108 protein-coding genes, 3 tRNA genes and 1 other RNA gene (2 of these 112 running past the window's edge) are annotated in these 110,412 nt (G+C 63.7%); 61 read left to right on the top strand and 51 right to left on the bottom strand.

The window, feature by feature from the left end; all coding sequences use genetic code 11:
• Positions 1–276, bottom strand: partial view of a LysR family transcriptional regulator gene (locus C1A35_RS00280; protein ID WP_104662397.1) — the 5' portion only. It extends 624 nt beyond the left edge of the window; 276 of the gene's 900 nt are visible here — the first part of the coding sequence; its start codon is at positions 274–276; the stop codon falls past the left edge of the window.
• 134 nt (positions 277–410) lie between these two features.
• On the opposite strand from C1A35_RS00280, the gene C1A35_RS00285 reads away from it, so the two are divergent.
• The 3 genes from C1A35_RS00285 (at position 411) to C1A35_RS00295 (ending at position 2,883) form a co-directional block, all read left to right on the top strand.
• Positions 411–1,160 (top strand): SDR family oxidoreductase, encoded by a 750-nt coding sequence (locus tag C1A35_RS00285; RefSeq protein ID WP_104662398.1) that lies wholly within the window; start codon positions 411–413, stop codon positions 1,158–1,160.
• Between the two features lie 207 nt (positions 1,161–1,367).
• Complete coding sequence (locus tag C1A35_RS00290; RefSeq protein ID WP_104662399.1) at positions 1,368–2,003, top strand: DUF1326 domain-containing protein; 636 nt, start codon at positions 1,368–1,370, stop codon at positions 2,001–2,003.
• A gap of 4 nt (positions 2,004–2,007) precedes the next feature.
• Positions 2,008–2,883, top strand: coding sequence for a DUF2182 domain-containing protein (locus C1A35_RS00295; protein ID WP_104662400.1), 876 nt, complete (start codon positions 2,008–2,010; stop codon positions 2,881–2,883).
• Positions 2,884–2,943: 60 nt separating this feature from the next.
• Here the strand turns inward: C1A35_RS00295 and dnaJ are convergent, their stop codons facing one another.
• The 3 genes from dnaJ to C1A35_RS00310 all read right to left on the bottom strand — a co-directional run bounded on the left by dnaJ (position 2,944) and on the right by C1A35_RS00310 (position 8,780).
• Positions 2,944–4,074, bottom strand: coding sequence for a molecular chaperone DnaJ (dnaJ, locus tag C1A35_RS00300; protein ID WP_104662401.1), 1,131 nt, complete (start codon positions 4,072–4,074; stop codon positions 2,944–2,946).
• 251 nt (positions 4,075–4,325) lie between these two features.
• Positions 4,326–6,248, bottom strand: a complete 1,923-nt coding sequence (gene dnaK / locus C1A35_RS00305; protein ID WP_104662402.1) for a molecular chaperone DnaK — start codon at positions 6,246–6,248, stop codon at positions 4,326–4,328.
• Positions 6,249–6,509: 261 nt separating this feature from the next.
• A complete protein-coding gene (locus C1A35_RS00310) occupies positions 6,510–8,780 on the bottom strand; it encodes a transglycosylase domain-containing protein (protein WP_104662403.1) in 2,271 nt (756 codons plus the stop codon).
• Positions 8,781–9,451: 671 nt separating this feature from the next.
• Between C1A35_RS00310 and C1A35_RS00320 the strand changes: the two genes are divergently transcribed.
• Positions 9,452–9,940, top strand: coding sequence for a hypothetical protein (locus tag C1A35_RS00320; RefSeq protein WP_104662405.1), 489 nt, complete (start codon positions 9,452–9,454; stop codon positions 9,938–9,940).
• A 60-nt stretch (positions 9,941–10,000) separates the two neighbouring features.
• Here C1A35_RS00320 and C1A35_RS00325 read toward each other — a convergent pair whose 3' ends face one another.
• The 3 genes from C1A35_RS00325 to C1A35_RS00335 all read right to left on the bottom strand — a co-directional run bounded on the left by C1A35_RS00325 (position 10,001) and on the right by C1A35_RS00335 (position 13,513).
• Positions 10,001–10,960 (bottom strand): lysylphosphatidylglycerol synthase transmembrane domain-containing protein, encoded by a 960-nt coding sequence (locus C1A35_RS00325; protein WP_104662406.1) that lies wholly within the window; start codon positions 10,958–10,960, stop codon positions 10,001–10,003.
• 479 nt (positions 10,961–11,439) lie between these two features.
• Positions 11,440–12,834: a M20/M25/M40 family metallo-hydrolase gene (locus C1A35_RS00330; protein ID WP_104662407.1), complete on the bottom strand. Its 1,395-nt coding sequence runs from the start codon at positions 12,832–12,834 to the stop codon at positions 11,440–11,442.
• A gap of 235 nt (positions 12,835–13,069) precedes the next feature.
• Complete coding sequence (locus tag C1A35_RS00335) at positions 13,070–13,513, bottom strand: MarR family winged helix-turn-helix transcriptional regulator (protein WP_104662408.1); 444 nt, start codon at positions 13,511–13,513, stop codon at positions 13,070–13,072.
• Between the two features lie 514 nt (positions 13,514–14,027).
• Here C1A35_RS00335 and polA point away from each other — a divergent pair.
• Both polA and purU read left to right on the top strand, forming a co-directional pair.
• Entirely contained in the window at positions 14,028–17,036 is a 3,009-nt protein-coding gene (gene polA, locus C1A35_RS00345; protein ID WP_104662410.1) for a DNA polymerase I, read from the top strand.
• Between the two features lie 268 nt (positions 17,037–17,304).
• Complete coding sequence (purU, locus tag C1A35_RS00350; RefSeq protein WP_104662887.1) at positions 17,305–18,159, top strand: formyltetrahydrofolate deformylase; 855 nt, start codon at positions 17,305–17,307, stop codon at positions 18,157–18,159.
• A 62-nt stretch (positions 18,160–18,221) separates the two neighbouring features.
• Here purU and C1A35_RS00355 read toward each other — a convergent pair whose 3' ends face one another.
• From C1A35_RS00355 to C1A35_RS00395, 9 genes are all read right to left on the bottom strand, one after another.
• A complete protein-coding gene (locus C1A35_RS00355) occupies positions 18,222–18,866 on the bottom strand; it encodes a TetR family transcriptional regulator (protein ID WP_104662411.1) in 645 nt (214 codons plus the stop codon).
• A 51-nt stretch (positions 18,867–18,917) separates the two neighbouring features.
• The gene (locus tag C1A35_RS00360) at positions 18,918–22,058 is read right to left on the bottom strand and encodes an efflux RND transporter permease subunit (RefSeq protein ID WP_104662412.1); all 3,141 of its coding nucleotides are present in this window, start codon (positions 22,056–22,058) and stop codon (positions 18,918–18,920) included.
• A gap of 9 nt (positions 22,059–22,067) precedes the next feature.
• Entirely contained in the window at positions 22,068–23,291 is a 1,224-nt protein-coding gene (locus tag C1A35_RS00365) for an efflux RND transporter periplasmic adaptor subunit (RefSeq protein WP_104662413.1), read from the bottom strand.
• Between the two features lie 256 nt (positions 23,292–23,547).
• Entirely contained in the window at positions 23,548–24,549 is a 1,002-nt protein-coding gene (locus tag C1A35_RS00370) for an ABC transporter ATP-binding protein (RefSeq protein WP_104662414.1), read from the bottom strand.
• Positions 24,550–24,562: 13 nt separating this feature from the next.
• Entirely contained in the window at positions 24,563–25,627 is a 1,065-nt protein-coding gene (locus C1A35_RS00375) for a Gfo/Idh/MocA family protein (RefSeq protein ID WP_104662415.1), read from the bottom strand.
• The gene (locus tag C1A35_RS00380; protein ID WP_057247778.1) at positions 25,624–26,463 is read right to left on the bottom strand and encodes a carbohydrate ABC transporter permease; all 840 of its coding nucleotides are present in this window, start codon (positions 26,461–26,463) and stop codon (positions 25,624–25,626) included. The genes C1A35_RS00375 and C1A35_RS00380 overlap by 4 nt, the downstream gene beginning before the upstream one ends.
• A gap of 11 nt (positions 26,464–26,474) precedes the next feature.
• On the bottom strand, positions 26,475–27,425 hold the full coding sequence (locus tag C1A35_RS00385) for a carbohydrate ABC transporter permease (RefSeq protein WP_104662416.1): 951 nt from the start codon (positions 27,423–27,425) through the stop codon (positions 26,475–26,477).
• A gap of 342 nt (positions 27,426–27,767) precedes the next feature.
• Positions 27,768–29,027, bottom strand: a complete 1,260-nt coding sequence (locus tag C1A35_RS00390) for an ABC transporter substrate-binding protein (RefSeq protein ID WP_104662417.1) — start codon at positions 29,025–29,027, stop codon at positions 27,768–27,770.
• 56 nt (positions 29,028–29,083) lie between these two features.
• Positions 29,084–29,980 carry an N-acetylmuramic acid 6-phosphate etherase gene (locus tag C1A35_RS00395; RefSeq protein WP_104662418.1) on the bottom strand — a complete coding sequence of 299 codons (897 nt, stop codon included), beginning with the start codon at positions 29,978–29,980 and terminating at the stop codon, positions 29,084–29,086.
• Positions 29,981–30,178: 198 nt separating this feature from the next.
• Here C1A35_RS00395 and C1A35_RS00400 point away from each other — a divergent pair, with 198 nt between their 5' ends.
• The 4 genes from C1A35_RS00400 to nagA are packed head-to-tail and all read left to right on the top strand — an operon-like array spanning position 30,179 to position 34,037.
• Complete coding sequence (locus C1A35_RS00400; protein WP_104662419.1) at positions 30,179–31,063, top strand: N-acetylglucosamine kinase; 885 nt, start codon at positions 30,179–30,181, stop codon at positions 31,061–31,063.
• Positions 31,060–31,824: a GntR family transcriptional regulator gene (locus tag C1A35_RS00405; RefSeq protein ID WP_057247782.1), complete on the top strand. Its 765-nt coding sequence runs from the start codon at positions 31,060–31,062 to the stop codon at positions 31,822–31,824. The genes C1A35_RS00400 and C1A35_RS00405 overlap by 4 nt, the downstream gene beginning before the upstream one ends.
• 33 nt (positions 31,825–31,857) lie before the next feature.
• Positions 31,858–32,880, top strand: a complete 1,023-nt coding sequence (locus C1A35_RS00410; protein WP_104662888.1) for an SIS domain-containing protein — start codon at positions 31,858–31,860, stop codon at positions 32,878–32,880.
• A complete protein-coding gene (gene nagA / locus C1A35_RS00415) occupies positions 32,877–34,037 on the top strand; it encodes an N-acetylglucosamine-6-phosphate deacetylase (RefSeq protein ID WP_104662420.1) in 1,161 nt (386 codons plus the stop codon). Before C1A35_RS00410 ends, nagA begins: the two co-directional genes overlap by 4 nt.
• Positions 34,038–34,121: 84 nt before the next feature.
• Here nagA and C1A35_RS00420 read toward each other — a convergent pair whose 3' ends face one another.
• From C1A35_RS00420 to C1A35_RS00430, 3 genes are read right to left on the bottom strand one after another with little or no spacing between them, the layout of a single operon-like run.
• On the bottom strand, positions 34,122–34,856 hold the full coding sequence (locus C1A35_RS00420) for a copper homeostasis protein CutC (RefSeq protein WP_104662421.1): 735 nt from the start codon (positions 34,854–34,856) through the stop codon (positions 34,122–34,124).
• On the bottom strand, positions 34,853–35,764 hold the full coding sequence (locus C1A35_RS00425; RefSeq protein ID WP_104662422.1) for an ROK family protein: 912 nt from the start codon (positions 35,762–35,764) through the stop codon (positions 34,853–34,855). The genes C1A35_RS00420 and C1A35_RS00425 overlap by 4 nt, the downstream gene beginning before the upstream one ends.
• Complete coding sequence (locus C1A35_RS00430; protein ID WP_104662423.1) at positions 35,761–37,122, bottom strand: amidase; 1,362 nt, start codon at positions 37,120–37,122, stop codon at positions 35,761–35,763. Before C1A35_RS00430 ends, C1A35_RS00425 begins: the two co-directional genes overlap by 4 nt.
• Before the next feature lie 194 nt (positions 37,123–37,316).
• On the opposite strand from C1A35_RS00430, the gene C1A35_RS00435 reads away from it, so the two are divergent.
• Positions 37,317–38,048, top strand: a complete 732-nt coding sequence (locus C1A35_RS00435; RefSeq protein ID WP_104662889.1) for a sulfate transporter family protein — start codon at positions 37,317–37,319, stop codon at positions 38,046–38,048.
• A gap of 78 nt (positions 38,049–38,126) precedes the next feature.
• Positions 38,127–38,336 (top strand): SlyX family protein, encoded by a 210-nt coding sequence (locus C1A35_RS00440; protein WP_034804834.1) that lies wholly within the window; start codon positions 38,127–38,129, stop codon positions 38,334–38,336.
• An 81-nt stretch (positions 38,337–38,417) separates the two neighbouring features.
• On the opposite strand, the gene C1A35_RS00445 is transcribed toward C1A35_RS00440, so the two are convergent.
• The 3 genes from C1A35_RS00445 to C1A35_RS00455 all read right to left on the bottom strand — a co-directional run bounded on the left by C1A35_RS00445 (position 38,418) and on the right by C1A35_RS00455 (position 40,724).
• Entirely contained in the window at positions 38,418–39,410 is a 993-nt protein-coding gene (locus C1A35_RS00445) for a BMP family lipoprotein (protein WP_034804831.1), read from the bottom strand.
• Positions 39,411–39,713: 303 nt separating this feature from the next.
• A complete protein-coding gene (gene msrA / locus C1A35_RS00450) occupies positions 39,714–40,367 on the bottom strand; it encodes a peptide-methionine (S)-S-oxide reductase MsrA (RefSeq protein WP_104662890.1) in 654 nt (217 codons plus the stop codon).
• Between the two features lie 39 nt (positions 40,368–40,406).
• Positions 40,407–40,724 (bottom strand): hypothetical protein, encoded by a 318-nt coding sequence (locus C1A35_RS00455; RefSeq protein WP_104662891.1) that lies wholly within the window; start codon positions 40,722–40,724, stop codon positions 40,407–40,409.
• Positions 40,725–41,106: 382 nt separating this feature from the next.
• On the opposite strand from C1A35_RS00455, the gene C1A35_RS00460 reads away from it, so the two are divergent.
• From C1A35_RS00460 to C1A35_RS00475, 4 genes are all read left to right on the top strand, one after another.
• Positions 41,107–41,196 (top strand) — tRNA-Ser (locus C1A35_RS00460).
• Positions 41,197–41,380: 184 nt separating this feature from the next.
• A complete protein-coding gene (locus C1A35_RS00465) occupies positions 41,381–41,695 on the top strand; it encodes an ArsR/SmtB family transcription factor (RefSeq protein WP_034804822.1) in 315 nt (104 codons plus the stop codon).
• Positions 41,692–42,048, top strand: a complete 357-nt coding sequence (locus tag C1A35_RS00470; RefSeq protein ID WP_104662424.1) for an SRPBCC family protein — start codon at positions 41,692–41,694, stop codon at positions 42,046–42,048. Before C1A35_RS00465 ends, C1A35_RS00470 begins: the two co-directional genes overlap by 4 nt.
• A gap of 44 nt (positions 42,049–42,092) precedes the next feature.
• Positions 42,093–42,725: an ATP-dependent Clp protease proteolytic subunit gene (locus C1A35_RS00475; protein WP_104662425.1), complete on the top strand. Its 633-nt coding sequence runs from the start codon at positions 42,093–42,095 to the stop codon at positions 42,723–42,725.
• 199 nt (positions 42,726–42,924) lie between these two features.
• Here the strand turns inward: C1A35_RS00475 and C1A35_RS00480 are convergent, their stop codons facing one another.
• Positions 42,925–43,575 (bottom strand): hypothetical protein, encoded by a 651-nt coding sequence (locus tag C1A35_RS00480; protein WP_104662426.1) that lies wholly within the window; start codon positions 43,573–43,575, stop codon positions 42,925–42,927.
• 250 nt (positions 43,576–43,825) lie between these two features.
• On the opposite strand from C1A35_RS00480, the gene C1A35_RS00485 reads away from it, so the two are divergent.
• The 3 genes from C1A35_RS00485 to C1A35_RS00495 all read left to right on the top strand — a co-directional run bounded on the left by C1A35_RS00485 (position 43,826) and on the right by C1A35_RS00495 (position 45,926).
• The gene (locus C1A35_RS00485) at positions 43,826–44,131 is read left to right on the top strand and encodes a putative quinol monooxygenase (protein WP_104662427.1); all 306 of its coding nucleotides are present in this window, start codon (positions 43,826–43,828) and stop codon (positions 44,129–44,131) included.
• Positions 44,132–44,234: 103 nt separating this feature from the next.
• Positions 44,235–45,107: a sigma-70 family RNA polymerase sigma factor gene (locus C1A35_RS00490; protein WP_104662428.1), complete on the top strand. Its 873-nt coding sequence runs from the start codon at positions 44,235–44,237 to the stop codon at positions 45,105–45,107.
• A 180-nt stretch (positions 45,108–45,287) separates the two neighbouring features.
• Positions 45,288–45,926: a class I SAM-dependent methyltransferase gene (locus tag C1A35_RS00495; RefSeq protein WP_104662429.1), complete on the top strand. Its 639-nt coding sequence runs from the start codon at positions 45,288–45,290 to the stop codon at positions 45,924–45,926.
• A gap of 42 nt (positions 45,927–45,968) precedes the next feature.
• On the opposite strand, the gene C1A35_RS00500 is transcribed toward C1A35_RS00495, so the two are convergent.
• Positions 45,969–46,784, bottom strand: coding sequence for an aminotransferase class IV family protein (locus tag C1A35_RS00500; protein WP_104662430.1), 816 nt, complete (start codon positions 46,782–46,784; stop codon positions 45,969–45,971).
• Positions 46,785–46,901: 117 nt separating this feature from the next.
• Between C1A35_RS00500 and C1A35_RS00505 the strand changes: the two genes are divergently transcribed.
• On the top strand, positions 46,902–47,255 hold the full coding sequence (locus C1A35_RS00505; RefSeq protein ID WP_104662431.1) for a MerR family transcriptional regulator: 354 nt from the start codon (positions 46,902–46,904) through the stop codon (positions 47,253–47,255).
• Between the two features lie 50 nt (positions 47,256–47,305).
• Here C1A35_RS00505 and C1A35_RS00510 read toward each other — a convergent pair whose 3' ends face one another.
• Positions 47,306–47,704 carry a DoxX family protein gene (locus C1A35_RS00510; protein WP_104662432.1) on the bottom strand — a complete coding sequence of 133 codons (399 nt, stop codon included), beginning with the start codon at positions 47,702–47,704 and terminating at the stop codon, positions 47,306–47,308.
• Positions 47,705–47,931: 227 nt separating this feature from the next.
• Between C1A35_RS00510 and C1A35_RS00515 the strand changes: the two genes are divergently transcribed.
• From C1A35_RS00515 to C1A35_RS00525, 3 genes are read left to right on the top strand one after another with little or no spacing between them, the layout of a single operon-like run.
• A complete protein-coding gene (locus C1A35_RS00515) occupies positions 47,932–48,264 on the top strand; it encodes an ArsR/SmtB family transcription factor (RefSeq protein ID WP_104662433.1) in 333 nt (110 codons plus the stop codon).
• 1 nt (position 48,265) lies between these two features.
• Positions 48,266–48,742, top strand: coding sequence for an SRPBCC family protein (locus C1A35_RS00520; protein WP_104662434.1), 477 nt, complete (start codon positions 48,266–48,268; stop codon positions 48,740–48,742).
• 12 nt (positions 48,743–48,754) lie between these two features.
• Positions 48,755–49,378 carry a dihydrofolate reductase family protein gene (locus C1A35_RS00525; RefSeq protein WP_104662435.1) on the top strand — a complete coding sequence of 208 codons (624 nt, stop codon included), beginning with the start codon at positions 48,755–48,757 and terminating at the stop codon, positions 49,376–49,378.
• Between the two features lie 213 nt (positions 49,379–49,591).
• Here C1A35_RS00525 and C1A35_RS00530 read toward each other — a convergent pair whose 3' ends face one another.
• Complete coding sequence (locus C1A35_RS00530) at positions 49,592–50,467, bottom strand: LysR family transcriptional regulator (RefSeq protein ID WP_104662436.1); 876 nt, start codon at positions 50,465–50,467, stop codon at positions 49,592–49,594.
• Positions 50,468–50,585: 118 nt separating this feature from the next.
• On the opposite strand from C1A35_RS00530, the gene C1A35_RS00535 reads away from it, so the two are divergent.
• Genes C1A35_RS00535 through C1A35_RS00545 form a run of 3 tightly spaced genes read left to right on the top strand, consistent with a single transcriptional unit; the run spans position 50,586 to position 52,292 of the window.
• Positions 50,586–51,368, top strand: coding sequence for a glutamine amidotransferase (locus C1A35_RS00535; protein ID WP_104662437.1), 783 nt, complete (start codon positions 50,586–50,588; stop codon positions 51,366–51,368).
• Positions 51,356–51,574, top strand: coding sequence for a tautomerase family protein (locus C1A35_RS00540; protein ID WP_104662438.1), 219 nt, complete (start codon positions 51,356–51,358; stop codon positions 51,572–51,574). Before C1A35_RS00535 ends, C1A35_RS00540 begins: the two co-directional genes overlap by 13 nt.
• A gap of 25 nt (positions 51,575–51,599) precedes the next feature.
• Positions 51,600–52,292 carry an aspartate/glutamate racemase family protein gene (locus C1A35_RS00545; protein ID WP_104662892.1) on the top strand — a complete coding sequence of 231 codons (693 nt, stop codon included), beginning with the start codon at positions 51,600–51,602 and terminating at the stop codon, positions 52,290–52,292.
• Positions 52,293–52,430: 138 nt separating this feature from the next.
• On the opposite strand, the gene C1A35_RS00550 is transcribed toward C1A35_RS00545, so the two are convergent.
• The 4 genes from C1A35_RS00550 to C1A35_RS00565 form a co-directional block, all read right to left on the bottom strand.
• Positions 52,431–53,360 carry a hypothetical protein gene (locus tag C1A35_RS00550; RefSeq protein WP_104662439.1) on the bottom strand — a complete coding sequence of 310 codons (930 nt, stop codon included), beginning with the start codon at positions 53,358–53,360 and terminating at the stop codon, positions 52,431–52,433.
• Between the two features lie 40 nt (positions 53,361–53,400).
• Positions 53,401–54,207 carry a MerR family transcriptional regulator gene (locus C1A35_RS00555; RefSeq protein WP_104662440.1) on the bottom strand — a complete coding sequence of 269 codons (807 nt, stop codon included), beginning with the start codon at positions 54,205–54,207 and terminating at the stop codon, positions 53,401–53,403.
• Positions 54,208–54,311: 104 nt separating this feature from the next.
• Positions 54,312–55,508 (bottom strand): CmlA/FloR family chloramphenicol efflux MFS transporter, encoded by a 1,197-nt coding sequence (gene cml, locus C1A35_RS00560; protein ID WP_104662441.1) that lies wholly within the window; start codon positions 55,506–55,508, stop codon positions 54,312–54,314.
• 253 nt (positions 55,509–55,761) lie between these two features.
• A complete protein-coding gene (locus tag C1A35_RS00565; RefSeq protein WP_104662442.1) occupies positions 55,762–56,043 on the bottom strand; it encodes a BON domain-containing protein in 282 nt (93 codons plus the stop codon).
• 119 nt (positions 56,044–56,162) lie between these two features.
• Between C1A35_RS00565 and C1A35_RS00570 the strand changes: the two genes are divergently transcribed.
• A complete protein-coding gene (locus tag C1A35_RS00570; protein ID WP_104662443.1) occupies positions 56,163–57,107 on the top strand; it encodes an AEC family transporter in 945 nt (314 codons plus the stop codon).
• 142 nt (positions 57,108–57,249) lie between these two features.
• On the opposite strand, the gene C1A35_RS00575 is transcribed toward C1A35_RS00570, so the two are convergent.
• On the bottom strand, positions 57,250–57,921 hold the full coding sequence (locus C1A35_RS00575; RefSeq protein ID WP_104662444.1) for a c-type cytochrome: 672 nt from the start codon (positions 57,919–57,921) through the stop codon (positions 57,250–57,252).
• Between the two features lie 156 nt (positions 57,922–58,077).
• Here C1A35_RS00575 and C1A35_RS00580 point away from each other — a divergent pair, with 156 nt between their 5' ends.
• From C1A35_RS00580 to C1A35_RS00590, 3 genes are all read left to right on the top strand, one after another.
• Entirely contained in the window at positions 58,078–58,833 is a 756-nt protein-coding gene (locus tag C1A35_RS00580) for a 3-deoxy-manno-octulosonate cytidylyltransferase (RefSeq protein ID WP_104662445.1), read from the top strand.
• A gap of 26 nt (positions 58,834–58,859) precedes the next feature.
• Positions 58,860–59,714, top strand: coding sequence for a prephenate dehydratase (locus C1A35_RS00585; RefSeq protein WP_104662446.1), 855 nt, complete (start codon positions 58,860–58,862; stop codon positions 59,712–59,714).
• A 449-nt stretch (positions 59,715–60,163) separates the two neighbouring features.
• A complete protein-coding gene (locus tag C1A35_RS00590) occupies positions 60,164–60,301 on the top strand; it encodes a DUF1127 domain-containing protein (RefSeq protein WP_064817013.1) in 138 nt (45 codons plus the stop codon).
• A 67-nt stretch (positions 60,302–60,368) separates the two neighbouring features.
• Here the strand turns inward: C1A35_RS00590 and C1A35_RS00595 are convergent, their stop codons facing one another.
• The 4 genes from C1A35_RS00595 to C1A35_RS00610 form a co-directional block, all read right to left on the bottom strand.
• A complete protein-coding gene (locus tag C1A35_RS00595) occupies positions 60,369–60,737 on the bottom strand; it encodes a VOC family protein (RefSeq protein ID WP_104662447.1) in 369 nt (122 codons plus the stop codon).
• Positions 60,738–60,817: 80 nt separating this feature from the next.
• Positions 60,818–61,525 carry a helix-turn-helix transcriptional regulator gene (locus C1A35_RS00600; protein ID WP_104662448.1) on the bottom strand — a complete coding sequence of 236 codons (708 nt, stop codon included), beginning with the start codon at positions 61,523–61,525 and terminating at the stop codon, positions 60,818–60,820.
• A 28-nt stretch (positions 61,526–61,553) separates the two neighbouring features.
• Positions 61,554–62,534: an NAD(+) diphosphatase gene (gene nudC, locus C1A35_RS00605; RefSeq protein ID WP_104662449.1), complete on the bottom strand. Its 981-nt coding sequence runs from the start codon at positions 62,532–62,534 to the stop codon at positions 61,554–61,556.
• Between the two features lie 2 nt (positions 62,535–62,536).
• Positions 62,537–62,941 carry an HIT family protein gene (locus C1A35_RS00610; protein WP_104662450.1) on the bottom strand — a complete coding sequence of 135 codons (405 nt, stop codon included), beginning with the start codon at positions 62,939–62,941 and terminating at the stop codon, positions 62,537–62,539.
• A gap of 111 nt (positions 62,942–63,052) precedes the next feature.
• Here C1A35_RS00610 and ffs point away from each other — a divergent pair.
• The 5 genes from ffs to C1A35_RS00635 all read left to right on the top strand — a co-directional run bounded on the left by ffs (position 63,053) and on the right by C1A35_RS00635 (position 67,498).
• Positions 63,053–63,150: signal recognition particle sRNA small type (gene ffs / locus C1A35_RS00615), an RNA gene on the top strand.
• 45 nt (positions 63,151–63,195) lie between these two features.
• The gene (locus C1A35_RS00620; protein WP_104662451.1) at positions 63,196–65,064 is read left to right on the top strand and encodes a DNA polymerase III subunit gamma/tau; all 1,869 of its coding nucleotides are present in this window, start codon (positions 63,196–63,198) and stop codon (positions 65,062–65,064) included.
• 39 nt (positions 65,065–65,103) lie between these two features.
• Entirely contained in the window at positions 65,104–65,427 is a 324-nt protein-coding gene (locus tag C1A35_RS00625; RefSeq protein ID WP_029742357.1) for a YbaB/EbfC family nucleoid-associated protein, read from the top strand.
• Positions 65,428–65,589: 162 nt separating this feature from the next.
• Complete coding sequence (recR, locus tag C1A35_RS00630) at positions 65,590–66,195, top strand: recombination mediator RecR (protein WP_104662452.1); 606 nt, start codon at positions 65,590–65,592, stop codon at positions 66,193–66,195.
• Positions 66,196–66,205: 10 nt separating this feature from the next.
• Positions 66,206–67,498 carry a lytic murein transglycosylase gene (locus tag C1A35_RS00635; RefSeq protein ID WP_104662893.1) on the top strand — a complete coding sequence of 431 codons (1,293 nt, stop codon included), beginning with the start codon at positions 66,206–66,208 and terminating at the stop codon, positions 67,496–67,498.
• Positions 67,499–67,606: 108 nt separating this feature from the next.
• Here C1A35_RS00635 and C1A35_RS00640 read toward each other — a convergent pair whose 3' ends face one another.
• Entirely contained in the window at positions 67,607–69,241 is a 1,635-nt protein-coding gene (locus tag C1A35_RS00640; RefSeq protein ID WP_104662453.1) for an MFS transporter, read from the bottom strand.
• Between the two features lie 272 nt (positions 69,242–69,513).
• Here C1A35_RS00640 and rimP point away from each other — a divergent pair, with 272 nt between their 5' ends.
• The 13 genes from rimP (at position 69,514) to C1A35_RS00705 (ending at position 83,866) form a co-directional block, all read left to right on the top strand.
• Complete coding sequence (gene rimP, locus C1A35_RS00645; RefSeq protein WP_104662454.1) at positions 69,514–70,134, top strand: ribosome maturation factor RimP; 621 nt, start codon at positions 69,514–69,516, stop codon at positions 70,132–70,134.
• Positions 70,135–70,179: 45 nt separating this feature from the next.
• A complete protein-coding gene (gene nusA, locus C1A35_RS00650) occupies positions 70,180–71,799 on the top strand; it encodes a transcription termination factor NusA (protein WP_104662455.1) in 1,620 nt (539 codons plus the stop codon).
• Between the two features lie 5 nt (positions 71,800–71,804).
• A complete protein-coding gene (locus C1A35_RS00655) occupies positions 71,805–72,512 on the top strand; it encodes an RNA-binding protein (protein WP_104662456.1) in 708 nt (235 codons plus the stop codon).
• Positions 72,513–72,617: 105 nt separating this feature from the next.
• Positions 72,618–75,290 carry a translation initiation factor IF-2 gene (gene infB / locus C1A35_RS00660; protein ID WP_104662457.1) on the top strand — a complete coding sequence of 891 codons (2,673 nt, stop codon included), beginning with the start codon at positions 72,618–72,620 and terminating at the stop codon, positions 75,288–75,290.
• Positions 75,290–75,742, top strand: a complete 453-nt coding sequence (locus C1A35_RS00665; protein ID WP_104662458.1) for a hypothetical protein — start codon at positions 75,290–75,292, stop codon at positions 75,740–75,742. Before infB ends, C1A35_RS00665 begins: the two co-directional genes overlap by 1 nt.
• Positions 75,743–75,823: 81 nt before the next feature.
• Positions 75,824–76,231 carry a 30S ribosome-binding factor RbfA gene (rbfA, locus tag C1A35_RS00670; protein WP_104662459.1) on the top strand — a complete coding sequence of 136 codons (408 nt, stop codon included), beginning with the start codon at positions 75,824–75,826 and terminating at the stop codon, positions 76,229–76,231.
• An 8-nt stretch (positions 76,232–76,239) separates the two neighbouring features.
• A complete protein-coding gene (gene truB / locus C1A35_RS00675) occupies positions 76,240–77,175 on the top strand; it encodes a tRNA pseudouridine(55) synthase TruB (RefSeq protein ID WP_104662460.1) in 936 nt (311 codons plus the stop codon).
• A 183-nt stretch (positions 77,176–77,358) separates the two neighbouring features.
• Complete coding sequence (locus C1A35_RS00680; RefSeq protein ID WP_199772825.1) at positions 77,359–79,068, top strand: sensor histidine kinase; 1,710 nt, start codon at positions 77,359–77,361, stop codon at positions 79,066–79,068.
• Positions 79,058–79,441 (top strand): SH3 domain-containing protein, encoded by a 384-nt coding sequence (locus C1A35_RS00685; protein ID WP_158664935.1) that lies wholly within the window; start codon positions 79,058–79,060, stop codon positions 79,439–79,441. The genes C1A35_RS00680 and C1A35_RS00685 overlap by 11 nt, the downstream gene beginning before the upstream one ends.
• 168 nt (positions 79,442–79,609) lie before the next feature.
• A complete protein-coding gene (gene rpsO / locus C1A35_RS00690; protein ID WP_029742369.1) occupies positions 79,610–79,879 on the top strand; it encodes a 30S ribosomal protein S15 in 270 nt (89 codons plus the stop codon).
• A gap of 355 nt (positions 79,880–80,234) precedes the next feature.
• Positions 80,235–82,388 (top strand): polyribonucleotide nucleotidyltransferase, encoded by a 2,154-nt coding sequence (gene pnp, locus C1A35_RS00695; protein ID WP_104662462.1) that lies wholly within the window; start codon positions 80,235–80,237, stop codon positions 82,386–82,388.
• 81 nt (positions 82,389–82,469) lie between these two features.
• Entirely contained in the window at positions 82,470–83,486 is a 1,017-nt protein-coding gene (locus tag C1A35_RS00700) for a class I SAM-dependent methyltransferase (RefSeq protein ID WP_104662463.1), read from the top strand.
• Positions 83,487–83,644: 158 nt separating this feature from the next.
• On the top strand, positions 83,645–83,866 hold the full coding sequence (locus tag C1A35_RS00705; RefSeq protein WP_104662464.1) for a hypothetical protein: 222 nt from the start codon (positions 83,645–83,647) through the stop codon (positions 83,864–83,866).
• 45 nt (positions 83,867–83,911) lie between these two features.
• On the opposite strand, the gene C1A35_RS00710 is transcribed toward C1A35_RS00705, so the two are convergent.
• Positions 83,912–85,111, bottom strand: a complete 1,200-nt coding sequence (locus tag C1A35_RS00710) for an MFS transporter (RefSeq protein ID WP_104662465.1) — start codon at positions 85,109–85,111, stop codon at positions 83,912–83,914.
• Positions 85,112–85,124: 13 nt separating this feature from the next.
• Positions 85,125–85,376 carry a DUF1127 domain-containing protein gene (locus C1A35_RS00715; RefSeq protein ID WP_440271486.1) on the bottom strand — a complete coding sequence of 84 codons (252 nt, stop codon included), beginning with the start codon at positions 85,374–85,376 and terminating at the stop codon, positions 85,125–85,127.
• A 137-nt stretch (positions 85,377–85,513) separates the two neighbouring features.
• On the opposite strand from C1A35_RS00715, the gene C1A35_RS00720 reads away from it, so the two are divergent.
• The 3 genes from C1A35_RS00720 (at position 85,514) to C1A35_RS00730 (ending at position 89,142) form a co-directional block, all read left to right on the top strand.
• Positions 85,514–87,022 carry a winged helix-turn-helix domain-containing tetratricopeptide repeat protein gene (locus C1A35_RS00720; protein ID WP_104662466.1) on the top strand — a complete coding sequence of 503 codons (1,509 nt, stop codon included), beginning with the start codon at positions 85,514–85,516 and terminating at the stop codon, positions 87,020–87,022.
• 427 nt (positions 87,023–87,449) lie between these two features.
• On the top strand, positions 87,450–88,331 hold the full coding sequence (locus tag C1A35_RS00725) for a hypothetical protein (RefSeq protein WP_158664936.1): 882 nt from the start codon (positions 87,450–87,452) through the stop codon (positions 88,329–88,331).
• Between the two features lie 151 nt (positions 88,332–88,482).
• Entirely contained in the window at positions 88,483–89,142 is a 660-nt protein-coding gene (locus tag C1A35_RS00730; RefSeq protein WP_158664937.1) for a hypothetical protein, read from the top strand.
• Positions 89,143–89,332: 190 nt separating this feature from the next.
• On the opposite strand, the gene fabI is transcribed toward C1A35_RS00730, so the two are convergent.
• The 3 genes from fabI to fabA are packed head-to-tail and all read right to left on the bottom strand — an operon-like array spanning position 89,333 to position 91,930.
• Positions 89,333–90,139: an enoyl-ACP reductase FabI gene (fabI, locus tag C1A35_RS00735; protein WP_104662469.1), complete on the bottom strand. Its 807-nt coding sequence runs from the start codon at positions 90,137–90,139 to the stop codon at positions 89,333–89,335.
• Positions 90,140–90,143: 4 nt separating this feature from the next.
• Entirely contained in the window at positions 90,144–91,367 is a 1,224-nt protein-coding gene (gene fabB, locus C1A35_RS00740) for a beta-ketoacyl-ACP synthase I (protein WP_104662470.1), read from the bottom strand.
• Positions 91,368–91,414: 47 nt separating this feature from the next.
• Positions 91,415–91,930 (bottom strand): 3-hydroxyacyl-[acyl-carrier-protein] dehydratase FabA, encoded by a 516-nt coding sequence (gene fabA, locus C1A35_RS00745; RefSeq protein WP_029742379.1) that lies wholly within the window; start codon positions 91,928–91,930, stop codon positions 91,415–91,417.
• Positions 91,931–92,251: 321 nt separating this feature from the next.
• Between fabA and irrA the strand changes: the two genes are divergently transcribed.
• Entirely contained in the window at positions 92,252–92,674 is a 423-nt protein-coding gene (gene irrA / locus C1A35_RS00750) for an iron response transcriptional regulator IrrA (RefSeq protein ID WP_077962967.1), read from the top strand.
• Positions 92,675–92,749: 75 nt separating this feature from the next.
• Here the strand turns inward: irrA and C1A35_RS00755 are convergent, their stop codons facing one another.
• From C1A35_RS00755 to C1A35_RS00765, 3 genes are all read right to left on the bottom strand, one after another.
• The gene (locus C1A35_RS00755) at positions 92,750–93,175 is read right to left on the bottom strand and encodes a plastocyanin/azurin family copper-binding protein (RefSeq protein ID WP_104662471.1); all 426 of its coding nucleotides are present in this window, start codon (positions 93,173–93,175) and stop codon (positions 92,750–92,752) included.
• 117 nt (positions 93,176–93,292) lie between these two features.
• A complete protein-coding gene (locus C1A35_RS00760) occupies positions 93,293–93,928 on the bottom strand; it encodes a trimeric intracellular cation channel family protein (protein ID WP_104662472.1) in 636 nt (211 codons plus the stop codon).
• Positions 93,929–93,986: 58 nt separating this feature from the next.
• Entirely contained in the window at positions 93,987–94,784 is a 798-nt protein-coding gene (locus C1A35_RS00765) for a YdcF family protein (RefSeq protein ID WP_104662473.1), read from the bottom strand.
• 186 nt (positions 94,785–94,970) lie between these two features.
• Here C1A35_RS00765 and C1A35_RS00770 point away from each other — a divergent pair, with 186 nt between their 5' ends.
• On the top strand, positions 94,971–95,282 hold the full coding sequence (locus C1A35_RS00770; RefSeq protein ID WP_158664938.1) for a hypothetical protein: 312 nt from the start codon (positions 94,971–94,973) through the stop codon (positions 95,280–95,282).
• Between the two features lie 31 nt (positions 95,283–95,313).
• Here the strand turns inward: C1A35_RS00770 and C1A35_RS00775 are convergent.
• Positions 95,314–95,389: transfer RNA gene (locus C1A35_RS00775), tRNA-Ala, on the bottom strand.
• Positions 95,390–95,589: 200 nt separating this feature from the next.
• A complete protein-coding gene (locus C1A35_RS00780; protein WP_077962966.1) occupies positions 95,590–95,982 on the bottom strand; it encodes a TIGR02300 family protein in 393 nt (130 codons plus the stop codon).
• Between the two features lie 299 nt (positions 95,983–96,281).
• Between C1A35_RS00780 and aroA the strand changes: the two genes are divergently transcribed.
• From aroA to rpsA, 4 genes are all read left to right on the top strand, one after another.
• Positions 96,282–97,628: a 3-phosphoshikimate 1-carboxyvinyltransferase gene (gene aroA / locus C1A35_RS00785; RefSeq protein ID WP_104662475.1), complete on the top strand. Its 1,347-nt coding sequence runs from the start codon at positions 96,282–96,284 to the stop codon at positions 97,626–97,628.
• Between the two features lie 260 nt (positions 97,629–97,888).
• On the top strand, positions 97,889–98,458 hold the full coding sequence (locus C1A35_RS00790; protein ID WP_337441986.1) for a hypothetical protein: 570 nt from the start codon (positions 97,889–97,891) through the stop codon (positions 98,456–98,458).
• Positions 98,455–99,093 (top strand): (d)CMP kinase, encoded by a 639-nt coding sequence (gene cmk, locus C1A35_RS00795; protein WP_104662476.1) that lies wholly within the window; start codon positions 98,455–98,457, stop codon positions 99,091–99,093. The genes C1A35_RS00790 and cmk overlap by 4 nt, the downstream gene beginning before the upstream one ends.
• A gap of 147 nt (positions 99,094–99,240) precedes the next feature.
• Positions 99,241–100,965, top strand: a complete 1,725-nt coding sequence (rpsA, locus tag C1A35_RS00800; protein ID WP_272939246.1) for a 30S ribosomal protein S1 — start codon at positions 99,241–99,243, stop codon at positions 100,963–100,965.
• 124 nt (positions 100,966–101,089) lie between these two features.
• Here the strand turns inward: rpsA and C1A35_RS00805 are convergent, their stop codons facing one another.
• The gene (locus C1A35_RS00805) at positions 101,090–102,682 is read right to left on the bottom strand and encodes a hypothetical protein (RefSeq protein WP_104662478.1); all 1,593 of its coding nucleotides are present in this window, start codon (positions 102,680–102,682) and stop codon (positions 101,090–101,092) included.
• Positions 102,683–103,029: 347 nt separating this feature from the next.
• On the opposite strand from C1A35_RS00805, the gene C1A35_RS00810 reads away from it, so the two are divergent.
• Positions 103,030–103,371, top strand: coding sequence for a DUF6665 family protein (locus tag C1A35_RS00810; RefSeq protein WP_104662479.1), 342 nt, complete (start codon positions 103,030–103,032; stop codon positions 103,369–103,371).
• On the opposite strand, the gene C1A35_RS00815 is transcribed toward C1A35_RS00810, so the two are convergent.
• Both C1A35_RS00815 and C1A35_RS00820 read right to left on the bottom strand, forming a co-directional pair.
• Positions 103,360–104,118 (bottom strand): hypothetical protein, encoded by a 759-nt coding sequence (locus C1A35_RS00815; RefSeq protein ID WP_104662480.1) that lies wholly within the window; start codon positions 104,116–104,118, stop codon positions 103,360–103,362. The two genes, C1A35_RS00810 and C1A35_RS00815, sit on opposite strands and share 12 nt — an antisense overlap.
• A 220-nt stretch (positions 104,119–104,338) precedes the next feature.
• Entirely contained in the window at positions 104,339–104,869 is a 531-nt protein-coding gene (locus C1A35_RS00820) for a BA14K family protein (protein ID WP_104662481.1), read from the bottom strand.
• Between the two features lie 218 nt (positions 104,870–105,087).
• On the opposite strand from C1A35_RS00820, the gene C1A35_RS00825 reads away from it, so the two are divergent.
• From C1A35_RS00825 to C1A35_RS00835, 3 genes are all read left to right on the top strand, one after another.
• A complete protein-coding gene (locus tag C1A35_RS00825) occupies positions 105,088–106,521 on the top strand; it encodes a phosphomannomutase (protein WP_104662482.1) in 1,434 nt (477 codons plus the stop codon).
• A 77-nt stretch (positions 106,522–106,598) separates the two neighbouring features.
• Positions 106,599–106,685 (top strand) — tRNA-Leu (locus tag C1A35_RS00830).
• 465 nt (positions 106,686–107,150) lie between these two features.
• Positions 107,151–108,104 (top strand): adenylate/guanylate cyclase domain-containing protein, encoded by a 954-nt coding sequence (locus C1A35_RS00835; RefSeq protein WP_104662483.1) that lies wholly within the window; start codon positions 107,151–107,153, stop codon positions 108,102–108,104.
• Between the two features lie 3 nt (positions 108,105–108,107).
• Here C1A35_RS00835 and C1A35_RS00840 read toward each other — a convergent pair whose 3' ends face one another.
• Positions 108,108–110,114 (bottom strand): adenylate/guanylate cyclase domain-containing protein, encoded by a 2,007-nt coding sequence (locus C1A35_RS00840; RefSeq protein ID WP_104662484.1) that lies wholly within the window; start codon positions 110,112–110,114, stop codon positions 108,108–108,110.
• 151 nt (positions 110,115–110,265) lie between these two features.
• A protein-coding gene (locus C1A35_RS00845; RefSeq protein WP_104662485.1) for a hydroxyacid dehydrogenase crosses the window boundary here: on the bottom strand, positions 110,266–110,412 show its 3' portion. Its footprint extends 894 nt past the window's final position; the window shows 147 of its 1,041 coding nt (coding positions 895–1,041); the start codon falls outside the window, past its right edge; its stop codon occupies positions 110,266–110,268.

The following is a 110,412-nucleotide window of genomic DNA, read 5'->3' on the forward strand; positions in this document are numbered from 1 at the left end:
GCCGGTCAGCAGCCCTCGACGCTCGGCCAGGTCGCTCGCGGCCGCCTGCACCTCGCCGACGATCCGGATGGCACGCTCGCGAAAGGCGATGCCATCCTCCGTGAGCGTCAGCTTGCGCGTCGTTCGATGAAGCAAGGTGGCGTTCAGGCCGCGTTCCAGTTCCGCCACCCGTTCGCTGACGACGGATTTCGACAGGCGCAGGCGGCGCGCCGCTTCGCTGATCGAGCCGGCTTCGGCCACGGCAACAAAGGCGGCTATTCCCTCGATCTTCATCATCGTTCGGCTTTTCCGAATTCGAGTTCCAGAATTGGAAGACTAATCCGAACGATCGTTTTCCGCCATATCTGTCGGCAACGGAGGGTGGCCAATCGAACCGGCTTCCTCCTCAACCCAACAAGAGGATTTTCATCATGTCACGTTTGCAGAACAAGACCGCACTCATCACCGGAGGCACCAGCGGCATCGGTCTCGAAACCGCACGCCAGTTCATCGCCGAGGGCGCCCGGGTCGCCGTCACCGGCACCAATCCGAAGAACATCGCCGAGGCCCGCGCCGTACTCGGCGAGGCCGCCCTGATCATCGAGGCCGATGCCGGCAATGTCGCCGGTCAGGCGGCCGTTGCCGAAAAAATCCGCGCCGCCTTCGGCACGCTCGACATCCTGTTCGTCAATGCCGGCATCGCCAGGCTGCAGCCGATCGAAGCGTGGGACGAGGCAAGCTTCGACCGGTCGCTCGCCATCAACCTCAAGGGGCCGTATTTCCTGATCCAGGCGTTGCTGCCGGTGTTTTCCAAGCGTGCCTCGGTCGTGCTCAACACCTCGATCAACGCGCATATCGGCATGCCGACTTCCAGTGTCTATGCACTGACCAAGGCAGGCCTGCTCTCTCTCGCACGCACGCTCTCCGGCGAACTCATTGGTCGCGGCATCCGGGTGAACGCCGTCAGCCCCGGCCCGATCCGTACGCCGCTCCATGACGGCCACGCCCCGACGCGGGAGCAGAACCAGCAGGTGGTCGATGCCATCGCCGCGCAGATCCCGCTCGGCCGCTTCGGGGACGCGAGCGAGATCGCCAAGGCCGTCGTCTTCCTGGCCTCGGACGAAGCCACCTTCACCGTTGGCGCCGAGCTGATCGTCGATGGCGGCATGGCGACGCTGTAGGCAGCGTTTCGGCCAACAGGCACGAGAGCGCGATCATCCAGCGCTGCGGGTCCGGCCGGCCCGCGGCGCTGTCGCGTTGCCGTCCGTGCCCCATCGCCTGCCGTTGGCATCGACGGCGGAGAAGAGTATATTTTTCCATTCTAATGAAAGGCATCCGTTTGCGCGGAAACCGCGAGACGAACACCGATCAGATCCCGGGAGGAGACGATGACGAGTGTCAGATGGATGATGAAGGGGCGCGAGTTCATACACTGCAATTGCGCCTATGGCTGCCCCTGCCAGTTCAATGCCCTGCCGACGCAAGGCCATTGCAGCGCCGTGGGCGCCTTCGAAGTCGAGGAAGGCTATCACGGCGATACGCGCCTCGACGGGCTGCGGGGCGGCCTGATTGCCGCCTGGCCGGGGGCGATCCACCAGGGGCGGGGGCAGGTGGTGCCGATCGTCGATAGCCGTGCCTCTGACGAACAGCGCGGCGCGTTGCTGCGCATCATGAGCGGCGAGGATACGGAGCCCGGCGCGACCTTCTTCCAGGTCTTTGCGACCACGTTTGAGACCATGCACGATCCGGTCTTTGCCGAGATCGACTTCGAGGTCGACATCGGCGCCCGAACGGCGCGACTGAATGTGCCGGGCTGGATCGTCGCGCGCGGCGAGCCGATCCTCAATCCCGTCACCGGCGCCGCCCATCACGCACGCATCAACCTCCTCCACGGCTTCGAATACGATCTCTGCGAGGTCGGGCGCGGATGGGCCGATACGAAGGGGCCGCTGACTTTGGCGCTTGCCGATTCGCATGCCCATTTCGCCCGGATGCATTTGACCGAAAGCGGCGTGGTCCACTGACCGGATGAAGGATACGGCGCTCGAAACCCTGCTCAGGCGTGACCGCGTCGTCGTCGTGGCGGCGCTGGTCACGCTGACGGCCGTAAGCTGGCTCTACGTCCTGTGGCTGGCGTCGGCCATGGACATGACCGCTCCCCCGGCGTCTTCCGGCAGCATGGATATGGGCCCTGGCATGGACATGGATATGCCCATGGACATGCCAATGGGGGCTGAAGAAGGCGCGATGGCGTCGATGGCGAGCGCCGTTGCCGCGCCCTGGACCGCTGCGACCTTTGCCTATGCCTTCGTCATGTGGGCGGTGATGATGGTCGGCATGATGGTGCCGTCGGCGACGCCGATGATCCTGCTCTACGCCCGTGTCGGCCGCCAGGCGGCCCAACAGGGCAAGCCCTTTGCCGCCACCGGCTTCTTTGCCGCCGGTTACCTGTCAGCCTGGTTCCTGTTCGCCCTTGTCGCCGTTCTCGGGCAATGGCTGCTGGATCGCTCCCTGTTGCTCACGCCGGCGCTTGCAAGCGTCAGTGCGGTTCTCAGCGGTATCGTGCTCGTCGCCGTCGGCCTGTTCCAGTTCACGCCGCTCAAGGATCGCTGTCTCCGCCAATGCCAGGCGCCGCTGCTCTTCATCCAGAAGCACGGCGGCTTTCGCAAGGAAGCAGGCGGCGCCTTCGGTCTCGGCGCGCGGCATGGCCTTTATTGTGTCGGCTGCTGCTGGGCGCTGATGGCGCTTCTCTTCGTCGGCGGGGTGATGAACGTGCTGTGGATCGCCGCCATCGCCATCTTCGTGCTCGCGGAGAAAATCGTACCCGGCGGCAGGGTCCTGTCCCGCATCGCCGGAACTGCGCTCGTCATGGCCGGGGCTTGGCAGCTTGCGGCCCTGGTCTGATACAAAAGCGCCGCGCAACCCTAGGCGCGCGGCGCTTCAGAACTCGTCAGGCTGGAAGCCTTAGTCGCTCAGCGTATCGAAGAAATCCTTCATCCGGGCAAAGAAGCCGGTCGATTCCGGATTGTTGTCCTTCGACGAGATCTGCTCGAATTCCTGCAGCAGTTCGCGCTGACGCTTGGTCAGCTTCTGCGGCGTTTCGATCTGGATCTGGATGTAGAGATCGCCGGATTGCGCCGAGCGCAGCACCGGCATGCCCTTGCCCTTCAAGCGGAACTGCTTGCCGGCCTGGGTGCCCTCGGGAACCGTGACGCGCGACTTGGTGCCGTCGAGCGTCGTCACGTCGAACTTGCCGCCAAGCGCGGCCGTCGTCATCGAGATCGGCACGCTGCAATAGAGATCGGCGCCGTCACGCTGGTAGAACTCGTGCGGCCGGACCGAGAGGAAAATGTAGAGGTCTCCCGCCGGCCCGCCGCGAAGGCCGGCTTCGCCTTCGCCCGAAAGGCGGATGCGGGTGCCGTCCTCGATGCCGGCCGGAATGTTGACCGAAAGCGTGCGCTCTTCGGTGACCCGGCCCTGGCCGTGGCACTTGCCGCAGGGGTCGGTGATCGTCTGGCCGCGTCCGCCGCAGGTGGGGCAGGTGCGTTCGATCGAGAAGAACCCTTGAGCGGCGCGCACGCGGCCGGAACCGTGACAGGTGCCGCAGGTCTTGGGGCTGGTGCCGGGTTTGGCGCCGGAGCCCGTGCAGACGTCGCAGGTGATTGAGGTCGGAACGCGGATCTGCGCGGTCTTGCCGGAAAACGCTTCCTCGAGCGAGATCTCCATGTTGTAGCGAAGATCGGCGCCGCGCTCGCGGCCGCCTGTCGAGCGCCGCTGGCGCCCGCCGCCCATCATCTCGCCGAAGATGTCCTCGAAGATGTCGGAGAAGCCGCCGGCGCCACCGCCACCGAAGCCGTTGCCCATGCCGCCCTGCTCGAAGGCCGCGTGACCGTAGCGGTCGTAGGCCGCGCGCTTCTGCGGGTCCTTCAGCATCTCATAGGCTTCGTTGATTTCCTTGAAGGTCTTCTCCGCTGCCGCGTCGCCGGGGTTCTTGTCCGGATGATACTTCATCGCGAGCTTGCGGAAGGCGCTCTTCAGCTCCTTTTCGTCGGCGTTCTTGGCAACACCAAGCGTTTCGTAGAGATCACGTTTCATTCGTAGAAGATTATCCTGTTGGCATGCCAGCGCGATGGCTCGGCGGCTGCCCGTTTACCTTGCCACCGATTTAGTAAACCTTGAAGCGCGATACCATAGCCCGAACGACGGTAGATACGGTTTTTTCTCGGAAAAGGTACGTTTGCGGCAAGTCTTGACGTCGATTGCCAATATTGCCGGTCGCGTCGGGCAAGGCCGGCAACAAAAAAGCCCGGGCGAACCCGGGCTTCCTCGTCTGTCTTAAGGGCGACTTAGGCCGAACGCTTGCGGTCGTCCTCGTCGTTGACTTCTTCGTAGTCGGCGTCGACGACATCGCCGTCGCGGGCAGCGTCAGCGGCGGCATCCGCATGGGCGGCTTCCGTCTGCTGGGCTTCATAGATCGCCTGGCCGAGCTTCATGGAAACTTCCATGAGCGTGTTGGTCTTAGCCTTGATGTCTTCGGCATCCGGCTCGGAGGCTTCGACGGCGGTCTTCAGCGCGGCAATCGCGTCGGAGATCGCCTTGCGGTCGGTTTCCGAAACCTTGTCGCCGTAATCCTTCAGCGACTTCTCGCTGGAGTGGATCAGGCTTTCTGCCTGGTTCTTGGCTTCGACGCCTTCGCGACGCTTCTTGTCAGCTTCAGCGTTGGCTTCGGCGTCCTTGACCATCTTCTCGATGTCGGCGTCGGACAGACCGCCAGATGCCTGGATGCGGATCTGGTGTTCCTTGCCGGTACCCTTGTCCTTGGCCGAAACCTGCACGATGCCGTTGGCGTCGATGTCGAAGGTGACTTCGATCTGCGGCATGCCGCGCGGTGCCGGCGGAATGCCGACGAGGTCGAACTGGCCGAGCAGCTTGTTGTCGGCGGCCATTTCACGCTCGCCCTGGGAAACGCGGATCGTCACGGCCGACTGGTTGTCGTCGGCGGTCGAGAAGGTCTGCGACTTCTTGGTCGGGATCGTCGTGTTGCGTTCGATCAGGCGGGTGAAGACGCCACCGAGCGTTTCGATGCCGAGCGAGAGCGGGGTGACGTCGAGCAGGAGAACGTCCTTGACGTCGCCCTGCAGAACGCCGGCCTGGATGGCAGCGCCCATGGCGACCACTTCATCCGGGTTCACGCCCTTGTGCGGCTCCTTGCCGAACAGCTGCTTGACGGTTTCCTGAACCTTCGGCATGCGGCTCATGCCGCCGACGAGAACGACTTCGTCGATCTCGGCCGCCGAGACGCCGGCATCCTTGAGGGCTGCCTTGCACGGTGCGACGGTGCGCTGGATCAGGTCGTCGACCAGGCTTTCGAACTTGGCGCGCGACAGCTTCATCGTCAGGTGCTTCGGACCGGAAGCGTCAGCCGTGATGAACGGCAGGTTGATTTCGGTCTGCTGCGACGAGGAGAGCTCGATCTTGGCCTTTTCGGCAGCTTCCTTGAGGCGCTGAAGGGCGAGCTTGTCGTTCTTCAGGTCGATGCCCTGTTCCTTCTTGAACTCGCCGGCCAAGTACTCGACGAGACGCATGTCGAAGTCTTCACCGCCGAGGAAGGTGTCGCCGTTGGTCGACTTCACTTCGAAGACGCCGTCGCCGATTTCCAGAACCGAGATATCGAAGGTACCGCCGCCCAAGTCGTAAACGGCGATCGTCTTGCCGTCCTTCTTGTCGAGGCCGTAGGCGAGCGCTGCCGCGGTCGGCTCGTTGATGATGCGCAGAACTTCGAGGCCCGCGATCTTGCCGGCATCCTTGGTTGCCTGGCGCTGGGCGTCGTTGAAGTAGGCCGGAACGGTGATGACGGCCTTTTCGACCTTTTCACCGAGGTAGGATTCGGCCGTTTCCTTCATCTTCTGAAGGATCATGGCGGAGATCTGCGACGGGGAATAATCCTTGCCGTGCGCTTCGACCCAGGCGTCGCCATTGTCGGCCTTGATGATCTTGTAAGGAACCATGTCCTTGTCTTTTTGCGTGGTCGGGTCCTGGAAGGTCCGGCCGATCAGGCGCTTGATCGCAAAAAGCGTGTTTTCCGGATTGGTGACGGCCTGGCGCTTGGCCGGCTGGCCGACGAGACGTTCGCCGTCGTCGCTGAATGCCACCATCGAGGGGGTCGTGCGCGCACCCTCGGCATTTTCGATCACCTTCGCGTCTTTGCCGTCCATGACGGCGACGCAGGAGTTGGTCGTTCCCAGGTCAATACCAATAACTTTAGCCATGTCGTTCTCTCCTTGCAGCGGACTGTCGGAACCCGGTCAGGCATTCGTGGGACAGCCCCTAACGGGATGGTCTTTGGATTTCTTCGCAGCTGAGACTGCGCCGATGCGGCGTATATAAGGACCGGCGTTTCGGACTGCAAGGCATTCTGCGGGGCGTTTGGGGGCAAAAGCAAGCCCGGTATTTGTCAGGCGCGAAATGGCTCACACGCCGGAGCCTGCAATCGGGCCGGATCCCCTGCCAAATCGCGGTTGCGCGCCGGCTCAGCCGCCCGTCAGAATATCGAAAAGCGTGGTGCGGCGCGTGGCTCCGGTCGTCTGGCCGACATCGGCCGGCGGCACCATGCCGCCATTGCCCTGGTCGACGTTCTGGCCGCCCCATGGATCGCCGCCCTGGTCCACCGGACGCTGCCCGACGGCAACCCCGCCGTCGACGCCGACAGGTGCTTCCGGGAAGGCCTCCGGGTCGCCCGACATCAGGTCGCCGGCCGGCGCGCCGACGCCTTCGTCGAAGACGGGCTGCACACCGGTCGTCCCGAACAGCGGCGAGGGCGAGAGGCCCTCGTGGGCCGCCATCATGAAATCGTGCCAGGCCTTGGCCGGCAGGCCGCCGCCGGTGACCTTCTTCATCGACTTGCCGTCGTCGTTGCCGAACCAGACGCCGGTCGTGAGATTCGAGGTGTAGCCGACGAACAGCGCGTCGCGGAAGGATTGCGTCGTGCCGGTCTTGCCCGCCGCTTCCCAGCCCTTCATCTGCGCCTTCTTGCCGGTGCCCTTGGTCAGCACCCGCACCAGCATCTGGTTCATTTCACTGACGATCGCCGGGTCCAGCACGCGCGGCGGGTTGTCGTAGGTGTTCTCGTAAAGCACCGTTCCATCCGCCTTGGAAATGCGGCGGATGACGTGCGGCGTCGCCTTGAAGCCACCGTTCATGAACGGTGCATAGGCCGACGTCAGTTCGACGAGGCTCACCTCCGAGGTGCCGAGCGCGATCGAGGCGTTCGCCTGCATCTCGGAATCGATGCCGAGGCGGTGCGCAACCTTGACGACGTTCGACGGGCCGACTTCCATGACGAGTTGCGCGGCGATGGTGTTCAGCGAATTGGCGAGCGCGTCGGCGATCGTCACTTCGCCGCGATATTTCTGGTCGTAATTTTCAGGCGTCCAGTTGCCGATCCGGACCGGTCCATCATTGCGGATCGACATCGGCGTGCGGCCGATCTCCATCGCGGCGGCATAGACGAAGGGCTTGAAGGCCGAACCCGGCTGGCGCTTGGCCTTGGAGGCGCGGTCGAACTGGCTCTCGGCATAGTCCTTGCCGCCGACGAGCGCCCGGATGGCGCCAGTGCCGTCGATCGAGACGAGCGCCGCCTGCGAGGCGTCGAGCTTCTTGCCGTCGGCGTCGAGCGTGGCGGCGATCACTTCCTCGGCCTTCTTCTCGAGGTTGAGGTCGATCGTCGTGTCGATGACCAGGTCTTCCTTGATCTCGCCGATCATTCCCGGAAGCTGGTCCATCACCATGTCGGCGACATAGTGTTCGGCGCCCGACCAGTAGCTCTTGGCCTTGGTCGGGGTCTGCGACATCGCCGTCTTGATTTCGCTGTCGGTGACGTAGCCTTCCTCGCGCATGGCGCCAAGCACGATCTGGGCGCGCTCTTCCGCCGCCTTCGGATCGCGCGCCGGCGACAGGCGGGACGGGGCTTTCAAGAGGCCGGCGAGCAGGGCCGCCTCGCCGAGGTTCACGTCGCGCGCCGACTTGTTGAAGTAGCGCCGGGAAGCCGCTTCGACGCCGTAGGCGTTGGAGCCGAAGAACACCCGGTTGAGATACATCGCCAGGATCTGGTCCTTGGAATATTTCTGCTCGAGCCAGAAGGCGAGCAGCACTTCCTGAACCTTGCGCTCAAGCGTCCGCTCCGGCGACAGGAACAGGTTCTTGGCCAACTGCTGCGTCAGCGTCGAGCCGCCCTGGACCATGCGCCCGGTGGTCACGTTCGTGAGCATCGCGCGGGCGAGGCCCAGCGGATCGACGCCGAAATGCGAATAGAAGCGCCGGTCCTCGATGGCGATGACCGCCTGCGGAATGTAGGGCGACATGTTTTCGAGCGACAGCGCCTCGCCGCCGGTGGTGCCGCGATTGGCGATGATGTCGCCGCTGACGGCAAGGATCTTGACGTTCGGCGGGCGCTCGGGGATCGACCAGCTTTCGGCGCTCGGCATGCGCGCGCCGTAGTAGAGCACCAGGCCGCCGACGCCCATGGCGCCCCAGATGCCAAGCACGATGCACCAGTAAAACAGCGTGCGGACGAGTCCGACAAGGCCGCCGCCACCGGAGCCGCGACGGCCGCCGCCGCGCTTGGCGGCTGCCTTCTTCTTGCCGTTGCTTCTCTTGCTGCTGCCGGAAGATTTGCTGCGGGGTGCCTTGCGGCTGGTGGTCACGCGGTCGCTGGCCTCGACGCGAAAATCGTCGTCGTCATCGTCCTCGTTTCCGCCGAACGATGGCTCGATCCGCTGTCCTGACCTGCCGCTTGCTGCCATGCCGTTTGATCTATCCCTCACCGCTCTGCGGTGGAACTTGGCGCTATCGTTGCGGCCAATCGATTTCGACGGCGGTAACGGCGTCCCACGCCCATCCGCCACGGCGACCGGGTGAACTTTAAATGCGGCAATTTAAGGGGGGGTTAAGAAAGTCGTTGTGAAAAAGCCTGACGGTTCAAAACCTTGACGGCAGGCTCGCTGGTCGCCCTTCGTCCCCACCTCCGCTCGCCGGTCCTTCGGGTGCTTCGCCTCGGGGCTCGACATCGGATGGTTTTGGGTTGGTGTGCCTTCACGATTTTGTGCAGTGCAAAATTGATGTCTTGAAATTGTTGCGACGCATAATTATTATACGACTTATCGAAGCGCTACACCTCCTCCCGTGGCGCCCGATGCGGATCGGCGGCACTCCTCCTCCCAGCTGCCGATCAAGTTCGAGAGCCCCGTGTACCTCCTCCCACACGGGGCTCTTTTCATTTCGCGCGTGTGCCCGTGCCCTTCTGGTGCGTCGGTGCCAAGCCCCCACAGTCTCCCGATTTCCCTGATATCCAAAGGATTGCCGGCGTCACGCCGGGCGGCCGATGGCTCATGCCGTTATCGATCCGCTCGCGAATCCTGCTATGGCTTCGCCTCATTGTTGTGTTCGGTTGCCGGCACGACACAGGAGAACTGCCATGAAGCTTCGATCGACCGTCTTTGCCCTCGGCGCCTTTGCGGCCCTGAATGGCGAGGTTCTGGCGCAAGAGAGCGTTGCCTATGTCGATGACCGGTCCGATGGGGCAGCGCTCGTCCGTTCGCTCTACAACGCCGTCAACCGCAAGGAATATGCCCGCGCCTACGGCTATTTCGGCGATAAGAAACCTGTCGGCGGCTTCAAGTCCTTCACAAGCGGCTATGAGCGCACCGTCTCGGTCGAGGTCAAGGTCGGCAAGGTGAAGACGGAAGCCGGCGCCGGCAGCATCTATTCCGCGGTTCCGGTCGCGGTGAAATCGGTCGAGAAGCGGGGGCGCGTGCGGTTCTTTGCCGGCTGCTACGTCACCCGCATCATCAATCCGTCGCTGCAGGTGCCGCCATTTACGCCCTACCAGATCGAGGCGGCGCGCCTGCGCGAGGTGAAGGGACCGCTCGATCAGGCGCTGCCTGCCGTCTGCAACGCACCCTGAAGGCGCGCGCACCAGAACATCGTTCTGCCTTCACGTGTTTCTGCTCGAAGGCAGCATGCTCTAGGGAAGATCCGTGCCCTTCGACGTGTGGCGCTCCGCCACGAAGCGCGCCCGCTCGAACACCAGGATCACCACCAGCGCCAGGATGAAGGGGATGACTAGGTAGAGCAGCCGGAAGATGGCAAGTGCGGCAAGCACGGCCGCCGGATCCATTTCCGGCAGGGCGGCGATGAAGATCAGCTCGAGCACGCCGAGCCCGCCGGGCGCATGCGACAGGAGGGCCGCCGAAAAGGACGCAAGGAAGATCCCGAGGATGACGATGTAGCCCGGGTTCCCGGCCTCCGGCAGGGCGAAATAGATGATCCCGGCGGCGCCGATCAGCTCCACCGGTGCGACCACCAGCTGCCGGAACACGATCTTCGGCTTCGGGTAGTGCAGCTGGAACCAGCGCGTGCGGAACGACGGCAGCCCGACGAGACTGCCGATGACATAGAGCCCGATGACGACAAGAATGAGCACGCCCGTCGTCAGCGACATTTCCACCGGCAGGAACTCGGCAAAACGTTCGATGATGTCGGGTCGGACCAGAAGGACGACGGCCGAAAGCACCAGCGTGCCGAGCGTGAAGGTAAAGGAGCAGAAGGCGACGAGCACGCCGACTTCGCCAGGCGAAAGCCCCTTGGAGCGATAGGCGCGGTAACGCACGACCGCACCGGAAAAGACCGAGGCGCCGAGATTGTGCGACAGCGCGTAGGTCGTAAACGAGCAGAGCGTGATGAACCAGAGCGAGATGCGGTGCCCGAGGTGGTCGAGCGCCAGCCGGTCGTAGGCCGCCAGTGCCGCATAGGCGAGCAGCGTCGAGCCGATCGCAAGCAGCCAGCTCTTCAGCGAAATCGCATTGAAGCTTGCGAGAAACTCGTCGAACGACAGGCCGCGCAGCTCGTGATAGAGCGCGTTCACCGAAAACAGGATCGCCAGAAGCCCGACGACGGGCCAGAAATAGGTCTGCAGCCGCTTCATGCCGGTGCCGCGGTCGGTGCGAGGGCGTTCAAGGGGTGTTCGAAGGACACGTCCATTGCAGCGGCCGGAAGGTTTCTCCGAGCGGAGGCGTTCTGTTTTACAAGCCGCTTTGTCATAGCGTCACGCCCGCAGCGCGACGCTTCGGTCCTTACCCTTGCCAACGATCCGATTTCCCTTTGTGATTTGTTTCACAAAAAGGAAGCACCTGAGACCCCGCAGGTCAAGGATTGACGGCCTGCCGACAACGGAGAAACCGCCGGGAAACAGTGAAGGGGAAACGGTAAAACGCAGACGTTTGGTCAACGGGACGGCGACGCGCGTGCGTCGCTGCATCTCATGCGCGTGACGGCTGCAGCATCGGCGGGCACGCAACCAAATCGAAGAAGCCGCGGCGGAGGGGTCCGCCACGGCTTCCGGAATCAATCACGTTGGGCGGGAGGCGCGCGAAAAATACGCAGGTTTCTCCCGTCCCGCTCCGATCATCGGGCGGCGAGCGCGTCGAGGATGCGGATCCAGGAGCGGATGCCCTTGTGGTAGGACTGCAGCTCGTATTTCTCGTTCGGCGAATGGATGCGGTCGTCCGACAGGCCGAAGCCGACGAGCAGCGATTCCATGCCGAGCATCTTCTGGAAGTCGCCGACGATCGGGATCGAGCCGCCCATGCCGATGATGACGGCCGGCTTCGGCCATTCGTCGGAAAGCGCGACTTTCGCCGTGTTGAGCAGCGGCGATTCATAGGGAAGGTGGATGGCCGGCGAACCGCCATGGGCGTGGAACTCGACCGAGCAGTCGGCCGGCACCTTGGAGCGCACATAGGCACGGAAGGCCTCGCGGATCTTCTCCGGGTTCTGGTTGCCGACGAGGCGGAAGGAAACCTTTGCCGAAGCCTCCGCCGCGATCACTGTCTTGAAGCCTTCGCCAGTGTAGCCGCCGGTGATGCCGTTGACTTCCGCCGTCGGCCGCGCCCAGGTCAGTTCCAGCACCGAGCGGTTCTTTTCACCCGACGGGATCGACAGGCCGATTTCGCCGAGGAACTTTTCCGCCGTCTGGCCGAGCGTTTCCCAGGCGGCCTTGATCTGGGCCGGGGTCTCCTCGACGCCTTCGTAGAAGCCGGGAAGCGTCACGCGGCTGTTTTCGTCGTGAAGCCCGGCGAGAATGGTGGTGAGGATGCGGATCGGATTGGCGGCCGCACCTCCGAAATAGCCGGAATGCAGGTCGCGGTCGGCAGCCTTGACGATCACCTCTTCGCCGACGAGGCCGCGCAGGCCCGCCGAGATCGCCGGCGTATCGCGGTCCCACATGCTGGTGTCGCAGACCAGCGCATAGTCGGCCTTGAGCTCGGCGGCATTGGCCTCCAGGAACGGCTTCAGCGACGGCGAGCCGGATTCCTCTTCGCCCTCGAACAGAATGGTGACGCGGCAGGGCAGGGCACCGTGCACGTCCTTGTAGGCCCGCACCGCCTCGACGAAGGTCAGAAGCTGGCCCTTGTCGTCGGCCGTGCCGCGGCCGGTGATCACCTTGCGGCCCGGTTCGATTTCCTTGATGCCGGGCTCGAACGGGTCCGTATCCCAGAGGTTGAGCGGATCGACCGGCTGGACGTCGTAGTGGCCGTAGAACAGCACATGCGGCGCATCGGGCTTGGCGCCGTCATGATGGGCGACGACCATCGGGTGGCCGGGCGTGTCGCGCACGGAGGCGGTGAAGCCGAGGCTGTTGAGCTCGGCCACCAGCCATTCGGCCGCCTTGCGGCATTCCGCCTTGAAGGCCGGGTCGGTCGAGATCGATTTGATCCGAACGAGGTCGAAAAGCCGGTCAAGGCTCTTTGGCAGATTGGCATCTGCGCGTTCGAGAACGGGGGTGATGTCAGCCATCATGCGTATCCTTGCTTCAGGTTTCGCCGGAACCTACTGCATGTGCCGCCAAAGCGAAATCGATTTGAGCGATATTGCGCAGAGGTTTCAGCAGACGGTGAGCCGGGAGCGTTGGCGCTTCGTCGGAGGTCGGCGCCGGGGCGCCCGGAGCGGCGCGTCCGGCCCTGCTTTAGAACGTGCCGGGGTCGGCTTTAAGCCAAATTATTTGATGGAACGATCAAAAGGGCGGGCGGCAGCGTCAGGCGCGCCCGTCGCCGCGCGCCACGCTGGCGAGCGCCATGCGCATGTATTCGAGCATCAGTTCGCGCTCGAAATTCCTGAGGCCGGCCAGCAGCGACTGGTCGGCGGCAAGGGCCGCCTCCTTGGCGGCCGCCTCCATCTCCTTCGCCTTTTCGGTGAGGTAGATCTGCTGCGAGCGCTTGTCCTGCGGATGCTTGCGCCGGACGATGAGCCCGTCGCGCTCCATACGCGAGAGCGTGTTGGCCATCGTCGCCTGTTCGATATCGAGGCGATCGAGCAGTTGCTTCTGCGTCAGGCCCTCTTCGGCCCAGAGTTCGAGCAGAATGGGAAACTGACCGGGCGCGAAACCAAGCTTCTGGCCGCGCTCATGAAGCGCGCGCGAAAAGCTCTTCGCCAGCAGGCTGGCCAGGTAGGTCGCAGATTCCATACGATTGAAGGCCATAGCTATCGGTACGCTCGAACCGCCATGAAGACAAGTTACAATGCAGGCGATGGACCTGGAGACAGCCGGGATTCACCTCGATTTGAGCGGAGTTGATCCGGCGTCATGGAAACAAAAAACCGTCACGGAGCGGAGGCTGCGCCGTGACGGTCTTTTGAAAACGGGACAAAGGCCCGGAGAGGGGGATAAGGCCTTTGTCCTCATCTGGTGCGGGCGGGGGACAGGCCAATCACCAGAAGACGGCATCACTCGGTGCCGTTGACTAAGATTTGAGGAGTCAAATGTGGCTTTTCAAGGATAGCAGGGCTGAATCGGACATTACAAATACGTAACGTTTGCGTGAAGCCAAATGCCCGGCTGCGAAGCCTTCGGGCATTCGATCGCAGGGTGAAAATCGACCCCGTTGCCGCAATCCGCGGTGGCGGTCGCGGGCGACGCCCACGGGTGGAGAATGTAGTGTCTGGCGGGAAAACCGCAATGGACCTTTGGCTTGCCCCGCGCTATCCATTTGCCCATGAAAAACGGTGATCATCTCTTCCTCGTCGACGGCTCCGGATTCATCTTCCGGGCGTTCCACGCCATCCCGCCGCTCAACCGCAAGTCCGATGGCCTCCCGGTCAATGCGGTATCGGGTTTCTGCAACATGTTGTGGAAGCTGCTCACCGATGCGCGCGACACGTCCGTCGGCGTCACGCCGACCCATTTCGCCGTCATCTTCGACTATTCCTCGAAGACCTTCCGCAACGTGCTCTATGACCAGTACAAGGCCAACCGCACCGCGCCGCCGGAAGACCTGATCCCGCAGTTCGGCCTGATCCGCCATGCGACCCGCGCCTTCAATCTGCCCTGCATCGAGAAGGAAGGTTACGAGGCGGACGACCTGATCGCCACCTATGCGCGGCTCGCCGAGGCGGCCGGCGCAGGGGTCACCATTGTTTCGTCCGACAAGGACCTGATGCAGCTCGTGACGCCGAACGTGTCGATGTACGACAGCATGAAGGACAAGCAGATCTCGATCCCCGAAGTGATCGAGAAATGGGGCGTGCCGCCGGAGAAGATGATCGACCTCCAGGCGATGACCGGCGATTCCACCGACAACGTTCCCGGCATTCCCGGCATCGGTCCGAAGACGGCGGCGCAGCTCTTGGAAGAATACGGCGATCTCGACACGCTGCTTGCCCGCGCCGGCGAGATCAAGCAGGTCAAGCGCCGCGAGAACATCATTGCCAATGCCGATCTCGCGCGCCTGTCGCGCCAGCTCGTCGAACTCAAGACCGACACGCCGCTCGACGTTCCGCTGGAAGATCTTCACCTGGAGCCGCAGAACGGGCCGAAGCTGATCGCCTTCCTGAAGGCGATGGAGTTCACCACGCTGACGCGCCGCGTTGCCGCTGCGACCGGCACCGACGCAGACGCCGTCGAAGCTGCCTTGGTGCCGGTGGAGTGGGGTGCGGATGCGCGCGGCCCCGATCTCGACAAGGGGGACGCGGCCGCGGCCGTCAGCCAAGGCTCGTCCGCTGCTGCCGTGACCCGCGGAGAGGCGGCGGAGGCCGCCGCCGTTCTGTCTCGGCCGGAGGAAACGGATGCGACTGACGCGACGCCGCAGGCGCTGGCTGCCGCCCGCGCCGAAGTGTACGCCAAGGCGCCGTTCGATCACGGCGCCTATGTGACGATCCGCGACATCGCCACCCTCGACCGGTGGATATCAGACGCGCGCGAAGCCGGCGTCGTCGGCTTCGACACGGAGACGACGTCGCTCGACGCCATGCAGGCCGACCTCGTCGGCTTCTCGCTGGCGATCGCAGACCACAAGGCGAACCCGACGGGCGCCTCGATCCGCGCAGCCTACGTGCCGCTGATCCACAAGACCGGCGTCGGCGACCTGCTGGGTGGCGGGCCTGCCGAAAACCAGATCCCGGTCGGGGAAGCCTTGAGCCGGCTGAAGCGGCTGCTCGAGGATCCGTCCGTCCTCAAGGTCGCGCAGAACCTGAAATACGACTACCTCGTGATGAAGCGTCACGGCATCATCGTCGAAAGCTTCGACGACACGATGCTGATGTCCTACGTGGTCGATGCCGGCAACGGCACGCATGGCATGGATGCGCTTTCCGAGCGCTGGCTGAACCACAAGCCGATCCCCTACAAGGACATCACCGGAACAGGCAAGTCGTCGGTCACTTTCGACTATGTCGACATCGACCGGGCGACCGCCTATGCGGCCGAGGATGCGGATGTCACGCTGAGGCTCTGGCATATCCTCAAGGCGCGGCTTGCCGCCAAGGGGCTGACCCGCGTCTATGAGCGGTTGGAGCGGCCGCTGGTCGCCGTGCTCGCGCGCATGGAAGATCGCGGCATCACCATCGATCGCCAGATCCTTTCGCGACTTTCCGGCGAACTGGCGCAAGGGGCTGCCGGGCTCGAGGACGAGATCTACAAGCTCGCCGGCGAAACCTTCACCATCGGCTCGCCGAAGCAGCTCGGCGACATCCTCTTCGGCAAGATGGGCTTTGCCGGCGGCTCGAAGACCAAGACCGGCCAATGGTCGACCTCGGCGCAGGTGCTGGAAGACCTGGCCGCCGAAGGCCACGAGCTGCCGCGCAAGATCGTCGACTGGCGCCAGCTGACCAAGCTCAAATCCACCTACACCGATGCGCTCCCGAGTTTCGTCCATCCCGAGACGAAGCGCGTGCACACGTCCTATGCGCTCGCCGCCACCACGACCGGGCGCCTGTCGTCGTCCGATCCGAACCTGCAGAACATCCCGGTGCGTACCGCCGAGGGCCGCAAGATCCGCACGGCCTTCATCGCAACGCCCGGCCACAAGCTGGTCTCGGCCGACTACAGCCAGATCGAACTGCGCGTGCTCGCCCATGTCGCCGACATTCCGCAGCTTCGCCAGGCCTTTGCCGATGGCGTCGACATTCATGCGATGACGGCGTCGGAAATGTTCGGCGTTCCGGTCGAGGGCATGCCGGGCGAAATCCGCCGGCGCGCCAAGGCGATCAACTTCGGCATCATCTACGGCATTTCGGCCTTCGGCCTTGCCAACCAGCTGTCGATCGAACGCTCGGAGGCAAGCGACTACATCAAGCGCTATTTCGAGCGCTTCCCCGGCATCCGCGACTACATGGAAGGCACCAAGGCCTATGCCCGTGAGCACGGTTATGTCGAGACCATCTTCGGCCGCCGCGCGCACTATCCCGACATCCGTTCTTCGATCCCGTCGCATCGGGCCTTCAACGAACGCGCGGCGATCAACGCGCCGATCCAGGGCTCGGCCGCCGACATCATCCGCCGCGCCATGGTCAAGATGGAGCCGGCGCTGGCCGAAGCCAAGCTCTCGGCCCGCATGCTCCTGCAGGTGCACGACGAACTGATCTTCGAAGTCGAGGATGCCGAGGTCGAAAAGACCATCCCGGTCGTCGTCTCGGTGATGGAGAACGCCGCCATGCCGGCGCTCGACATGAAGGTGCCGCTGAAGGTCGATGCGCGTGCCGCGACCAACTGGGACGAGGCGCACTGAAGCAATTCCAGGAAAAGTGTGAAGCGGTTTTCCGTCCGGACTTGCGGTGCTTGGATGACGGAATCCTCTCAGAAAACCTCAAAAGTCACATGCGATGAATCTTGCAGCGCCCGGGGGCATTTCATGCCCCCAGGCGCCTTTCCATCAGGATGATAGAAAGCGCTCGCCATCGCGGCCGCAACGATTGCCGGCGCGGTCAACACCTCATAGGCAGCGGTTGGGAAGGGGCTCGATGCCCCATCCGGAACGGCTGCAATCGGAGGAGATCATGGCGCCGAAGACCTACATTCTTGTCCTGTCCTGCGACGACAAACCCGGCATCGTCGCCGCCGTCACCACCGAGCTTGCGGCCCTCGGCGCCAATATCGCCGAGAGCAACCAGTTCTGGGATACCAGGACCAACAGCTTCTTCATGCGCATCGCCTTCCAGGTTCAGGCAGGCGTCGAGACCGCGGATATCGAACGGGCGCTCCGCCCGGCCGTCGAGCGTTTCCAGATGCGGACCACGCTTGCCGACGCCACGGTGAAGCCGAAGATCCTGGTCCTCGTCTCCAGGTTCGACCACGCGCTGCTGCACTTGCTCTACCAGATCCGCGTGGGCTGGCTGAATGCGGAAGTCGTGGCCATCGTTTCCAACCACGAGGACAGCCGGCGCACGGCCGAGGCCGAGGGGCTCGCCTATCACTGTTGGCCGGTCTCGAAGGACAACAAGGCCGCGCAGGAGGAAAGCCTGTTGCGGCTGGTGCAGGAGACCGGTGCCGATCTCGTCATCCTCGCCCGCTACATGCAGGTCTTTTCCGACAATCTGTCGAAGCGCCTCTACGGCAAGGCGATCAACATCCACCATTCCTTCCTGCCGAGCTTCAAGGGCGCCAGGCCCTATCACCAGGCCCATGAGCGTGGCGTGAAGCTGATCGGGGCGACGGCGCACTACGTGACGCCGGATCTCGATGAGGGCCCGATCATCGAACAGGAAACAGAACGCGTCAGCCACGCGTTGACGGCGGAAGATTTCGTCGCCACCGGCCGCGATATCGAGAGCCGGGTGCTGGCGCGCGCCGTCAAGCTGCACCTGGAGCGGCGCGTCATGCTCAACGGCCACAAGACCGTGGTGTTCAGCTAAGCGGCAAGAAGTTTCCGCAAGGGGGGGTGAGCCGGTATCCGCAGGGGCGCCGGCTCAGGCTGCTAGGACCGTGCGGCAACGGTGGTCGCGGTAACGGCCGGCGCGCGGAAGCTGGCAAAGAGCCGGCTCAGGCCCTCGCGCCCCTCGGCGGTCAGGTCGAAGCGGCGGCCGAACAGCAGCCATTCCGTACAGAGCCCGAGCATCATCCAGTGCAGGGTCCGGGTCGCCGAGGCCGGGGTCCAGGTCTCGTGCATCTGCCCCTTGGCAAGCGCGCGCGAAAAAGCGAGTTCGAGCACGACATTGTGGTGCTCGTCGAGTTCCTTCTGGCGGGCGAGCACTTCGCCCAGGTCGCCGTCGTAATTGGTGCGCAGCATGATCGTGAGAATGCGCTGGCGCTGCTCGTCGGCAGCGAGAACATCCAGCCAGTCGCCCATGGCGCCTTCGAGGATGGAAAGGGTATCGGCGGCTTCCGCTTCGATCTCGCGGGCGACCATGTCTTCCTGCGGCAGGGGCACGGCATCGTGCAGCGCGAGGAACAGGTCGGTCTTGTTGGCAAAGTGCCAGTAGATGGCGCCACGGGTCACGCCGGCCGCCTTGGCGATTTCTTCAAGCGTCGTGTTGGAAACGCCCTTTTCGTAGAAGACGCGCTCGGCGGCGCTCAGGATCTTCTGTCTCGTTGCTTCTGCATCGGCCTTTGTTCGGCGCATTCATTCCTCCTCATGCGACGGCCCGCCAGAGGCGGGCCGTCCAGTCTTGTTTTATTCGGCGGGTGTCGGGTTTTCTGCGGCTGTCGGCGTGTTCTCAGCCTTCTTTCGGCTGAAGATACTCGTGACGAACACGAAGAAGACAGGAACGAAGAAGATGGCGAGCACCGTTGCCGAGATCATCCCGCCCATGACGCCCGTGCCGATGGCGCGCTGGCTGCCGGAGCTGGCACCCGTGGCGATCGCCAGCGGCAGAACGCCGAGCGTGAAGGCCAGCGACGTCATCAGGATCGGCCGGAAGCGAAGATGTGCCGCCTCCAGCGTCGCGTCGATCAGCGATTTGCCCTGCTCGCGCAGTTCCTTGGCGAACTCGATGATCAGGATCGCGTTCTTGGCCGAGAGGCCGATGATCGCGATCAGGCCCACCTTGAAGTACACGTCGTTCGGCATGTCGCGCATCATCACGGCAAGCACCGAACCGATGACGCCGAGCGGAACGACCATGATGACCGCGACCGGGATCGACCAGCTCTCATAGAGGGCCGCAAGGCACAGGAACACCAGAAGGCACGACAGCGCGATCAGGAGCGGTGCCTGGGTGCCGGACTGGATTTCCTGCAGCGACTGGCCCGTCCACTCGTAGCCGAAGCCTGCGGGCAGCTGGCCGGCGAGACGCTGCATCTCGGCGATCGCGTCACCGGACGAATAGCCCGGTGCCGCCTCGCCGCTGATGCGGACCGACGGATAGCCGTTGTAGCCGATCGTCTGCGTCGACGCCTTGACCCATTCCACCGTCGCGAAGGCCGACAGTGGCACCATGCCGCCATTGGCGTTGCGGACGTTGAGGTTCAGGAGGTCGGCGGTCTGCATGCGCTGACCTTCGTCCGCCTGCACCGTCACGCGCTGCATGCGTCCGGCATTGGGGAAGTCGTTGACGTAGGACGAGCCGAGGTTGGTCGAGATCGTCGAGTTGATGTCGGCGAAGGTGACACCAAAGGTGTTGGCCTTCTCGCGGTCGATGTTGACGCTGACCTGGGCCGCATCCGGCATACCTTCGAAGCGCACGCCAACGAGCACCTTGCTTTCGGCAGCCATGCCGAGAAGCTGGTCGCGAGCCTGCGACAGCGCCGCCTGGCCGAGGCCGCCGCGGTCCTGCAGGCGGAACGAGAAGCCGCCCGTGGTGCCGAGGCCCTGGATCGCCGGCGGCGACAGTGCGAAGCTGATCGCATCCTTGATCTGGCTCATCGCCATCGTCGCCCGCATGGCGATCGACTGCGCGGCATTGTCGGCGTCGCGTTCCTTCCAGTCCTTCAGCGTCACGAAGGCGAGCGCTGCGTTCTGGCCGGTACCGAAGAAGGAGAAGCCGTTGATCGCGATGATGCGTTCGACAGCGGGCTCCTGGCCGAAGATCTTCTCGGCCTGCTCCACCACCTCGGTCGTGCGGTTGCCGGTCGCTTCCGACGGCAGCTGCATCATGACGATCACGAAGCCCTGGTCTTCGTCCGGCAGGAACGACGACGGCAGCTTCATGAACAGCCAGCCGAGGCCGGCAAGTACGGCGACATAGACGATCATGTAGCGGCCGGTCCGGTGGACCAGGCGCTTCACGATGCCGCTATAGCCGTGCGACGTCTTGTCGAACGAGCGGTTGAACCAGCCGAAGAAGCCGCGCTTGGCGTGATGATGGCCCTTCGGCACCTGCTTCAGGAAGCTTGCGCAAAGCGCAGGCGTCAGCGACAGGGCGAGAAGTGCCGAGAACAGGATCGAGACGACCATCGTCAGCGAGAACTGGCGATAGATCACGCCGACGGCGCCCGGGAAGAAGGCCATCGGAATGAACACGGAGGCGAGAACCAGCGTGATGCCAATGACGGCGCCGGTGATCTGCTTCATCGCCTTGCGGGTGGCTTCCTTCGGCGTCAGCCCTTCCTCGGACATGATGCGTTCGACGTTTTCGACGACGATGATCGCATCGTCGACGAGAATGCCGATCGCAAGCACCATGCCGAACATGGTAAGAACGTTGATCGAGAAGCCCATCGCCAGCATGACCGCGCAGGTGCCGAGCAGGGCGACCGGCACGACGAGCGTCGGGATGATGGTGTAGCGGATGTTCTGCAGGAACAGGAACATCACGATGAACACCAGCGCGACCGCTTCGACCAGCGTCGAAAGCACTTTCTCGATGGAAACGGCGACAAACGGCGAGGTGTCGTAGGGAACCGAATATTCGAGGCCCTGCGGGAAGAACTTCGCCAGTTCGTCCATGCGCTCCTTGATGGCCGCCGAGGTCGACATGGCGTTGCCGCTCGGCGAGAGCTGCACCGCGATAGCCGCAGACGGCTTGCCGTTCAGGCGCGTCGAGAAGGCGTAGCTTTCTCCGCCGATCTCGATGCGGGCTACGTCGCGCAAGCGGACGGACGAACCGTCGGGATTGGCGCGAAGCACGATCGCACCGAACTCTTCGGCGCTTTCGAGCTGGCCCTTGACGACGACGGGCGCGCTGATCTGCTGGGTGATCGGGTTCGGCTGTGCGCCGATCGAGCCCGACGCGATCTGGGCGTTCTGCGCCTGGATCGCGTTGGTCACGTCGGCAGCGGTCAGGTTGAGACCCAGCATCTTGTCCGGATCGAGCCAGACGCGCATCGAGCGTTCGGTCGCAAACAGCTGCGCACGGCCGACGCCGGGCACGCGCTGGATTTCGCTAAGCACGTTGCGGCTCAGGTAGTCGCCGAGGCCGATGGCGTCCATCGAGCCGTCGGTCGAGGTGAGCGCCACGATCATCAGGAAGCCGGAGCCGGCTTCATCGACCTGGACGCCCTGGCGCTTGACCGAATCGGGCAGGCGCGGTTCGACGCGGCGAACGCGGTTCTGGATGTCGACGGCCGCCTGTCCCGGATCGGTACCGGGCGCAAAGGTGGCGCTGATTTCGACCGAGCCGGAGGCGCTGGAGGTCGACTCGAAATAGAGCAGGCCCTCGACGCCGTTCAGCTCGTCTTCGATCAGTCGGGTGACGCTCTGATAGGTGTCCTGCGACGAGGCGCCGGGGTAGCTCGTGTTGATGGAGATCTGCGGCGGCGCGACATCAGGATATTGCGATACCGGCAGAAGCGGGATCGCAATGATGCCGGCGACCATGATGAAGATCGCCACCACCCAGGCAAAAATAGGCCTGTCGATGAAAAAACTAGGCATCAATCAAACTCACTTTGTGACTTCGGCAGGCTTTTCGTCGGCGGATGCCGTCGTCTGTGCCGCTTCTGCGGTCGGCTTGGCGTCTGGGTTCCAATCGGTCGGTTCGACGGGTGCACCGGGGCCGATCTTCTGGAAGCCTTCGACGATGACCTTCTCACCGGCCTTGAGGCCGGAGGTCACCTGCCAGCGGGTACCGATCGTGCGGCCGAGCGTTACGTTACGGAACTCGACCTTGTTGTCGGCGCCGACCACATAGACCTGCGACTGTCCGGCATTGTTGCGCTGGACAGCCTGCTGCGGAACGGTGATCGCGTCCTTCTCGACGCCCTGCTGGACGAGCACGCGGACATACATGCCCGGAAGCAGGTCGTTGTCGGGGTTCGGGAACTCGCCGCGCAGCGTCACCTGGCCGGTGGTCGCGTCGACGGCGGCTTCCGAGAACAGGAGCTTGCCCTTGTGCTCGTAGGCCGTGCCGTCGTCGAGCACGAGCTGGACTTCGGCTTCTTCGCCGTCGCCGCTCATCATCTTGCCGTCCTCGAGCGCCTTGCGCAGGCGGATGAGGTCGGTCGCCGACTGGGTGAAGTCGGCATAGAGCGGGTCGAGCTGCTGGATCGTCGCGAGATTTTCCGAGCTGTTGGTGCTGACGAGCGCGCCTTCGGTGATCAGCGCACGGCCGATGCGGCCGCTGATCGGTGCCGTCACGTCGGCATATTGCAGGTCGAGTTTTGCTGCCGCAAGGCCCGCCTCGGCGATCGCGACATCGGCGTCGGCGGTCGCAAGCAGCGCGGCCGCATCTTCCAGCTGCTGCGCGGCAACGACGTTCGCCTTCTTCAGCTGCTCTTGGCGGTCGGCTTTCTGCTGGGCCTGGACGCGAATGGACTGGGCACGCCTGAGCGTTGCCTCGGCCTTTTCGACCTGCACGCGGAACGGTGCGGGATCGATGCGGTAAAGCACATCACCGGCATTGACCTTGGAGCCCTGCTGGAAGACGCGCTCGATGACGATGCCGGAGACGCGCGGGCGAACCTCGGCGACCCGGGTCGCGGCGATGCGGCCCGGCAGCTCGTTGGTGATCGGCAGGGTTTCGGTCTTGGTCGTGAAGACCGCGACCGCAGACGGCGGGAATGCGGCAGCGCCCTGTTGTGCTTCCTCTTTCTGGCAGCCGGAAAGAAGAATCACAGTTGCCAAGGCGGCGGCCAGTGTCGGTCGGTTCATGCGCATAGCGATGTCCATATTCGGTGACCGCAGGCGACAGGTGCATCTCGCAAGGTGCCCGTGCGGTCCGGAAGTGAAGGGGAGCGGAACCGGTATCAGGTTCGGCAAATACCGGAAAGCTAATATACAAACACAAATGTATGTTAATTTGCCTTGCAGCGCAACAGCGTGATGCGGTGCACGGAATCAAAAAATAATTCAGCCGCCACAAGGGGTTAATCCTGTGGCGGCTGGTTTTCACGTAGCTGTGATGAGGCTGCGGCCTCAAATTGGATCAGGCGAGAACGCGGTCATCGTCGCCGAAACGATGCATGCTGCCGACCGTCGGCGTCGCATAAACGATGTCGTCCGGCGCGTAGCGATGTTCGCCGAAGAGGCGGACGGTGATGGTGCCGGCCTGCTCGCTGTCGATGTAGACGATGGTGTCGGCGCCGAGGTGTTCGACATGCACCACCTTTCCCTTCCAGTCGCCGCTTTCGCGCGAAAGCGCCATGTGCTCCGGACGGATGCCGATCGTCTTGGCGCTGCTATCGCCGAGCCGCGCGCCTTCGATGAAGTTCATCTGCGGCGAGCCGATGAAGCCGGCGACGAAGACGTTGGCCGGGCGATTGTAAAGATCCATCGGTGAGCCGATCTGCTCGATCTTGCCGGCGTTGAGCACGACGATCTTGTCGGCGAGCGTCATCGCCTCCACCTGGTCGTGGGTCACGTAGATCATCGTCGCCTTCAGGCTGCGGTGCAGTCTGGCGATCTCAAGCCGGGTGTTGACGCGCAGCGCCGCGTCGAGGTTGGAAAGCGGCTCGTCGAACAGGAAGAGCTTCGGTTCGCGCACGATCGCACGGCCGATCGCCACGCGCTGACGCTGGCCGCCCGAAAGCTCGGCCGGGCGGCGGGCGAGATAGGGGTCGAGCGACAGCATGCTTGCCGCCTTGCCGACCTTGTCCTCGATCTCCGCCTTCGGAGCGCCGGCCTGCTTCAGGCCGAGGCCCATATTGTCCTTCACCGTCAGGTGCGGATAGAGGGCGTAGGACTGGAACACCATGGCGATGCCGCGCTTGGCCGGCGCCACGTGACCGACCTCGGTCCCGTCGATCTGCACGCTGCCGGAGGTCGCGTCTTCGAGACCGGCGATGGTGCGCAGCAAGGTCGACTTGCCGCAGCCGGACGGGCCGACGAAGATGACGAACTCGCCGTCTTTCACCTCGAGGTCGATGCCTTTCAGCACCTCATGGCTACCATAGGCCTTGCGGATGGATTTGAGTTGAAGCGATCCCACCTGGTTGCCCCCTTTAAAGTTTGACTGGTCTGCCGGTGCGCACGCTTTCGTCTGCGGCAAGGCAGATGCGTAGCGACTGGACGGCGTCGTTCATGTGACGGTCGAGGTCGATGTCTTCGCGAATGGCCTTCAGCACATAGGCCTGCTCGCGGTCGCAGAGTTCCTGGTGGCCGGGCTCGCCGTCCATCTTCAGGTCTTCGTCAGCCTTGAGGAACCGGCCGTCCGGGCCGGTCTCGGCGCTGTGCAGGCGGATCACCGCGGTCTTGGTGTGCATGTCGATGTCGTCGGACTTGGCGTTCTGGTCCATGACGATCGACACCGAACCCTTCGGCGACATCACGTCCTTCACGAAGAAGGCGGTTTCCGAGATCATCGGCCCCCAGCCGGCTTCGTACCAGCCGGCGGACCCATCCTCGAAGATCACCTGCAGGTGGCCGTAATTGTACATGTCGGGCGCGACCTCGTCGGAGAGACGGAGCCCCATGCCGCGCACTTCCACCGGCTTGGCGTCGGTGATCTGGCACATGACGTCGACATAGTGCACGCCGCAATCGACGATCGGCGACGTCGTCTTCATCAGCGACTTGTGCGTTTCCCAGGTCGGGCCGCTCGACTGCTGGTTCAGGTTCATGCGGAAGACATAGGGACCGCCTAGCTTGCGGGCTTCGGCGATCAGCCGGATCCACGAGGGGTGATGGCGCAGGATGTAGCCGATCACCAGCTTGCGGCCGTGTTTCTTCGCGGTCGCCACGACGCGCTCGGCGTCTGCGACCGTGGTTGCGAGCGGCTTCTCGACGAAGACGTCGGCGCCGGCTTCGAACGCCATGACGGCAAAGTCGGCATGGCTGTCCGAGTAGGTGCAGATCGCGCAGAGCTCGGGCTTCAGCTCGGCGAGCGCCGTCTTGAAATCCGGATGGATCGTGTAGCCGCCCAGTTCCTCCGGCAGCGGCACCTTCGAACGATTGACGAGGCCGACGATCTCGAAGCCGGGATTGTTGTGATAGGCGAGCGCATGGCTGCGCCCCATGTTGCCGAGCCCTGCGACGAGGACCCGGACCGGTTTGCTGCTTGCACTCACTTGACTGCTCCTGCCGTGATGCCGCGGATCAGTTGCCGCGAGAAGATGACGTAGAGGACGAGAACCGGAAGGATGGCGAGCGACAGAGCCGCCAGAACCGCGTTCCAGTTGGTGACAAACTGGCCGATGAAGATCTGCGAGCCGAGCGTCACGGTCTTGGTCGCTTCCGCCGGTGCGAGGATCAGCGGGAACCAGAGGTCGTTCCAGATCGGGATCATCGTGAAGACCGCGACCGTCGCCATCGCCGGCCGGACGAGCGGCAGCACCAGGCGGAAGAAGATCGAATACTCCGACAGCCCGTCAATGCGCCCGGCGTTCTTCAGGTCATCCGAGACCGTTCGCATGAACTCCGAGAGAATGAAGATAGCGAGCGGCAACCCTTGCGCCGTATAGACCAGGATCAGTGCCGTCAGCGTATTGACGAGGTTGGCGGCGACCATGCCCTGGAGAATGGCGACGGTGCCGAGCCGGATCGGGATCATGATGCCGATCGCGAGATAGAGGCCCATCACGGTGTTGCCGCGGAAGCGGTATTCCGACAGCGCGAAGGCGGCCATGGCGCCGAAGAGCAGCACCAGCGCGATCGAGACGATCGTGACGATGAAGCTGTTCTGGAAATAGGTGGCGAAGTCGCCCTGGCCGAGAACGGTCTCGTAACCGATCAGGCTGAAGGTCTGCGGCGTCGGGATCGTCAGCGGCGCCCGGAAGATCGCGTTGCGATCCTTGAACGAGTTGATGATCGTCAGGAACACCGGGAACAGCGACACGAGCGTGTAGGCGATCAGCGCCACATGCACGAAGCCGGTGCGGAGAAATGAATCGCGTGCTTTCGACATCTCCGGTCTCCTCAGAACTGGTAGCGGCGCATGCGGCGCTGGATGACGAAGAGGTAGAGCGAGACGCCGGCGAGGATGATGAGGAACATCACCGTGGCAATCGTCGCGCCCATCGAGCGGTCGCCGAGCTGCAGCTGGAAACCGAAGAAGGTGCGGTAGAGGAGCGTGCCGAGAATGTCGGTCGAGCCGTCGGGGCCGGCAAGCGCGCCCTGCACCGTGTAGACCAGGTCGAAGGCGTTGAAGTTGCCGACGAAGGTCAGGATCGAGATGATGCCGATCGCCGGCAGGATCAGCGGCAGCTTGATCTTCCAGAACTGGCTCCAGCCGGTGACGCCGTCGCATTCGGCAGCCTCGATCACCTCATCGGGAATGTTGAGCAGGGCGGCATAGATCAGCATCATCGGGATGCCGACATATTGCCAGACCGAGATCAGCGACACGGTGACGAGGGCCGAGCCCGGCTTGCCGAGCCAGGGCGCAAACAGCGACTTCAGGCCGACGAGGTCGAGCATCCCGGGCGCCACGCCCCAGATCGGCGACAGGATCAGCTTCCAGATGAAGCCGACAATGACGAAGGAGAGCAGCGTCGGCAGGAAGATCGCCGTGCGGTAGAAGGTGACGAAGCGTAGCTTCGGGATCGACAGCATGGCGGCGAGCGCAACGCCGATCGGGTTCTGCACGCACATGTGGATGATGAAGAAGATGACGTTGTTCTTCAGCGCGTTCCAGAAGTCGTGCGCCCAGCGTTCCTCGCCGAACAGCGTCTGGAAATTCGCAAGGCCGACAAAGGTCGACTGGCCATCGACGGTGTTGAACAGCGAAAGCCTGAGCGTCTCGATCAACGGCAGGATCATCACCGCCGAATAGACCAGGAAGGCCGGCAGCAGGAAGACGAGGATGTGCCAGCGTTTCGGCCGCCTTGCGGTCGGCTGTCCCTCTTGCACTGAAAGAGCGTCACTCATGGATCCATCCGTTTCTAGAAGACCGGTCCCCAGACAATCATGATGCGCACCGGCGCCACGCGGCCGGTCGCGCCGCATGCCGTCTGCCCCTTTATCGAGGGCTCATGACGAAGGTTAAGTCTATCGCGTTCTTTTGCAAACGACTGCGTCGGTGGCCTCCCACTGTGGGAGGCCGGTGACGCTTCGGCTGGGGGAGTGCCTTCGTTCGGCATGTCGCCCCGCCCGGTCCCTACGGCATCCTTAAATCCATCCGGCTTAGGATGCTCTATGCACGTCCAGGACGTGCGGCGCTGTAGGGCCGACCCTCCCCGAGAAGGGGAGGGAACCTGTTGCGCTTACGTCTTACTTCGCCGGCTTATACCAGGCGTCGAGGCCCTTCTGCAGCTTCTCGGCGGCAACCTCAGGCGTATCCGTGCCGTTGATCACGTTGGCCGATTCAACCCAGGTCTCATTTTCCAGGCTCGGCGTGCCGCGTGCCAGGATCTGGTAGGTCGAGCGGATCGTCGGCTTGCACTTTTCGCGCCAGGAGACGAATTCCTGGGCGAGCGGGTCGGACATCTTCACCGCGGTCGAGTTGAGGCTGAAGAAGCCCGGCAGCGCGTTGGCGTAGATTTCCGCAAACTCCGGCGACGCGACCCAGGTCAGGAAGGTCTTGGCCTGGTCGGCATGTGCGCTCTTGGCGTTCAGGCCGATGCCGATGTCGTTGTGGTCCGAGATGTAGCAGGTGTCACCGGCGGTTTTGACCGGCGGCGGGAAGGCACCCATCTTGAACTGCGCCTGCGTGTTGAACAGGCCGATTTCCCACGAGCCGGCCGGATAGATCGCCGCGCGGCCGAGCGTGAAGAGGTTCTGGCTGTCCGGATAGGTCTGGGCTTCGAAGCCGTCGCCGAGATAGTCCTTCCACTTAGCAAGAACGCGGTAGGGCTCGACCCACGGCTCGTCGGTCAGCTTCTGCTCGCCCTTGATCAGCGCGGCGCGGCCTTCTTCACCCTTCCAGTAATTCGGGCCGATGTTCTGGTAGCCCATGGTTGCGGCTTCCCAGAGATCCTTGGTGCCCATTGCCATCGGGATGTAGTTGCCGTCGGCCTTGATCTTGTCGAGGGCGGCGAAGAATTCCGCTTCCGTCGTCGGGATCTGGATGCCGAGCTGGTCAAAGGCGTCCTTGTTGTAGATGAAGCCGTGGATGACCGACGCCATCGGGACGCAGAAGGTGGCCGAGCCGTCGTCGGTGGTCCAGGCGGACTTGGCGACCGGCGAGAAGTTTTCCATGCCCGGCAGGCTCGTCAGGTCGGCGAGGTGCTTCTTGTTGTAAAGTTCGAGCGAGACGTCGAACGGACGGCAGGTGACGAGGTCGCCCGCTGAGCCGGCGTCGAGCTTGGCGTTGAGCGCGGCATTGTATTCGGTCGGCGCCATCGGGGCGAACTTGACCTTGATGCCCGGGTTCTTGGCTTCAAACGCCGGGATCAGCTTTTCCTGCCAGATCGCCAGGTCGTCGTTGCGCCAGCTTTCGATGGTCAGCGTCACGTCCTCGGCGTGCGCCAGACCGGCCGAGCCGAGAATGCTCGACGCAAGCAACAGCCCCTTGATAGTCGTACGGGTCATTTAGCTTCTCCCTCTTATGTGCGCCGTTTTGGCGCGGTTTGAATCCCAGTCCCTTGTCAGGCCGAGACGATATCGATCGCCCGGCGCAGATTCTGCTTGGTCTCTTTAAGAGCTGCCTCCGCCGCCGTGACATCTTTCGCGCCTGACGCGAGAAGGATCGCGACCTTGACCGAGCCGGAGGCCAGGTTGATCAGCCGGCCGGCCTCGGCAGCGCTGATGCCGGTAATGTCGGTGACGATGCGGATTGCGCGGCCGTGCAGCTTGATATTGTCGGCGCGCAGGTTGACCATGTGGCCGTCGAGTACGTGCCCGAGATGAATGCCGACCAGCGTCGAGAACATGTTGAAGGCGATCTTCTGCGCCGTGCCGGCGCCCATGCGGGTCGATCCGGAAACCACTTCCGGCGGCGTCTGCAGAAGGATCGAGACGTCGGCGTCCTTGAAGAGCGCCGCACCCGCATTGTTGGCGACGGCGATCACCTTGGCGCCGCGCTTGCGGGCCTCGTCGGCCGCGGCAAGCGCGTAAGGGGTGGAGCCGCTGGCGGAAACGGAAACGAGACAGTCGCCCGCGCCAACGCCGGCCTTGCGCACGTCTTCGCGGGCAAGGTCCATGTCGTCCTCATAGCCGCCCGCAAGGTCGCTGAGGCTGGCGGTGCCGCCGGCAAGCAGAACGACGATCTGATCCTGGGGAATGCCGTAGGTGCCGGGCAGCTCGAGCGCATCGGCCATCGCCATCAGGCCGGAGCTGCCCGCGCCGGCATAGGCGAGACGTCGTCCGGATGCGAGGGCTTCGGCTGCGATAGATGCGGCGGCCGAGATCGACTCGATTGCCGCGTCCACGGCCTTGGATGCCGCCTGTTGGCCGGACGCAAGCAGCCGGAGCGCCAGCGCCGGATGCATAAGATCCAGGCCCTTGGCGTTGTCGTGGCGCTCTTCGGTCTTCGCTGACGGCATGGGTCGTATCTCCTCTTGGTCAAATTAATGCCAAAAAAATACCAATTGTCCAGCGGAATTTAAGTTTTGGTGTCTGAAAAAACTAAACAGCTAAATTAGCCCTTAAATTTCAACGTATTGCAACGAAATCGAAACTGCGGGCGGAATCAGGCTTGGTTATTGGTATTTTTTTGGTATCCTCAATGGGCGGAGGTGCTCATGACAAATTACCTGATCGGAATCGATGGCGGCGGAACGAGCTGCCGGGCTGCCGTGGCGTCGGCGGATGGGCGCATTCTCGGGCGCGGCAAGGCCGGTGCGGCCAATATCCTGACGGACCCGGAAACCGCGCTTGCCAATATCGGTGAAGCCGCGCGCGCTGCCTTCGTCGAGGCGGGCCTTGATCCTGAGGGCATCGCCGCTGCCAAGGCGATCGTCGGTGTCGCCGGGCACAATGTCGGCGACGCCGTACATTATGTGAAGCGCCGTCTGCCGTTTGCCGCCGCAGACATCGAATCGGATGGTTTGATCGCCCTCCAGGGCGCGCTCGGTAGCCTGGACGGTGCGGTTGCCATTCTCGGTACGGGCAGCATCTACATCCTACGCCAGGGCAAAAGCGTCAGCTATGTCGGCGGCTGGGGCTTTACCCTCGGCGACCATGGCAGCGGCGCCCGCATTGGCCATGCGCTGCTGCAGGAGAGCCTGCTTGCCTTCGACAATATTCACGAAGCCTCGGCCGTCACGGCGTCGGTCCTTGCCGAATTCAACAACGAAGCGCGCGACGTCGTCGATTTCGCCCGCCTCGCCAAGCCGGGAGAGTTCGGCCGCTATGCGCCGCGGGTTTTCGAAGGTGCTGCATCCGGCGATCCTGTTGCCGTGCGTATCCTGAAAGCTGCCGCCCTCACGGTCGACGAAGCGCTTGATGTCATCGTGGCGAGGGGCTGTGAACGATTGTGCCTCCTCGGCGGATTGGCGCCGCTCTATCGCCCCTGGCTTGCCGATCGCCATCAGGCCTTGCTGGTCGAGGCGGAAGCCGACGCGCTGACCGGATCGGTCGCCGTTGCCGCCCAGCGTTTCGGCACCCAGGCGAGGGCAGGCGCATGACGCACCAGCTCGCTTCCATTCTGCCGCTCGAGGGCCTGCAGTCCGGAGGGTCGGGGCCGCTCTATCTGAAGCTCAGGCAATCGCTCGAAGACGCGATCCAGTCCGGCAAGCTCAACCATGGCGACGCGCTGCCGCCGGAGCGCGACCTTGCCGACTATGCCAATATCAGCCGCGTCACCGTGCGCAAGGCGGTGGACGACCTCGTGCGCGACGGCCTGCTCGTTCGCCGCCACGGCTCCGGCACCTTCGTGGTCAAGCCGGTGTCCAAGGTGCAGCAGTCGCTGTCGCGATTGACCTCGTTTACCGAAGACATGGCGCGTCGCGGCTTGAACACGCATGCGCGCTGGCTGGAGCGCGGCCTGTTTCATCCTTCGCCGGATGAGATGATGGCGCTGGGCTTGCCCGCCGATGCCCTGGTCGCCCGCCTCGGGCGCCTGCGCATCGCCGACGACATGCCGCTCGCGATTGAGCGCGCCAGCATCTCGGCGGAGTTCCTGCCGGATCCGCAGGCCGTGACCTCGTCGCTCTATTCGGCGCTCGACAAGACCCGCTCGCGTCCGGTTCGCGCCGTGCAGCGCATCTCCGCCTGCAACATCAAGGATCCGGACGCCTCGATGCTCGGCGTCGCCGTCGGCTCGGCCGGCCTCTCCATCGAACGCGTCTCCTATCTCGCATCGGGCCGCGTCGTCGAATTCACCCGCTCGCTCTACCGGGGCGACGCCTATGACTTTGTCGCGGAACTGACGCTGTCGGAATCCTGAAAGCGACGGCTCCGCCAAGAAAGGGAATTGATCATGCAGACCAATATGCGCCGAGAAATCGACGAGATCCCCGAAGCCGCCCAGCGTCTGCTGGAGCGCTCCGCCGTCCAGCTGAAGGCCGCAGGGGCGGCACTTCGCGCCAAGGACCCGGCCTTCCTCGTGACCATCGCCCGTGGCTCCTCCGACCATGCGGCGCTGTTCCTCAAATATGCGATCGAGCTGCAGGCCGGCGTGCCCGTCGCTTCGCTCGGCCCGTCGCTCGCCTCGATTTATGGCGCCAAGCTGAAGCTCGGCGGCGCTGCCGCGATTGCGATTTCCCAATCGGGCAAGAGCCCGGATATCGTCGCCATGGCGCAGGCCGCGACCGATGCCGGCGCCGTCTCGATCGCGCTCACCAACACGCTGCCCTCGCCGATCTCTGAGGCCTGCACCAACCCGCTCGACATCCTCGCCGGCCCGGAACTCGCCGTGGCCGCCACCAAGTCCTACGTCAACTCGATCGTTGCCGGCCTTGCGGTGCTCGGCGAGTGGACCGGTGACGCAGCACTTCAGCGCGCGGTCGCCGACCTGCCGAACCAGTTTGCCAAGGCCGTCAAGCTCGACTGGCAGGCCTTTGCCGACGATCTCGGCGAGGCCGAATCGCTCTATGTCCTCGGTCGCGGCCCGGCGCTGGCCATTGCCAGCGAAGCGGCGCTGAAGTTCAAGGAAACCTCCGGCATGCATGCGGAAGCCTATTCGGCAGCCGAAGTGCTGCATGGGCCGGTGGCGCTCGTCGGCGCCAAGTTCCCGGTGCTGACACTTGCCGCGCGTGATGCCGCCGAAACCTCGGTTGCCGGCATTGCCGACGGTATGGCGGAAAAGGGCGCGGTGGTTCATGCTACCTCGAACCTTGCGGCCAAGGCCAAGCGCCTGCCCTTCGTCGAGACCGGTCATCCGATCACCGACGCGCTGACGCTGATCCTGCCGTTCTACGGCTTCGTCGAAGCATGGTCGCGTTCGCGCGGTCTCAACCCCGACGCGCCGGCAAGCCTCAAGAAGGTAACGGAGACGAGATGAGTGAGAGGAAGGCAATCACCGGCGCCCGCCTGTTCGACGGCGTCGAATGGCACGATGGCTGCGCCCTCGTGATCGAGGCTGGCCGCGTCAAGGCGATCGTGGCCGCAGCGGACGTCTCGGCCGATGCTGAACGGATCGATGCCCATGGCATGCTGCTCGTGCCGGGTTTCATCGACCTGCAGGTGAACGGCGGCGGCGGTGCGCTTCTGAACGAGGAGCCGAGCGTCGAAGGCATCCGGCAGATCTGTTCGGCCCATGCCAAGTTCGGCACCACGGCGCTGTTGCCGACGCTGATCACCGATACGCGTGAAGTCCGGAGCGCCACCATCAAGGCGGGTCTCGATGCCAAGGCCGCGGGTGTCCCCGGCTTCCTCGGCCTGCATCTCGAAGGTCCGCATCTCTCGGTGGCGCGCAAGGGCGCCCACGATCCGAAGCTGATCCGCCCGATGGACGACGCCGATCTCGCCGAGATGCTCGATTGCGCCAGGGCGCTCGGCGTGCTGATGGTGACCGTGGCGCCTGAAAACGCCACCAGGGAGCAGGTGCGCGCGCTCGCTGACGCCGGCGCCGTCGTCAGTCTCGGACATACGGATGTCGGCTACGAGACCGCCGTTGCCTATGCAAAAGCCGGCGCCAGGACGGTGACCCACCTCTTCAACGCCATGAGCGGCCTTGGCCATCGCGAGCCGGGCGTGGTCGGCGCAGCACTTGCCACCGGCACGCTGCATGCGGGCCTGATCGCCGATGGCTACCATGTCGAGCCGGCGTCGATGGGCGTGGCGCTGCGCGCCAAGGTCGGTCCGGGCCAGATCTTCCTGGTCACCGACGCGATGTCGCCGATCGGAACCGACATGAAGAGCTTCCAGCTCAACGGTCGCGAGATCCTGCGCGAAGGCGGTCGCCTGACGCTTGCCGACGGCACCCTTGCCGGCGCCGACATCGACATGCTGTCTTCGGTCCGCTTCGTGCACGAAAAGCTCGGCCTGCCGGTCGAGGAAGCCCTGCGCATGGCGTCTGCCTATCCAGCCGACGCGATGGGCATCGCCACCCACAAGGGGCGGTTGAAGCCCGGGGCCGACGCCGATTTCGTGTTGCTCACGCCGGATCTCGGCATGGGCTCCACCTGGATCGGCGGCGCGCAGGTCTACGCCGCCTGATCGTTGCGCTACCCGCGCTGCCACTGACAAGAAGACCCGGAAAGCGCCTCGCTTTCCGGGTCTTTTTCTTTGGGCGGCCTTTCGTCAGCGCGGACCATGGGTCGCAAGTTTCGCCTTCATCGCCCGGACCGTCTCCGCGTCGGTGCGGCGCCGATCGGCGGAAACGAAGCCCATTTCCACCAGGCGCTGATCTTGAGCCGGCTCACGAATGGAGCAGGAGGAGTGGACCTCAACCACGGTCAGCCTGCTCAAAAGGCCGTCGACCGTATCGAGCGTCACGCCGGACCCGGGCATGACCGACAATCGTCCCGCAGCACGCTCGGTGATTTCCGCCAATCGATCGATTGCCTGCGGTGCACTCTTTGCGCCGCCCGACGTCAGGATGCGCTCGAAGCCGAGGTCGACCGCGATTTCCATGGCCTCGGCGAAATCCGGGACGAGGTCGAAGGCCCGGTGCAGCGTCATGCCGAGTCCTGCCGCATGGCCGGTGAGCTTGGTGAGCATCGACGTGTCGAGCCGGCCATCGGCAAGTGACGCGCCGAGCACGACGCCAGCCAGACCTGCCGCCCGCGCCGCATCGATATCGCGCCGCATCACATCCAGATCGGCAGTAGAGAAAATGAAATCACCGGGCCGCGGCCGGATCATCGCGTAGACGGGGACCCGCGGCGGGCCGGCGAGCGCCATCAGGCCGGGATTGGGTGTGAGTCCACCCACCGAAAGAGCGGCGCAAAGCTCGATCCGGTCAGCACCCCCTTCGATGGCCGCGTAAAGCCCGTCGGCATCGTCGACGCAGACTTCGAGTTTGATGTCGCTCATGCCTTGTCTCCCGAAAGTCCGAGCAGTGCGGCACCGATCAGGCCGGGCTCGATCCGGCATTCGCCGCGAACGACCAACGGCCGGTCGAACTGTCGCAGAATCCGGCTACGCACCGTCCTGTCGATCTCGGCGAGCAGCTCCTCGGCATTGGAAAGGCCGCCGCCGACGGGCACGATCGTGGCACCCGTGATGTTGATGACCAGCGCCAGGGGTGAACTGACGAGATCGACGAGCAGGTCGACCGTGCGTTTCGCCTCGGCATCGCCAACCTTCCACGCCTCGATGATCTCGTGGCTCGAAAGCGTCTTGCCGTGGGCTGTCTGGTGCAGCCGTTCCAGCCCACGGGCACCGCCGACCGTATCGACGCAGCGCTTCTGGCCGCAGCCGCAGGCATAGGCAGGGATGGCGATCGGCGGATCGCCGGCCTCGGCCGCGATCGCCGGGCCATGGCCCCATTCGCCGGCAAAACCGCCATCGGCATTGATCAGTCGGCCGTCGATCACCAGTCCGCCGCCGACACCGGTGCCGAGAATGGCGCCGAAGACGATGCGGTGACCGCGCCCCGCACCCGCACCGGCCTCGGCCAGCGCAAAACAGTCGGCGTCATTGGCGATCCTGACCGGTAGATGCAGCGCCGCCTCGAGTTCGGCGACCAGTTCGCGGCCGTCGATGCAGGGAATGTTGGCGCATTTGATACGCCGCGTCTCGGGATCGATCACGCCGGTGATCGAGATCGCCACGCATTCCGGGTGCCCGCCCGCCTCGTCCAGCACCTCTTCGAGCGCCTGCACGAACTGGCGGAAATTGTTGAGCGGCGTCGCCCGGCGCGGCAACGGAAAGATCCGGTCACGCGAATGCACGATCGCGCCCTTGATCGCCGAACCGCCGATATCGAAACAGACGATCATGCTTCACCCCGGATGATCGCCTCGGCCGAAAGCGCTACCGAAAGCAGCCGGTCGTCCTGGTGGTGCGGGGCTGCAAGCTGGAAGCCGACGGGCATTTCCGCCGCCCCGAGGCCGCAGGGTATGGAGATGCCGCAGAAATCCAGGAAGTTGCCGATCGAGGTGTTGCGCAAGGTTTTGCCGTTGATCTTGAAGAACAGCTCGTCGTCTTCGAGAAGCGGCGCGATCGGCGGGGCGACATGCGGCAGCGTCGGATGGGCGATGAGCTCGTTGGGCCTCAGGCTTTCGACCGTCTCGTGGATCAGCTGGTCGCGGGCATCGAGGAGCGCAATGTAATCGGGCATGGTGATCTTCTCGCCGAGCCTTGTGCGCGCGACGACACGCGGATCCATCGCGTTCGCCTCGGGGCCGGCCAGCCGCTCGCGATGAAGCGCATAGGCCTCCGCCGTGACCAGGGCACCGTGGCGGGCCATTAGCCCAAACACCGCCGAGAAGGCCGGGAATGCGCGGCGGCTGATGGCGACGCCGGCTTTTTCGAGCCGCCTGATCGCGTCCTCGAAGGCCTCGACGACCTCCGGTTCCGCGTCATCGAACACGACGGTTTCCGGGATCACCAGCGCGACGCCGGAGAGGTCGGCGCGGCGCACGGTCGGCGCCGTCAGCCCGTGCATGGCGGCGTCGATCCAGACCGCGTCCTTTACCGTATGGCAGAGCGGCCCGAGCGAATCGAGGCTCTCGGCCAGCGGATAGACGCCCTTCATCGCATAGCGGCCACGTGTCGCCTTGTAGCCGACGATGCCGGTCATTGCCGCTGGAATGCGCACGGAGCCGCCGGTGTCGGTGCCGATCGCCGCCGGCACCAGCCCCGCCGCGACGGCGGCGGCCGAGCCCGACGATGAGCCGCCGGGAATGCGCTCGACATCGGTCGCGGCGGGATTGCGCGGCGTGCCGTAATGCGGGTTGATGCCAAGGCCGGAAAAGGCGAATTCGCTGAGATTGGTGCGGCCGACACTGACCATGCCGGCGGCGGCGACAGCCGCAACGACGGGCGCGTCGCTCGTTGCTGGCGCGTTCGACCGAAGCACGGTCGAGCCGGCGGTCGTGACGCTGCCGGCCACGTCGAACAGATCCTTCCAGGCAACCGGCAGGCCGTCGAGCAGACCGAGCGAACGCCCGGCCCTCAGCCGTTTCGAGGCAGCCTCGGCATCCCGCGTCGCACGCTCGGTCGTCAGTTCGACGAAGATGGCGTAGTCGCCGTGCGCGTCGATCGCCGCATAGGTCTGCCTGGTGAGGTCCACCGGATCCAGATTGCCGCTCTGGACCAGCACGGAAAGGCTGGCGAGTGTCTTTTGTTCTGTCATGTCATCCTCCGCGGACCGCTGCTTTCGGCATTCCGTCTGTCTACAATATCGCCGCCCCCGGCGTTTTCCATGCTTCCCTTAGACGAGGCGCATGAATCTTGCATAAAGACGGGTGCCTGCCGGAACTATCTTGTCGCCGGTAGCGCCTCTGCCTACATGCACCATCGAACCTTGGCCCATGCTGGAGAGCGATGATGATCCTGGACGCGGCGCGACTGTCGCTTGCCAACCTGTTTGCGCCTGAGACCCGATCGGTCTTCTGGAAGGTGTTGGGGCTGACGATCCTTGCGCTTGTCGCCCTCTGGTTTGCGGTGCGCGAACTGTTCATCTGGCTGGCCTTGCCCTGGATCGACACGCTGATGCCGGGCACGCCCGTCTGGGCCGGCTGGCTGACTTTTGTCCTCGGCATCTTCGCAAGCCTTGGCCTCGCCCTGGCGCTCGCCTTGCTTCTGGCCCCGGTCACTGCGCTCATCGCCGGCTTTTTCCTCGACGACGTCGCCGAGGTGATCGAGAAGCGGGACTATCCGAACGAGCCGGCGGGAAGGCCGCTGCCGCTCGGCGAGGCGATTGCCGGCTCGCTGAAGTTCCTGGGCGTCGTCATCCTCGGCAACCTCTTGGCGCTCGTGCTGCTGCTCGTTCCGGGCGTCAATCTCGTCGCCTTCTTTTTGGTCAACGGCTACCTGCTCGGGCGTGAATTCTTTGAATTCGCGGCGATGCGGTACCGCGCGCCGGCGGAGGCGCGGCTCTTTCGGCAGAAGCACCGGTCGACCGTGTTTCTCGCCGGGTTGCTGCTCGCGGCTTTCCTGGCGGTCCCCTTCGTCAACCTTCTGACACCGCTCTTTGCCGCCGGCCTGATGGTGCACCTGCACAAGCGGCTCTCGGCACGGGATCCCGGGTTTTCGCCTGGTGCCGCGGCGAAGGCCTGATTGGTCCTTGCTTGACATAGGGCCGGCTGTGGCCAATCTGCCGGCAAACGGCGCGACGCGCCCAAGGAGTTTGCAGGAATGAGCAACACGGACGAACGGATCACCCGGCTCGAAGAAACGGTGGCCCACCAGGCCAAAACCATCGAGGAGCTTTCCGATCAGCTTGCCGAGCAGTGGAAGGTGGTCGAGCAGGCGCGCGCCAAGCTCGACCGGCTGACCGAAAGGTTCCTGACGCTCGAAGAGCAGTCGCTCGACGCGCCGGCAATCACGAAGCCGCCGCATTACTGATTGCAGCGATCACGTCAGGACAAACAAAAAGGCCGCCGGTCCAACGAACCGGCGGCCCTTTTCATTGCGCAAGCGCTGCTCTTAGTAAGGGCAGGACTCGTCGCTCATGTAGTCGTGGACCTGGACCTTGCCGGCAATGATTTCGGCTTTCACCTTTTCCACCGCGTCGAGCATCTCGGGCGTGATCAGCGCCTTGTTGTTGTCGTCGAGCGCGTAGCCGACGCCATCTTCCTTGAGGCCGAGGTTGGAAATGCCGAATTCGAACTTGTCGTTCTTGGCTGCCGTGAAGGCTTCGTAGACGGCGACGTCGACGCGCTTCAGCATCGAGGTCAGCACCTTGCCCGGCTGCAGGGCGTTCTGGTTGCTATCGACGCCAATGCCGAGCTTGCCCGCATCTGCGGCTGCCTGCAGGACACCGACACCGGTGCCGCCGGCTGCGTGGTAGACGACATCCGAGCCCTGGTCGATCTGGGACTTGGCGATTTCGCCGCCCTTGACCGGGTCGTTCCAGGCATCCGGCGTCGTGCCGGTGTAGGCTTCCAGAACCTTGACGTCAGCGCCGGTCGACTTGGCGCCGCCAACGTAGCCGCAGGCGAACTTGTGGATCAGCGGAACGTCCATGCCGCCGACGAAGCTGACGGTCTTCGACTTCGAAGCGAGACCAGCGAGAACGCCGACGAGGTAGGAGCCTTCCTGCTCCTTGAAGACGACCGATTTGACGTTCGGCTTCTCGACGACCATGTCGATGATCGCGAACTTGATATCCGGATACTCCGGCGCGATCTTTTCGAGCGAAGCCGCCCAGTTGAAGCCGGCCATGACGATCGGGCTGTTGCCGTCGCTGGCGAAGCGGCGCAGCGCCTGTTCGCGCTGGGCGTCGTTGGCGATTTCGAACTCGCGGTATTCGACGCCGGATTCCGTCTTGAACTTTTCGGCGCCGTTAAAGGCAGCCTCGTTGAAGGATTTGTCGAACTTGCCGCCGAGATCGTAGATGATCGCCGGCTTGATGTCGGCGGCCAGAGCCGTCGCGGACATCATCGAAAAGGCAAAGAGACCGAGAATTGTTTTTTTCATCGTGCAGCCCTGTTGTCGCTATTGATCTTATTGGGTCCTCCCGCCGACCTCCTGACGGAAGCCTGTCTGCGGAACCCACCCCCTTCTCCTTGGGGCTAGGGTGGCGCATCCTTGCACGGCCACGGCAAAAAAACACTCAAAATTTTTCAGATGGTAAAAATGCACGCGACCGAAGCCGCTACCCGTAAGGCACCGGTTCTGTTGTGCTTTTGCAATTTCGACGAGGTGTGCTCGCCGGCCCGGCGCGGCCTTGGAGTTGTGGCAATCCCGATCTTGCGAAGAAGCGCAACGGGGCGGTATCGCCTAGCGCCCGATCGGGCAGCTGACGCCGGTGCCGCGCAGAGCGCAATAGCCGCCGGGGTTCTTCGCCAGATATTGCTGATGGTAGTCCTCGGCAAAATAGAACGGTCCGGCGTTGCCGATCTCGGTGGTAATCTTGCCGCCATGATTGGCGTGCTTCAGCGCCGTCTGGAACGTGGTCCGAGCCGTCTTGGCTTCCGCCAGTTGCTCGTCGTCATAGGCGTAGATCGCCGAGCGGTAGGTGGTGCCGATGTCGTTGCCCTGGCGCATGCCCTGCGTCGGGTCGTGTTCCTCGAAGAAAGTCCTGAGAAGGCTCGCGAGCCCCACCTTTTCGGGATCATAAACGACCAACACCACTTCCGCATGGCCGGTAAGCCCGGTCGTCGTTTCCTGGTAGGTCGGGTTCGGCGTCAGCCCGCCGGCATAGCCGACCGCCGTCACGTAGACGCCGGGGATGTTCCACAGCAGTCGTTCGGCGCCCCAGAAGCAGCCCATGCCGAAAAGGATCTTCTTCATGCCGTCGGGGTAGGGACCGTTCAGCGGCCGGCCCGAAACGAAATGCGTCTCGGCCGTCGGGATCGGCTCGTCGCGGCCCGGCAGTGCCGTCTGCGCGTCCGGCATGATCGTCTTCTTGTTGAACATGTCGATCAGGAACATCAGCATACTCCTTTCGATGCGAAGGCGCACCGTAACGCGTCAGGCGGCGAAGCGCCCCGCCGCCGGCCGCTTCTTGTAGCCGGCCATCCAAAGCACGAGGGCAATCAGAGCGAGCACGGCGAAGGCCGGTTGCTGCAGCAGCCAATGCAGCACTCCGTGCCAGATGGTCGGTGCCGTGTCGGAGCGTTGCGCAAACTGGACCCAGCTCGCCGTATCGGCGCCCAGCGCTTCCAGATCGTCGCCGAGCGACGTCATCACCAGTTCCGATGCGGCGACCGACTGGATCGCATCGACGGCGCCGGCAAGCACGGCGGCAAACAACACGACGGCGCTCGCCAGCCTCAATAGAAATCGCATCGGACTGCATTCCCTTCCATTCGCGGGCTGGCGCCGGTCATCGGCACGGCGCGTTGCCCGCCGCATCTTCTCCGATCGCCCATGCCTCGGACAAGGCCCTGTGATGAAATTATGCGCGCAAGCCGAGCATGCTGGAGGCGGTGTCTGAGACGGGCCGGCCGCATCGGACAGGTCCTGGCGCAAGAGATAGGCGCCTTGCCCGGAGCGCACAATGGGAACCGGGAGCCCGCTCGTGTCACAAGATGTCAATAATCTGTCAGAAAGCAGTTGATCCCGACAGAATCATCGGTATATAGACGCGCGTCCGCCGGTTTAAGCCGGCTGACGCCGAAGGGCCCCGCCCTTCCCATCCAGCCGGATTGACCATCGGCTGCTGACGGATGGACAGGTGGCCGAGTGGTTGAAGGCGCACGCCTGGAACGCGTGTATACGTGAAAGCGTATCGAGGGTTCGAATCCCTCTCTGTCCGCCATCCCCCCTTGTTCTGCTTCCATTGCAAACGCGCCCAAAGCGCTACCCATGCCCTATCTGCTGGCAGGATTGATCTGCGACGCCGCGACAACGTCCTTCGGCGTGGAAAAGTCGCGTCCTTTCTTTTCTCTGCCTGCTGAACGGCGCCCTTGTCATTGAAATAAGTCTGTGCTTATGTGTTGATCATGATCGAGAACGAGATATTTCGGGCCCTGGCCGACCCCACGCGCCGCGCCATCTTCGAGAAGCTTGCCGACGGAAGTATGAATGCCAGCGCTTTGCGGGAAGGCATGGACATAAGCCAGCCGGCCATGTCCCAGCACATTTCCGTGCTGCGGAGTGCCGGGTTGGTGAAGGAGCAGCGGCAAGGTCGGTTCGTAAACTACGAAGTCGACCCGGACGGGCTGGCCCAAATTGCACAATGGCTCGCCAAGTACCGCGCCTACTGGCCAGCACGCATCGAAGCTCTCAAGATCTTGCTGAAGGATATGGACCAATGACCCGCGAAATCAGCGCCCCGGACGATAACAGCCTCGAGCTGGAATACGAACTCGACGAGGCGCCGCAGAAGGTCTGGCGCGCAATCAGCATTCCGGCGTTTCGCGAAAACTGGCTACCGAAAGAGGCATTGGCCGACCCCGAAGGCGCCGTCGTCGTTCCCGGAGAGGAAGTCCGCTACAGGCTGCGCGAAGCCGAGCCCCCGTTCCTCGAAAGCACGGTCACCTTCCGGATTGCTCCGATCGGTTCCGGCGGAACCCGGCTGCGGGTCGTCCACGAACTGCCGAATGTTCGCAGCGGTCGCGTGAAAAGGACGGCCGCGAACAGCAACCATACTCTCATGCTCGCCGCCTAGACCGGCGAGTTTCCCCCAAATCTCTGGACAATTGGAGTTCGCCGATGCGCGAAGCGATGCAACTCGTCCCTATGGTCGTCGAGCAGTCGAACGGTGGAGAGCGGTCGTTCGACATCTATTCCCGACTGCTGCGCGAGCGAATCATTTTTCTCAACGGTGAGGTCAACGACACGGTCTCCGCGCTGGTCTGCGCCCAGCTGCTTCTTCTCGAAGCGGAAAACCCCAGGAAACCCATCCATCTCTACATCAATTCGCCGGGCGGCGTCGTGACCAGCGGTTTCGCCATGTACGATACCATGCGCTATATCCGGGCACCGGTGCACACGCTCTGCATGGGAACGGCACGGTCCATGGGCTCGTTTCTCTTGATGGCCGGCACACCGGGGCAGCGGGGCGCCTTGCCCAATGCCAGCATCCTCGTGCACCAGCCATCAGGCGGTTTTCAGGGCCAGGCATCCGACATGCAGATCCATGCCGAGGAAATCCTTCGCACGAAGCAGCGCATGACGCGGCTTTATGCGGAGCATTGCGGACGTTCCTACGACGCATTCGAACGCGCCATGGACCGGGACCGCTTCATGACCGCAGAAGAAGCTTTGGAATGGGGCCTGATCGACACCATTCTGAAGGTTCGCGACGACGGCGAGCCGCCGGCTTCCGGAGGCTTCGCTCTCTGACGGCGAGGTTCCTGATAGGGGCGGTCATCCACCAAGGATGAACGGCCTGCCGCACCGGTCGCCGAAGGCGCTCCCCCTGCCAAGGGAGTATGTCCGTGTCGAGAGACGCGCCTCTGCGGCCCGGAGATATGAGTAGCATCTCGTATCCAATGCATGGGCGAGCGTCTCCCGGCCGAGAGCAGGCTCCTCTCCGAGCCTGCTATTCCGTCTGGCAGCATCCAACCATGGCGCAGGCGCGCCCGTAGAGCCGGTCCGTCGCGTCAAGCAACCAATTGGCCCCGTCGAGTGCCACCCGCACGGCGTTCAAAAGCGACCAGTCGATCCGCCCCAGTACTTCCGCCAGAAGCTCATGGCGTGCTTGGCTGGGGTCGGTCAGGACCGTTGCAATCACCTCGTGATGCTGGCTGATATCGATGGCGGCCGCGGCGTTCTCCGGATCAAAGTATGGAATGCCCAGGTTCGCCAGAAGCGCTGAAACAACCAGCCTGCACACGACTTTGCAAAGTTTGCACGGGAGCTCGTCATAGGCCTTCTGAAATCCCCTCTTGAAGAAGCCGACGGTGGCCCGGAATGCCGCGTTGGCATGGGATTTGATCGACAGTTTGAAGTTTTCGATCGCAGGACCTGGCCGGAGAATATAGAGCTCCACCCTGTCTCGAAGCCGATCGCCCGCCAAATTTTCGGGAGTGTTGCGCGTATAGACGAGCCCGCGCAGCTTCTCGATCAGGATGACAACGTAGCCGTCATCCTCAGTTATGAGGAGATCACGATTGTACAGGTATTCCCCTTCGCCCTCGATTTGGATGATCTCAAGGGCATCTTCCCGGAACGTATTCTCGCTCAAGAACATGGTTCAGCCTCCCGCTCGCCCAAAAGTTGAGCCTAGCGCAATGCGGCTTTTGTCGGTATTCGCCTAAAAGTGGTATGGAGTAGCCCGGTCCGTCGGGCGTCCTGTTGCACTGCTCCTGCACCTGAGTTGAGCCCGTAGACACCTGTTTTGCCAGACGGCTGCGGCGTGCCCTGAAAAAAGTCTGGTTCAGGCGATCCGTTTCGCCGCGTCGTTTCGTCTTTGCTGCATCCGCAACGAAGGAGAAGCCGCAATGACCACCGCACCCGTCACGCTCGTCAACGTTCTGAAGGTCGAGCCCGGCAAGCAGGCGCAGCTGATCGCGCTTCTGAAGCGCAACATCGATACGGTCATCCGCACGCTCGAAGGCTGGCGGACGAGCCGGCTGATTGCTGCCAGCGACGGCACCAGCGTCGTCATCTATTCGGAATGGGAGACGCCCGCGGCGGTCGAGGCGATGCGGGCTGATCCGCGGATGCGGGCCTATTTCCCTCAGATTGTCGAACTGGCGAGCCTCGAGTCGGTCGTCGGCGAGGTGGTCCTCAGCGACATCAGGTGATGCGGAAGCACAGTCCGCTGCCGGGCCGGTCTGGAACCGTCAGGCAGCGGACATTTTCCTCAGCCCACGCTATCGTCCGCACCGGACGCCTGGAGATATCCCGATGCAGCTCGACACCATGAACGCGGAAGATTTCGAGGAGCGGCTGCGCGCGCTCCGGCCGCGGCTGCACCGCTACTGCGCACGCATGACCGGCTCGGCCGTCGACGGTGAGGACGTGCTGCAGGGTACGCTGATCAAGGCGGTGCAGGCGCGGGCGGACGGGGCGGTCGTGGACAATCTCGAAGGTTGGCTGCTGCGTATCGCCCACAACACCAGCCTCGATTTCCTGCGCCGTCGCTCCCGGCATGCGGTCGTCCCGCTGCTCGACGATCTGGAGGACGTGCCCATGCCTGAGGCCGACATCGTTGCGGTCGGGTTTCAAACCTTCCTGCAACTGCCGGAACTTCAGCGCTGCGCCGTGATCCTGAAAGATGTGCTCGGCCATTCGCTTGAAGAAATCGCCGATATCGCCGGCTGCACGCAGGCGGCCGCCAAGTCGGCGCTGCAGCGGGGGAGGGGGGCGCTCAGACAACTGGCCGAACGTCCGCAGGATATGCGGCTGCCGCTCCTGTCCGACGCGAACCGGCAAAAGATGGCAAGCTTCGTGCGCCTCTTTCAGGGCGGCGACTTCGACCAGATCCGCGCCATGCTGGCCGAGGACGTGAAGCTTGAGCTCGTAAACAGGCTGAAGCTGGAGGGACGCGAGGGCATCGGCCGCTATTTCACCCGCTATGCGCAGGAGACCAGGTGGCGTTTCGCACTCGGAGCGATCGAAGGGCACCCGGCCATGCTGGTTTTCGACAGCGCCGACGCCGTGGAAAAGCCGGCGCATTTCGTCATTCTCGACTGGCACGGCGACGAGATCGCCGGGATCCGCGATTTTCTCTTCGCCCGCTATGTGCTTGAAAGCGTCGATTGGGCTCGACTGGCTTGAATTGCCGGGCCCTTTGTCGATCGAAGGCCGGTTCTCCGCCAAGTGTTGACGTTTCCGCGCTATCTGACGACCTTCGTTGGTATCGGCAGCCTTAGGATCTCGGCAGGTTTTCCCTGGCCGGCGTGGCATCGGCTCCGACCATCGCGCGGGGGATCTGGTTGCGACCTGGGGAGGGGCAGCATGAACATGGCGAGCGACGCACGTTTCTGGGACCGGACGTCGCGGCGATACGCCAAGGGGACGGTCGCGGACCCGGCCGCCTACGAGCACACGCTCGACCGCACCCGCGCCCTGCTTCTGCCCGACGACCGGGTGCTCGAACTCGGTTGCGGCACCGGAACGACCGCGTTTCGGCTGGCGGGCGAGGTGCGCGAGTATCTTGCGACCGATTTTTCACCCGAAATGATCGCCATTGCGAGGGAGAGGTATGCCGTCGACCTCGTCCCGAACCTTGCCTTCCGCGCCGCCGCGGCGGAAACGCTTGCAGCCGAACGCGGGCAGTTCGATGCCGTCCTGGGCTTCAACTATCTGCACCTCGTACGCGACCTTCCGGCCACGCTCGACAATATCCACACCCTGCTTGCGTCGAGGGGGCTGTTCATCTCCAAGACACCCTGCGTCGGAGACATGAACCCGCTCATCCGGCACCTGCTGCTGCCGGCGATGCGCGCAGTCCGATTGGCGCCCTATGCGGCAACCTTCAGTGCGGCTGAATTGAGCAGGCATATCGCCGCCGCCGGCTTCGAAGTTCTTTCGGCGGAAAATCACGCGTCGAAGAGCAACGACAACCGTCCCTATATCGTCGCTCGCAAGCGCTGAGGCTGAAGGCCAGGGGCCGCTCCGCCCCTGGCCCGATGCCTGCTAGACGCGCTCCGCCGGCTCGGCCGCATGCGCCCGATGCAGCAAATCCAGAAATGTCTTGGCTTGCGGGATGGCGGTCGCACCAATGGCGCTGACCGCGATGCCCGGTGTCCAGGAATTCAGGACCGCCGCGCCCGAGAGCTCCTTGAGCCGATCGAGGGTGATTTCCTCGTGCCGCTGGGGGACGCCGAGGCGCTCCAGCTGCCGCTGGACCGTGCCCATCATCGTGCCGGTCAGCATCTCGGCCCTGGGCCAGATGACGGCCTTGCCATCCCAGAAGACGAGGTTCCAGATCGTCGCCTCGCTGAGGTGGCCCCGCCGGTCGATGAAGGCGGCATCGTCGAAGCCCTGCCTGATCGCCTGATGCAGATAATAGGTCTTGCCGGATTCGCCGACGTGCTTGATCGCCGCGAGCGGGCGTTCGTGCTCCACGACAGCGAGCCGCAAAGGACCCTTCGGTCCATTGGAGGGCGGGCCGCTGCGCACAAGAACGGCAAGGTCTCCCCGCATACTGTCGGCGGTGAACTCGCCGTCCGGCGAAAACACCGTGACGGTCAGAGACTGGTCCGCCGGGCCCGCGTCGACGGCGGCCCTGATGCGGGCCCGCAGGGTTTCGTCGGGCAAGGCGCGGCCGAAGAATTCGATCGAAGCGCCGTGCAGGCGCTTGAGGTGCAGGTCCAGGCCCGTGATTCTGCGGTCCCTGACCTGGATCGCGGTGAAGTGCGCAAAGCCGGCGAAGGCGAGCGCGGTCAGTTGTGCCGCGTCGGCCGGGCGGCCGTCGATTGCTGCCGGATAGTGGGTGGTTTCGGTCGCCATGATTTTGCTCCTGGGTGCGGGTTGAATGAAGGAGCCATAGCTTTAAGGTCTGACAGCGCTGTCAGAGTCAAGGGTGTTTTCAAGGGCGTTTTCAGGGGCGCTTTCAAGGGTGATTGCATGAAGATCGGCGAGCTGTCGAAACGCACCGGCGTCAGCATCCGGATGCTGCGTTATTACGAAGCGGAAGGGCTGTTGAAGCCGGGGCGCACCGAGAGCGGCTACCGTGACTACGACATGGCGGAGGTGCGCACGGTCGAGCGCATCAAGCTGCTCGGCGCCGGCGGCATGACCCTTCCGACGATCCTGCAGTTCCTCGCCTGCGTGCGCGGCGAGGGGCCGATTTTCGAGCCCTGCGACGAACTGCGCGTCACCCTGCGCCAGCAAATCCGCCTCGTCGAGGAAAAGACGGAAAAGCTGGCGCAGAACCACAATGTGCTCACGAGCTTTCTGGCCGAGATCGGCGAGGGCTGAACCGCCCTTGCCGGGCCGCCTTAGGGTATCGTGAGCTCCGGTCGCTGCCCTTAGTGTTTGCGCGACAGGATCGATACCAGCGCCAGGCCACCGATCACCGAGATGTGCTCCAGCGCCACGGTCATGTCGCGGAAGGCCTCTTCACCCTCTTTTATCCAGAACGGATGGGCGATCGGGATCGTGAGCACGGTGAAGACGGCAAGCGCGCCGGCCGCCAGCCAGACCCAGCGGTTGAAGATGATCAGAACCGATGCGCCGATCTGCAGGATCAGCGTCGCCGTATTGAACAGCCACCCCGGCGTCAGGCCGAAGCCTTCCATCTCGGCGACGCTGGTGTCGAAGTCGAAGAGCTTGGCAAGGCCGCTCGACCAGAAGACGAGCGTGAGCAGCACGCGGGCAAGGATGCCGAACGCGCGCGAATCGAGCATGCCTGCGATAATGCCGGACATGGATCATCCCTTTCTTTTTTGTGAAGCGCGCACCCCTGCGCGCGCCTGCGATTGCCAGCGCCGATGCGATGTCGAAGAGTTCTTGTTGAACTGAACGGGGTTGTAGAAGCTCAAGCGCACTTGAGGTCAATCAAGCGGCCATGTGACAAATTGGCTGCCGCTGGTGGCGACTGCGCCGAATAATAGTTAGCTGTTGCGCTAAGTGTTTGAGCGTGATACTTAGCCTTATGGAACAGTATTCAGACCGATTGGACGTGATCTTTCAGGCGCTTGCCGATCCCACGCGGCGTGCCGTGCTTGCGCGGCTCGGCGGTGGTCCGGCGAGCATCAGCGATCTCGCCAGACCCTTCGACATGGCCCTGCCGTCCTTCATGAAGCACATCCACTTCCTCGAAGGCAGCGGGCTCATCCGCACGCACAAGCAGGGAAGGGTGCGCACCTGCGCCATCGAGAAGGCGCAGTTCGCCGCGGTCGAGAGCTGGCTTTCGGCGCAGCGCGCGCTCTGGGAAGGCCGCGCCGACCGGCTGGAAAAATTCGTCACTGAACACGAGGAGGAATGACATGATCCGCTCTCCCGATCCCGAGCTCGACCTGACGATGTCACGCGTCATCAAGGCGCCGCGCGCGACCGTCTGGCGCGCCTGGAGCGATCCCACGCGGCTCGAACAATGGTGGGTGCCGGCGCCGGCAAGATGCAAGGTGATCGACATGGACCTGAAGCCCGGCGGCAGTTTCGTGACGCGGATCAGCGAAGGCGGCGGCGATTTCGTGCCGCATATCGACGCCTGTTTCCTCGCGGTTGACGATCTCTCGCGCATCGTCTTCACCGACACGCTGGTTGCCGGCTGGCGACCGGCGGAAAACGCCTTCATGACGGCGATCATCACCCTCAGCGACCATCCGGCCGGTACCGAGTACGCCGCCCATGTGATGCACCGGAGCGGCGCCGACCGGAAGATGCACGAGGAGATGGGCTTTCACGACGGCTGGGGAACGGTCGCCGAACAACTGGCCCGGTTCGTCGAGCGGACCCACTGAGGAGGCGATCCGATGCGCGATATCGTGCTGCAGATGATGACGACGCTCAATGGTCGCCTGGACGATCCGCTTGCCTGGATGGGCACGGTCGTCGAGGAGCAATACCGGGCGATCGACCGCCTCTATGCCGGCTACGACACGGTTCTGGTCGGGCGCACCACCTATGAGGAGATGGTCGGCTACTGGCCGGGCGCTCTCGACGAAGAGGCAAGCGGCGAGACCAATCGCGCCATGGCAGGGCGCATGCACGACTATCGCAAGATCGTGTTCTCCCGCACCGAAGAGCAGGCGATCAGCCCCTGGCACAATGCCGAGCGGGCGGTGGTTCCTGATGATGCGACGCTCTCGCGCTACCTGAGCGACCTGAAAGCCGAGCCCGGCCGGGATATCCATCTGTCCGGCGGGGCCAGCCTGGCGCAGACGGTGATGGGCCTTGGCCTGGTCGACCGCTACCACTTCTTCGTCTACCCCGTCGTCTCGCCGGGTGAACCGTGGTTCGCCCGGCTGCGCGACAGGAACGAGCTGCAGCTGATCGGCAGCGAGCACTACGAAAACGGTGTCGTCGGGCTCCACTATGCGGCGGTGCGCGACGCCAAGTCGACGCGGCCGAAGAGCTTCTCGGAGCTCATTGCCTAGAAGCAATTCCAGGAAAAGTGCGAAGCGGTTTTCCGTCCGGAATTGCGGAATTATGTAGCAAATACCACCAACCGAAAGCGCTGCGTCACTGACAGCTTTGGCCCCAAGCGCAGGCGGTCATATTGTCCGCAACACGCCACAAGCGGACGTTGCTCGCGTCGGTGGCGCATTAGGTTACTGATAGGACATAAGCGAAGCTGGAGGCGTGTCCAGTCAGTCACTATCGAAGCGCCTTAACTCTTCCTGCAGCGCTTCCAGTGCCAGGGATGAATAACCCACACGCCACACAAGATGCGTGCGGGTCTGCGAAAACTCGGGAGAGAGCGGGAGTGCCTGCACCTGACCTCCGGCATTCACGGCCTTCAGTACCGAACGCGGCATGATCCCGATGCCCGAGCCAGCCGCAACGCAGGCCGTGATGGCATGATAGGATGCGAGTTCAAGAACCCGCCCCGGCATGATCCTGGACGCCGACAACCAGTTTTCCAGGATGCGCCGATACGAGCAGCCGGTCGCGAAGGCGATAACTGTACGCTGGGCTAATTTTCGCGCTTCAGTGATTGATACCACATTCTTCGGGGCGATAAGGGCGAGTTCCTCCGAAAAAGCCAGGCAGGTCTCTAAGTCGTCAGCCCGGAATGGTTCTGAAACGAAGGCCGCCTGAACATCGAAGTTTCGTACCCGCTCGATCATCGACGTCGTGTCGCCGGTCACCAGTTCGATCCTGACCTCTGGATAGCGCTCGTGATAGGACGAGAGCAGCGGCGGAAGACGTGCGGCCGCCGTACTCTCCAGAGTTCCTATTCTCAATGCCCCACTCGGTAGGCGCGACATCAAAGCCGCTTCGGCCTCAGCCGACAGCCGCAATAGCCGTTCGGCATAGGTGAGAAGTTTCTGCCCCTCGGCTGTTAGAACAAGCTTGCCGCTCTCGCGATGAAACAGGGACACCTGCAGCCGTTCCTCGAGGTTTTTCACCCTCGTCGTTATGTTGGACTGGACCCTGTTGAGCCGCACGGCCGCCCTAGTAACGCCGCCGCAATCCACGACAGCCTTGAAGATTTCCAGGGAATCGATGTCTATGTTTCTCAATTTGAGAACTTCCCATCTCTATTATTCATTTTTCATGATGAGCGGTACAAGCTAAATCCATCTCGATCAACCGAAGCCTGGGTATCGCAGACGATGCCCCGTTGTATGAGAACCGACCGTGGCTCTGAAGCCGTTGCTGCTCATCCAAGCAGGCACACCTCCCGATGACATTCGCAATGCCCACGGCGATCTTTCGCTCTGGTTCTCCGTCGCCCTTGATCGCCATGCGGAGGCGATTCAAGTCGTCCGTGTCTTCGAGGGAGAAAGACTGCCAGCGCCCGAAGCCGTCGCCGGAGCGATTATCATCGGGTCATGGGACATGGTGACGGACCGTTTGCCATGGAGCGAGACGACAGCCCGATGGATACGCCAAGCCATGGCAATCGAACTACCGATTTTCGGTGTCTGCTATGGCCATCAGCTCATGGCCGACGCTCTCGGCGGGCAGGTCGATTACCACCCCGGTGGCCGTGAGATCGGGACGCAGACAGTCCGCCTCCATGCGGGGGCGCAACTTGATCCTTTGCTGAACGTGGTGCCTGCCGAATTCCCGGCACATCTGACCCATATGCAGACGGTGATCGCCTTGCCGGCAGGTGCCCAGGTGCTCGCCGCTTCCGATCACGACCCGCATCAGATCGTCCGCTATGGACGCAACGCCATCTCGACCCAGTTTCATCCGGAATTCACGCCGGACATCTGCGCCGCCGTCATCAGGCTGCGCGCTGATGTGCTGGTCCGGGAAGGTCGTGACCTCGATGCGCTGCTTGCATCGGTCGAGGATGCACCAGTGCCGCTCGGGTTGCTTCGACGCTTCGTTAAGCAGGCGATGAGCAGCCAAGACGCTTTCGCCAACACCCAGTCGATCTTTTTTGAGAAGGAAATTCGATGCCTTACGTGAACATCAAGGTAACGGGCGGTTCCGAGGCCCCGACTGCGGAGCAGAAGGCGGAGCTGATCCGTGGCGTGACCGACCTCCTCGGGCGGGTTCTCAACAAGAACGCCGCGACGACCGTCGTCATCATCGATGAGGTTGCGATGGACAACTGGGGCGTCGGCGGAGAAACCACAACCGTTCGCAGGCAGAAAGCCAAGTTCAATAGTTAGTCAACTCCTGGTAGGGGTGCTCCAGATGAAGAAATTGGGCCTTATCGGTGGCATCGGGCCAGAGTCCACGCTGCTCTACTACCGAAAGCTGGTCTATGCCGCACATGAGCAGGTCGGCGAGCACTTCTTTCCCAACCTGACGATCGAAAGCCTCAACGTCTTTGAGGTATTCCGCTTCTGTCGGACAAAGGATTACGATGGGCTTACCGCCTATCTCTTGGCGGGTATTGACAACCTGATCGCTGCCGGGGCTGAGATTGTCGCCCTGACCGGCAACACGCCCCATATCGTCTTCGGCGAGTTGGAGGCGCAATCGAGCGTTCGGCTGGTCAGTATCGTCGAGGCAACCCGCCAGGAAGCACTGAGGCGGACCGTCGGCCGTATCGGCTTGCTCGGTACGCGCTTCACCATGGAGGCCGATTTCTTCAAGGAGCCGTTTCGGGAAGTCGGCATTGAAGTGATTGCGCCCGCCGCACCGGAGATCGACTATATCGCGGAGAAGATTGCAAGCGAACTGGAACGGGGCATCGTCAAGGACGAAACTCGTTCCAGATTCCTGGCCATTGTGGAGCGGATGAGGGGCGAGCATGGAATTGATGCACTGGTGTTGGGCTGCACGGAGCTGCCGCTCCTGTTAAATGGCATCCCGCTGCCCCTGAAGACGCTGGATACGATGGAAATTCACATCGACGCACTGCTTGAAGCTTCGCTCAGATAGTCTTCACTTGTCTGCTTTGGGGGCAGAAGCGGGCATTGGTGGCATTTGCTACATAACTCCGCGGAATTGCGGCCTAAGAGACTAATTCCAGGAAAAGTGCGAAGCGGTTTTCCGTCCGGAATTGTGCTGCTTCCGCGATCAGTCTCCGTTTTGCAGGGCGGCGAGCAGCCGGTCGTAGGTCGGCGCCAGCAGGCGCAGGCTTTCGGCCGCCTCTGCATCCCTGCGCAGGACCAGCGGATACTGCAGCGCGCCGATCAGCCGTGCCTGTTCGCCGGCGATGGCAGCGGATTTGGCAAGGCCTGCCCGCGCCAGGCAGGATGCCGCGTCGCCGGCGCGACGGGCGCCGACGCGAACGGCGAAGTGGACAAGATGCGCACGCAGGTTCTTGTCGCAATTTTTTTCGATCCGCACGGCGAGCGCTTCTGCCGCGTCAGCGTTGCCAAGGCTGCCCAGCGGCACCAGCCGATCCGTCGTCATCGAAAGCCAGTGGATTGCCGCCGGCACGGAGGCGCGGATCGCCTCGACCTCGCTCACGTCGGCGACGCGGGAAAAACCCCAGCGCATGGTGTAGGGCTCGCCATAGCTGAGCGTCTCGGCGCCCCAGGCGGTCATGAAATCGCCGAGCGGCAGGGAGGCGTAGGGATAGCCTTGCGGATCGTGCATCAGCACGCGCGTCTCGTCGACGGCGAGGACCACGACGTAGTGATCGGCTTCGATCGGTCCGTTCATGCCCGGTTGGTGCCGGAGATGCCCCATCTCCACCGGACCGACCCAGACGGGGCCATCCTTCAGCGCCGAGCGCAGGCGCGAAAGCGCGTCCTCGGGCTCGCCGCCGTTTTTGACCTGCGACGTCCAGCCGAGTGCCTGAAGCGCGCCGTCGAACCCGGCCTCCGGATCCCAGCCGTAGGGGTCGAAGAACGGCAGCGTGCCGCCGACGAGCTGCATGCCGAAGGGGCTGCCGGTGGCAAGTTCAATGATCGCGGTCGAGGGCGCTGCCTCGCCGAACATCATCGCGAAGGAATTGGCGTAGCAATAGGGGCCGGAGCCCACATAGGAAAAGTGCTGCATCGGTTGGTCCTTTGGGTGATCGGGGAACGTGCGCGAGGAGTTAGCGCACGATGGGGTAGGCGACATCGAAGCGGGCACCGCCGCTGCCGGGATAGATTTCGTAGGGACTGCCGAAGCAGTCGAGATCGTCGCTTTGCTCGAACCAGGCTTCGATCGCGTCATAGACGCAAAGCACGGCCGGAAAGGTTTCGAGCGGTTCAGGAACCGCCAGGAACGCTTCGCGTCCCGCCGGCTGAAGGCGGATGCGCAGGTCGCCTGCGGGTTCGAGGCTGCCGTCATAGCCGATCGCGACCTCGACCAGACCCTTGCCGTCGTGATTGACCGGCTCGTGGAAATAGAGCGTCATCGGCCCGTCGTCGCTCTTGCCCGACTGCGCAAGATAGCCTCGGATCTCCGCCTCGGCGCTTTCGGTGAAGGTCTCGAGCGCGTCCACCGTTACATGGTGCTGGCGATAGACGATCTTCGAAGGCGCGACTTCGCGAACGCGGACGGTCGCAACGAGCGGATCGTCGCCGCCCTTCGATTGCCGGATGATCGCCTCCACCAGTTCGCGCTGATCCTCGAGCCGCTTGCTCTGCACCTCCAGCCAGGCGCGCAACTCCGTCAGGCGAATATCGGGCTGAAGGTCGATCAGCCGCGCGATGCGGGCGATCGGCAGGCCCAGTTGCCGCAGCCGCGCAATCAGCCGGGCGCGGCCTGCCTGCGCGGCGGCGTAATAGCGATAGCCGGTTGCGGGGTCGACATGGGCGGGCACCAGCAGGCCCTGCTCGGCATAAAGCCTGAGCGCTTTCGGCGACAATCGTGTGGCGGCGCCGAAGCGACCTGCAAGGAAATAGGAATCGGTCATGAAATCAGTCTGGGGCCCGCCCCAGGGGCGAGGTCAAGAGCCATCTTGCCGTCTTTCCGGTTGAAAACCTTCCGGAGCGGGCGACCGCTCCGGAAGGCACGAGGCTATCGCCTTTCGCGCCGGTTGAGAAACGCCAGCGCCAGCAGGGTGATCGTCGCCATGCCGAGGCAATAGCCGGCGAGCGGCCGGGCCGTGTCTCCGCCAAGCAGGAGCACCGCGCCGGTGCCGACGAGGCTGACGATCAGGCTCTGGATCGAGAAATAGAGCGCCACGGCGGTCCCGGCGATGGCGTCGAAGGCCTTGAGCGCTCCGTTGGCCGTGACCGAAGCGCTCATGACGATGCCGAAGGCGATCACCCACATCGGCAGCACGAAGGTCTGGAACGATGGGGAAGCCAGCACTTCACCTGCGGCCAGCAGCAGCCCGCCGAGGATGATCAGGGCCATGCCGCGGGCGAGGCAACCGGAAGTCCCGTAGCGGGCGACGAAGCCCCTGGCGAAGCGGGTGGTGATGATCATCACGACGGCGGCCGTGGCGAAGGCCAGGCTGAAACCGAGCTGCGAATAGCCGGCGCGATCGATGAGCATGCGTGGCGCGGTGGAGAAGAACACGAAAAACGCGCCCATCGCCGTGCTGAAGCCAAGCGTATAGGTCCAGAAGGCGCCGCTTCGAAGCATGCGCGTGAAGCTCGGCTTTGCCGGTGCCGCGGCGTCGGGCCGGGTTTCCGACCAGCGCGGCAAGGCCTGGCCGAGTGCTGCAAGGCCGAGCACGCCGAGCGTCAGGAAGATCGCCCGCCATCCGAAGGCGCCGGATATCAGTGCGCCGGCAATCGGTCCGAGTGCCGGGACGAAGGAGAGCATGGCGCTGAAGAGGCCATAGATGGTCACGCCCTCCGGGCGCGCGCCATAGACGTCGCGCACGGTGGCGAAGGTCGCGACCAGCGCGGCCGAGGCGCCGGCCGCCTGGATCAGCCGCAAGGCAACGAAGACCGGCGCCGAGGTGGTCGCGGCCAGTGCCAGCGACACCAGCGCAAACAGCGTCGCGCCGGCGAGAAGAACGGGACGGCGGCCGAAGCGGTCGGACAGCGGACCGAACAGCAGCTGACCCAGCCCCAAAAGCAGCATGTAGAGGCTGAGCGTGAGCTGGACGACAGCAGGCGACGTGCCGAGGATGGCCGGCATGTTAGGCACGACAGGCAGGTAGATGTCCATGGCGAGCGACGCCAGGATATCGAAGGGCGCCATCAGCAACAGGGCTGCCGGCAGCGAATAGGACCAGGTGAGGGAATTACGATCGGGCATGATGAAACATCCGCGCAAATGAAAAACATTCGGCGGCGATCTGCCACTTCATCAAATCTTCTGAATGTGAGCCGACAGACGCCGCAACAACTTATTCAACCGTTGTTGCGGCTTACCTGGTTGCTGACGGGTCGGTCCTCATCTGCGGCTCCTGTGACGGCCCCTTGGCGACAACGCCGGGCCACGCCGATATCTCATGGTGGCGCATGTCCTATCATCCAGCCCGCCGCGCGGCAATCACCGCCGTTGCGGTTCATGTATCGGTCTCGGCCGTACCCGGCGTCACGGTGAGCCGGTTCTCGACGCTCACGACGCCGATCACCGAGGCCGCCGCATCGCCGGCACAGGCGATGTCGGATACCTGCGCCACATGACCGGAAAGCACGACGACGCCGCCGAGCGCCATCACCGAGATGTCGCGCGTATCGATCATCGCCGCATACTGGACGTAGCGCAGCACCTTCTCGGCAAGCGCATCGTCGGTGAGGTGCGGGTCGTCGTCCCGATGGGCGTAGATGGGCTTCTCTGTCGGCATGGCTCGTTCCTCATCACTTGCGGAACGCCTGCGGTTGCCGATGGTTCCCTTGTCCGCACGTGCTTGCGGCGCAGGCGTGAAGGCGGCTATTGCTGGGAGGACCATCCCAGGGCCCACACATGTCCGACATCTTCCAGAACGTCCTGCCCATCTTCATCCTGATCCTTGCCGGCTGGCTGCTCGTGCGCCTGGGCTATCTGAAACCGGCAGTCGGCGAGGCGCTCGGCGATTTCGTCTTTCGCGTCGCCGTGCCCATTCTGTTGTTCCGAACGATCGCCGAGGCGGATTTCAAGGACGGTTCGCCCTGGCCGCTCTGGGTCGCCTATTTCTCGGGCGTCGCGGTCACCTGGACGTTGGGACACGTGGCGGCAACGTTTCTCTTCGGGCGGGACGCGCGCATGGGCGTTCTTGCCGGTGTCTCCTCCGCCTTTGCCAACACCGTCTTCATCGGTCTGCCGCTGGTGTCGCGCATCGTCGGCGAGGAGGGCATCGTCGCGATCTCGATCCTGCTTTCCGTGCATCTGCCGGTCATGATGATTGCCGGGACGCTGCTGATGGAGCGCGCGGAGCGGCGCGCCGGCGGCAAGCCGGGGCAAAGCCCGCTCCAGCTCCTGGCCGGTGTCGCCCGCAATCTGGTGCGCAACCCGCTGGTGATCGGGCTTGCCTGCGGCGCCGCCTTTCATCTTGTCGGCCAGCCGCTTGGCGGACCGGTCAAGACCGTCGTCGATCAGCTGGCGTCGATGGCAGCACCCGCGGCGCTGATTTCGATCGGCATGGCGTTGGATAAATACGGCCTTGCCGGCAATCTCGGGCTCGCGTCGGTCACCAGCGGCCTGAAACTCGTCGTCATGCCGGCGGTCGTCTATGCGAGCTGCCACCTGCTCGGCCTCAACGACAACTGGACGACGGCGCTGGTGCTGACGTCGGCGGTGCCGACGGGCGTCAACGCCTGGCTGATCGCCAACCATTTCAATGTCGGCCATGCGCTGGCGTCCTCGACGATCACGCTGACGACCGCGCTCGGCGTCGTCAGCGTTTCGGTCTGGGCCTATCTGCTGATGTGATTGCCACCGAATCCGGCAAACTGTTTCGCGGGCAAGCGCTGGGTCGGACGCCCGTGCCCGGTCATCGCCGCCAATCCCCGAATACGAAAAAGGCCCGGCGCAAGCCGGGCCTTTTGCATGGGATCGTTTCCGACCGCTGAATTTATTGAGCCGGTGTCGGCTGGCCTTCGGCGGGCTTGGCTTCGGTTGCCGGAGCGGCCGCACCTTCGGCCGGCTTTGCACCTTCGGCACCGGCAGCCGGAGCGGCTTCGGCAGAACCGGCGGATGCGTCCGGCAGTGCTGCCGGAGCGTCGGCCTGCTCGCGCAGCCATGCGATCAGGTTGGCGCGCTCGTCCGGCTTCTTGACGCCGGCAAAGCCCATGGCGGTGCCCGGAACGTGCTTCTTCGGTGCTTCGATGAAGTAGCTGAGGTGATCGTAGTCCCAGACGACCTTGCCGCCTTCGGCAAACGTCTTCATGCCGGCCGAGTAGCTGAAGCCCTCATGCGAAGCGATCGGGCGGTTGACGAGGCCCCAGAGGTTCGGACCGACTTTGTTTGCGCCGCCCTTGTCGGCGGTGTGACAGCTCGCGCATTTCTTGAACACGGCTTCGCCGGCAGCAGCGTCGGCCGTGAGCAGCAGCGGCTTGATGTCGACTTCGACTTCCGCGGCACCGCCGGCTCCGGCTTCAGCCGTGCCTTCTTCGGCGACGATCGCAAAGCCTTCCTTCTCGGGAGCTTCGGAGTGGAAAATGCCTTCCGATGCAATGGACACGGACATCAGAACGAAGACCGTCCCCAGAAAGGCACCCACGCCCATGTTCACATATGAATTCATCTGCAAACGCTCCCTTTGCCACCGGCGCAAACAAAAACCCGGCCTATCTTGAAATCGCGCGGAACCTATGTCTTTTGGCTCTGCGTTGCAACAGTGATTATCGGCCCCTAACTGAGACTTATTGACACTTTCAGCGGGGTTTTTGAAGGCCAGATCATGAATCGCGAAAATTCAGGGAAAGTCATCGTGCTCATTCCGGCGCGCATGGCCTCGACACGCCTGCCCGGAAAGCCGCTCGCCGACATTTGCGGCCTGCCGATGATCGTCCAGGTCGCCAGCCGCGCCCAGGAAGCGGACGTCGGCCGCGTCGTCGTTGCCGTCGACGATCAGCAGGTGTTTGACGTGGTGCGCGACGCCGGCTTCGACGCGATCATGACCCGCATCGACCACCAGTCCGGCTCCGACCGGATCTACGAAGCGCTGCAGAAGGCCGATGCGACCGGCGAGGCCGATATCGTCATCAACGTGCAGGGCGACCTGCCGACGGTCGAGCCAGCGTCGATCCGTGCGGCGCTCAATCCGCTTGAGAATGCCGCTACCGATATCGCAACGCTGACCGTGGCGATCACCGAAGAGAGCGAAAAGACCAATCCGAACATCGTCAAGGTCGTCGGCTCGCCGCTTTCGGACACGCGCCTGCGTGCGCTTTACTTTACCCGCGCGACCGCACCGCACGGCGAGGGGCCGCTCTATCACCACATCGGCCTCTACGCCTATAGGCGGCAGGCGCTGGAACGCTTCGTCTCGCTTCAGCCCTCCGTGCTCGAACGGCGCGAATCGCTGGAGCAGTTGCGTGCGCTCGAAGCCGGCATGCGCATCGACGTCGAGATCGTCGATTCGGTTCCCCTCGGCGTCGACACACCGGTGGAGCTGGAAAAAGCCCGCCGCATCCTGTCCGCCCGTATCCGCTGATATCCGAACCCGAGAAGGACGCTACCGTGACCGTCAAGACCAACAGGATTTCCTTCCAGGGCGACTATGGCGCCAATTCCGACATGGCCTGCCGCGACATGTTCCCGTCGATGGAGCCGCTGCCCTGCCAGACCTTCGAGGATGCGTTCGTCGCGGTCGAGAACGGCGACGCCGATCTGGCGATGATCCCGATCGAGAACACGATCGCCGGCCGCGTCGCTGACATCCATCACCTCTTGCCGGAATCGCGGCTGCACATCGTCGGCGAGTATTTCATGCCGATCCGCTTCCAGCTGATGGTGCTGCCCGGTGTCACCCGCGACGAAATCCGCACCGTGCACAGCCATATCCATGCACTCGGCCAGTGCCGCAAGATCGTCCGCTCCAATGGCTGGAAGCCGGTGGTCGCCGGCGACACGGCCGGTGCGGCCAAGCTCGTCTCGGAAAAGGGCGACCGCACGATGGCAGCGCTCGCGCCGCGGCTTGCCGCCGATCTCTATGGCCTCGAAATCATCGCCGAGAATGTCGAGGATACCGAAAGCAACGTCACCCGCTTCGTCGTGCTCTCGCGCGAGGAAGTTCGCGCCGCGCGCGCGGCGGACGACGAACTGATCATCACGACGTTCGTGTTCAATGTCCGCAACATTCCGGCGGCGCTCTACAAGGCCATGGGCGGCTTCGCCACCAACGGCATCAACATGACCAAGCTCGAGAGCTACCAGCTCGGCGGCAAGTTCGTTGCAACCCAGTTCTATGCCGATATCGAGGGGCATCCGGATGATGTCGGCGTTCGCCACGCCATGGACGAGCTTCGCTTCTTCTCCGAAAAGGTCCGCATCCTCGGCACCTACAAGGCGCACCCGATGCGCGGCGTGCTCTGAACAAGCATGTTCCGACGCCACGATCTTGAAACGAGGCTTGCGCAGGCAAGCCTCGTCGGCGTCGTTGAAACCGCGGGATTGGCTGCCGCGCGTCGATCCGCTTGGCGCGGTCGACGTCGGAAACCTGTGCTCTCGAGCATGGGCGCAAGCGCAGTCTGCGCCTGATTTCTGATCAGCATGAATCCTGTGGTTGTGGTCTCGCCGCTTCGCGCTTTCCTGGACCCGCCATCTGGCCAACATTGTTCCGTGCGGGCGCCCAAGTCATGGGCGTGATGCTCACGGCGATTTTCCGAGAGAATCATTGGCTTTGCCGCTCTCTGCCGGAGACAAAAGTGGCAAAAATTCGTTAACCGGCTACGCGTCTGGCGCATGCCTAGTTTGCAATCGTGGCGCTACACAAATTTTAGGCAAATGCCTATTTGACGCTCGTCAAGTAAGGAGTGTTAAAGATGAAGATCCGTCAGAAGATCATGGAATATGCGAAGACCCGCCGTGCGATCCGCGAGCTGAACGCTCTCGACGATCACGCACTGAGCGACATCGGTCTGTCCCGTTCGCAGATCCAGGCCGCCGTTTACGGCCGCTAATCAGCGCCATTCGCGCATCCCGCCGCGTCACTCACGCTGGCGGGATGCGCGCCGCATGCCCCCTCGATCACGAATCAAAGAGGCAAACGCGCAGCCGGTGCCCATCCGGATCGAGCGCGACGAACGTCGGACCGAAATCCATCTCGGTCAATTCCTGCGCAATCGGCAGGCCTTTCCCCTTCCAGTCCTCGTAATGTGCGCGCACCGCGCTCTCGTCCTCCACCATGAATGCCAGTTCCGACCGGCTGCCCGATGCCGCCGGCTCCGGCGCGACCGTATGCTCGGCCCAGAGCCCGAGCGTGAAGCCCCCGGGCAGCTCGAAGGACGAGAAGGTCTGATATTCGACCAGCGGCTGCTGTTCGAGCACTTTGCGGTAGAACGTTACGCTCGCCAGCGGGTCTTTGACATAGAGAACGATGAGATTTGCCTTGGCCATGGTCTTCCTCCTTGTTGCCGGAAGTTCAGGCTAGGCGTGGTGGCTGCCAATTTCTGTCAGCATCGCCGCGAAAGCCGGCGTCAGGAGCCGACCTTCTGCCGGCTCGACGTCGTCATGTTTTGGCTCGCGCGCCAGTCCTTCATCAGCACCTGACGGCGTCGGGGATAACGCGCCTCCGTCACCGTCATCCGCTGCATACGGTCGGCGCGAAAGTGCCGGAAGTCCAAGCGCAGCTCGCACCAGGCCATGACCATGCGGACGTTCTCGAAGAAGCCGAGCGCGAAGGGCCAGATGGTGCGCTGCGTCGGGGTGCCGTCATTGTCGACGTAGTCGAGCTCCACCTTGCGTTCGTTGCGGATCGCGCGCCTAAGCGCGGCGATATCGATGCCGTTGGTGGCCGGCGGGCTTGGCCCGACAAGCAAGGTCGAGCTGTCGAGCTCCTCGCGAAGCTCGGCGGGCAGCACGGCGGCGATCTTGGCAAGCGCGTTCGCCGCAGCGCCCGCGAGATCGTCGTCGGTGCGCTTCGACACCCAGCGCGAGCCGAGCACCAGCGCCTCGATCTCCTCGGCCGAAAACATCATCGGCGGCAGCATGAAGCCGGGTTTGAGCACATAGCCGAGCCCCGGTTCGCCCTCGATATCAGCGCCCTGGGCCTGCAGGCTGGCGATGTCGCGGTAGAGCGTTCTGAGGCTGACACCGGTTTCTTCCGCCAGTCGCTGGCCGCTCACCGGCTGGCGGTAGCGCCGGAGAACCTGCAGAAGATCGAGCAGCCGTTCGGAGCGGGACAAGGTTGGACCTCCTCGTAACCGGTCGGGTTCAGGTCCGCTCGCTCCAGGCGAGCCAGTCGCGCATCAGCTGGTGCGCGATCGCGCCTTTCGGCGGCGGAATATGCGCGTCGCCGGTGTCGGCGACGCCGGTCGACCTTTCGAGCATCGCGATCGTTTCGTCGCGCGTGAACCAGCGTACGTCTTCCAGCTCCTGCTCGTCGCGTTTGATCACCGTCGATTTCGCCTCGGCATAGCAGCCGATCATCAGCGTGTGCGGCATGGGCCAGGGTTGCGAGGCATGGTAGCGCACCCGGCCGATATGGATGCCGGATTCCTCGTGGGTTTCGCGCCGCACGGCGTTTTCGATCGTTTCGCCCGGCTCGACGAAGCCGGCAAGGCAGGAATACATGCCCGGTGCGAAATGCGGGCTGCGGCCGAGCAGGCAAAGATCGCGTTCGAGGTCGATCGTCATCATGATGACGACAGGGTCGGTGCGCGGGAAGACCATGCTGCCGCAGGCCGTGCAGACGCGGCGATAGCCGCCGGCCTTGCCTTCCATCGGGCCGGCGCAGCGGCCGCAGAAGCGGTTGTTGGCGTTCCAGGTAATCAGGCTCGAGCCTTGCGCGAACTGGCCGAGCAGTTCCTCCGGCAGCATCTGCTGGCGATAGAGCGTCCGTCCGTCGGCGATCTTGAAGGGCTCGGTGATCGTCTCTTCGGTCAGGCCCGTCGGCACGGCCAGCCGCGGCTCGCCGTTCGGCAGGTAGCCGAGCAGGATCGTCTCGTCGAGAACCGGTTCCAGCCCTTCGAGTTCGTAGGGCGCAAACAGCGGATCGATGATCTTTTCGTCATGTTTGACGATGAGCTTCGATCCGGAGAAGGCCAGGAAATGCGCGCCCGGGTGCTTCAGAGCCACCTCGACGCAATCGTCGGCCCGGTGCTCCGACTGGCGGTCCAGATGATTCTCCGAGAAGGCAACGAGGGTGCTTGGCTCTGGATGTGGGCTGCGAAGGTCAAAGATCGATTTCGTCATGTTCAGAGGTTTTCCAGAATGCGCGCTGCGAAGGTCTGATGCTCTTTCTCGTCCCACGGCTCCGGCTTGCCGAAACCCCAGACCGGCCCCGGCCAGTTCGGGTCGCCGTCGTTGCGGGCGATGATATGCACATGAAGCTGCCGGACGATGTTGCCCAAGGCGCCGATATTGATCTTCTCGGCGCCGGTGACCTTCTTTAGTGCGGCCGCCGCCATGTTCGTTTCGAAGGTCAGCATCGTCTGGTCGAGCGGGGTGAGGTCGAAGACCTCCGAAATGCCTTCACGCTGGGGGATGAGCACGAGCCAGGGCCAGCGGCGGTCGTTCATCAGCCGCATCTGGCAAAGCCCGATCGAGGCGATCGGAATGCCGTCGCGCTCGAGCCGCTCGTCGAGAGTGAAGGTCGTCAACTGGGTCTCCTCGGGCGAGAGAATGGCGGATTCGCCTTGTTTTGCATATCGATATCAGTTTTTTGATGGCTTGGCTTGCATTTGCTTTCGATATTGCCGATATGGAAGCCGGGAGGTTGGTGGTGGACGAGCCACTCGCCAACCGGGTCAGGTCCGGAAGGAAGCAGCCCCAACGAGCTCCGGCACGGGTCATCGTGCCAGCCTCCCACCTTCTCCGTCCTGTCGGGACACGAGTTCGAACAGCGGCAGGGTCGATGAGCGACGACACGTCCATTTCATCCGTTGAGAAACCAGCCGCCTACCGTGTTCTGGCGCGCAAGTACCGCCCCAAGGACTTCTCCGACCTGATGGTCGGCCAGGAACCGATGGTGCGCACGCTCACCAACGCGTTCGAGACCGGCCGTATCGCCCAGGCCTACATGCTGACCGGGGTGCGCGGGGTCGGCAAGACCACCACCGCCCGCATCCTTGCCCGCGCGCTCAATTACAAGACGCCGGACATCGACCGGCCGACGATCGATCTGCGCGTTCCCGGCGAACATTGCCAGGCGATCATGGATGGCCGGCATGTCGACGTCATCGAGATGGACGCCGCCTCGCATACCGGCATCGACGATATCCGCGAAATCATCGAGCAGGTCCGCTACCGTCCGGTTTCGGCGCGCTACAAAGTCTACATCATCGACGAAGTGCACATGCTGTCGACCCAGGCCTTCAACGGCCTGTTGAAGACGCTCGAAGAGCCGCCCGAGCATGTGAAGTTCATCTTCGCCACAACCGAAATCCGTAAAGTGCCGATCACGGTGCTGTCGCGCTGCCAGCGCTTCGACCTGCGCCGCATCAGCGCCTCCGACCTCGTCGGCCTGTTTTCGACGATCCTCGGCAAGGAAGGCGTGTCCTTCGACCCGGAAGCGCTTGCGATGGTCGCACGCGCGGCGGAAGGCTCGGCACGCGACGGCCTGTCGCTGCTCGACCAGGCGATTGCCCATGGTGGCGGCGCCGTCGAGGTCGAAACCGTGCGTTCGATGCTCGGCCTTGCCGACCGCGCCCGCATCGTCGATCTCTTCGAGCACGTCGTCAAAGGTGATGTCGCCGCCGCACTTCAGGAATTCACGGCGCAATACGAGGCCGGCGCCAATCCGACGGTCGTATTGACCGACCTTGCCGATTTCACCCATCTCGTCACCCGCATGAAATACGTGCCGGAGGCGGTCAACGACCAGTCCTTGAGCGAGATCGAGCGCACCCGTGGCACCGTCTTTGCCGAAAGCGTCGCGGTCACCGCGCTGTCGCGCATCTGGCAGATGCTCTTGAAGGGCATTCCGGAAGCGGAAAGCTCGTCGCGCCCGGCGGGTGCGGCCGAAATGGTGCTGATCCGCCTGGCGCATGCGGCCCATCTGCCGGCGCCCGAAGAGGCGGCACGGCGGTTGCTGGAACTCTCCGGCAATGAAGGCGGCGGCGCCCGCCCCGGGCCGAGTGGTGGCAATGGCGGCGGCGCGCAGGCTTCCGCCTCTGGTTCGATTTCGGCCCAGGCCACCCAGGCGATGCCGGTGCAGCGCCCGACGAGCAACGGCGCGACCATGCTGCGCGCCGTGCCGAGCACAGCACCCGAGCCCGTCACCGTCGGCCGTATCGAGGAGCGACCTGCGCTGGCTCCTGCGGCCAAGCCGCAGCCGTCGGTTTCGGTCAATTCGATCGCTGATATCGCCGACCTCTGCGCCAAGAACCGCGACATCAAGCTGAAGACGCTGGTGCGCGGCTTCCTGCGGCTCGTGCGGATCGAGCCCGGCCGTCTTGACGTCAACGTGTCGGACGACGCGCCGAAGACGCTGCTTGGCGAGGTGGCCGTCAAGCTCAAGGAATGGACCGGCATCCACTGGATCGTCAGCTACAGCCGCGAGGCCGGTGAGCCGACGCTGATCGAGGCCGAGCAGCGGGCGCAGGAGCAGCGCGTCAACGACGCGCGCCAGGACCCGGATGTCGCCGCCATCCTCGCCCGCTTCCCGGGCGCCAAGATCACCGACGTGCGCATTCGCGCCGTTGAAGAAGAGGTCGAGAGCCAGGCTCCGGCCACAGCCGAATCCGCCGACGGTGATATCGTCCCCGGCGACGATATCGAATAATCCCGTCTGCGAGCAGAAACAGAAAAACAGGAGACGACGATGCGCGACATCATGGGGATGATGGGCAAGGTCAAGGAAATGCAGGCCAAGATGGAGAAGATGCAGGCGGAAATCGCCGCTCTCGAAGTCGACGGCACCTCCGGCGGTGGCCTCGTCACCGTCCGTCTCGACGGCAAGGGCACGCTCAAGAGCCTGAAGATTGACCCCTCGCTGTTCAAGGAAGATGACGTCGAGATCCTCGAAGACCTGATCGTCGCCGCCCACAAGGACGCCAAGGACAAGGCCGAAGCCGTCCAGGCGGAAAAGACCCGCGAGCTGACCGCCGGCCTGCCGATCCCACCCGGCATGAAGCTGCCGTTCTGATCGCCTCCAGGCATTAGGTTCGGGAAGCGGAGCGGTCCGCCGCCCGCAGCATTCGCGCGGCGGCTGTGACAGCCGCCGCGTACCGCGTCGACACCCGCCGCTTCGCGCGCGGGTGTTTCGAAGACGATTCCGTTTCGGGGCGATATGGGCTAAAAGCGCCGCATGGCAAAACGAGTCACCGGCCCCGAAATCGAAAAACTCATCCAGCTCCTGGCGAAAGTGCCGGGGCTCGGGCCACGCTCCGCACGGCGCGCGGCCCTGCATCTCGTCAAGAAGAAGGACCAGTTGCTGGGTCCGCTCGCCGACGCGATGGGCGAAGCGCACCGCAAGGTCCGCATCTGTTCCTGCTGCGGCAATGTCGATACGATCGATCCCTGCACCGTTTGTTCGGACGAGCGTCGCGACCACTCCGTGCTCATCGTTGTCGAGGACGTGTCCGATCTCTGGGCACTGGAGCGCGCCGGCGCGATGAACGCCGCCTACCACGTGCTCGGCGGCACGCTCTCGCCGCTCGATGGTGTCGGCCCTGACGATCTCAACATCAAAGGCCTCGTTCAACGCGTCGCCAATGGCGGCGTGCGCGAGCTGATCATCGCCGTCAACGCCACCGTCGAGGGCCAGACCACGGCGCACTACATCACCGACCAGCTCGAAGGCTTGGAGGTGAAGATCACCCGGCTTGCCCATGGCGTGCCGGTCGGCGGCGAACTCGACTATCTCGACGAGGGCACGCTGGCAGCCGCCCTTCGCGCCCGCACCTCGATCTGAAGGGATGCCGATGCGTTTGAAGTCACTTGTCCGTTCATCGCTTGCCGGTCGTGCAAGGGGTAAGCGCCCCGCGCGCCTCCTTGCAGCTGTCGCCGCGTTCCTCGCTCTTCACCTTCCCGCGCACGCCGCCACCAAGGCGGATGTCGAAGCGCAGTTTCGCGTCTGGCTTCAGAACGAACTCTGGCCGGAAGCGCAGAAATCAGGCATTTCCGCCGGATCCTTCAAGGCGGCCTTTGCCGATGTGAAGCTCAACTGGGACCTGCCGGACCTGGCGCCGCCCGGCTTTCCGAAGCCCAAGGAGCAGAAGCAGAGCCAGGCTGAGTTTTCCTCGCCCGGCAGCTACTTCTCGGAAAAGCGCTTGCAGGGTCTGGCAGCAACCGGCCGCAGCCTTGCCTCCACCCATGCCTCGACCCTGAAGAAGATCGAGCGCACCTACGGCGTTCCGGCCTCGGTGATCGTCGCCATCTGGGGCCGCGAATCCGGCTTTGGCCGCGCCAAGATCCCCTATCCGGTCGTAGACGTGCTCGCGACCAAGGCCTTTATGTCGACGCGGCCGGATCTCTTCCGCCGTGAACTGATCGCGGCGCTGCACATTCTCGACAGCGGCGATGTCGACGAGGCGGCGATGCGCGGCTCCTGGGCCGGCGCCATGGGCCAGCCGCAGTTCATGCCGTCGAGCTTCCTGCAGTATGCCGTCGATTTCGACGGCGACGGCCGGCGCGATATCTGGAATTCGGTGCCCGACAGCCTGGCGTCGATCGCCAACTATCTCGTCAAGAAAGGCTGGCAGCGCGGCCGCGACTGGGGCTTCGAGGTGTCGATCCCCGACGCCGTCTCCTGCGCCCAGGAAGGGCCGGATCTCGCCCAGCCTCTGTCCAGCTGGGCAAACAAGGGCATCGTCAGGATTTCCGGCAAGGCCTTCCCGTCGCACGAACTTTCGGCATCCTCGATGATGCTGGTGCCGGCCGGCCGGCACGGGCCGGAATTCATCGTCACGCCGAATTTCTACGTGCTCAAGGAGTACAACAACTCCGACCTCTACGCACTGTTCATCGGCAACCTCGCCGACCGCATCGCGACCGGCGGCGGCGCCTTCCGTGGGACGTGGGGCGATGTCGGCAACATGCTGCGCTCGGACGTCCTGAAGATGCAGAAGGCGCTCGTCGCCAAGGGCTATGATGTCGGCAAGGTCGATGGCCTTCCCGGCTACAAGACCCGTCGTTCGCTCGGCGACTGGCAGGCAAAGAGCGGCCTTGCCGCCACCTGCTTCCCCGATGCCTCGCTGAAGGCGAAGCTGCGCTAGGTCATCGCAGCCAAGGCGCTGACTTCCCGACCCGATAAATCGAAAAAGGCCCCACGGGGCCTTTTCTGTTGCATGGGTCGATGTGGGCGTAGGAGCCGGCACAAGCACCTAGTGCATGTCCACATTCACCTGACGCTTGTAACGCTCGTAATGCGTCGGCACGATCGTCTGGCGCTCGATCATCCGGTGCACGCGCGGTGGCGCCTTGCCGCTGTGCAGCGCCGTCAGCCGGTCGCCGATGGCGGCGTCCGCCTGGGTGCGCCGCTGGTTGTGGCGCACATATTCGACCCAGGTCGGCACGTGGTAGGTCTCGGTCCAGGTGGTCGGGTTTTCGAGGTCGCGCATCAGCGCCCAGTGTCCGGCGCCGTCGCGGATGCGGATGCGCCGCCGTTCCGCCATCGTCGTCAGGAACTCGGGGATGTCGTCGTCGGCGATCTCGTAGTCGATCATGATGACGATCGGGCCGCTGCGTGGTTTCAGGTCCAGTTCGAGCGGCGGCTCGTTGAAGCGGTTGAGCGGATCGAGGTTCAGCGACGTGAACTCGGGCAGGGGCAGGCGGAATCCGACCACGACACCGGCAAACATCAGCAGACAGGAGCCCATCAGCGCGTTGGCCGCGCCATATTGCTCGGCCGCCGTGCCCCAGAGCCAGCTGCCGCCGGCAATGCCGCCGAAGGTCATCGTCTGGTAGAGCGAAAGCGCCCGGCCGACGACCCAGCGTGGCGTCGAAAGCTGCACGGTGGTGTTGAACAGCGACAGCGCCAGCACCCAGCAGGCGCCGGAGACAAGCAGCGCGAGACAGCTCAGCCATGCATAGGTGCTCCAGGCCGTGATCGCGGCGCTGGCGGCAAAGCCGGTAAAGGCGATGCGCACGATCGCCTCGCTCGAAAGCTTCTCGCGCAGGCGGGCGGAGAGCAGCGCCCCACCGATCGCGCCAAGGCCGAAGGCGCCGAGCATCAGGCCGTAGGTGAGCGGCCCGCCCTTCACGAGATCGCGGGCGACGAGTGGCAGAAGGGCGAGGATCGCGCTTGCCGAGAGGCCGAAGAGGAAGCCGCGCAGCAGTACCTTGCCGATGTTGGGCGACATCGCGACATAACGAAGACCGGCCGAAATGGCGCGGCCCAGCGTCTCGCGCGGCAGCGTGCTTGTCGGCACCTCGCGCCGCCAGCGCACCAGTGCAAAGAGAATGGCGAAATAGCTGAGCGTGTTGGCGAAGAAGGCAGCCGCAGCCCCCAGCGCCGCAACGATCGCGCCGCCGATCGCCGGGCCGACGCTGCGGGTGATGTTGAAACCCATGCTGTTGAGCGCCACGGCCGCCGGCAGGTCGTCGCGCGGAACCATGTCGCCGACCGAGGCCTGCCAGGACGGATTGTTGAGCGCCGTGCCGCAGCCGATGAGGAAGGTAAAGAGCAGGAGCAGCCAGGGGGTGATCAACCCGACATAGGCGCAGATCGTCAGAAGCGCCGAGACGAAGAGCATGAAACACTGGGCCACCAGCATGATCCGCCGCCGGTCGAAATTGTCGGCAAGCGCGCCGGAGACCAGCGAGAAGAGCATGATCGGCAGCGAGGTCGAGGCCTGCACCAGCGCCACCATGTTCGCCGATGAGGAAATCGAGGTCATCAGCCAGGCGGCGCCGACCGATTGGATGAGGCCGCCGAAATTGGAGGCGAGGCTCGCGATCCAGATCGTGCGGAAGATGTCGTGCTTGAAGGGGGCAAGCGGCGAAATACGGGTTGGCACCTCGTCTTCTCTCTTCGTTCTTGATTGTCGTCTCGAAGCGGTTCGTTTCCTGTTATAGGCCTGAGAACGCGAAGTGCCACCCGCTGAAACTGACCTTGTCGGTGAAGATGCTCGCCGGCGTGTCGTCCGCCCGTTCGCGCCGGGCGGCCCAATGCCTTGCAATTTGCGGCGATGGGGCGTATATGAGCCTCAAATTCTTGATCGGTAGATGAAGAGTGGGCCCGTCAGGACCCGCTCTTTTTTATTAGCCGGTCCGATGAGGAGATGATCGTTTGTCCGATACGACAACGGCTGAAAATGCAATTGAACCGCGCCTGATCACCGAAACCGGCCTCGACCAGCGCATTGCCGATATCATCGAGCCCGTGATCGTGCCGATGGGTTACCAGCTCGTGCGCGTGCGCATGTCCGGCCAGAACGGCCTGACGCTGCAGATCATGGCCGAGCGCACCGACGGCACCATGACCGTCGAGGACTGCGAAGAGATCTCCAAGGCCATTTCGCCGGTACTCGATGTGGAAGATCCGGTCGACAAGGCGTATCATCTCGAAGTGTCGTCGCCGGGCATCGACCGCCCGATGGTGCGCAAGTCCGATTTCTTCCGCTGGCAGGGCCACCTGCTGAAATGCGAGACGTCGGTCCTGGTCGACAGCCGCAAGCGGTTCCGCGGCAAGATCGTTTCCGTCGACGACGACGGTTTCCGGCTCGAGCGCGACCAGGTTGCCTATGGCGAGGAACCCGTCGTCGTGATCCCGTTCACCACGCTTTCCGAAGCGCGGCTGATCCTGACCGACGAGCTGATCCGCGATGCGCTGACGGCCGACAAGAAGGCCAAGGCTGCGCGCGCCGCGAACGAAAATTTCGAAGACGAAGATTCACCTATTGAGGAATAAGCCGGGCGGTGCGTGAAGCCCCCTGCAACCCAACGGAGACAAGACATGGCAGTCAGTGCTAACCGGCTCGAGCTTCTGCAGATCGCGGATGCCGTCGCGCGCGAAAAGGTGATCGACCGCGAAATCGTCCTGGCCGCGATGGCCGACGCGATTCAGAAGGCCGCCCGCTCGCGCTATGGGTCGGAATCGAACATCCGCGCCGACATCAACTCCAAGACCGGTGAGATCCGCCTGCAGCGTCTTCTGGAAGTGGTCGAGAAGGCTGACGATTATTCCACGCAGATCCCGCTCGAGCTCGCTCGCGATCGCAACCCGGACGCCAAGCTCGGCGACTTCATCGCCGACCCGCTGCCGCCGATGGACTTCGGCCGCATCGCCGCCCAGTCGGCCAAGCAGGTCATCGTGCAGAAGGTGCGTGAAGCCGAGCGCGACCGCCAGTTCGACGAGTTCAAGGATCGCGTCGGCGAAATCGTCAACGGCACGGTCAAGCGCGTCGAATACGGCAACGTCATCGTCGACCTCGGCCGTGGCGAAGGCATCATCCGTCGCGACGAGATGATCCCGCGCGAAAACATGCGCTACGGCGACCGCGTCCGCGCCTTCGTCTACGACGTTCGCCGCGAGCAGCGCGGCCCGCAGATCTTCCTGTCGCGTACCCATCCGCAGTTCATGGTGAAGCTCTTCACCATGGAAGTGCCTGAGATCTACGACGGCATCATCCAGATCAAGTCGGTTGCCCGCGACCCGGGTTCGCGCGCCAAGATTGCCGTTGTCTCGAACGATAGCTCGATCGATCCGGTCGGCGCCTGCGTCGGTATGCGCGGTTCGCGCGTCCAGGCCGTCGTCGGCGAACTTCAGGGCGAAAAGATCGACATCATTCCGTGGTCGCAGGATCCGGCATCGTTCATCGTCAACGCGCTGCAGCCGGCCGAAGTCGCCAAGGTCGTTCTCGACGAGGATGCGGAACGCATCGAAGTGGTCGTTCCGGACGAGCAGCTGTCGCTTGCCATCGGCCGCCGCGGCCAGAACGTTCGCCTTGCTTCGCAGCTGACCGGCTGGGATATCGACATCTTGACCGAGCAGGAAGAGAGCGAGCGTCGCCAGAAGGAATTCACCGAGCGCACCAACCTGTTCATGGACGCGCTCGACGTCGACGAGATGGTCGGCCAGGTTCTGGCTTCCGAAGGCTTTGCCGCCGTCGAGGAGCTTGCCTATGTCGATCTCGACGAGATTTCGTCGATCGACGGCTTCGACGAGGAGACCGCCAACGAAATCCAGACCCGCGCCCGCGAGTACCTGGACCGGATCGAGGCGGAAATGGATGCCAAGCGCAAGGAACTCGGCGTCGCCGACGAACTGCGTTCGATCGATGGCCTGACGAGCCAGATGCTCGTTGCGCTCGGCGAAGAAGGCATCAAGACGGTCGAGGACTTTGCCGGTTGCGCCGCTGACGATCTGGTCGGCTGGAGCGAGCGCAAGGACGGCGAGACCAAGCGTTTCGAAGGCACCTTCTCCAAGCTCGACGTCTCGCGCGCCGAAGCTGAAGCCATGATCGTTCAGGCCCGCCTTGCTGCCGGCTGGATCACGGAAGAGGACCTGGCGAGCGAAGAGGTCGAAGGCGAAGAGCCGATCGACGTTGCCGAAGGCGCCGAGCAGGACGCTTAAGGGCGATGACCGTCTCTGATGATGCCGACAGCCTGCCTTCGGACGTTCTTCCCCTGGACGGGGGTCCGAAGGATCGCAGCGGCAGCACGCGGACCTGCATCGTCACCCGCGAAAGCGGTTCGCCCGACGAGTTGATCCGCTTCGTGGCCGGTCCTGACGGCAGGGTCGTTCCCGATCTGAAGCGTCAGCTTCCGGGGCGCGGCTGCTGGGTGAAGGCCGAGCGGGCGCTGATCGAGAAGGCGGTGGCGAAGAAGTTCTTCGCCCGCGCACTCAAGGCGGACGTCAAGGCCGACGCGACGCTCGCCGACGATGTCGACCGGCTGCTTTGCGAGCAGCTGGCCGGAATGATGAACATGGCGCGCAAGGCGGCCCAGTTCATCTCCGGCGCGACGAAGACGGAGCAGGCCGTGCGCGGTCTTGCAGCGCTTGCCGTGTTCCACGCGGCCGATGCTGCCGCCGATGGCGTGCGCAAGATAGACCAGGCCCGCAAGGCGATGAGCTTCGTGGCCGACGACGAAACGGAAATACCTTCGTTCCGTCCCTTCACCGGGGCGGAAATGGAGGGCCTTTTAGGAAGTAATGCTTTTATCCATGCCGCAGCGCTTGCAGGGCAGGCGGGTGAGGGTGTAGTGAAGCGCGCAATCATGCTCGAAAAGTACCGAGGATCCGTCCCGGTCCGGGCCGAAGGCGGCGCTGGCAAGCCACAGCAATGACGCGCGTCACCGGCAAATGCCGGCATCGCGGGTGTTGCTTGAGACAAATTGGAAGACGGGGTCGGGTGATACGCATCCGGGCCTGATCGCTAGGAACGGAACGGAATGACCGACGACAAAGACGACAAGACCATCAGCGTAGCAGGCAAGAAGACGCTGACCCTGAAGCCCCATGGGGTTCAGCAGGGAACGGTGCGTCAGGACATGGGCCGCGGCCGCACCAAGGCGGTCGTGGTCGAGACCAGGAAGCGCCCGACCTCTTTCACCCGACACAAGGATGAGCGGCCGATCACGCCCGTGAGCGCGGCTCCGGCTGCACGTCCGGCCGAGCAGCGCCCGCCGCAGCCTTCGGGCCGTCCGGCGCCGCAGCCGCAGGTCCATCAGCCGCGCCAGGAGCAGAACCGTCCGCGTGGCGTTGTCCTGAATGACCTGTCCGCCAGCGAGATGGACGCCCGTCGTCGTGCCCTGGCGGAAGCTCAGATCCGTGACGCCGAGGAAGCCAAGCGCCGCGCCGAAGACGAAGCCCGTCGCCAGCGCGAGGAGGCAGAACGCGTCGTTCGCGAAAAGGAAGAGGCGGCACGCCGCGCTGCTGAAGAAGCAGCGCAGGCCGCTTCCGAGAAGGCGGCCGCGCCGGTTGAGGAACGCGCCCCCGTGGCTGCAGCGCCCGCTGCCGCCGTCGAGCGTCGCCCCGACAATCGTCCGCAGTCGCCGCGTCCGGCGGCACCCGCTGCCGCGCCGCAGGCGCCTGCCGGTGCTGCCGCCCGTGGCCGCCGTGGCGAGGAAGACGACGATCGCGGTTCGCGCAGCAATGCGACCCCGGCGCGCGGCAAGGTCGTGCGTCCCGAGCCTGCCAAGGTTCCGGCCCGCCCGAAGGGCGACGACGGTCGTCGCCAGGGCAAGCTGACGCTCAGCACCGCAGGCGACGAGGATGCCGGCCAGCGCGCCCGTTCGCTGTCGGCCATGCGTCGCCGCCAGGAGAAGTTCAAGCGCAGCCAGATGCAGGAAACCCGCGAGAAGATTTCCCGCGAAGTCATTCTGCCTGAGACCATCACCATTCAGGAACTGTCGCAGCGCATGTCCGAACGTGCCGTTGACGTCATCAAGTACCTGATGAAGGAAGGCCAGATGATGAAGCCGGGCGATCTGATCGACGCCGACATGGCAGAACTCATCGCCGGCGAGTTCGGCCACACGGTCAAGCGCGTTTCGGAATCCGACGTCGAAGAGGGCATCTTCAACGTTTCGGACTCGGAAGAGGAAATGCTGCCGCGTCCGCCGATCGTTACGATCATGGGTCACGTCGACCACGGCAAGACCTCGCTGCTCGATGCGATCCGCCATGCCAACGTGGTGGCCGGCGAAGCCGGTGGCATCACCCAGCACATCGGCGCCTATCAGGTCGAGCAGAACGGCAACAAGATCACCTTCATCGACACCCCCGGCCACGCGGCGTTCACCGCCATGCGTGCTCGCGGCGCCCAGGCGACCGACATCGCGATCCTGGTGGTTGCGGCTGACGACAGCGTGATGCCGCAGACGATCGAATCGATCAACCACGCCAAGGCGGCGGGTGTTCCGATCATCGTTGCGATCAACAAGGTCGACAAGCCGACGGCCAACCCGCAGAAGGTTCGCACCGAACTGCTGCAGCACGAAGTCTTCGTCGAATCCATGGGCGGTGAAGTCCTCGACGTGGAAGTGTCCGCCAAGAACGGCACCAACCTCGATAAGCTGCTCGAAGCGATCCTGCTTCAGTCGGAAATCCTCGACCTCAGGGCCAATCCGAACCGGACGGCCGAAGGTACGGTTGTCGAAGCCGAGCTCGACCGTGGCCGCGGTGCGGTTGCGACCGTGCTTGTCCAGAAGGGCACGCTGCGTCCGGGCCAGATCATCGTCGCCGGTGATCAGTGGGGCCGTGTGCGCGCGCTCGTCAACGATAAGGGCGAACACGTCAAGGAAGCCGGTCCGTCCATGCCGGTCGAGGTCCTCGGCCTTTCGGGCACGCCGGCTGCAGGCGACAAGTTCGCCGTCGTCGAAAACGAAAGCCGTGCTCGCGAGATCTCCGAATATCGCCAGCGTCTCGCCCGCGAGAAGCAGGTTGCCCGTCAGTCCGGCTCGCGCGGCTCGCTCGAGCAGATGATGACCCAGCTCCAGACCTCCGGTCTCAAGGAGTTCCCGCTGGTCATCAAGGGCGACGTGCAGGGTTCGATCGAAGCGATCGCCGGTGCCCTCGACAAGCTCGGAACCGACGAAGTGCGTGCGCGCATCGTGCATTCGGGTGCCGGTGGTATCACCGAGTCCGACATCTCGCTCGCCGAAGCGTCGAACGCCGCGATCATCGGCTTCAACGTCCGCGCAAACTCGCAGGCCCGTTCGGCCGCCGAGCGTGCCGGCATCGAGATCCGCTACTACAACATCATCTACGATCTGGTGGATGACGTGAAGGCGGCGATGTCGGGTCTGCTCTCGCCGGAGCGCCGCGAAACCTTCCTCGGCAACGCCGAGATCCTGGAGGTGTTCAACATCACCAAGGTCGGCAAGGTCGCGGGTTGCCGCGTCACCGAAGGCAAGGTCGAGCGTGGCGTCGGCGTCCGTCTGGTTCGCGACAACGTCGTTATCCACGAAGGCAAGCTCAAGACCCTCAAGCGCTTCAAGGACGAAGTCTCGGAAGTCAACGTCGGTCAGGAATGCGGCATGGCCTTCGAGAATTACGAAGACATCCGCGCCGGCGATACGATCGAGTGCTTCCGCGTCGAGCACATCACGCGGACGCTTTAATGGGGCTGAAAGCCCGGCAAATCTGCACAACGGCGGCCTTGGCCGCTGTTGTGTCGTTTTGGTGGGAGCCGGCCTTTGCGGAAGTCTGCGACAAGATCTATCCCGGATGGGATGGGCGGGAATTCTCAGTTTTCAACGAGGCGGCCGCGTTTCTGACCAACTGGGTCGGCCTGGCGGCGCTTTTCTGTCTGGCGATCGGCTCGACGGTCTTGCGCCTGCGGGCGCTGCTTTGGGTCGGGAGCCTTCTCGGCGGTCTCCTCTTGCTGATGGCCGTCACATCCTGGGGAGATGCCGGGCACCAGGTATGGCAGTCCGCCATCAAAGAGGGTTGCGCTCACCCGCAGTTCGAGTTGATCCATCTGCTGTCTGCGTCGGTGTTGACCGCTATGGGCGTTCTCCTGGGCCTGCGTCAAAGAAGGCGGGCACGGTCAATTGGGACTACCCGCGCCTGAGGCACGGATGATAACTACGTTAAAGAGTAAAACGGTTTGCTGCGCCTGGAGCGGGCGCAGAACCTTGGAAAGTCAACGACCATGAGCAAAGCTACATCCTCGGCCCCTTCCCAGCGCATGCTGCGCGTCGGTGAGCAGGTGCGCGCTGCGATCACCCAGGTTCTGCAACGTGGCGAGGTCCGCGACCCCGTGATCGAGAAGACCGTCATCGCGATCTCGGAAGTGCGCATGTCGCCGGACCTCAAGATCGCCACGGCCTATGTCACGCCACTCGGCGTGCCCAACCATGCCGAGGTCATCGAGGCGCTGAACCGCAATGCCAAGTACATTCGCGGCCGTCTCGGCCCGCAGCTTCGGCAGATGAAATACATGCCCGACGTTCGTTTCCGCGACGATACGAGCTTCGACAACTACAAGAAGATCGATGAGCTGCTGCGCTCGCCGGAAGTCAGCCGCGATCTCGACCAGACCAGCGAAGACGAAGAATAGTAGATTTCATGTCCAAACCGCGTAAGCCCAAGGGCCGCCCGATCTCGGGCTGGCTGATCCTCGACAAGCCGCTCGACTTCGGCTCCACCGAAGCCGTCTCGAAGATCAAGTGGCTGTTCAAGGCCCAGAAGGCCGGTCACGCCGGCACGCTCGATCCACTGGCCTCCGGCATGCTGCCGATCGCGCTTGGCGATGCGACGAAGACCGTCCCTTACGTCATGGACGGCCGCAAGATCTACGAATTCACCGTCGCCTGGGGCGAAGAACGCTCGACCGACGACCTCGAAGGCGAAGTCACCCATTCGTCGGCTGATCGGCCGAACGAAGAGGCGATCCGCGCGCTGCTGCCGAAATACACCGGCGTCATCAGCCAGGTGCCGCCGCAGTTCTCGGCGATCAAGATCGATGGCGAGCGCGCCTACGATCTCGCCCGCGACGGCGAGACGGTCGAAATCCCGGCCCGCGAGGTCGAGGTCCACCGGCTGACACTGCTTGGCGCGGCACCCAACCTCGCCCATTTCGAGATCGAATGCGGCAAGGGCACCTATGTCCGGTCGATCGCCCGCGACATGGGCCGCGATCTCGGCTGTTTCGGTCACATCGCCTCGCTGCGCCGCACCTTCGTCGCGCCTTTCGGTGAAGAGGACATGGTGCCGCTTGCCGACCTGGTGGCCCTGGAAAAGATCGAGGACGACCAGGAGCGTCTGGCCGCACTTGACGCCTATCTGATCGAGACCGGCGAGGCGCTTTCCAACCTGCCGCACGTGCCTGTTAACGACGACCAGGCGCACCGCCTGAGAATGGGCAATCCCATCATCCTGCGCGGCCGCGACGCACCGCTGGCGACGCCCGAAGCCTATGCCACGGCGCGCGGCAAGCTGGTCGCGATCGGAGAGATCGCCGAGGGCGAGTTCCGCCCGAAGCGGGTTTTTGCCGGAAGCTAACCGCCCGGAACCGTTTGCCTTTGCTCAATCCTTGACGCATGATCCCGGCATGGCTTCCCAGTCCATCCGAGGTGATTCCGTTTCCCTGTCGCGTTTCGTTGCCTTTTGGCGGTTGCGCCGCATGCGGTGGCGTGCGCCCAAGGCGTTCACGCCGCCGGCGGCAAACGGAAAAGGACGTTGCAGGTGACCGGCGTGACGGAAGAAGGAAAGCGCAGGGCAACCAATAGCCTGGCGGCGATGGTCGATCGCGCCCGTCATGGCCTGACCCGCCCGTTCAGTTTTTATCTGACCTCGTTGCTGCTGGTCGCCATCGTTCCGGCCTTCATCTTTTCGCTCGTCGTGCTGAAGCGCAGCGTCGACGCGCAGGAACAGGTCATCACGTCGCTGCTGCAGGCCTCGACCGGATCGGTGACGCGCATCGTCGAGCGCGACATCGAGGGCATGCTGACGACGCTGAAGGTCCTGTCGACGTCGCGGGCGATCGAAGACGACAACCTGCAGGCGTTCTACGAGAGAGCCTCGACGGCCCTTGCGCAAACGGATTCCTACCTGATCGTCATCGATCGCAAGCATGACCAGCGGCTCAACACCCGCGTTCCCTTCGGCACGGCGCTCGGCAAGGGCTCGGATTCCGACTCCATCGAGCGCGCCTTCACCAACAGCGGCGCGCCGCTCGTTTCCAACGTCTTCTTCGGCAAGACCGCCGGGAAATGGGTGTTCAACGTCTATCTGCCGGCAAAGCTCTCGACCGGCGAAGACTATCTGCTGGCGCTGACGCAAAACGCCGAGAACATGGCCAAGGCCGTCAACCGCGACACGCTCTCGCCTGGCTGGAACGCCGCCCTCGTCGATGGTGCGGGCAAGGTCATCGTCTCGTCGGATGCGGCGGTCAAGGCCGGGGAATCTTTCTTTCTCGACAAGGTGCCGGCGATCAGCATCGGCGTTCGCAATATCAAGGAGAACGGCACGGAATACCGGGTGGCGACGGAATTCTCCGTAATCACCGGCTGGCGGATCATCGCCTGGGCGCCGCGCGCGATCGTCGATGCGCCGGCCGTCTGGTCGTTCCTGTGGCTGTCGCTCGGCGGCATCCTCTTTGCCGGCATCGCCATCGCCGGTTCGCTGGCGATCGCGCGGCTCTTGTCGCAGGGCGTCAAGCTCGTGGCCGAGGATGCCCGGCGCCTCGGCGCCGGCGAGCGGATCGAGCCGCGCCCGCACATGATCGCCGAGGTCGAGCAGGTCTCGGCGGCGCTAGCGCGGGCGGCCGCCGCGCGCACCAAGGCGGAGGGTGAAATCCGGTTCCTCATGCGCGAAGTGGCGCACCGCTCGAAGAACCAGCTGACGGTGATCCAGTCCATGCTGAACCAGTCGGTCTATTCGGCCGAGAGTGCCGCCGATTTCGCCGACAGTTTCCGCAAGCGCATCGCAGGGCTTGCCCGCTCCACCGACCTGATGATCGCCAACGCCGCGCAAGGCGTCGATTTCCGCGAGCTTGCCCAGAACCAGTTGCAGCCGTTTACGCCTGACGATCCGAGGCGGGTGATTTTCTCCGGCCCGCCCTTGAGGCTCGACACCCAGATCGCCCAGACGCTCGGCATGGCGCTGCACGAGCTCGCAACCAACGCGACCAAATACGGCGCGCTCGCCAACACCACCGGGGTCGTCAAGCTGAGCTGGTCGCTGGAGGATGAAGGCATCGCCATTCGCTGGCGGGAGGAGGGCGCCGATCTCCAGGGCAAGCCGTCGGATCCGATCCGCAAGGGCTTCGGCACGCTGGTGCTGGAGCGCATGCTCGGCATGGCCCTGAATGCCGTCCTTGAGCGGATCATGCATGCCGATGGCATCGAATGGCGGATCATCGTGCCGCGCCAGGCAGGGGAGGATGCCCCATGACGTTCAGCCGGAGGCCGACGCGGTGAAACGAGCGGCCGGTTGCCTTGGAATTTCTGCCGCCGCGGCGCTGGTCCTGCAGATGGGCCATGCCTTGCCGGCGCGAGCGGCTGACAGGGATTGCTCGGTCGCGGATCCGACCGGCACCGAACTCAATGTGCGCGATGCGCCGAACGGCCGGGTGCTGGCGACGCTCGCAAACGGCGCCAGGCTGCGCCAGGTCGGCGAGCGGGAGCACAAGGGCAAGCGCTGGTCGCTGGTCGCCAACGAAAAGGGCGTGCTCGGCTGGGTTTTTTCCACCTATCTGGACTGCGCTCCTGCCGACGGTGACCAGTTAAAATCGGCGCCGATGCACCCGCGGCCGACAGGCAATTAGGCCCGCTTGCCGGCGCTTTCGGGCGCAGGTCCATGACCCTTTCCTTTTTCATCCAATTCGTTTATAGGCACGCCAGCAAAAGGCGCATGCCCGTTGCATTCACGGCCGCAGCTGGACGACATCCCGGCTGACGGCGTCCCGAAATCCTCGAATCGAAAGGATCATCCGATGTCGATTGCTGCAGAGCGTAAGGCTCAGCTCATCAAGGAATTTGCAACCGTTGAAGGCGACACCGGTTCTCCGGAAGTCCAGGTTGCTATCCTGACGGAACGGATCAACAACCTGACCGAACACTTCAAGGGCCACAAGAAGGATAACCATTCCCGCCGTGGTCTGCTCGCGATGGTTTCCAGCCGTCGTTCGCTCCTCGACTATCTGAAGAAGAAAGACGAAGCGCGCTACACCAAGCTGATCGGTGCCCTGGGCATCCGTCGCTAAGCGACTTGTCCGGCGGGTCATTGCGGCCCGCCGGCTTTTTTATGGAGCGTTGAACGCTCGACGATTAGACTCTCCGGCCGCATAGAAAGCGTGGCTTAAGGAGAGAGTCCAGCGAGCCGGATGGGCCGGTATCGCGGATCAACCGATGGCCCGTCATGGGGCAGGATTGCAGGATGCTTCGGCCCCTGCTTGCCGGGATGCCGCTGAGAAGCGGGGGTTCGGGCCAAGCGGAAACCAGCCGATTACAGCGTGAAGCCTCCCGTTGTCTTGCCCGTGATGCGCCATTTCATGCGGCCCTTCGACCACCCGCGCTGCAACAGCCGCGGAAAGGTCCGCCGCACACGAAGGACAGAACATGTTCGATACCCACAAGGTTGAAATCGAATGGGCTGGGCGTCCGCTCAAGCTCGAAACCGGCAAGATCGCCCGTCAGGCTGACGGCGCCGTTCTCGCCACCTACGGCGAAACCGTCGTTCTCGCCACCGTCGTTTCGGCCAAGTCGCCGAAGCCGGGCCAGGACTTCTTCCCGCTGACCGTCAACTACCAGGAAAAGACCTACGCCGCCGGCAAGATCCCGGGTGGCTACTTCAAGCGCGAAGGCCGTCCGAGCGAAAACGAAACGCTCGTCTCGCGCCTGATCGACCGTCCGATCCGCCCGCTCTTCCCCGATGGCTACAAGAACGACACCCAGGTCATCGTCACGGTCATGCAGCATGACCTCGAAAACAACCCCGACGTCCTGTCGATGGTTGCCGCTTCCGCTGCGCTGACGCTGTCGGGCATCCCGTTCATGGGCCCGATCGGTGGCGCGCGCGTCGGCTACATCAACGGCCAGTACGTGCTGAACCCGCATCTCGACGAGATGGACGAATCGACCCTCGACCTCGTCGTCGCCGGCACCCAGGAAGCGGTGCTGATGGTCGAATCCGAAGCCAAGGAACTGCCGGAAGACGTCATGCTCGGCGCCGTCGTCTTCGGCCAGAAGGGCTTCCAGCCGGTCATCGACGCCATCATCAAGCTCGCTGAAGTCGCCGCCAAGGAGCCGCGCGAATTCGAACCGGAAGATCATTCCGCTCTCGAAAACGCCATGCTGTCGATTGCCGAAGACGAGCTGCGCAACGCCTACAAGATCACCGAGAAGGCTGCCCGCTACGCCGCCGTCGACGCCGTCAAGGCCAAGGTGAAGGCTCACTTCCTGCCTGAGGGCATCGAGAACCCGGCCCATACGGCCGAAGAGATTGGCGCCGTCTTCAAGCACCTGCAGGCCAAGATCGTTCGCTGGAACATCCTCGACACCAAGAGCCGCATCGACGGCCGCGATCTCGAGACCGTTCGCCCGATCGTGTCGGAAGTCGGCGTCCTGCCGCGCACCCACGGTTCGGCGCTCTTCACCCGCGGTGAAACCCAGGCGATCGTCGTTGCCACGCTCGGCACCGGCGAAGACGAGCAGTACGTTGATTCCTTGACGGGCATGTACAAGGAAAACTTCATGCTGCACTACAACTTTCCGCCCTTCTCGGTCGGTGAGACGGGCCGCATGGGCTCCCCGGGCCGCCGCGAAATCGGCCACGGCAAGCTCGCTTGGCGCGCCATCCACCCGATGCTGCCGACGGCGGAACAGTTCCCCTACACGCTGCGCGTCGTCTCCGAGATCACCGAGTCCAACGGCTCGTCCTCGATGGCCACCGTCTGCGGCACCTCGCTCGCACTGATGGACGCCGGCGTTCCGCTGGCTAAGCCGGTTGCCGGTATTGCCATGGGCCTGATCAAGGAAGAAGAGCGCTTCGCCGTTCTCTCCGACATCCTCGGCGACGAAGACCACCTCGGCGACATGGACTTCAAGGTTGCGGGCACCGAAGCCGGCATCACCTCGCTCCAGATGGACATCAAGATCGAGGGCATCACCGAAGAGATCATGGGCATCGCGCTCAACCAGGCCAAGGGCGGCCGTCTCCACATCCTCGGCGAAATGGCCAAGGCCATCTCCGAAAGCCGTGGCCAGCTCGGCGAGTTCGCTCCGCGCATCGAAGTCATGAACATCCCGGTCGACAAGATCCGCGAAGTCATCGGCTCGGGCGGCAAGGTCATCCGCGAAATCGTCGAAAAGACCGGCGCCAAGATCAACATCGAAGACGACGGCACCGTGAAGATCGCCTCGTCGTCCGGCAAGGAAATCGAAGCGGCCCGCAAGTGGATCCACTCGATCGTCGCCGAGCCGGAAGTCGGCCAGATCTACGAAGGCACCGTTGTGAAGACCGCCGACTTCGGCGCCTTCGTCAACTTCTTCGGCGCCCGTGACGGCCTCGTCCACATCTCGCAGCTCGCCTCCGAGCGCGTCGCCAAGACGACCGACGTCGTCAAGGAAGGCGACAAGGTCTGGGTCAAGCTCATGGGCTTCGACGAGCGCGGCAAGGTTCGCCTGTCGATGAAGGTCGTCGACCAGGCCACCGGCAAGGAAGTCGTTGCCGAAAAGTCCGAGAAGAAGGGCGACGGCGAAGCCGCAGAATAAGCGGGCTTCACCCGAATGCATTCGGGGCGCGGGGCGGATCGCTCCGCGCCCCTTTCTTGTAGGAAGATGACGGATAGACCGATGAGCCGAGATGCGTTGAAGACCCTGTTTTACCCGTTCGACAGCGGCGTGATCGACCCGCCGGGCGAGGGCGAGCGCGTGCTCTTCCTCGGCGCCGAGGCAGGCTACAGGCTGCCTGAGGGCTTTGCGGCGTCGATCTCGGCCGTGCAGCCGCTCCGGCCGCTCTATCGCGCCCTCGAGGCCGCCCGCGCCGACGTGGCGCCCGAGGTCACCGGCGAGGACTACGACGTCACGCTGGTGCTTGCTGGCAAGCACAAGGGCGAGAACGAGGACCGCATCGCCGAGGCGCTGAAGCGCACCCGCGAAGGCGGACTGATCGTCGTTGCCGGCGGCAAGGAAGACGGCATCCAGTCGCTGAAGAAGCGCATCGCCAAGTTCGAATGGGACGGCGACCATCTGCCGAAATATCACGGTGTCGCCTTCTGGTTCACCCGCCCGGAAGATGTCACCGACGCCGTGCGCAAGCTCGCCAAGGTGCCGGTGCGCGTCGACGGCCTGTTCGAGGCGTCACCGGGCATGTTCTCGCACGACCGCGTCGATGCCGGCTCGGAACTGCTCGCCTCGCGTCTGCCGCACGATTTCCACGGCCATGCCGCCGATTTCGGCGCCGGCTGGGGCTATCTCGCAGCCAAGCTTGCAGAAGCCGCGCCCGGCACCAAGGGCATCGACCTGTTCGAGGCGGATCACGAGGCGCTCGAGGCGGCCCGCGTCAACATGATGGCGAATGCCCCGCGCATGCCGGCCCGCTTCTACTGGTTCGACCTGACCAGCGAAGAGCCGCGCGACAAGTACGACCTCATCGTCATGAACCCGCCCTTCCATGAGAGCCACGCCGCCGAGCCGGCGCTCGGCATCGCCATCATCAAGACGGCGATGAAGGCGCTGAAGCAGGGCGGCAAGCTGATGCTGGTCGCCAATCGCGGTCTTCCGTACGAGCAGGTGCTCGCCGAAAATTCCAAGGAGTATGGCGAGACCTGCCGCAACGCCCGCTTCAAGGTGCTCTGGGCCAAGCGCTGAGGGCCTGCGCCGCCGCATCTCACGCGAACGGGGAATTGAAGGAGCCGGGCAGATGACCCGGCTCTTTTGCATCTGGCGGCAAGTCAAACTTAGCCCGTTGCCTTCGCCGCCTTTCCGGCTCACCATGCGTCCGGTTTTCCTGCCGGAGGATGAGTTCCATGACGTCGGGAGTGAACAGGCCGCCTTTGAGCGAAGACGCGGCCGAAGCCATCGCCAAGGACATCAAGCAAGGCGAGGGACATGGCGCGACGTCCGAGGTCCCCATGTCGTTTCTGCGCAGCCTCTACCGTTCGCCGCTGGATCCCGAGCGCCGCACGCACACGGGTTTCGTCGTCGTCGCGGTCATCGCGGCTCTGCTTGTGCTCTTCGTCCTGGTTTGAACATGCGTGAAGGAAGGCACGCGGACGGGCGGCCCATGCGTGTCTTCAACCGCGCCGTCTCCCGATGATCAAAAAACCGCCAAGGACCGCGCAGAGCAGGCCGAGCGACAGGGGCAGCCCCTGGTGTCCGGCCACCTGCATGACAGCGCCGGTTGCGGGCGAGCCGACCATGCCGCCGATGCCCCAGGCGAAGGCGAAGGCGGCGTTGCCCGCAATCAGGGCCTGGCCGCTGAACCGCTCGCCGAGCTGGATGAGCGACAGGGTGTAGATCCCGAACGTCACGCCGCCCCAGACGAAAACGAACGGCCAGACGAGCCAGCTGTCGAACAGCCATGGCAAAAGCAGGCAGCCGCCCAGGGAGCAAAGGACACAGGACAACAGCGTCTGCCTCGACCCCCTGCGTTCGGACAGGCGTCCGATCAGGATCTGCAGCGACGCGTTGCCGGCAATGAAGCAGGTGATGAGCGGTGCGACGCGCACTTCGCTGCTGCCAAGTGCTGCGCCGTAGACGGCAAGCAGTGAAAGCAGGGTCTGCTCGAAGGCGGCGGCCGTTGCGACCGCAAACAGCAGCAACGGCGCCAGCGCAAGAAAGCCGGCGACGGACGTCGCCTCTCCATCCTGCGGCACATCGGGCAGGCGCGGTATCAGGGCGAGCAGGATCAGGCCGCAGAGGAGAAAGGCCAGGATGCCGATCAGGAAGGGGGGCCAGCCGTCCGTTCCGACCAGCGCGAGCGACAGCGGCCCGATGCCGAAGCCGGCTGAGACGACCGAGGAGTAGAGGCCCATGACGCGGCCGCGACGGGACGCGGGCGTGATTGCCACCAGCCAGGTCTCGCTGATCACCGAAAGCGGATTGGCGAAGACCCCAAGCAGGAAACGGAGCGGCATCCAGACCCAGACGTCCTGTGTCCAGCCAATGGCGGCAAGGGTGCAGACGGCCAGGATCGAGCACAGGATCGCAAGCCGGGCACCGCCCAGCCGTCGTGACAGCATCGGGATCAGGGGCGCCGACAGGATGAAGCCGAGCGGAGTCATGGCCGCCGACAGGCCGATCAGGGCGGGTGCCGTGCGCTGCCGTTCCAGGATGAAGCTGAGCAGCGGATAGGTCAGCCCCTGCGCCACGGCAAAGACGGTGACGGTGGCGATGATGCCCGCCATTGCGGCCCATGGGGCCGGACCCTCTCGGGGCGTGATCCGCTGGCCGAGAGCCGGCGTCGCCGCGGGCAACGGCTGGTCCGATGGCATTCTTCCGGTCACCTCAAAGCACCTGCCAGAAGGGCCTGGCGAGTTCCTCCTCGACCTGGCGTCGCGTCAGGCCGATATCGGCGATCAGATGCGGATCGCCCTTGAGCTTTCGTTGGAGCTCTGTCCGAAATTGGTTCCGTTCACGCCAGGCGGCGGCCATCCGTCTGAGCGTTTCGATAGGGCCATGCGAACGCATCGGGCGCGTCGGCGTCGCAGGCGCCGGTGCCTGATGCGAAGCGATGGGAGGGAAGGGGGTGTTGTTCATGGCAACCTCGCTATCGGCTTCGAGGGTCCGGGACCCTCGACCTGAAGAAGGCTGGATTCTGCGCAATGCGATCAGCGCCGTACTTAATCCCTTCCAAAAAGTTCTCAAAAACTTCCAAACGGGCTATAGCTCGCCACATGCAGGAAACGCGTTTTGCCTTCGGTCCGTTTGTGCTTGATCCGGGTGCGGGAACGCTCCTGCGGAACGACGATCCCGTGGCCGTTGGCTATCGCGGCGTAAAGCTGCTTGCAGCCCTTGTTGGACGGCCCGGAGAAATCCTCGCGAAGGCCGAGTTGATGGATGCGGCCTGGCCGGGCACGGCCGTCGAGGAGGGCAATCTCACCGTTCAGATCGCCCAGCTGAGGAAACTGCTCGGCCCGGCCGTCGATGGCGGTGAATGGATCTCGACCGTGCCGCGTGTCGGCTACCGCTTTACCGGGACCATCGAGCGGCTGGGCGGCGTGACGAAAAAGCCTCTGCCGCTGCCGAACAAGCCATCGATCGCCGTGCTGCCTTTCGTCAACCTCAGCAACGATCCCGAGCAGGAATCCTTTGCGGACGGGATGACGGAAGACCTGATTACGGACCTGTCCAGAAGCGGTGGCCTTTTCGTCATCGCCCGCAACTCGGTCTTTGCCTACAAGGGCAGGGCAATGGACGTGCGTGCGATCGCCGAGGATCTCGGGGTGCGTTACCTGTTGGAGGGCAGCGTCCGCCGCGCCGCCGACAGGGTACGCATCAACGCCCAGCTGGTGGATGCGCAAACTGGCGAACATCTCTGGGCGGAGCGCTTCGATCGGAACCTCGAACATATCTTCGCAGTCCAGGACGAGGTGACGGCCAAGATCGTCGAGGCGTTGCTCGGTCGGCTGCGCACACCGCCGTCACGCAATCGGCCCAAAAGTCTCGAGGCCTATGATCTTTGCGTGCGCGCGCGCAAGCTGATCGACGATTCGCCGCAAACGGCCCGTGAAGCGCATCTGATGCTTACCCGCGCGCTTTCGCTCGACCCTGATTACGCCGAGGCCTATCGCTGGCTCGCCATGAACTACTGGATGGGGTGGGTGCATTGGGGTGAACCGGTCCAGCCGGCGCGCAGCGTTGCTCTGGAGCTGGCGCGCAAGGCCGTCGCGATCGATCCCAACGATGCCGGCTGCCGCTGGGTGCTGGCAAATCTGCTCGCCTATGAGCGCAGCTTCGCCGAGGCCGACGCGGAATTCGCCAAGGCCATCGAGCTCGACCCGAACGAAGCCGACACCTGGGCGACATTGTCCGACATCACGATCCTGGCCGGCCGGGTCGAGGAAGGACTGGAGCACATTCGCAAGGCGTTCCGACTGAACCCCTATCCGGCAAGCTGGTACTATCTGACACTCGGCCAGGCGCAATATGCGGCCGGAGACTACGAAGCCGCGGTCGAGACGCTGCGCAAGGACGAGACCTACCGCACCAGCTCGCGTCGCTTCCTCGCGGCGAGCCTCGCGCAACTGGGACGGCTGGACGAGGCGCGCGCCGAGGTCGACCTGTTCCTCGTCGCCAATCCCCATTTCACGACAGGCTTCTGGGTCACGACGGAGCCGTTTCGCGATGCAGCGATGCTTGCGCACTTCGTTGACGGTTTTCACAAGGCCGGTCTTCCGGATTGACGGCGCGGCCGTCTTGAGGATGCGGGCTTGCGAAACCGACCCGTCTCCTGCGATCTGGCCCTACTGCATCGATGGAATGATCGTGCCGGCCATCCGGGGTGGCCGGCGTTCATGCGCCTAACCACGATCGCTGCGCGTGTATTTGAGTGTTGCCTTATATTCGTAAGGCATGCTATCATGGGTTTTAATCATTACGGACGCAACCTGTTTGTTGCCTTTATCTCTTCTCCCACGATCGCAGGATGATCAGCGGATAGAGACCTATGTTTGGATTCATAAGATTGCTGCGTAGAACTTTATTTCGCCCGTCGGCGCGCGGGAAAGCGAAGTCGGAACCAAGCACCATCCGTCCATTCTGACCGGCGCAGAAAAAGCAGCCGGCGCGAGGTATACGCATTTGTTCGGCACGGCTTACCTGAAGGTTGTTTTGTCGCGTTTCGCCGTCATGGTCAGCCTGTTGCTCCTGGCTTTGGGCTCGACGGCTCTGGCATCGCCCGCCGGTGGCCCCGAGATGCAGTTCTTCGTCGTTCGCAGCGGCCAGCCGGGGTGCGAGCCGACCTGTCCGGAATGGATCTCCGCCGAGGGGGCGATCGCCCGCGACAGTCCGGCGCGTTTGAAGAAGCTGCTGAAAATCATCGGCGACCGCCGCCTGCCGATCGTGGTGACGTCGCCCGGCGGAGACGTCGACGCCGCTCTGGCGCTCGGTCGCCTCATCCGGGAACGAAAGCTTGAAGTCGCGGTCGGCAAGACCCGCTTCGTCGGCTGTCAGCCGTTGCAAAAGGACTGCCGTGAAAACGACGGCAAGGGCGCTCGCTACATCGGTGCCGCCTATTCGGCTGGCGCCTATTGTGCTTCCGCCTGTCCGTTGATGCTTGCCGGCGGCGCCCGGCGGGTGGTCGGCCAATGGGCGTATCTGGGCGTCCACCAGGTCACCACAGTCTATGTGAAGATCCAGACGCGGTATCGCGAGCAGTATCGCGTCGTAAACGGCAAGAAGAAGGTCATGAGCAAGAAGGTGGTCAGTCGCAAGAATGTCGGCAGCCACAAGACCTATGAGATGAACAAGGCGATGGAGCGCCAGCTTGCGGCCTACCTTGCGGAAATGGGGGTCGGCCGGACCGTCGTCGATCTGATGAAGGTGACGCCCGTCGCCGACATGCGCAAGATCGAACCCGTGGTGATGCTGGAGATGAAGTTGATTACGCAACTCGGCGGGGTCGAACTGCTGACGGCTGCCGATGTTTGCAGGACCGTGCCGGCGGCCGCCAACTGCCGGGTCTTCGTGATGTCGGACCTGAAACGTCAGTAGAGCCGGGGAGTGTGGGATGAAGGCCGAGCTAAAGGCATGGACGCCGTTCGGCGACAGGATCCGGCGCGGAGTGCGAGGGGCATTGCTGACGATCTGTCTGGCGGCCTGTAGCCTCTTCAGCCCGCCGACGGGGATGGCGGCGGAGCCGGAGATGCGGTTCGTCGTCGTGCGATCGAACCAGGCCGGCTGTGAACCGACATGCACGGAGTGGATTTCCGCCAGGGGCGCCATCGGTCCGCAGACACCGGCGTTGCTGAAGGCGACCCTTAAGGCCCTTGCAGGCAGAAAGCTGCCCGTGGTGCTCGTGTCCTCCGGCGGCGACATGGCCGCTGCCATGGCGCTCGGACGTATCATCCGCAAGAACAAGCTGAACGTGGCGATCGGCACGACAGTCTTCGTCGGCTGCCAACGCGACGAGGAGAACTGCACGGCAAACGACAACAGAGGCGCTCACTTTATCGGCGAGGCGGCATCGCGCGGCATTTGCCTGCGCGCCTGCGCCCTTGTCCTGGCGTCGGGCATTCGTCGTATCGCGGGAGAAGGTACGCTGGTCGATAGCGTTCCCATGGTGGGTGCCAATGCGGCAGACACCAGGAGGCTGGTCGTCTACTACGGTGAGATGGGCGTGCGATACCAACTCCTGGCCGCAGATTTGAAGGGCGAGGGCAGCAACCCCGGCCGTTGGCAAATGTTCAAGGCGCTGCTGGTGACGAGCACGCTTGCGGTCGATCAATTGGTGGATGCTCAGATTTGCCGAGGCACGCCCGCGCCGGACAATTGCCGGGTGTTCACGACGATGGATCTGGAGTAGTTGCTCTCGGCGCCGAGGCGGGGCATGCGCGGCATGCCCCCCGTTCAGCCCTGTCGCCCATATTGCTCCATGAACGCGCGATGGCCGATCGCGAAGCCTGGGGTTTGATCCGCGCAACCAAAAAGCCCCGGCGAGACCGTCGCCGGGGCTTTTTAGTTGAGTTATTCTGTGGATCGAATGCTGGGCGATCCTACTCGGCGTCGGCGGTTCTCAACGCATCGAGTGCCGGCATCGAGGTGATGTTGTAGCCGCTGTCGACGTAGTGGATCTCACCGGTGACGCCGCGCGAAAGGTCCGAAAGCAGGTAAAGCGCCGAGTTGCCGACATCGTCGATGGTGACGGTGCGGCGCAGCGGCGAGTTCTTCTGCTGCCAGGAGAGCATCGCCCGGGCGTCGGAAATGCCGGCGCCGGCGAGCGTGCGGATCGGGCCCGCCGAGATCGCGTTGACGCGAATGCCGCGAACGCCGTAGTCGGCGGCGAGATAGCGCACCGAAGCCTCGAGCGCTGCCTTGGCGACACCCATGACGTTGTAGTTCGGCATGACGCGCATCGAGCCGCCATAGGTGAGCGTCAGCATCGAGCCGCCCTCATCCATCAACTCGGCCGCGCGCCTGGCGATCTCGGTGAAGGAGAAGCAGGAGATCACCATCGTGCGGCTGAAATTGTCGCGCGAGGTGTCGGCGTAAAGGCCTTTCAGCTCGTTTTTGTCCGAGAAGCCGATGGCGTGAACGATGAAGTCGAGCTTGCCCCAGCGTTCCTTGATCGCATCGATGACCGCATCGACGGAGGCAATGTCTTCGACATCGCAGGGAAGCAGGAAGTCGGAACCGAGTTCGGCCGCCAGCGGCTTGACGCGCTTGCCCAGCGCCTCGCCCTGATAGGTGAAGGCCAGTTCCGCGCCCTGCGCTGCAAGCGCCTTGGAGATGCCCCAGGCAATAGAATGGTTGTTGGCCACACCCATGATGAGGCCACGCTTTCCAGTCATCAGTCCCGTCATGGTGTTATCCGTTGTAGCGCTGGAAGACGAGCGTTGCGTTGGTGCCGCCGAAGCCGAAGGAGTTCGAAAGAACCGTATCGATCTTGGCATTGTCGATGCGCTTGCGAACGATCGGAACGCCGTCGAACTCCGGGTCGAGCTCGCTGATATGCGCGCTTTCGCCGATGAAGCCTGCCTGCATCATCAGCAGGCCGTAGATCGATTCCTGTACGCCGGCCGCACCGAGCGAGTGACCCGTGAGCGACTTGGTCGACTGGATGTGCGGCATCTTGCTGCCGAACACTTCGCGGATCGCGCCGATTTCCTTGCTGTCGCCAACCGGCGTCGAAGTGCCGTGGGTGTTGATGTAATCCACGTCGCCCTTAACGGTCGAGAGCGCCTGACGCATGCAGCGGATCGCGCCTTCGCCCGACGGAGCCACCATGTCGTAGCCGTCGGAGGTTGCGCCATAGCCGACGATTTCGGCGTAGATCTTGGCGCCGCGGGCCTTGGCGTGCTCCAGTTCTTCGAGAACGAGGACGCCCGCGCCGCCGGCAATGACGAAACCGTCGCGGTTGGCGTCATAGGCGCGCGAAGCCGTTGCCGGCGTTTCGTTGTACTTCGACGACATGGCGCCCATGGCGTCGAAGAGGTTGGACATGGTCCAGTCGAGGTCTTCGTGACCGCCGGCAAACATCACGTCCTGCTTGCCCCACTGGATCATCTCGGCGGCGTTGCCGATGCAGTGCGCCGAGGTCGAGCAGGCCGACGAGATCGAGTAGTTGACGCCGTGGATCTGGAACCAGGTGGCAAGCGTCGCGGATGCCGTGGACGACATCGCCTTCGGAACGGCGAACGGGCCGATGCGCTTCGGGCTGACGTTCTTGCGGGTGACGTCGGCGGCCTCGACGATCGTGCGGGTGGACGGACCGCCCGAGCCCATGATGATGCCGGTGCGCTCGTTGCGGGCGATGACCGCTTCTTCCAGGCCGGAATCGGCGATCGCCTGCTTCATCGCCACGTGGTTCCAGGCACCGCCCTGCGACAGGAAGCGCATGGCGCGACGATCGACCAGTTCGGTCGGATCGAGCGACGGCGCGCCCCAGACCTGGCACTTGAAGCCGTTCTCGGCGAAATCGGGAGAAAACGTGATGCCCGACTTGGCATCGCGCAACGACGCCGTGACTTCGTCTGCATTGTTTCCGATGGAGGAAACGATGCCGAGGCCCGTGACAACAACCCGTCTCATGGTACTGACCTTTTCTTTATTTCGTTCGCTGCGGAAAGGCCTGGATGTTACTCGGCCTTATCCTTCGACAAGCCGACGCGCAGGTCGGTCGCCTGATAGATAGTCTCGCCATCGGCTTTCAGCCAGCCGTCGGCGGTGCCGAGCACGAGCCGTCCGCGCATGACGCGCTTGAAGTCGATGCCGTATTCGAGAAGCTTGGTATGGGGACGCACCATGCCCTTGAACTTCACTTCGCCTGTGGACAGCGCCATGCCGCGGCCCGGCTCGCCGAGCCAGCCGAGGTAGAAGCCGGTCAGCTGCCACATGCCGTCGAGGCCGAGGCAGCCGGGCATGATCGGATTGCCCTGGAAGTGGCAGGGGAAATACCAGTCGTCCGGCCGCACGTCGTATTCGGCGCGCAGGTAGCCCTTGTCGAAGGCGCCGCCGGTCTCGGAGATCTCGGTGATGCGATGAACCATCAGCATCGGCGGCAGCGGCAGCTGGGCATTGCCGGGGCCAAACAACTCTCCACGGCCGCAGGCCAGGATTTCCTCATAGCTGAAGCTGGATTGTCTGGTCGTCATGAATGGATGTTTCCCCGCGTAACAAATTGTGTTGTCCGACCTGCTTTAGAGCAAGTTCGGCTTGAAATGAAGCGTGGCGACCCGGATCTTGCGGTTTTCCGTCCGGTCTCCATCGCTTCAGATGGCGATTTCACTCCGCCGTCGCTTACAGGATCAATGTGGGCCCGACCAGAGTTAATTGCCAGCATTCCCCGAGTTTGACCGGTTTTTCGGGCTTTGCAACGCTTGTCGAAGCCGGAATCTATTGAAAGGCGAGGGCGTAAAAGTTATATCGCGGAGGAAGTATTGTGAATTTCGCCGGGATACATGGAACGACCCTTGATGACGAAAGCAACAGAAGTGAGTTCGGAAGAAAGGCTGCGCCACTCAGGCCTGCGTCCGACCCGTCAGCGCGTTGCCCTCGCCGATCTGATCTTTGCCAAGGGTGATCGCCACCTGACCGTCGAAGAACTGCACGAGGAGGCTGTCATGGCTGGCGTGCCGGTGTCGCTCGCGACCGTCTACAATACGCTGCACCAGTTCACCGAAGCCGGTATGATCCGTGTGCTCGCCGTCGAAAGCGCCAAGACGTACTTCGACACCAACGTATCGGATCACCACCACTTTTTCGTCGAGGGCCAGAACGAGGTGCTCGACATTCCGGTGAGCAACATCCACATCGACAATCTGCCGGAGCCGCCCGAGGGCATGGAGATTTCGCATGTCGACGTGGTCATCCGGTTGCGCCGCAAGAACGGTCGCTGATCCGGCCGATCTTGGGGACTGCCGGATATCCGGCGACCACCGTCATGATGGCCGCCTCACTACGACTGGCGGCTGCTATTCCGTTACCGTCAAGGTGGCGCGCATTCCCGCTTCGTAGTGCCCCTTGATGTTGCAAAGCAGCACGTAGGATCCCGGCGTGAGCTTGGCTTTCAGCTGGCCATCGGCCCCGGGCTTCAGCTCCGATACTTCGCCAGGGGTTTCGAGCTGCTTTTCATCGATGCGATGCTTGGCGGCGATGACCTTGAGCTTCTGGTCGGCCGACTTCAGCTTCACCAGCACCATCTCGTGCTCTTCCGCCATGGCGTCGTTGTGCACCTGAAAGATGGTCTCCCCGGCTCTTGTCGTCGACTGATCGAGTGTCAGTGTCATCGGACCGCCTGCTTCACCTCCTTCGACGACCTTGATGGTCGTGGCGGCAAATGCGGGCGAGGCCATGCAAAGAAGGGCGAGTGCGGCAAGCTTGTTGCTGAAGAAACGCATGCGGTATCCCTTTCGCTGAGGCCGTCTGGGTCACGGCCGACACCGCACTGACTACGCTACCCGGGCTGTCCGTCGCCTGTCATGGACCCTGTCATGGACGGGCAGCGCGAGAGGGCCTCACATCACGTCGTCGGGATCGCGCCCTGGCAGCGCCTTGCCGGTGGGCAGCGTCCAGCCGAACTTGAGTGCGCCGCCGCGCACGACGAAGGCTGCGATGACCCCGAGCGTCGACGTTGCCACAAGCGGCAGTCCGGCGACGCTGGCAAGCACGAAGGCGCCGGCGCCGACGAGTGCTGCCGTGACATAGATTTCCGGCCGCAGGAGCACCGACGGCTCGCCGGCGAGCATATCGCGCAACACGCCGCCGAAGGTGGCCGTCAGCATGCCGGTGACGAGCGCCACCGTCGCCGAGCCTGTCGCCGCATAGCCCTTGGCGGCGCCCATGACGCTGTAGGCCGAAAGCCCGATCGCATCCAGCCAGACGAGCACCCGGTAGCGCGAATCGAAGAGATGCGCGGTGAAGAACAGCACCACCGCGACCGTGACGCAGACGAGCAGATAGGTCGGGTTGGTGACCCAGAAGACCGGCGTGGCGCCGAGCACGACGTCGCGCATCGTGCCGCCGCCGATGCCGGTCACGGAGGCGAGAAACAGGTAACCGATGATGTCGAGCTGCTTGCGCGAGGCCGAAAGCGCCCCGGTGGCGGCAAAGACCGCCACGCCGGCATAATCGAGGATTTCGAGGATCGGCATGGGCGCTCCCGGCAAGAATCGGCTTGTCATCGAAGCTGGGGCATGCCGTGCCCCGGCGTCAACTGTCTGAGGGGGGCGGCAGGATCGTCTGCGTCCGGCCGAGCAGGTAATAGGCAACGAGCCCGGTCCACTCCTTGGCGGCAGTCGTCGTCAGCTGCGCATTCAGCGAGGGCTGGGTGAAATCGAAGCCGAGCCCTACCTTGCCACTCGTGCGGTAGTCGGTCGGCCAGGGCAGGACGTCGATGCCGTTGGCGCGGAAGAGCGCGACCGAGCGCGGCATATGGTACGCCGAGGTGACGAGCGCACATTGCGTCAGCCCGTTTGCCGCCAGCAGATCCTTGGTGTAGCGCGCGTTCTCGAAGGTCGTGCGCGAATCTTCCTCGCGGATCACCCGATCGGCGGCGATACCGAACATGTCGAAGAAGGCTTTCGAGGCCAGCGCATCGCCCTCATAGGCGCCGCTGATCGAGCCATCGCCGCCGGATACGAGGATCCGTGCTTCGGGATAGCGCCTGGCGAGGCTGGCGGTCTCGATGAAGCGATCTGCCGCCTGGTTGAGCTCCGTGCCGCCGCGGCCCGCCATGACTTCGTTTTCGAAGGCGCCGCCGAGAACGATGATGCAGGAGAGCGCTGCTGGCGCCGCCGGGCGCACAAACCGATCTTCGAGCGCTTGCAGGGCGTAGGAGCCAGTCGTGGTGAACAGGCTGACGAAAAGCACCAGCGCGCCGAGGCTGCCGAGGAGGGCGCCGATGCGTCGCCAGCCGATGGCGGTCGCAAGCAGTCCGGCGATGACGGCGAGAAGCGCGAACGACAGCGGCTGCGCGGCCAGCCAGAAGATTTTCGAGATCAGAAACATGGCATCAGCTTCTGCGGTCCGCTGCTTAACAAATCATGAAGGCATCGCGGCGACGCCGGGTGTCGCCCGCCGAACAGTTGTGTGCGCTCCGCGCAAGATAGAGCGCGCATCCTGTTCATCCGAACGTTGCGTGGGCGGCTCCGGCCACCACTTTCATTTGAAGCCGAAAGGAGTATCATCCGGGAGATGACAACGATAGCGGGCTTCCGATCGCAGTTGTTTCGTGCCGCCAACGAGGTCCATGACCTCACCCCGTTGCAGGCACAACGTTTGCTTGAAGGCGCAGTGGCGCTGATCCGCTGCATGCGCGAACAAACGGGCATGGAGCCAAACACCGAAGCGCCCGACGTGACCAACATCCTTCTGGATATTGCCGGTTCCATACCCAAACGGTCCGAGCGTGAAATCCGCAACGCCTTGCTCGAGTCCGCCGACATCATCCGGTTGCTGACGATGATCCTGGATTCGCTGGACGAACTGGCAGCGGACGAGCCTTGAGAGGCGGATCTTGATCAATCGAAGGAAAGTTTGGTGGAGCTAAGCGGGATCGAACCGCTGACCTCTTGCATGCCATGCAAGCGCTCTCCCAGCTGAGCTATAGCCCCATATCGGGTTCCGGCTAGGCCGGTCCGGGAAGTTCGCCGGGCTGTTTTGCTCGGCGAGTGGCGGCTTATTACTTCCCCTTTTTGAGGATGGCAAGCCGAAAAATGCGTGGCCTGTGGATTTATTTTTTGTCCCGGCCATTTTTCTCCCGTCCGGGCCGAAAAGGCCGAGGACGGGAGCATTTCATTGTCATTTGAAGCGCTTAGACGTCTTCTTCGTCGTCCGACACGCCGATGAGGTCGCTCATGTCGTCGTCATCGTCTTCGTCGTCGGTCTGCAGGAAGGTGTCGTCATCGTCGTCGCCGTCGATTTCGACATCGTCGTCGCCGAGATCCGGCAGGTCGTCGCCGCCCGCTGCCTCATCGTCGGCATCCTCGAGCGAAACGAGTTCGACTTCGGTGTTCTCTGCATCGACTTCCGTGACGTCTTCTTCTTCTTCCTTCTCGAGCACCTTGGCGACCGAGGTTTCTTCGAAGAAGTTCAGCGGATAGGACTTGCCGGTGTAAGGCGAAACGATCGGATCACGGTTCAGATCGTAGAATTTGCGCCCCGTTTCCGGGTCGATGCGCTTTGTTCCAAGTTCCGGTTTTGCCACTGTCAAAGCCTCTTGAATGGCCGGCCGTGCCGGCGCTTGCCGGAAAACCGGCGGGTGGAAAGGGTATCAAGCTTATGATGATTAGCCGGTCCCCTTAATCGTCTTGGCTGCATCTGTCAAAGGCAAAACGCCAAAGCCCCGGCCTCGCCGGCTTTCCGGCCCCTCCCGCGCCTCCTGCGGGCCTCACCGCGCGGAGGCGAATTATGGAAACGGGCAGCAGGGGTGTGGTAGGAGTGCTCCGAAGCGGGGCATGGTTGGCCCTCGCGCTTGGAGCGCCCTTTCGGGCCAGAGGATGCCGCATGTCTCATGGATCGGGCCCGAGACCCGCCACCGCCCGAAAATCCGCCGATCTCAGCGGTACGATCCGCATTCCCGGCGACAAGTCGATCTCGCACCGGGCGTTGATCTTGGGCGGGCTTGCCAGCGGCGAGACGCGCATCACAGGCCTGCTCGAGGGCGTGGATGTGCTTGCCACCGGCCGCGCGATGCAGGCGATGGGCGCAACGATCCGCAAGGAGGCCGATGCCTGGATCGTCAACGGTGTCGGCAACGGTGCGCTGCTTGCGCCGGAAGCGCCGCTTGATTTCGGCAATGCCGGCACCGGTTGCCGCCTGACGATGGGGCTGACGGGCGTCTATGATTTCGAAGCCGTCTTTACCGGCGACGCCTCGCTCAGCCGCCGGCCGATGGCGCGGGTTATCGCCCCGCTGCGCGAAATGGGCGTGCAGGTGAGGGCGGCTGCCGGCGATCGCCTGCCGGTAACGCTTCGCGGACCGAAGACGCCGACGCCGATCACCTATCGCGTGCCCGTCGCCTCCGCCCAGGTGAAGTCGGCGGTGTTGCTTGCCGGTCTCAACGCGCCCGGCATCACCACGGTCATCGAGCCGATCATGACGCGCGATCATACGGAACGCATGCTGAAGGGATTTGGTGTCGAACTCTCTGTCGAGAGCGACGGAAGCGGCGTCCGCACGATCCACCTCGAAGGTCGCGGCAAGCTGGTCGGGCAGCAGATCGACGTGCCGGGTGATCCTTCGTCGGCGGCTTTCCCGCTGGTTGCGGCCCTGATCGTCCCGGGCTCCGACATCACGATTAAGAACGTGCTGATGAATCCGACACGCACGGGCCTGATCCTGACCCTGCGGGAGATGGGCGGGGATATCGAGGTGGTCGACAGCAGGCAGGTCGGCGGAGAAGACGTGGCGGATCTGCGCGTACGCCATTCCGAACTGAAAGGCGTCACCGTTCCGAGGGAGCGCGCCGCCTCGATGATCGACGAGTATCCGGCCCTCGCCATCGCCGCCGCCTTCGCCGAAGGCGCAACCGTGATGACCGGCCTTGACGAATTGCGGGTGAAGGAGTCCGACCGTCTCGCCGCCATCGCCGCGGGCCTGACACTCAACGGCGTCGATTGCGAGGAAGGAAAGTCTTCGCTCGTCGTGCGCGGCCGGCGCGACGGCAAGGGCCTTGGAAACGCAGCCGGCGCTGCGGTGAAGACGCATCTCGATCACCGCATCGCCATGAGCTTCCTTGTCCTCGGGCTTGCATCCGAACAGCCGGTTACCGTTGACGACATCTCGATGATCGCGACGAGCTTTCCGGAGTTCACGGAGATGATGACCGGACTTGGGGCGAGGCTTGAGTGAAGGCGGCAGGCCCAGTGAAGATCAAATGGTTTCTGACGGCCGGGGCCGTTTCGGTTCTTACGCTGCTGACACAGATCGGTGGAATCATCCTTCTCCTTGCGATCGGGCTTGCACGGCTCAAGAGAGGCGGCACTGGCATTTTTGGCCTTCTCGCACTCTTCTTGGGTCTCTATGCGGCAGGAAGCGGCCTGAGTTACGCTGTCGCACCCGTCTTCGGGCGGGTTCCGCTTCCGTGCTTCGGCGACGGCTCTCGCCTCAGGATGCAGTCGCCGATCTTCTGTGTCTTGAACCGCCAGTATGTGACGCCGAAGATGCGGGACGCGGCGATTGCCTTGTCGCAACGCATAGGCGAGGCGTTTCCGGGAACGACGACCTTGGCTCTCGATGCCAACTTTCCGTTCATCGATGGCTTCCCGCTTTTTCCGCATCTGTCGCATTCCGACGGCCGCAAGCTCGACGTGGCGTTCTTCTATCAGGATGCGGATGGCCGGTTTCAGGATCAGGCAACTCGCTCGCCGATCGGCTATTTTGCGTTTGAGGAACCGCTTCCGGGGAGCGAACTTCCGTGCCGGGATCGCGGTGACCTCTTGACCTTGCGCTGGGACTTGGGGTTCTTGCAGTCGCTGTGGCCGGCGTTGCCGCTGGAGCAAGCCCGGACCCGTGAGGCTCTTCGTTGGCTGTCCGACGAAGGCAGGGCGTTCGGTGTCGAGAAGATTTTCGTGGAGCCGCATCTGGTGCAAAGACTTGGCGTTGCGGCGGAGTCCATTCGGTTTCAGGGTTGCCGGGCCGCCAGGCACGACGACCACATACACATGCAGGTTGGAAAATGACGTTCACCATCGCCATCGACGGGCCGGCCGCAGCCGGCAAGGGCACGCTGTCGCGACGGATCGCCGAGGAATACGGCTTCCATCATCTCGATACCGGTCTGACCTACCGCGCCACGGCCAAGGCGCTTCTCGATGCCGGCCTGCCGCTCGACGACGAGGCCGTCGCCGAGACGATGGCGCGCGAGGTCGAACTGGCGGGTCTCGATCGCTCGGTGCTCTCCGCCCATGCGATCGGCGAGGCGGCGTCGAAGATCGCCGTCATGCCGGCCGTGCGCCGCGCGCTCGTCGAGGCGCAGCGCGCCTTCTCTCTGCGCGAACCCGGTACGGTGCTCGACGGCCGCGATATCGGCACTGTCGTCTGCCCGGATGCGCCGGTGAAACTCTATGTTACCGCCTCGCCGGAAGTGCGGGCGAAGCGCCGCTTTGACGAGATCGTCGGCAATGGCCAGCCGGCCGACTATCAGGCGATCTTCGAGGATGTGAAGAAGCGCGACGAGCGCGACATGGGCCGCGCCGACAGTCCCTTGCGTCCTGCCGAAGACGCGCACTTGCTTGATACGTCCGAAATGAGTATAGAGGCGGCGTTTCAGGCCGCGAAGACTTTGATCGATGCGGCCCTGATCAAGAAGATCTGAAGAAGAGCCCATCCCCGACTTGGTCAGGATCGCCCTTCTTGCATAGCCTGAAATTCCGTCCACGCGCCGGATTGCTCCTTAGATGGAGCGGACTGGGTTCAGGCCTGTTCAACACCAGCCCCCGGCGCATGTGCGTCTCCCCGCGAGATGCATGCAGGAGATTCCATGTCTGCTACCAATCCTACCCGTGACGATTTCGCCGCCCTTCTCGAAGAGTCCTTCGCGAAGACCGATCTCGCCGAAGGCTATGTTGCCAAGGGCATCGTTACGGCCATCGAAAAGGACGTCGCCGTTGTCGACGTCGGTCTGAAGGTCGAAGGCCGCATCGCTCTGAAGGAATTCGGCGCGAAGGCCAAGGACGGCTCGCTCAAGGTCGGCGACGAAGTCGAAGTCTACGTTGAGCGTATCGAAAACGCGCTCGGCGAAGCTGTTCTGTCGCGCGAAAAGGCTCGCCGCGAAGAAAGCTGGATGCGCCTGGAAGTGAAGTTCGAAGCCGGCGAACGCGTCGAAGGCATCATCTTCAACCAGGTCAAGGGTGGCTTCACCGTCGATCTCGACGGCGCCGTTGCCTTCCTTCCGCGCAGCCAAGTCGACATCCGTCCGATCCGCGACGTCACCCCGCTGATGCACAACCCGCAGCCCTTCGAAATCCTCAAGATGGACAAGCGCCGCGGCAACATCGTCGTATCGCGTCGTACGGTTCTCGAAGAGTCCCGCGCCGAGCAGCGTTCTGAAATCGTTCAGAACCTGGAAGAAGGCCAGGTTGTCGAAGGCGTCGTCAAGAACATCACCGACTACGGTGCGTTCGTCGACCTCGGCGGCATCGACGGCCTGCTCCATGTCACCGACATGGCATGGCGCCGCGTGAACCATCCGTCGGAGATCCTGAACATCGGCCAGCAGGTCAAGGTTCAGATCATCCGCATCAACCAGGAAACCCACCGCATCTCGCTCGGCATGAAGCAGCTCGAGTCGGATCCGTGGGATGGCATCGGCGCGAAGTACCCGGTCGGCAAGAAGATCTCCGGTACCGTCACGAACATCACCGACTACGGTGCGTTCGTCGAGCTGGAGCCGGGCATCGAAGGCCTGATCCACATCTCCGAAATGTCCTGGACCAAGAAGAACGTACACCCCGGCAAGATCCTGTCCACGAGCCAGGAAGTCGACGTTGTCGTTCTCGAAGTCGATCCGACCAAGCGTCGTATCTCCCTCGGCCTCAAGCAGACGCTCGAGAACCCGTGGCAGGCATTCGCGCATAGCCATCCGGCTGGCACCGAAGTCGAAGGCGAAGTCAAGAACAAGACCGAATTCGGCCTGTTCATCGGCCTCGACGGCGACGTCGACGGCATGGTTCACCTTTCCGACCTCGACTGGAACCGTCCGGGCGAGCAGGTCATCGAAGAGTTCAACAAGGGCGACGTCGTTCGCGCTGTTGTTCTCGACGTCGACGTCGAGAAGGAGCGCATCTCGCTCGGCATCAAGCAGCTCGGCAAGGATGCAGTCGGCGACGCCGCTGCTTCGGGCGAACTGCGCAAGAACGCCGTTGTTTCGGCTGAAGTCATCGCGATCAACGATGGCGGCATCGAAGTGAAGCTCGTCAACCACGAAGACATCACCTCGTTCATCCGCCGCGCTGACCTGTCGCGTGACCGCGACGAACAGCGTCCGGAGCGTTTCTCGGTTGGTCAGGTTGTCGACGCTCGCGTCACCAACTTCTCCAAGAAGGACCGCAAGATCCAGCTGTCGATCAAGGCTCTGGAAATCGCTGAAGAGAAGGAAGCCGTTGCTCAGTTCGGTTCGTCCGACTCGGGCGCTTCGCTCGGCGACATCCTCGGCGCGGCTCTGAAGAACCGCCAGAACAACGAGTAATCGTTGTCTGACATCTGAAACGAAAAACCCGCGGAGAGCGATCTCCGCGGGTTTTTCTTTGCAAGTTGGTCTGACGCGCCGAATCCGCTTGGTTTCGAGCCGCGCTCAAGGCTGAGCCGGGTGCTTAACCGAGACCGCCGAGCCTACGGTAAAGATCGTAGGCGTCGGGCGTTTCCGGAGCCTCGTCCTCCGGCATAGCCTCACCGCTCGGCTCTCCGCCGTCCGGATCGCCGTCGCTTCCCTCGTCTGCCGTCTGTTCTTCGCCGGATGCGTCTTCGCCGGAGCCTCCGGGCAGCCCGCGCGAATGGTCTTCGCCTTCCGTCTCGCTCGCGGCCGGAGGGTAGGGGATCATGGTGAAAGGGATGGCCTCGCGCGGCAGGCCGTTTTCCACCAGCCTGGCGATCATCTGCTGCACCGTCTGTTCGTCCGCGGCGCGCTGCGGGCGAATGTCTGTGGGTGTGCGCTGCGGTGCAGCGGTCTCCTCGGAGCGATCGTCGAGCAGCGACGGCAAGGCGGTGCCGGTGTCCGTTGCGGCGCGTTGGCGGGCGGCAGCGTCTGCGGCGCGCGCCGGCGTGCCGGTTTCCTTGCTCGGGGTCTGGGGCTGGGCAGCCGCTTCGTCCGTCTGCTGCGCCGCCGATCCGGGGTCACCATCGGCCGCCCCGGCAGGCAGGGCCACGCTGTCGCGGATGAGCGTCTTGATCGCTTCGGAAAGCACCCGCGCCGAGCGGGCCTCCGGTTCGTTGCGACCGGCGGTCGGGGCGGTCCTGTGGCCGTCTTCCTCTTCGGTGTCGGGCAGCGGTCCGTAGGTACCGTCGGGATCCTCGCCTTCGGTCGTGTCGGCAGCCTCCATCTCATCGGCGACATGCCCGTCGAGCGGAACTGCGTTGTCTTCGACCGGGGCTTCCGCCTCGCCATGCCCGCTCTGGGCGGATTGCACGGCCCCATCGGCCTCGATCATCGGCTCCGCCAGCGCTGCCGCTTGCGCGATCTCGCCTTCGCCCGCAAGCAGGGAGGCAGCGCCGCCGATCGGCGTATCGCCCGAGGACGCGCTCCTTGCGCCGCTGCGTGCCTCGCTCCGTTCCGCCGGTTTTTCGCCTGGGCCTTTCGAGGGAGCTTCGGGTCTGGTCTGCTCCAGATCGTCGCCCTGCGGCTCGACCGCGTCGTTGCCGACCCCGAAGGTCTTGCGCAGGACCGCCTGCAACAGCGCGACTTCACCGGCGATCGGCACCCGGGTGGCAGACGGGTTGAACGGCAGTGCCGGCTGGAGCGAAGGGTTGCGCAGAATGACGTCGCGCGCCTGGGCGGGCATGGGGGTCGCGGGACCCGGCGTGCTGGTGCCGTTGCGGATCGCCGGCAGCTCCGCCAGCAGGCCGACGCGGATGGAGAGATTGCGGCCGCCGAGCTGACGCTCCAAAAGCAACCGGTCGGACGTTGGCATCGATTCGAGGAAGGCGACCAGCCGCCGGACGAAATCGCGCCCGCCCTCCTGCGGAAGCGGAGGGAATTTCAGGATGCGCGCCAGATCCTCCATCAGCCGCACCAGTGCGTCCTTTGAGAGGATCTCGCGGCCGGAAAGATGCCGCGTCAATGCGTCGAGGATTTTCTGGATCGCTTCGCCGCGCTGGCTCGCCGTCAACGGCGCTGCGGACTGCGTTTTTGCGCTCGTGTCTTCGGTGGTGGCTGCCGCTGTTCGGGCCGCCTGGATGGGTATCAGCATTCTGGTCTCCATCTCGCTTGACCTCGGGTTGACCAGTCGTCGATCACCGACGACGCGGGCTATGCGCCTGATCGCAGTCCGTTTTCCGGCTTGCGTGCGCAGTCTTCTGCTCGTCACTTTCGGGTTGGCGCCTCATGCGCGTCATGGCCAGGGGCCAGACAGCCGCGGCTCGGCCGCGGATAGGGGAATCGGCATGATGGTTTGAGGTTAAGGGAAAGAGGTTTATGAATTCTTAACCATGTTTGGGCGCGCGGCACGTCTTAGCCCGGCTTGCGTCCGGCACGACAAGGCCTATCTTTATGGGAGCCGCCCGCAGGCCCGAACGTTGTCTGTGCCAGGAGTTTCGGATGACTGTCCGTCCCCCAAGAGCCCTAAGCCCGAATTTCTCGACGGCCGGTGCCTTCAACGTGCTTGAATACGAACTGATGTCCGAGCGCGCCGATGCGCTTGGACGGCATGGCCTCAAGGTGGAAAAGGCGCTTGCCGCGCTCGCGGCATTGGACGGGAATGTGGGCGCGGATCAGCGCGAGCGGATCCTCGACGAGGCGGCCGATGCCGTCTGGGCCTTCTTCATCCAGCGGGAAATCTGCGGCCTGCGCGACAGCCGCGATGCGGTGCGCCGCTATGGCATACCCAAAGAGGTGATGGCGCGGCTCGGTATCGTGCGCCGGAAGCCGTCAGAGGCTTAGGGCAGCGAGGCTATAGAGGCCGTTGTCGTCGAAGCGCAGCAAGGGTGGTTGTTCGCCTGTACGCCGGTCGGCGATCTCTTCCATCTCGTCCTTGAGCTGGAGTGCCCGCAGCTGCTGCTCTTCTTCGTCGAGCGACAGCTTGTCGGTTCTGCGGGTGGGATCGTCGCGCAGGCTGTTGAGCTGGGCTTCCTCGGTCGATGCAGGCTCCGCCGCGCTCTCCAGACGGTCGACGGCATTTGCGGCTTGCACAGCGCTCTGAGGCCCCTTGTCGCTCGTTTCGCCGAGCGCAACCTTCAGTGCGTCGTTTTCCGGGCCACCTGGGTTCTTGAGCGCCTCGACCACCTCCGCAAGCGACAGGCCGAGCTTGTCGAGCCCCAGTTCGTTTTCGATTTTCTCGATGGCGGGCGATTCCAGCTGCTTCAGCTGGTTCTCGATTTCCCGTGCAAAGGCGGCATCGGACTTGAACGTTTCGCGCTCGATACCGAAGAATTTCCCGACCTCACGGATGAGCACGGCGCGGTTGTTGTTGGCGTCGTTGCGAGCATGATCGAAGAAGTAGCCGTTGATCTTCTCGTTGGCGGCCTTTTGGGCGCCATCGGGCTCGACCTGTGCCCTGAGGAGCCTGCCGTCCTTTGTGCCCTTGGCCTTTTCCTCTTCCGCCGTCTGCCGCTTTTCGATGTCCTTGAGGATCGAGCCGACCAGATTGGTCGTCGCGGTGGCGGCGGATTGCTGGGTCGGAAGCAGCATGGTTCATCCCGGGCAGCATGGTGGATCGTTTCGAGACGGTAGGCCGTTGCGGTTAATGTCGGTTTAACCGGCGCCACCGAGACCTTGGGGTTTCTGCGCAGACCACGGCGCACGAAGCATAGCCTCCCGCTCACGCGGGCCGGAAAGAAAAGCCGAGACGGCGCGACCAAGCCGGGCCGGATCAGGGTCTACGTTTCGCGTCCACCGGGACCCACCGGTTCTAGCGATAGGGCGAATAACACACCTTGTAGGCGCCGCCGTAGCTCAAGAACCGGTTGGTGGCCGGATTGTACGAACGGTAGCGCGAAAGGCACCAACTGACATGCGCGTTGCCGCCACCGACGTACCGGTCGCGATAGTAGGAGTTGCCGCCGTAGTAACGACGGGGATAATAGTCGCGATAGTAGCCGTAGCGCGGGTAATAGCCGTATCGGGGATAGTACCCGCCGCCGTAATAACCGCCGCCACCATAGTAGCCGCCCGAGCCGAAGTAGAGGGTCAGGCCGGAGCCGCCATAGTAGGGGCTGCCCCATCCGCGCCGGTAGTAGGGGCCTCCCCAGCCGCCACGCCAACCGTATCCGCCATAGCCGCCGTAACGACGATGGTAGTACTGCACATTCTGCACGTCGCCCTGTGCCTTGATCTGAAGGTCGGGCACCTGAAGAGGCATCGCCTGGACAGGTCCGACGGGGGTGATCAGGGAGGCGGCGGCCAAGCTGCAGCCGATAACGAAATTGCGAAATCCCGTCATTTTGTCCTCGCTTTCGGAAGGTACTGCCTTCCGGTTGTGTCCCTGTCTGTATTACGTTTTCTTTTCTTGGTTTATTCATGGCAACGGGCAAGGAGCGCGTAGCGGAGAGCCACCGGATTTCCGTCCGTGCGTTGTCATGTCCAGAATGCGCCGGTCCGTGCCGCGCGTCACTGTAATATTTGCCCTGTTTTCCCCGAAACTAGGCAGCGGAGAATGCGATGCAGTTGAAGTTTGGTACCAGTGGCCTGCGTGGCCTTTCAGAGGAACTGAAGGGTGAGCCTTCGGCCCGCTACGCGACCGCGTTTGCGCGGTATCTTCTGACCTCGGGGCGCAGCCAGCCGGGCGATCCGATCGTGATCGCCCGCGATTTTCGCGATTCGAGCCCGGAGATTGCTGCCGTCTGCGCTTCGGCCCTTTCGCGGGAGGGGCTGCGCGTCTTCGATTGCGGGACGGTGCCGACGCCGGCGCTTGCGCTCTATGGCCGCGCATGCGGAGCGGCCGGTCTGATGATCACCGGCTCCCATATCCCGGCCGATCGCAATGGCATCAAGTTTTACCGGCCGGACGGCGAGATCGACAAGGAAGACGAGGTCGCGATCAGCCGCATCGCTGACGAAATCGCCGGTCAGGTCGCTCCGGTCGCCGATCACGGGCTTGGTGAGGATCACGCGTCCCGCGCCGCCGCCCTTTTCATCGAACGAAACCGGCAGTTGCTGCCCGCCGGCGCGCTCGCCGGCCTCAAGGTCGGCGTCTACCAGCACAGCACTGTTGCCCGCGATCTTCTCGCTGACCTGATCGCCTTCTTTGGCGCCGATGTCGTCGCCCTTGGGCGCTCGGAACATTTTGTTCCGGTCGACACGGAAGCCGTCTCCACAGAAACGATCGAGCGGCTTCAGGCGTGGGCCCGCGAACACAGGCTCGATGCGATCGTGTCGGCGGACGGCGACGGCGATCGGCCGCTGGTGGCGGACGAGAACGGCGCGCCGTTGCGCGGCGATCTCCTCGGGCTGATTGCCTGCGGCTTCGTCGGAGCGACGCTTGCCGTCACGCCGGTGACGTCGAATTCCGGCCTCGAACGCCGGGAAGGGCTCTCCGTGCTGCGCACCCGCGTCGGATCCCCCTTCGTGATCGCCGGCATGCAGCAGGCGCTCGCAGAGGGCGCCCACAAGGTCGCCGGCTTCGAGGCCAATGGTGGCACGCTGACGGCCACCCCCTTTGTCGTCAACGGCGCAACGCTCCAGCCATTGCCCACCCGCGACTGCGTCCTGCCGATCGTCGCCGCACTGGCAGCAGCGGCCGAGGCCAAACTCGCGCTGTCGGCGCTGGCCGCCTCCTATCGGCTTCCCGTGGCGCTCAGCGACCGGCTCGAAAACTTCCCGGTCGAAACCAGCGCCCGGCTGATGGCCTATCTGCGCGGCGGTGACGAAAATCTCGCGGCATTCCTGGCGCCGATCGGCCGGCCGGTTGCCGTCAGCGACATCGACGGACTGAGGGTGACGCTCGACGATGGCCGGATCATTCACTTCCGCCCCTCCGGAAATGCGCCGGAGATGCGTTGCTATGTCGAGGCGGACATGGCCGAGGCGGCTGAAGGACTGCTTTCGAGTGGTCTATCCACAATCCGGCATTGGGCAAGAACCGTCTCGAACTGAGTTTTTTGTCCTCCGACACGAAAACTTCAAAAAGCCTGTTGACACTTCGGCTCGGGCCTCTTACACACCCGCTCGTCGCCCAGATGGCGGAATTGGTAGACGCGCCAGCTTCAGGTGCTGGTACTCGCAAGGGTGTGGAGGTTCGAGTCCTCTTCTGGGCACCAAATTCCCAAACCAAGTCTCTGATTTGGTTTTGAAAAACCCCGGTTCGCCGGGGTTTTTTCGTTTCTGGAGTCAGCGTTCTTCGAGGCCCCCGGGCGCGCGTTGTCACCTACTCGATTGCACTATCCCGGTGCGACAGGTACCGTCCTGAGGTTGAAGCTTTCTGGCGTGCATTTGCCGGTACCCGGCTCTGTTTGAGCCTTGGTTTGGAGCCTTGACGGACGATCCCTGCCCGGGATCGGCAGCCTGATCGTCAGGCAAGCCATGAATCCGCACGACACAATCGCATTTTTGGTGCACGCATAGCTTGAACCTTCGAGCGTCCGTATCGATATTGCTGTGCGTGCGATAAAGTGGGAGCCTGCAAGGCGACAATCGCCGCCAGGTGAGGAACGCGAGCGGCCTCACGAGCAGGGCTCGGCCGGCGCCGGTGCGAGTGCCGCGGTGGCTTTGAGGAGGACGGAGCGATGTCTGAGACACGTCGCAAGCTGACGACGATCTTTTCCGCAGATGTCCAGGACTATACGCGACTGATGCGCGCCGACGAGGAGGGCACGCTCGCCACGTTGAAGCGCCATCGCGATGCCATGGGAAGACTCATCGAGGCGCATGAGGGCCGTGTCGTCAACACCTGGGGCGACGGCCTGATCGCCGAGTTTCCGAGCGTCGTCGAGGCCCTGCGCACGGCGATCGACGTGCAGAACGAGCTCGCCGGCTGCAACGCCAAATGCCTGCCCGACGAGCAGATGCTGTTTCGCATCGGCATCAATCTCGGCGACGTGATCGCCGAGGGTGACGATCTCTATGGCGACGGCGTCAATGTCGCCGCGCGCCTGCAGGCGTCCGCACCGGCGGGCGGCATCGTCATCTCCAACACCGTCTACGACCAGGTGCGCAACAAGGTCGCCGTCGGTTTCGATTTTCTCGGGCCGCTCGAGGTCAAGAACATCGATGGCGGGGTACCGAGTTATGCCGTACGCATCGGTGCGGTCGATATCCGTCCGGCGATTGCGAGCGAGACCTTCGGCCGGCGTACCGAAGGCGCCGCTTCGAATGCGGCTCAGCCGCGCCCCGAACCAAAGCAGATCGGGGTGATTGCGGCGATCAGGAGCGGGTCGCTCCCCGTCCTCAGCATCGTCGCGGCAGGGCTGGTCGCCCTCAACCTGCTCGCCTGGAACGGAACCTTCTGGGCCGTCTGGCCGCTGCTCGGCCTGGCGATCCTTGCCGGCCTCGCCTGGCTCAGGACCAACCCCTGGGTGGACCGTGGCATCGGCATGCTGGTGCTGTCCGGCTTGGTGCTTCTCACCATCAATCTGTTGACCTGGCGCGGCGTATTCTGGGCCATCTGGCCGCTGCTTGCCTTTGCCGTCGTCGGCGGCATCCGCTGGGTGACGCGGCAGCGCCGCAGCCTCGGCTCCTGATCTCTATCCGCGGCTCTCCGAGCCGTCCTGGGGGCCGTCGCGTGTTTCCGGACCATCATCGATGGCTGCCGGTTCTTGCGGTTCGGCGCCCAGCACTTCGTAAATCTCCAGTGCCGAGGCGCGGCCCTTGGCCTGCGCCGTGCCGAGCGGCCGGAAGTGGATCGTCCCACCCGTATGGGCAACGACCGCGCCGCTCGCCATGATCGTCGTGCCGTAGTTCTTGTTCATGCCCTCCAGGCGGGAGGCGACGTTCACCGTGTCGCCCATGGCGGTATATTGCAGCCGCTCCTTGGCGCCGACATTGCCGACGACGGCGGTGCCGGTGTGGATGCCGAAGCGTGTGCGGAACTCCGGCAGTCCTTTCTTGCGCTGTGCTGCGTTGAAGATGCTGAGCCGCTGCTGGACCGCGAGCGCGCACCGACAGGCATTCTCGGCGTGCCTGTCGTCCGCTGCCGGGGCGTTCCACATGGCAAACACCGAATCGCCGAGGAACTGGATGATCGTGCCGTCGTGCTCGCCGACCGTCTCGCTGAAGATGTCGAAATACTCCGACAGCATCGCCACCACCTCTTCGGGCGAATGCCGTTCGCTGAGCGTGGTGAAATCGTAGATGTCGGTGAAGAGCGCGGTCACCTCCTGGCGCCAGGCGGAGCGGCCGCTGAAATGTCCGGATTCGATGCCCTTGCGCACCAGTTCCTTCGGCACGTAGAGCGCGAAGGTGAAGATTGCGTCGCGCGCCCGGTTCATGGCGCCGCCGAGCGTCGAAATCTCGCTGACATGCGAGGAAACGTCGATCGGCGTGGTGAAGTCGAGATCCTGCAGCCGGTTGGCGCTGGCGGTCAGCTGGTTGAGCCCCTTGGTGATCAGATGGGCGAGGATGAGCGAGGCAAGCACGGCCAGCGCCACGACCGCACCGGAAATCGCCAGGCCCTGAACGAGCGTCTGGTTGGCCTCCGCCATCAGTTCGTCGAGCGGTGCGGCCACCACGGCACGGTTGCCGGACAGAAGCAGCGCGGATTCGAGCGGCGTGACCATGACGAGATAGGTGCGGTCTGCGACCTGAACGAAGTCCGCCTTGCCGGGTGCTGGCGGGTTGAGGCGGATGCTCTGGATCAGGGGATCGCTGTCGGCCTGCACGATCGGACTGTCCTTGTCCTTCGCCGCCATGATGCGCCGCATCATCACCCGGTCGGAATGGATGATCGGCCGACCGACGGCGTCGAGGATGAAGGACACCGAACCGGCCGTCAGCCGTTCGCGGGCGAGGAAGTCGGTAATCGTGTCGAGCACGACATCCGCGCCGATGACGATCTGCGGATTGCCGCGATGGGCCTGCGAGATCGTCATGCCGAGCGTTTCGGTCGTGGCACTTTCGTAGGGGCCGGTCGAGACTGCGGCCTTGCCGTTGACGGCGGCGCGATACCAGGGCCGGGTGCGCGGGTCGAAGCCCGACGGCGGCACGATGCGGTCGGAGAATTGCATGCCGTCCTTGTCGAGGAAGAGCACGCGCTGCAGCGGCTTGCCGCTTCCATCTACTTCGATCGACCGCACTGCAATGGCGGCACCCCGCGGCGCATCGAGCGCCATGCGCCATGCGACCTGCTTGAGGTCCACCATGTGGAAGAAGGCACCGTTGGGATAGCCGACATAGACCCCGTCGAGATGCGGCGACCGGCTGATGCCTTCGCGCAGCACCGCCACCTTGTCGGCCATGCGTTCGGGCGGCGGCACGAGGAACGAGTTGGCGACCGAAGAGACGAGGCTGACGAGCGCGGAGGTGTCACCCGAAAGCACCCCCAGCCGATCGACCAGCCGGCTCATGAAGCCGCGCATGTTGGCCTCGGCGTCGTCGATCGCGGCGTTGCGCGAACGATGGTAATCGAGCCCGACAAGCGTGGCGGAAACGACGATCAGCATCGCGACCATGACGAGGCTGAACAGCGATCGCAGCGAACTGTTCCAGCCGTCGCGTGGTTTGCCTTGTCGAGCGCCAGGCGCCGTGTCTGCCATCGGGATCTCTATCTTGCTGTGGTTCAACGGCAGCGACCTTTGCGTGTGTCGGTGGTCAAGGTCGCCGCTTGCGTTGAAACCCTATATGCGATTCCCATAAAACACGTTAATCGAAGCGATGCCGGTTCGACACCGGCCATGGCGCGATGTTTCAGTTCACCGTTACCGGCTTGGAGCGCATGCGCGCGACGGTTTCGCGCTCGGCACGCTTGCAGCGCATCGGCGGCAGCCCGCGGTCCATCAGGTCCATGTCTTCGAGCACCATGTCGCCCATCTTCTTGAACGCGCTGTCGAGTGC

This window comes from Ensifer adhaerens (genome assembly GCF_002940685.1).
GTDB lineage: Bacteria > Pseudomonadota > Alphaproteobacteria > Rhizobiales > Rhizobiaceae > Ensifer > Ensifer adhaerens_E.

Bases quoted from the DNA above. Each gene is read 5' to 3' on its own strand.
- C1A35_RS00490 (WP_104662428.1), top strand. From the start codon at position 44,235: ATGCAGCTCGACACCATGAACGCGGAAGATTTCGAGGAGCGGCTGCGC.
- C1A35_RS00595 (WP_104662447.1), bottom strand. From the start codon at position 60,737: ATGGCCAAGGCAAATCTCATCGTTCTCTATGTCAAAGACCCGCTGGCG.
- C1A35_RS00575 (WP_104662444.1), bottom strand. From the start codon at position 57,921: ATGAATTCATATGTGAACATGGGCGTGGGTGCCTTTCTGGGGACGGTC.
- nudC (WP_104662449.1), bottom strand. From the start codon at position 62,534: ATGACGAAATCGATCTTTGACCTTCGCAGCCCACATCCAGAGCCAAGC.
- fabB (WP_104662470.1), bottom strand. From the start codon at position 91,367: ATGAGACGGGTTGTTGTCACGGGCCTCGGCATCGTTTCCTCCATCGGA.
- C1A35_RS00525 (WP_104662435.1), top strand. From the start codon at position 48,755: ATGCGCGATATCGTGCTGCAGATGATGACGACGCTCAATGGTCGCCTG.
- C1A35_RS00565 (WP_104662442.1), bottom strand. From the start codon at position 56,043: ATGCCGACAGAGAAGCCCATCTACGCCCATCGGGACGACGACCCGCAC.
- C1A35_RS00455 (WP_104662891.1), bottom strand. From the start codon at position 40,724: ATGCGATTTCTATTGAGGCTGGCGAGCGCCGTCGTGTTGTTTGCCGCC.
- C1A35_RS00405 (WP_057247782.1), top strand. From the start codon at position 31,060: ATGACGCACCAGCTCGCTTCCATTCTGCCGCTCGAGGGCCTGCAGTCC.
- C1A35_RS00720 (WP_104662466.1), top strand. From the start codon at position 85,514: ATGCAGGAAACGCGTTTTGCCTTCGGTCCGTTTGTGCTTGATCCGGGT.
- C1A35_RS00320 (WP_104662405.1), top strand. From the start codon at position 9,452: ATGAAGCTTCGATCGACCGTCTTTGCCCTCGGCGCCTTTGCGGCCCTG.
- C1A35_RS00685 (WP_158664935.1), top strand. From the start codon at position 79,058: ATGCCCCATGACGTTCAGCCGGAGGCCGACGCGGTGAAACGAGCGGCC.
- rbfA (WP_104662459.1), top strand. From the start codon at position 75,824: ATGAGCAAAGCTACATCCTCGGCCCCTTCCCAGCGCATGCTGCGCGTC.
- C1A35_RS00810 (WP_104662479.1), top strand. From the start codon at position 103,030: ATGACTGTCCGTCCCCCAAGAGCCCTAAGCCCGAATTTCTCGACGGCC.
- C1A35_RS00445 (WP_034804831.1), bottom strand. From the start codon at position 39,410: ATGAAAAAAACAATTCTCGGTCTCTTTGCCTTTTCGATGATGTCCGCG.
- C1A35_RS00815 (WP_104662480.1), bottom strand. From the start codon at position 104,118: ATGCTGCTTCCGACCCAGCAATCCGCCGCCACCGCGACGACCAATCTG.
- truB (WP_104662460.1), top strand. From the start codon at position 76,240: ATGTCCAAACCGCGTAAGCCCAAGGGCCGCCCGATCTCGGGCTGGCTG.
- C1A35_RS00485 (WP_104662427.1), top strand. From the start codon at position 43,826: ATGACCACCGCACCCGTCACGCTCGTCAACGTTCTGAAGGTCGAGCCC.
- C1A35_RS00420 (WP_104662421.1), bottom strand. From the start codon at position 34,856: ATGAGCGACATCAAACTCGAAGTCTGCGTCGACGATGCCGACGGGCTT.
- C1A35_RS00480 (WP_104662426.1), bottom strand. From the start codon at position 43,575: ATGTTCTTGAGCGAGAATACGTTCCGGGAAGATGCCCTTGAGATCATC.
- nagA (WP_104662420.1), top strand. From the start codon at position 32,877: ATGAGTGAGAGGAAGGCAATCACCGGCGCCCGCCTGTTCGACGGCGTC.
- C1A35_RS00365 (WP_104662413.1), bottom strand. From the start codon at position 23,291: ATGGACATCGCTATGCGCATGAACCGACCGACACTGGCCGCCGCCTTG.
- C1A35_RS00635 (WP_104662893.1), top strand. From the start codon at position 66,206: ATGCGTTTGAAGTCACTTGTCCGTTCATCGCTTGCCGGTCGTGCAAGG.
- aroA (WP_104662475.1), top strand. From the start codon at position 96,282: ATGTCTCATGGATCGGGCCCGAGACCCGCCACCGCCCGAAAATCCGCC.
- rpsO (WP_029742369.1), top strand. From the start codon at position 79,610: ATGTCGATTGCTGCAGAGCGTAAGGCTCAGCTCATCAAGGAATTTGCA.
- fabA (WP_029742379.1), bottom strand. From the start codon at position 91,930: ATGACGACCAGACAATCCAGCTTCAGCTATGAGGAAATCCTGGCCTGC.
- C1A35_RS00555 (WP_104662440.1), bottom strand. From the start codon at position 54,207: ATGACCGATTCCTATTTCCTTGCAGGTCGCTTCGGCGCCGCCACACGA.
- C1A35_RS00425 (WP_104662422.1), bottom strand. From the start codon at position 35,764: ATGATCGTCTGTTTCGATATCGGCGGTTCGGCGATCAAGGGCGCGATC.
- C1A35_RS00355 (WP_104662411.1), bottom strand. From the start codon at position 18,866: ATGCGCCGAACAAAGGCCGATGCAGAAGCAACGAGACAGAAGATCCTG.
- C1A35_RS00625 (WP_029742357.1), top strand. From the start codon at position 65,104: ATGCGCGACATCATGGGGATGATGGGCAAGGTCAAGGAAATGCAGGCC.
- C1A35_RS00500 (WP_104662430.1), bottom strand. From the start codon at position 46,784: ATGGCGACCGAAACCACCCACTATCCGGCAGCAATCGACGGCCGCCCG.
- C1A35_RS00515 (WP_104662433.1), top strand. From the start codon at position 47,932: ATGGAACAGTATTCAGACCGATTGGACGTGATCTTTCAGGCGCTTGCC.
- C1A35_RS00325 (WP_104662406.1), bottom strand. From the start codon at position 10,960: ATGAAGCGGCTGCAGACCTATTTCTGGCCCGTCGTCGGGCTTCTGGCG.
- C1A35_RS00805 (WP_104662478.1), bottom strand. From the start codon at position 102,682: ATGCTGATACCCATCCAGGCGGCCCGAACAGCGGCAGCCACCACCGAA.
- C1A35_RS00475 (WP_104662425.1), top strand. From the start codon at position 42,093: ATGCGCGAAGCGATGCAACTCGTCCCTATGGTCGTCGAGCAGTCGAAC.
- C1A35_RS00835 (WP_104662483.1), top strand. From the start codon at position 107,151: ATGTCTGAGACACGTCGCAAGCTGACGACGATCTTTTCCGCAGATGTC.
- rpsA (WP_272939246.1), top strand. From the start codon at position 99,241: ATGCATGCAGGAGATTCCATGTCTGCTACCAATCCTACCCGTGACGAT.
- infB (WP_104662457.1), top strand. From the start codon at position 72,618: ATGACCGACGACAAAGACGACAAGACCATCAGCGTAGCAGGCAAGAAG.
- purU (WP_104662887.1), top strand. From the start codon at position 17,305: ATGGCGCCGAAGACCTACATTCTTGTCCTGTCCTGCGACGACAAACCC.
- C1A35_RS00430 (WP_104662423.1), bottom strand. From the start codon at position 37,122: ATGACAGAACAAAAGACACTCGCCAGCCTTTCCGTGCTGGTCCAGAGC.
- nusA (WP_104662455.1), top strand. From the start codon at position 70,180: ATGGCAGTCAGTGCTAACCGGCTCGAGCTTCTGCAGATCGCGGATGCC.
- C1A35_RS00295 (WP_104662400.1), top strand. From the start codon at position 2,008: ATGAAGGATACGGCGCTCGAAACCCTGCTCAGGCGTGACCGCGTCGTC.
- C1A35_RS00655 (WP_104662456.1), top strand. From the start codon at position 71,805: ATGACCGTCTCTGATGATGCCGACAGCCTGCCTTCGGACGTTCTTCCC.
- C1A35_RS00730 (WP_158664937.1), top strand. From the start codon at position 88,483: ATGCGGTTCGTCGTCGTGCGATCGAACCAGGCCGGCTGTGAACCGACA.
- C1A35_RS00715 (WP_440271486.1), bottom strand. From the start codon at position 85,376: ATGAACAACACCCCCTTCCCTCCCATCGCTTCGCATCAGGCACCGGCG.
- C1A35_RS00400 (WP_104662419.1), top strand. From the start codon at position 30,179: ATGACAAATTACCTGATCGGAATCGATGGCGGCGGAACGAGCTGCCGG.
- C1A35_RS00620 (WP_104662451.1), top strand. From the start codon at position 63,196: ATGAGCGACGACACGTCCATTTCATCCGTTGAGAAACCAGCCGCCTAC.
- C1A35_RS00505 (WP_104662431.1), top strand. From the start codon at position 46,902: ATGAAGATCGGCGAGCTGTCGAAACGCACCGGCGTCAGCATCCGGATG.
- cmk (WP_104662476.1), top strand. From the start codon at position 98,455: ATGACGTTCACCATCGCCATCGACGGGCCGGCCGCAGCCGGCAAGGGC.
- C1A35_RS00510 (WP_104662432.1), bottom strand. From the start codon at position 47,704: ATGTCCGGCATTATCGCAGGCATGCTCGATTCGCGCGCGTTCGGCATC.
- C1A35_RS00385 (WP_104662416.1), bottom strand. From the start codon at position 27,425: ATGAGTGACGCTCTTTCAGTGCAAGAGGGACAGCCGACCGCAAGGCGG.
- C1A35_RS00790 (WP_337441986.1), top strand. From the start codon at position 97,889: ATGCAGTCGCCGATCTTCTGTGTCTTGAACCGCCAGTATGTGACGCCG.
- C1A35_RS00440 (WP_034804834.1), top strand. From the start codon at position 38,127: ATGAGCAACACGGACGAACGGATCACCCGGCTCGAAGAAACGGTGGCC.
- C1A35_RS00820 (WP_104662481.1), bottom strand. From the start codon at position 104,869: ATGACGGGATTTCGCAATTTCGTTATCGGCTGCAGCTTGGCCGCCGCC.
- dnaJ (WP_104662401.1), bottom strand. From the start codon at position 4,074: ATGAAACGTGATCTCTACGAAACGCTTGGTGTTGCCAAGAACGCCGAC.
- C1A35_RS00390 (WP_104662417.1), bottom strand. From the start codon at position 29,027: ATGACCCGTACGACTATCAAGGGGCTGTTGCTTGCGTCGAGCATTCTC.
- cml (WP_104662441.1), bottom strand. From the start codon at position 55,508: ATGCCCGATCGTAATTCCCTCACCTGGTCCTATTCGCTGCCGGCAGCC.
- C1A35_RS00495 (WP_104662429.1), top strand. From the start codon at position 45,288: ATGAACATGGCGAGCGACGCACGTTTCTGGGACCGGACGTCGCGGCGA.
- C1A35_RS00765 (WP_104662473.1), bottom strand. From the start codon at position 94,784: ATGTTTCTGATCTCGAAAATCTTCTGGCTGGCCGCGCAGCCGCTGTCG.
- C1A35_RS00380 (WP_057247778.1), bottom strand. From the start codon at position 26,463: ATGTCGAAAGCACGCGATTCATTTCTCCGCACCGGCTTCGTGCATGTG.
- C1A35_RS00310 (WP_104662403.1), bottom strand. From the start codon at position 8,780: ATGGCAGCAAGCGGCAGGTCAGGACAGCGGATCGAGCCATCGTTCGGC.
- C1A35_RS00590 (WP_064817013.1), top strand. From the start codon at position 60,164: ATGAAGATCCGTCAGAAGATCATGGAATATGCGAAGACCCGCCGTGCG.
- C1A35_RS00410 (WP_104662888.1), top strand. From the start codon at position 31,858: ATGCAGACCAATATGCGCCGAGAAATCGACGAGATCCCCGAAGCCGCC.
- C1A35_RS00710 (WP_104662465.1), bottom strand. From the start codon at position 85,111: ATGCCATCGGACCAGCCGTTGCCCGCGGCGACGCCGGCTCTCGGCCAG.
- recR (WP_104662452.1), top strand. From the start codon at position 65,590: ATGGCAAAACGAGTCACCGGCCCCGAAATCGAAAAACTCATCCAGCTC.
- dnaK (WP_104662402.1), bottom strand. From the start codon at position 6,248: ATGGCTAAAGTTATTGGTATTGACCTGGGAACGACCAACTCCTGCGTC.
- C1A35_RS00825 (WP_104662482.1), top strand. From the start codon at position 105,088: ATGCAGTTGAAGTTTGGTACCAGTGGCCTGCGTGGCCTTTCAGAGGAA.
- C1A35_RS00665 (WP_104662458.1), top strand. From the start codon at position 75,290: ATGGGGCTGAAAGCCCGGCAAATCTGCACAACGGCGGCCTTGGCCGCT.
- C1A35_RS00395 (WP_104662418.1), bottom strand. From the start codon at position 29,980: ATGCCGTCAGCGAAGACCGAAGAGCGCCACGACAACGCCAAGGGCCTG.
- C1A35_RS00520 (WP_104662434.1), top strand. From the start codon at position 48,266: ATGATCCGCTCTCCCGATCCCGAGCTCGACCTGACGATGTCACGCGTC.
- C1A35_RS00705 (WP_104662464.1), top strand. From the start codon at position 83,645: ATGACGTCGGGAGTGAACAGGCCGCCTTTGAGCGAAGACGCGGCCGAA.
- C1A35_RS00770 (WP_158664938.1), top strand. From the start codon at position 94,971: ATGACAACGATAGCGGGCTTCCGATCGCAGTTGTTTCGTGCCGCCAAC.
- C1A35_RS00285 (WP_104662398.1), top strand. From the start codon at position 411: ATGTCACGTTTGCAGAACAAGACCGCACTCATCACCGGAGGCACCAGC.
- C1A35_RS00330 (WP_104662407.1), bottom strand. From the start codon at position 12,834: ATGATGGCTGACATCACCCCCGTTCTCGAACGCGCAGATGCCAATCTG.
- C1A35_RS00360 (WP_104662412.1), bottom strand. From the start codon at position 22,058: ATGCCTAGTTTTTTCATCGACAGGCCTATTTTTGCCTGGGTGGTGGCG.
- C1A35_RS00435 (WP_104662889.1), top strand. From the start codon at position 37,317: ATGATCCTGGACGCGGCGCGACTGTCGCTTGCCAACCTGTTTGCGCCT.
- C1A35_RS00840 (WP_104662484.1), bottom strand. From the start codon at position 110,114: ATGGCAGACACGGCGCCTGGCGCTCGACAAGGCAAACCACGCGACGGC.
- C1A35_RS00335 (WP_104662408.1), bottom strand. From the start codon at position 13,513: ATGGCCTTCAATCGTATGGAATCTGCGACCTACCTGGCCAGCCTGCTG.
- C1A35_RS00580 (WP_104662445.1), top strand. From the start codon at position 58,078: ATGAATCGCGAAAATTCAGGGAAAGTCATCGTGCTCATTCCGGCGCGC.
- C1A35_RS00755 (WP_104662471.1), bottom strand. From the start codon at position 93,175: ATGCGTTTCTTCAGCAACAAGCTTGCCGCACTCGCCCTTCTTTGCATG.
- pnp (WP_104662462.1), top strand. From the start codon at position 80,235: ATGTTCGATACCCACAAGGTTGAAATCGAATGGGCTGGGCGTCCGCTC.
- C1A35_RS00570 (WP_104662443.1), top strand. From the start codon at position 56,163: ATGTCCGACATCTTCCAGAACGTCCTGCCCATCTTCATCCTGATCCTT.
- C1A35_RS00290 (WP_104662399.1), top strand. From the start codon at position 1,368: ATGACGAGTGTCAGATGGATGATGAAGGGGCGCGAGTTCATACACTGC.
- C1A35_RS00700 (WP_104662463.1), top strand. From the start codon at position 82,470: ATGAGCCGAGATGCGTTGAAGACCCTGTTTTACCCGTTCGACAGCGGC.
- C1A35_RS00760 (WP_104662472.1), bottom strand. From the start codon at position 93,928: ATGCCGATCCTCGAAATCCTCGATTATGCCGGCGTGGCGGTCTTTGCC.
- C1A35_RS00540 (WP_104662438.1), top strand. From the start codon at position 51,356: ATGCCTTACGTGAACATCAAGGTAACGGGCGGTTCCGAGGCCCCGACT.
- fabI (WP_104662469.1), bottom strand. From the start codon at position 90,139: ATGACGGGACTGATGACTGGAAAGCGTGGCCTCATCATGGGTGTGGCC.
- C1A35_RS00465 (WP_034804822.1), top strand. From the start codon at position 41,381: ATGATCGAGAACGAGATATTTCGGGCCCTGGCCGACCCCACGCGCCGC.
- msrA (WP_104662890.1), bottom strand. From the start codon at position 40,367: ATGTTCCTGATCGACATGTTCAACAAGAAGACGATCATGCCGGACGCG.
- polA (WP_104662410.1), top strand. From the start codon at position 14,028: ATGAAAAACGGTGATCATCTCTTCCTCGTCGACGGCTCCGGATTCATC.
- C1A35_RS00550 (WP_104662439.1), bottom strand. From the start codon at position 53,360: ATGCAGCACTTTTCCTATGTGGGCTCCGGCCCCTATTGCTACGCCAAT.
- irrA (WP_077962967.1), top strand. From the start codon at position 92,252: ATGACGAAAGCAACAGAAGTGAGTTCGGAAGAAAGGCTGCGCCACTCA.
- C1A35_RS00470 (WP_104662424.1), top strand. From the start codon at position 41,692: ATGACCCGCGAAATCAGCGCCCCGGACGATAACAGCCTCGAGCTGGAA.
- C1A35_RS00545 (WP_104662892.1), top strand. From the start codon at position 51,600: ATGAAGAAATTGGGCCTTATCGGTGGCATCGGGCCAGAGTCCACGCTG.